The sequence below is a fragment of the Streptomyces sp. NPDC048182 genome, assembly GCF_043202555.1.
GTDB lineage: Bacteria > Actinomycetota > Actinomycetes > Streptomycetales > Streptomycetaceae > Streptomyces.
The window spans coordinates 53754-163059 of record NZ_JBIDAQ010000007.1; the positions used below are offsets into that span (position 1 = coordinate 53754).

Consider the following 109306-nt stretch of genomic DNA (forward strand, 5'->3'; position numbering starts at 1 on the left):
GGGCCGAGGCGCTGCCGGAGTCCGGCGGCGCGGCCGACGCGGTGCGCCGGGTCTGCCCGCGGTGCGCGGCGGCGGCGTCGGGACGCCGGGGCGCGCATCCGGGGTGGCGGCGCACGCACCCGCGCCCGTGAGACGCTGCCGGCGACCGGCCTCGGCGACCGCGCCGGCCGCCGACCCCGTAGGAGGACCCGCGTGACGAGCACCGAACCGGCCCTCGCCCTGGCCGACGTCCGCGACGCCGCCGCCCGCCTGGCGGGCGTCGCGCACCGCACGCCGGTGCTGCGCTCGCGCACCCTGGACGCGCTGGCCGGCGCCGAGGTCTTCCTCAAGTGCGAGAACTTTCAGCGGGTGGGGGCCTTCAAGTTCCGCGGCGCCTACAACGCCGCCTCCCGCCTCGCCCCCGAGCGGCTGGCCCGCGGCATCGCCGCCTACTCCTCCGGCAACCACGCCCAGGCGGTCGCGCTGGCCGCCCGGGAGCTGGGCACCACCGCGGTGATCGTCATGCCCGAGGACGCGCCGGCCGCCAAGCGCGCCGCCACCGCCGCCTACGGCGCCGAGATCGTCACCTACGACCGCTACACCGGCGACCGTGTCGCCGTCGCCGAGGCCCTCGCCGCCGAGCGCGGCCTGAGCCTGGTGCCGCCCTACGAGCACCCGCACGTCATCGCCGGACAGGGCACCGCCGCCCTCGAACTCCTCGATGAGGCCGGCGAGCTGGGCGCCCTGGTCGTGCCGGTCGGCGGCGGCGGCCTGGCCGCCGGCAGCGCCACCGCCGCCAAGGGCCTGCACCCCGGCACCCGGGTGATCGGCGTCGAACCGGAGGCGGGCGACGACACCAGGCGCTCCCTGGCGGCGGGCCGCCGGATCACCGTCCCGGTGCCGCGCACCATCGCCGACGGCCAGGCCGTGTCCACGCCAGGGGAGCTGACGTTCTCCCTGAACCGGCGGCTGCTCGACGGCGTCGTCCTGGTCTCCGACGACGAGATCCGGGCCGCGATGCGCTTCGCCTTCGAGCGGCTGAAGATCGTCCTGGAGCCGAGCGGCGCCACCGGCCTGGCCGTCCTGCTCACCGGCCGGGCCGGCCCCCTGCCGCCCCGCGTCGGCGTGATCCTCTCCGGCGGCAACATCGACACCGCCCGCTTCGCCCGGCTCTGCGGCGAGGCTCCCTGACGACACGAGAGGGCGGGGCTCCCCGACGACACGAGCGATGGGGGTGACCGCACCCGCGCGGTCACCCCCGTCCGGCGTCGGCCCCGCTCACGCCGCCCGCGCCACCGCCCCGACAGCCGGGACGCGCAGCACCCGCCGGGCGGTGCCCAGGCTCGTGCCCAGTGTCACCGCCGCCGACACCGCCGTCATCGCGAGCCACACGCCGAGGAAGGCGTCCGGCAGCACCGCGTCGCCGCGCACCACCGTGAACGGCACCACCCCGGCCAGCGCCGCCACCGTGCCGAAGAACACCCCGGTGAGCGTGAGCAGCACGGCCTCCACGCCGACGACCCCGAGCACCTGCCCCGGCGTCGCCCCGGCGAGGCGCTGCCGGCCGAACTCCCCGGCGCGGTACGTCGTCGCCGCGTACAGCGAGTTGACCAGCATCACGCAGACGAACACCGCGATGATCCCCACCACCGTGAGGTTCAGCGTCTCCAGGTTCTTGGCGTCCACCGACTTCACGAGCCCCGAGTCCCGCACCGCCGCGCTCTCCACCGCCTGCATGGTCAGCGTCGCCGTCGACACCGCCGTGAAGAGGATCAGCGGCACCAGGATCCCGGCGAGCCGATCCACCCGCTGCCGCAGGTTGCGCACCGCCAGCCAGCCGCTCGCCCCGCCCACCGGCAGCCGGTCGAGGACACCCGCCAGGAGCCGCGGCGACAGCAGCGCGAAGCCGACCGACAGCAGGATCGCCCCGTAGGCCGGCGGCGCCATCAGGGCCTCGTCCGCGGCGGAGAGGCCGAAGGTCGAGGCCGCCCCCGCCGCGCCCACGGCCAGCGCGGCGTACGCCAGGAAGCGCCGCGCGCGAGGCCGCCGCCTGGTGCCGCGCGTCACGCGCCGCACCGCCAGGAGCGCCGCGCCCGCCGCCGCGAGCAGCGTGACGGCCATGCCGCCGGCCGGCGCCACGGGGCCGAAGACGAAGCCGACCGGACGTGCCACCTGCCCGCTGTCGTGGAACACGCCGAGCAGCACCCGCCCGCCGAGCATCGCCGGGCCGATCGCCAGCACCGACCCCGCCAGCGCCACGGCCACCGCCTCGCCCACCACCATCCGCCCCAGCTGCCCGGGCGTGGCACCCGAGCAGCGCAGCAGCTCCAGTTCGCGCGAGCGCTGCCGCACGGCCACCGTCAGGGTGGAGGCGACCGCGAAGAACACCAGCAGGGTGCCGTAGCCGCCCACCACCGATGCCGCGGTGCGCAGCGTCTCGGCGCTCGACGCGTCGATGCCGGCCTGCCCGGCGGTGTCCTGCATCGACTGGAAGGTCATGACGACCGCCGCGCCCAGGAAGGCGGACAGCAGCGTGGCGAGGAACCGTCCGGGGCGCTGCCGGACCGACCGCATGGCCAGGAGGAACATCGCTCACACCCCCGACGGCACGTCGTCGCCCAGGTGCGCGAGCCGCTCCGCGACCGCGTCCGGACGCGGGCCGTCCATCCGCCCGGCCAGCCGGCCGTCGGCGAGGAACAGCACCGAGTCGGCGTAGGAGGCGGCGACCGGGTCGTGCGTCACCATCACCACGGTCCGCCCGTGCACCCGCACCGCGTCCTGGAGCAGCAGCAGGACCTGCCGCGCGCTGCGCGTGTCCAGCGCGCCGGTCGGCTCGTCCGCGAAGACGAGCCGCGGCTCGGCGACCAGCGCCCGGGCGATCGCCACCCGCTGCCGCTGGCCCCCGGAGAGCTGGTCGGGGCGGTGGCCGAGCCGGTCCCCGAGGCCCACCGAGTCGAGCACCTCGCGTACCCGCCGCCGGTCCACCCGCCGCCCGGCGAGCTTCAGCGGCAGCACCGTGTTCTGCGCGACGGTCAGCGTGTCCAGGAGGTTGTACTCCTGGAAGACGAACCCGACCCGGCCGCGCCGGAACCGCGTCAGCTCCGCCTCGCCGCCGCCGGTCAGCTCCGTGCCGTCCACGCTCACGATGCCGCCGTCCGGCCGGTCCAGGCCCGCCGCGCACTGCAGCAGCGTGGATTTGCCCGAGCCGGAGGGGCCCATGACCGCGGTGAACGTGCCCCGGCTCAGTCCCAGCGTCACCCCGTCGAGCGCCCGTACGGCGTTCTCCGCCGTGCCGTAGGTCTTGGTGACCTTGACCAGCCGCAGCGCCTCCGCCGCCGGCGCCGCCGCACGGTCGCCTCGTCTCCCGGTGCCCAGCATCGCCCTCACCCTCCCACCCGGCCCGCACACCCTGCGCGGTGCCTCACCGAGGACGCTACGGAGCCGACGGCGGCGGGACACGGGGCGCAGAACCCGTATCGGAGGGTGTACCCAGTGACACCCCGGCCCCCGGTACCCCACCATGATCACCATGACCGACCCCATCACCTGGCTCGCCGTCCCCAAGTCCGTCGGCTGGGCCGGCCACAGCATCTGGATGTCGCGCGAACTCGCCCCCGAGGAGCTGGCGGCGCGGATCACCGAGAGCGCCCACGGGCCCCGGCTGACGGCCCGCCCGGTGGGCGAGCTGACCGCCGGCCGGCTCGACGACCTGCTGGACGAGGAGTGCGGCTGGCTCTACGACGGACTCGCCCTGCGCCACGGCCGGGAGGACGGCTGGTCGTTCGCCGTCGCCCACGGCGGCTGGCCCGGCGAGTTCCGCGACGACGTCTCCGTCTCGCGCGGCGGCGCGCACGTCTTCCACCTGGAGTACGAGGAGGAGAACGGCAAGCCCGTCCCGCCGACCTTCGCCTACGCCCACGACGGCGCTTTCCGGTGCGGCTTCAACCTCCACCTCGACGCCTCCTGGGGCTACGACGGCGTCGACGGCGACCCGACCCTGGCGCGCCGCGTCGAGGGCCTGCTGGCAGCCGCCGGCCTCGCCGACATCGAGGAGCTGGAATCGGAGCAGGTGCACCGCGGCTGCCTGGACGTCCTCGGGCAGCTCTTCGGTCTGACCCTCCCGCACCGGCGCATCACGGAAGACGCGCTCGCCTCGGTGGTCCTGGAACTGGCGGACTGACCGCACCGCGCGCCCGGCCCGTACGGGCCATCACAACGCGCCCCCGCCCGCCCCGCCCGCTGCAATGGAGGGGTGAGCGCGCCCCCGGACGACTGCCTGGCCCGCAACGAGTGGATCTGCGGCGAGTACCTGAGCACCCGCCGCCAGGTCCTCCTCGACGCGACCCTCCAGCACCTGGAGCTGACCGGCCTCTCCGTGCTGATCGCGCTGGTCATCGCCCTGCCGCTCGCCGTCCTCGCCCGCCGCCGCTGGGCGTCGGCGCCCGTCCTCGCGGTGACGACCGTCCTCTACACCGTCCCGTCCCTGGCGATGTACTCGCTGCTGTTGCCCCTGTACGGGCTCTCCGCGAGCCTGGTCGTCGCCGGGCTCGTGCTCTACTCGCTCACCCTGCTGGTCCGCAACCTCCTCGCCGGCCTGCGCGCGGTGCCGGAGGACATCCGGCAGGCCGCGCGCGGCATGGGCTACGGGCCCGTCCGGCTGCTGCTCGCCGTCGAGCTGCCGCTGGCCCTGCCGGCCGCGATGGCCGGGCTGCGCATCGCCACCGTCTCCGCCGTCTCCCTGGTCACCGTCGGCGCGATCGTCGGCTTCGGCGGGCTCGGCAACCTCATCTACGCCGGGATGAACACCTACTTCAAGGCGCAGGTGCTCACCGCCTCCGTGCTGTGCGTGGTCATCGCCGTCGCCGCCGACCTGCTGCTCCTCGGCGCACAGCGGCTGATGACGCCCTGGACCCGGGCGGGCCGGTCGTGAGCACGCTCACCGGGGCCTGGGACTGGCTCACCGACCCCGCCCACTGGTCCGGCGAGAACGGCGTCACCCACCGCCTGCTCCAGCACCTCGCCCTCACCGTGGTCTGCCTGCTCGTCAGCTGCCTCATCGCCCTGCCCGTCGCCCTGCTCCTCGGCCACCTCGGCAAGGGCGGCGCGCTCGCGGTCAACCTCTCCAACGTCGGCCGCGCCGTGCCCACCTTCGCCGTCCTGGTGCTGCTCCTGCTGACCCCGGTCGGCCGGTGGGGCGAGGGCCCCACCGTCGTCGCGCTGGTGCTGTTCGCCGTGCCGCCGCTGCTCACCAACGCCTACGTCGGCATGCGCGAGGTGGACCGCAGCGTGGTGCAGGCCGCGCGCGGCATGGGGATGTCCGGGCGGCAGATCCTGTTCCAGGTGGAGGTGCCGCTCGCTCTGCCCCTGATCCTCAACGGCGTGCGCATCGCCGCCGTCCAGCTCGTCGCCACCGCCACCATCGCGGCGCTGGCCGGCGGCGGCGGGCTCGGCCGCATCATCACCGCTGGCTTCAACCTCGCCAGCACCCCGCAGGTGGTTGCCGGCGCGGTGCTCGTCGCCGCGTTCGCGCTGGTCGTCGAGGGCCTCTTCGAGGCGGCCGGCCGTCTCGCGCCCCGCTGGGCACGGAGCACCGGGTGAGGCGCGCCGCGGCGCTGGCCGCCCTCCTCCTGCTCACCGGCTGCGCCACCGGCCCCTCCCTGGAGAACCGCGGCGCGGTCACCGCGTCCCCCGGCGACAGCAAGAGCCTGGTCATCGGCACCGCAGGATTCACCGAGAGCGACCTGCTGGCCCGGATGTACGCGCTCCTCCTGGACCACGCCGGCTACCGCACCTCGCTGCTCACGGTCGCCAACCGGGAGCTGTACGAACCGGCCCTGGAGTCGGGCCAGATCGACGTCGTCCCGGAGTACGCGGCCACCTTCGCGGACTGGCTGAACGCCAAGGAGAACGGCGCCGACGCGCCCCCCGCCGGCTCCCCCGACCTCGACGCCACCCTGCGCGCCCTGCGCCGGCTCGCCCTGCCCCGCGGACTCGCCGTCCTGGACGCGGGCCGCGCCGTGGACCAGAACGCCTTCGCGGTGACCGCCGCCTACGCCCGCGAGCACCGCCTGAAGACCCTCAGCGACCTCGGGGCCTCGGGCCTGAAGGTGCGGCTCGCGGCGGGCGACGAGTGCGTGCAGCGCCCGTACTGCGCGCCGGGTCTGCGCAAGACCTACGGCATCGACGTCACCGCCGTCGACCCCAAGGGCGTGGGCACCACCCAGGCCAAGCGGGCGGTGCAGAACGGCACGGACCAGCTGGTGCTGACCACCACCACCGACGCCACCCTCGACTCCTTCGGCCTGGTCCTGCTCGCCGACGACAAGCGCCTCCAGAACGCCGACTACGTCGTCCCGGTCGTCAACCGCGCCCGCGCCGGCGGCCCCGGCGTGGCGAAGGCCCTCGGCAAGCTGACCGCCGTGCTCACCACGGCCGACCTCGCCTCCCTCGACCAGCAGGTGGACAGCTGGCGCCGGCTCCCCGAGGACGTGGCCCGCGCCTACCTGCGCGCCAAGGGGCTGCTGAGCGAGTAGGGCGCCGGATCAGGCGTCGGCCACCGAGTCGAACGGCACCGCCCCGCGCGGCACCCCGCGCGCCTCCGCGTCCACCGACCGGCGCAGCGCCTCGTGCAGCTTGGCCGGCGTCAGCACCCCGAGGAAGCGGGCGCCCTCCAGGACCGCGACCCACCCGGCGTCGTGCTGGAGCATCACCCCGAACGCCTGCTTCAGCGGCGCCCCCACCGGCACCCAGGCGTTCATCCGCCGCGCCCGGTCGCCGACCGTGCCGCCCGTGCCCTCCGCGCCCAGGTCCTCCGCCCCGACCCAGCCGTGCAGCGCGCCGTCGTCGTCCAGGACGACCGCCCACCGGGCCCCGTCGGCCCGCAGCCGCTCCGCCGCCCGGGCCGCCGGCTCGTCCAGCCGGGCGACCGGCGGCTGCTCCAGGTCGCCCGCCTCGATCGCGGTGACGGACAGCCGCTTGAGCCCCCGGTCCGCGCCGACGAAGGAGGCGACGTACGGGGTGGCCGGGCTGCCGAGCACGGCGCCGGGCGTGTCGTACTGCTCGATGCGCCCCTCCCCGTACACGGCGATCCGGTCGCCGAGCCGGACGGCCTCCTCGATGTCGTGCGTGACCATCAGCACCGTCTTGCGCACGGCCGCCTGCATGCGCAGGAACTCGTCCTGCAACTGCGCCCGCACCACCGGGTCGACGGCCCCGAACGGCTCGTCCATCAGCAGCACCGGCGGATCCGCCGCCAGCGCCCGCGCCACCCCGACCCGCTGCCGCTGCCCGCCGGAGAGCTGCTCCGGGTAGCGCGGCCCGTACACCGAGGGGTCCAGGCCCACCAGGTCGAGCAACTCGGCCGCCCGCGCCCGGGCCTTCGCCCGCTTCCAGCCGACCAGCGCCGGCACGGTCGCGGTGTTGTCCAGCACCGTGCGGTGCGGGAAGAGCCCGACCTGCTGGATGACGTACCCCATCCGGCGGCGCAGCCGCACCGGGTCGACGGTCGCGACGTCCTCGCCGTCGACCAGGATGCGGCCCGAGGTCGGTTCGATGAGCCGGTTGACCATCATCATGGTCGTCGTCTTGCCGCAGCCGGACGGCCCCACGAGGGTCACCAGCTCGCCCTCGCCGACCTCGAAGCTCAAGGAGTCGACGGCCGTGGTGCCGTCCGGGTAGCGCTTGCTGACGTCCTCGAACCGGATCATCCCCTCACGCTAAGCGCGCCCGCCGCACCCCGCCCGCTCAGTGGTCCGCGGTCGTCAGCAGGACCACCTCCAGGGTGCGCGGCCCGTGCACGCCCTCCACCCGGTCCAGTTCGATGTCACTGGTGGCCGACGGGCCGGAGATCCAGGTCAGCGGGCGGGCGGGTTCCAGGCGCTCCAGCGCCTCGGGGACCGAGGAGACGACCTGGTCCGGCACCCGCACCACGCAGATGTGGTGGTCCGGGATCAGCGTGAGGCGGCGCCGGCCCTGGTCCGGGGAGCCGTCGAGGACGAGCGTGCCGGTCTCGGCGATCGCCACCGCGCACCCGGTCACCACGCTGCCCACCCGGTCCATCCGGTGCGGTGTGAGCGCCCTCCGGTCGTGCAGGCGCACCGGGTCGGCGGCTGACAGCCACTCCGGCGGCAGCCAGGGCGGCACCAGCATCTCCTCGGAGCCGCGCTGGTTCAGCAGCCGCATCAGGAGGTACGGCAGCTCCTCGGCGTCGCTGCGGTGCACCACCGCCCGGTAGTCCGCGAGGTTCTCGGCCAGCAGCTCCACCGTCTCCCCGACCCCGCGCCGCCCGTGCCGGCGCGCGTACGCCCGGCCGACGACTTCCTCGTACGGCCGCTCGTCCGGCGCCACCTCGGCGAGCGCCCGCCGCACCCGGCCAAGCACCCTGTCCCTGCTGCTCACTTCGCCTCGTCCTTCCCACCCCGGGTGCGCTCCCACCAGTCCCGGAACGGCTCCGCCGGCACGGCCGGCAGGTCCCGGGTGTCCGACCAGGCCCGACCCGGACCCGGCAGCGTCCGCGGATGCAGCCGGCGGGAGCGCGACGCCAGCCGCTGGCCGGCGCGCAGCGCGCCGGGACGGGCGAAGGCCCAGCCGGCGGCGCGCATCGCTGCCCGCTCGGCGGCGTGCCCCCGGGCGGGCCGCAGCACCACCCGGTTGCCCTCCCGCACCGCCGGGCCGCCCTCGACGACCCGCTCCCGCAGGTGCACCAGCACCTCGGGGATGTCGATGGCCACCGGGCACACCTCGTAGCAGGCGCCGCACAGCGAGGACGCGTACGGCAGCGAGGCGTCCAGCGCGCTGCCGGTGCCGCGCAGCTGCGGGCCGAGGATGGCGCCGATCGGGCCCGGGTACACCGACCCGTAGGCGTGCCCGCCGGCCCGCTCGTAGACCGGGCAGACGTTCAGGCACGCCGAGCAGCGGATGCAGCGCAGGGCCTGCCGGCCGACCTCGTCGGCGAGGGTGTCGGTGCGGCCGTTGTCGAGCAGCACCAGGTGGAAGGCGCTCGGGCCGTCGCCGTCCGTGGTGCCGGTCCACATGCTCGTGTACGGGTTCATGCGCTCGGCGGTGGAGGAGCGGGGGAGGGTCTGGAGGAAGACCTCCAGGTCCCGCCAGGTGGGCACCAGCTTCTCGATGCCGACCACCGAGATCAGCGTCTCCGGCAGGGTCAGGCACATCCGCCCGTTGCCCTCGGACTCCACCACGACCATGGTGCCGGTCTCCGCGACCAGGAAGTTGGCGCCGGAGATCCCGACCTTGGCCCGCAGGAACTTCTCCCGCAGGTGCAGCCGCGCCGCCTCGGCCAGGTCGGCGGGCGTGTCGGTCAGCCCGTCCGGCGCCGGGCGGCCCCAGGCGCCCATCTCGGTACGGAAGACCTCCCGGATCTCGCCCCGGTTGCGGTGGATGGCCGGCACCAGGATGTGCGAGGGCCGGTCGCGGCCCAACTGCACGATCAGCTCGGCGAGGTCCGTCTCGTAGGCGCGGATGCCCGCCGCCTCCAGGGCCTCGTTCAGGCCGGTCTCCTGCGTCGCCATCGACTTGACCTTGACGACCTCGCGCTCGCCGGTCTCCCGCACCAGGCGCGTGACGATCCGGTTGGCCTCCTCGGCGTCGGCGGCCCAGTGCACCTGCCCGCCGGCCGCCGTCACCGCCTCCTCCGCCTGGAGCAGGTACCGGTCGAGGTGGCGCAGCGTGTGGTCCTTGATCCGCCGCCCGGCCTCGCGCAGCTCGGCCCAGTCGTCGACCTCCGCGACCGCCCGCGCCCGCTTGGCGCGGATGGTGTGCGTGGCGTGCCGCAGGTTGCCGCGCAGCCGGGTGTCCTGCACGGCGTCCCGCGCCGCCGCCGGGAAGGCCGGCATCCCCAGGTACGTACCGCCGCTCATCGGGCCGCCTCCTCGCGCGTGCTCGCCAGGATCTCCGCCAGGTGCACCGGCCGCAGGCCGGTCCGCAGCCGGGTCATGGTGCCGCCCAGGTGCATCAGGCAGGAGTTGTCGGCCGCACACAGCACCGAGGCGCCGGTCGCCTCGGCGGCCCGCACCTTGTCCGCGCCCATCGCCGCCGAGACGTCCGGGTTCTTCACCGCGAAGGTGCCGCCGAAGCCGCAGCACTCCTCCGCGCCCGGCAGCTCCACCAGCTCCAGGCCCTCCACCGCCCCCAGCAGCCGCGCGGGCCGGTCCCCGAGCCCCAGGGAGCGCAGCCCGTGGCAGGTCGGGTGGTACGTCACGGTGTGCGGGTAGTACGCGCCGACGTCCGTCACGCCGAGGACGTCCACCAGGAACTCCGTCAGCTCGTACGTCTTCGGCACCACCGGCGCGAGCACCGCCGCGAGGCCGCCCCCGCGGCCCTCGGCCCGGGCCCGCTCACCGAGGCGCGGATACAGCTCCCGCACCATCGCCCCGCACGACCCCGACGGCGTCACGATCGCGTCGTACCCGCCGAACACCTCCGCGAAGTGCCGGGCCAGCGGCTCCGCCCCGTGCCGGTAGCCGGTGTTGTAGTGGGCCTGCCCGCAGCAGGTCTGGTCCGCCGGGAAGTCGACGTCGACACCGAGCCGGGTGAGCAGCCGCACCACCGCCCGGCCCGTGTCCGGATAGAGCGTGTCGTTGACACAGGTCAGGAAGAGGGCGACGCGCATCACGGCTCCTCGCGGTGGTCGGCCGGCGTGATCATCGGATGACCGCAGGGTAGTGCGCGGACCCCGGACAGGAATCCAGGCGTGCGCCAGCGGCGCGCCCGGCCCGGGGCGTGCGCTGAACCGCCGATCGGCATCCGGTGCGTGATCCCTGGGGTCCGCGCCGGCCGGAGGCTGTGTTGAACTGGGACGCGGCCGAAGTTTCCCTCCGTCCCGGGAGCCCCGTTGAGCGTCAGCTACCGCCAGCCCGGCGTCGTCCTCACCGACCGCCGCTTCACCGTCCCCCTCGACCACGCGGATCCCGCCGGGGAGACGATCGAGCTGTTCGCGCGCGAGGCGGTCGCGAGCGACAAGGCGCACCAGGACCTGCCCTGGCTGGTCTACCTCCAGGGCGGCCCCGGCTTCGGGGCGAACCGTTTCGTCGGCCGCCCCGCCTGGTTCGGCCGGGCCCTGAAGGAGTTCCGCGTCCTGCTCCTGGACCAGCGCGGCACCGGCGCCTCCACGCCCGCCAACCGGCAGACCCTGCCACTGCGCGGCACGCCCGAGGCGCAGGCCGACTACCTGACGCACTTCCGCGGCGACTCCATCGTCGCCGACTGCGAGGCCATCCGCCGCGAGGTCACCGGCGGCGCCCCCTGGACCGTCCTCGGCCAGAGCTTCGGCGGCTTCTGCACCGTCAGCTACCTCTCGCTGGCCCCCGAGGGCCTCAGCACCGCCCTGATCACCGGCGGCCTGCCCTCCCTGCACGCCCACGCCGACGACGTCTACCGGGCCGCCTACCCGCGCGTCGAGCGCAAGGTCGCCGCCCACTACGCCCGCTACCCCCAGGACGTCGAGCGGGCCCGCCGCATCGCCGACCACCTGCTCACCCACGACGTGGTGCTGCCCGGTGGATTCCGGCTCACCGTGGAGGCGTTCCAGTCCCTCGGCATCCTGCTCGGCGGCGGCGACGGCAGCCACCGCCTGCACTTCCTCCTGGAGGACGCCTTCGTGCGCACCCCCGGCGGCCCCGAACTCTCCGACGCCTTCCAGGAGGAGGTGCGCGGCCTGCTCTCCTACGCCGCCCACCCGCTCTACGCCCTCGTCCACGAGGCCATCTACGCCCAGGACGCCCGCCCCACCGCCTGGTCCGCCGAGCGAATCCGCGCCGAGTTCCCGCGCCTCGACGCCGCCAAGACCCTGGCCGGCGACGAACCCCTGCTGTTCACCGGCGAGTCCATCCACCCCTGGATGTTCGACGCCGACCCCGCGCTGCGCCCGCTGCGCGAGACCGCCGAGCTGCTGGCGGCCCGCACCGACTGGACGCCCGTGTACGACCCCGCCCGCCTCGCCACCAACGAGGTGCCGGTCGCCGCCGTCGTCTACCACGACGACATGTACGTCGACACCGGCCACGCCCTGGAGACCGCCCGCGCGGTGCGCGGCCTGCGCACCTGGGTCACCGACGAGTTCGAGCACGACGGCGTGCGCGCCGGCGGCCCCCGCGTCCTCGACCGGCTCCTCGCACTGGCCCGCGACGAGGCGTGAAACCCCTTGGACCCGTGCGGCCCCGGTCGGGTTAGTGTGCGCACATGACGGAGCCGAAGATCTCGCAACTGGAGCCGCTGCCCGGCGACTGGCGGCGCGCGCTCGCCGTCGTCGCCCACCCGGACGACCTGGAGTACGGCTGCGCGGCGGCCGTCGCCGCCTGGACCGACGAGGGCCGCGAGGTCGGCTACCTGCTCGCCACCCGCGGCGAGGCGGGCATCGACACCCTGGCCCCGGCCGAGTGCGCCGTGCGGCGCGAGGAGGAGCAGCGGGCGAGCGCGGCCGTCGTCGGCGTCAGCCAGGTGGAGTTCCTCGACCACCAGGACGGCGTCATCGAGTACGGCGTCCCGCTGCGCCGCGACATCGCCGCCGCCATCCGCCGGCACCGCCCCGAACTGGTCGTCACCCTCAACCACCGGGACACCTGGGGCGGCGTCGCCTGGAACACCCCGGACCATGTGGCCGTGGGCCGCGCCGTCCTCGACGCGGCCGGGGACGCCGGGAACCGCTGGATCTTCCCGGAGCTGGCCGACGAGGGCCTCGAACCCTGGGACGGGGTCCGCTGGGTCGCCGTCGCCGGGTCCGCCACGCCCACCCACGCCGTGGACGCGAGCGCCGGCTTCGAGCGCGCGGTCCGCTCCCTGCTCGCCCACCGCTCCTACATCGAGGCCCTGACCGACCAGGACCCCGAGGAGTACGCGCGCGGCTTCCTGGTCAAGACGACCGAGGCGGCGGGGGAGCGGTTCGGCGGACGTCCCGCCGTCACCTTCGAGGTCTTCGGGCGGTGACCGGCGGGCCGGACGACCGGCGGACGGCCGAGCGGTTCGAGGAGCAGCGCGGGCAGCTCAGGGCGGTGGCCTACCGGATGCTCGGCACCCTCGCCGAGGCGGACGACGCCGTGCAGGAGGCGTGGCTGCGCCTGGACCGCACCGGCGCGCAGGGCATCGACAACCTGCCCGCCTGGCTGACCACGGTGACCGGCCGGATCTGCCTCGACATGCTGCGCGCCCGCACCGCCCGCCGCGAGGACCCCCTCGCCGACGGGCCCCGGGTGTTCGTGCCGGACCCGACCCTCGCCCCGCTGCCGCAGGGCGACCCGGAGGGGCAGGCGCTGCACACCGACGCCGTGGGGCTCGCCCTGCTGGTGGTCCTGGACGCCCTGGAGCCCGCCGAGCGGCTGGCGTTCGTCCTGCACGACATGTTCGCCGTGCCCTTCGACGACATCGCGCCCGTCGTGGAGCGCACCCCGGCCGCCGCCCGGCAGCTGGCCAGCCGCGCCCGGCGCCGGGTCCGCGCCGCCGAACCGGCCGGCGCTCCCGACCTGGGCCGGCAGCGCGTGGCGGTGGACGCCTTCCTGGCGGCCAGCCGGGACGGCGACTTCGAGGCCCTGGTGGCCGTCCTGCACCCGGACGTGGTGCTGCGGGCGAACGCCGGCGGGGGGACCGCGACCGCGGTGTCGAAGCTCGTGCGCGGGGCCCGGGAGGTGGCCGGCCAGGCGCTGCTGTTCCGCGCGTCCGTGCCGGAGACGCTGGAGGTGCGGACGGCGCTGGTGGGCGGCGCGGTCGGCCTGGTCGCCCTGTCCGACGGGCGTCCCAGCTCGGTCCTTGGCTTCACCGTCGAGGAGGGCCTGATCACCGGTCTCTACATCCTGGCCGACCCCGACCGCCTGGCCGGCCTGGACGTCACCGCCCTGACCGCCTGACCTGCGGCCTTCCCCGCCCGGCGGATCGCCGGGCGGGGCCGCGACGTAGGATCGGGGCATGCCCGAACACCTCACCGGCCTGTCGCTGGAGGACCTGCGCGGCGACTGCGCGCAGTGCTTCGGCCTCTGCTGCGTCGCCCTGCCGTTCGCCCGCTCGGCGGACTTCGCCATCGACAAGCCGGCCGGCACGCCCTGCCCCAACCTCCGCGACGACCACCGCTGCGGCATCCACGCGCGGCTGCGGCAGGAGGGGTTCACCGGCTGCACGGTCTACGACTGCTTCGGCGCCGGGCAGCGGGTCTCGCAGGTCACCTTCGGCGGCGTCGACCGGCGGACGGGCCCCGCGGCGGACGCCCGCCGCATGGCCGAGGTGTTCCCGGTGGTGCGGCAGCTGCACGAGCTGCTCCGGTACCTGACCGAGGCGCTGGCCCTGCCCGCCGCCCGGCCGATCCGCGCCGGGCTGCGCGAGCAGCTGGCCGCCACCGAACGCCTGGCCGCGGGCTCCGCCGACGAGCTGGCCGCGCTCGACGTGCCGGCCCACCGGCAGCGCGTCAACGAACTGCTGCTGCGCACCAGCGAGCTGGCCCGGGCCGGGGCCAAGGGAAAGCGCAAGAACCGCCGGCACGCCGACCTCATGGGCGCCCGTCTGAAGGGCGCGGACCTGGCCGGCGCCGACCTGCGCGGCGCCTACCTGATCGCCGCCGACCTCACCGGCGCCGACCTGCGGGGCGCGGACCTGATCGGCGCGGACCTGCGGGACGCCGACCTGACCGACGCGGACCTCACGGGCGCCTTCTTCCTCACCCAGCCACAGCTCACCGCCGCCCGCGGCGGCCCCGGCACCCGGCTGCCGGATTCAGTCACCCACCCGGTGCACTGGACAGCCGGCCGCTGAACCTTCCGTGACCCCGGCGCCGGCCTCCGGAGCCGCGAGGCCGGTGGCCCGTCGCCGCAGCCGCAGCCGCAGCCCGTCCGGCATCAGGGTGAGCCGCTCGACGACCCGCAGCCGGTACTCCGGCTCGGGCAGCAGCTCGTAGCGGCGCAGCAGCAGGCCGAGCACCAGCGTGGCCTCGTGCAGCGCGAACTGCCGCCCGATGCAGGCCCGCGCGCCGGTCCCGAACGGCTTGAAGGTGTGCGGCGCGCGCCCCCGGACCGCCTTCGCGTCGAAGCGGTCCGGGTCGAAGCGCTCGGCGTCCGGTCCCCAGACCTCCGGGTCCCGGTGCAGCATCGCGGTCAGCACCAGCGCCCAGGCGCCCCGCCGCATCGGGTGCGCCCCGCCGAGCACCGTGTCCTCGCGGGCCTCCCGGGCGAAGGCCGGCGCCGTCGGCCACAGCCGCAGCGACTCGTCGAGGACCCGGCGGACATACCGCAGCCGCGCCACTTGCTCGTAGTCCGGCACCGCCGTGCCGCCCCACACGCGCTCCACCTCCGCGCGGGCGCGGGCCGCGAGGTCCGGGTGCCGGGCGAGGTAGTGCAGCGCGAAGGAGAGCGCGCCCGAGGTGGTCTCGTGGCCGGCGACCAGGAAGGTGATCACCTGACGCCGGACGTTCTCCGGCGTCAGGCGCTCCCCGGTCTCCGGGTGTTCCGTCCGCAGCATGCGGTCCAGCAGGTCGCTCCCGCCGCCGCCCCCGTCGCGGCGTGTGCGCACCAGCTCGTCGACCGTGCGGTTCAGGTACGCCATGTCGGCCGCGTTGCGCCGGCTCGCGCCGCGCAGCAGCCAGGGGATGAGCGGCGCGGGCACGGTGTTGAGCCGCTGCGCGTAGGTGAGGGTGCCCACCATCGCGGTCACGAAGGGGTGCGGCCTGGCCCGCTCGAAGGAGCCGAAGTCGTGCCCGAACCCGGTGCGCGCGATGGTCTCCAGCGTCAGCTTGGTCATGTCGCCGGGCACGTCCACGGGCTGCCCGGCCGCCTCCGCCCGGTCCCAGTGGGCGGTCAGCCGACCCGCCACGTCCAGCATCATCGGGTGGTAGCCGGCCATCGCCTCCCGGCTGAAGCCCGGCGCGAGCACGTCGTGGGCGAGCTGCCAGTTCCGCTCGTGGTTGTACGCGGTGAACAGCCCGTCGCCGGCTATCGGGCGCAGGTTGGCCACGCCGAGACCGACGTGCTTGGCGAAGCGGGACTCGTCCGCCAGGTCGGCGGCGAGGTCGGCGCCCCACACGAACACGAACTCCTTGCCGAAGGCCCGGCGCCGGAAGATCGGCCCCAGCTGCCGCGCGAAGCGCAGCGAGTCCTGCATCGGCGTGCTGCGCCCGGCGCCCACCACGTCGCCCAGCAGGGGGAGCCGGTGCGGCGGGTGCGGGATGCGGCGCAGCTCGGGCCAGCCCTGCTCGGCGCTGCGGAAGCCCCTCGGCAGCCCGTCCGCGGCCGGTGTGTCCGTCGGCTTGGCCATGCGCGCGATCTCCCTTGCCGCTGCGGTCGGTTGGTCCCGTCGCGATGCCGTCTTACGTGGAGCGCTGTCCTGCGTGGATTGTTGTTGTACGTGGATTCAACAGCGCGCCCAGTGTCGTCCCGGTGCTGAACCGGCGTCAAGTACAGTGCGGGCATGGCCGCGAACCAGGGCGCCCGCACCCGCCGCCGGCTCAGCACCGAGGAGCGCCGTGAGCAGCTGCTCTCGGTGGGCGCGCGGCTGTTCTCGGAGAGCCCGTACGACGATGTGTGGATCGAGCGGGTCGCCGAGATCGCCGGCGTCTCCCGGGGGCTGCTGTACCACTACTTCCCGACCAAGCGGGACTTCTTCGCGGCCGTCGTCGAGCGCGAGAGCGCCCGCATGCTGCGGCTGACCGCGGCCGTGCCGGGCGTGCCGGTGCGCGAGCAGCTCGCCGCGGGCCTCGACGCCTACCTGGAGCACATCCGCGCCCACGCGCACGGCTACCGGGCCTTCCATCGCGCCGACGCGGCCGGCGACCAGTCCGTGCGCCGGGTCTACCGGGAGGCGCTGGCCGCCCAGGAGCGGCAGATCCTCGCCGCGCTCGCCGCCGACCCGGAGTTCGGGCCGGTCTTCGAGGAGCGCTTGGACGTCCGCCTCGCGGTGCGCGGCTGGCTGGCCTTCACCACCGCGGTCTGCCTGGAGTGGCTGCGGGACCCGCGGCCCTCGCGCGAGCAGGTGCGGGACCTGTGCGCCCGCGCTCTGCTGGGCGTCGTGGCGCCCTGACTCACCGCCGGAGCCGGAAAGGTCTCGCAAAGATCACGTGTCCTGGTTGGCCCGCGCCCGGATCTCCGATAGGTTAGGCAAGCCTTACCTAAGGGTGCCCGCAGGGGTGCCCGGAGATCGATGTCGGAGGTAGCGATGGCTGACAGCCCCACCTGGACGGCCGCGCCGGCCGCGGCGGAGCAGGCCCGCTCCGTGCTGGCCGCCGCCTGGTCCTGCGCGGTGACCGCGGAGGGCGGCCGGGAGGAGTTCGTCGGCGCGCACTCCGTGGCCGCGGACGGGCGGGTGCTGCTCGACGTGCCGGAGGACAGCGCGCTGATCGCCGCCGCGATCTGCGCGCCGCGCGGGGAGCCGTCGGCGGTGCTGGAGTTCGCCGACGTGGCGCCGGTCCCGCTGCGCGGCCGGATCCGGGCCCGGCTGTGGCTGGCCGGCTGGTTCGCCCTGGCCGACGACCGGCTCGTCTTCACGCCGACCCGGGTGGTCCTGCGGCAGCCCGCCGGCGCGGTCGTGGTCGACCTGGCGGAGTTCGCCGCCGCCGCGCCCGATCCGCTGGCCACCGCCGAGGCCCGGCTCCTCACCCACCTGGCCGACTGCCACGGCGACGCGGTCGAGAAGCTCACCCGGCTGGTGGACGCCGACAGCCTGCACGGCGCGGTGCGCGTCCGTCCGCTCGCCGTCGACCGGCACGGCCTGACCCTGCGCATCGAGCGCGTCCGCGCCCACGGCGACGTACGCCTGCCCTTCCACGCGCCCGCCGACGACGTCACCCAGCTCACCGAGCGGATGCACGTGCTGCTGACCCAGGCGAGCGCGGCCTCCTGCCCGCGCGCCGCCCTGCAGCGGCAGCGCGACGGCGAGGGCTGAGGCCCGGGGGTCACCAGTCGCCGTCCTCCACCGGCGCCCCGGGCGGGTCGCCCAGCGGCTTGACCTGATGCGGCGCCGGGTCCTGCCAGGGCTCGTGGTCGTCGCCGATCCAGTCGCCGACGGGCTTGACGTCCTGGAGCGGCGCGGTGGGGGCGAGGTCCTCGGCGTCCTGGTCGAAGTAGTCGTACCAGGGCAGTCCGGCGCGGGTGTAGGCGTCCCGGTCGACGGGGGAGGGGGGCGGCTCCTCGCCGGTGATGCGCCGCCACTCCGGCGGGGTCACCAGGTGCACGAAGACGCGGCCCGCGGGGCGTTCGGCCCAGTCGGACAGGGGGCGTTCGTCGCCGTAGACCTCCTGGCGCATGGTGCCGCCGACGCCGAGCCCCATCGCCGGCGCGGACCGGCGCCGCGGAGCGCCCGCCGCGGCCGGGGCGCCGAACTGCGCGCCCGGAGCGGTCGGCGGCGCTCCCATCGGCATCGCGGCACCAAAGGCGCCGCCCGGCGCCCCCGTCGCCGTCGGGGCTCCGTAGGCGCCGCCCGGGACGGCACCCGGCGGGGCCGGCGCGGGCAGCGCCGCGATTCGCCGCCGCTCCTCCTCGCGCCAGCGGGCCAGCGCCGCCGCGTTCAGCGGGAAGTCCTGCAGTTGGACGCCGCCGAACACCTCCTCGCCGGTCACCTGGCCCTCGACGGTCGCTCCGAGGCCGAGTGGCACCGCGACGAACTGGCGGACCGTGCCGGTGCCGGAGTTGATGCCGTCCAGCCAGGGCTGGCGGGGGAGCACCAGGTAGTTCTGCGGGTCCCGGCTCAGCCGGTCGCTCCAGGGCCGGCCCGAGACCGCGCACACCTTGCCCACCCCGACCTGGAGCGCGGCCGGCTCCGCGGTGCCGGCGAAGCTCAGCCACATCGCCTCGCGCAGGTACACCGGCAGCATCACCCCGCCGCGCGCCCGCCACTCCTCGGGCACCCGGTCCCCGAACTCGGCGACCCGGCGCACCGGGAACTCGCCGAGGCCCGGCGGCAGCGGATGGGTGCCGGTCTCCGGCAGCCGCAGGGTGCGCACGAACCGCACCGTCGCGCCGCCCGGCAACCGCACCGCGTTCCCGTCGATCCGCACGCTGCTGTCGGTCATCCGTACGCCTCCCTCGTCCGTGCCGCCGCCGGCGTCCCTCAGGAGGAACGCCGACGGGCACCCCCGCGGTTCCGCACCCGCCGCCACCGCGCCCGCAGCCGGTCCCGGAAGCCGGTCAGCCGGGGCCGGCGCTCGCGGGCCTCGCGCGAGTGCCGGTCCAGCTCCTCCAGGAGCCGGCGGGAGCGGTGCTCGGTGTCCATCTCGTCGATGATCCGGTTGACCTCGGTCAGCACCGCGCCGTGCAGCTCCCACTGCCGGGGGTCGCGGCGGACCTCCTCCAGGAGCAGGCCGGCCAGCCGGTCCCGGGTGACCGCGGCCTGCCGCAGCTGGGAGGTGAGCCGCTCCTCGGCGGACTCGGCGTCCTCGCTGGTGTTGGTGGTGACCAGCACGGCGAAGCTGACCACCGCGTCGGCGATCTCCGACAGCAGCTGCTCGATGGCCGCGCCGGTCTCCGGCGGGAACAGCGGCTCCGGCTCGCGCTCCTTGGCGAGGTCGGTCAGGGTGCGGGCCAGCACCCGCAGCACGACCGTGCAGATCTCCAGGGTGTCCAGGCCGGTGCGCAGCACGATCCGGTGCAGCAGCCCCTCGCGCACGCGGGGATTGAGCCGCAGGCTGTCCTCGGCCTGCCGGAGGTCCTCGTCCACCTCGGCGATCTCGTGGTCCATGCGCCGCGCCTCGTGCAGCCGCGCCGCCGCCTGGTGGAACGGGGTGCTGGCGGCGGCCTCCTCGCCGACCCGCAGCATCAGCAGGCGCAGCCGCCTGGCCAGTCCCTCGATCGACTCCCCGGCCTGCTCCACCCAGACCGGAGGGGCGAGGACCAGGTTGAAGCCGAGCCCCACGATCGCGCCGATCAGCGTCTCCACCACCCGCGCCCACGCCAGCGTCCCGTGCGCCGTCACGCCGAGGACGAGCATCGCGCTGATCGCCACCTCGGCGATGAACTCCTCCGCCCGCACCAGGTGGCCCACCCCCAGCGCGGCCAGGATCACCAGGGCCAGGCTCCACCAGGTCAGGCCCACCAGCTGGCTGAAGGCGATGGCCACCAGGACGCCGGCCACCACGGCGTTCACCCGGCGGAAGCTCATCTTGAGGGTGGCGTACAACGTCACCTGCACGACGAGGAGCGCGGTGAGGGGCGCGGTGAGCGGCGCGGGCTCCGGGCTCAGCCGCACCGCGATGACGTAGGCGATCGACGCGGCGGCGGCCGAGCGGATCGCCTGCACGACCACGGGATCCCGATGCCATTTCACCAGGCGGACGGCCGAATCACGTACATCCAGCATGACAAGGACGGTAACCGTCCGCGCCCGGCCGGGCCCGTCCCCGCGCCGGTCAGGAGGTCAGCTTGGCGAGGAACGCCGACAGGTTGCCCAGGGTCCGGGCCACCTGCTCCTCCAGCGTGAGGCTCTCCTCGAAGCGGGCGCCGCTCTGCGACGTGCGGCGGCCCCGCAGGTACAGGGAGCAGGCGAGATCGGTGCACATGTACAGCCCGACCGAGTTGCCGTCCCGCCCGGCCCGGCCCGGCTTGCGGGCGGTCATCAGCGCCACCCCGCCGCGCGGGTGCGTGGTCAGGCACAGCGCGCACATGCTCCGCTGGAAGAAGCCGCGCTGGCCCTGCTGGGAGCGGAGCGTGACCCCGGTGAGGCCGTCGCCCTGCTCGCTGACCAGATAGCTGCGGTCGGGAGCGCCCGGATCGCGCCACCCGAGGAAGTCGAGATCCTCCCAGGGCTGTTCGGCCAGGTCGCGCGGGACGGTCAGGCGCTTGGCCTCGCCCTTCGAGCAGTTCACGAAGGAACCGCGGATGTCCTGCTCGGTGAGTGCTCGCACGGCGGTGCTCCAGAAGCTAGGGTGCCTAGGTTTTCGCCTAGCGTAGATAGCCGAGGGGTGCGCTCGCCAACGCTTTACGGCGCATGATCGGAGTTCAGAGCGTGAATTAAGGGGGGAGAGAAGTCGCGCGCCGCCGCACGGCGGGGGTATCTTGCAGGCTGGGCACGGTTCGGGAGGAGCCATATGGCGGGGCGGAACGGGCGCACGGTACGCGACCTCAGAAGGGCGAACCGCACGGCCGTGCTGCAACGGCTCTACTTCGACGGGCCGCTCAGCCGCTTCGAGCTGGGCCCCGCCACCGGCCTCAGCTCCGGCTCCGTCAGCAATGTCGTCGCCGACCTGGTCGCCGACGGCCTGGTCGAGGAGGCCGGCAGCGTCGACTCCGACGGCGGCCGGCCGCGCACCCTGCTGCGCGTCGCCCCCCGCAGCGGCCACATGATCGGCGTCGACGTCGGCGAGACCCGGGTCCGCGTCGAGCTGTTCGACCTCACCCTGACCGAACTGGCCCGCGCCGAGCGCCCGCTGACCCAGCAGCACCACGAGGGGCAGCGCTACGAGGTCGAGGCCATCGTCGCCCACATCCGCGACGGCGTCGCCGAGGTGCTGGCCGCCGCCGGGATCGCCCCCGAGCGGCTGCTCGGCGCCGGGATCGGCGTGCCCGGCATCGTGGAGCACACCGCCGACCGGGGCGCCGTCGTGCACGGCCAGACCATCGGCTGGGACGCCGTCCCGCTGGAGGCGCTGCTGCGCACCGGCTCCCCGCTGCCCGACACCGTCCCCTACTTCATCGACAACGGCGCCAAGACCCTCGGCCAGGCGGAGATGTGGTTCGGCGCCGGGCGCGGCGCGCGCAACGCGGTGGTCGTCCTCTTCGGCTCCGGCGTCGGCGCCTGCCTGGTCACCCCGGAGGTCGAGCACGGCAGGGCCGTGGAGTGGGGGCACCTGACCGTGCGGGTCAGGGGCCGGCGCTGCCGCTGCGGCGCGCTCGGCTGCCTGGAGGCGTACGCGGGCGCCGAGTCGCTGCTCGCCCGCTGGCGCGAGGAGGGCGGCCGGGTGCCGGAGGGCACCGACGAGGAGACCGCGATGACCGCGATGCTCGCCGCCGCCTACCCGGCGGGCGACGCCGCCGCCGACCCGGTCGCGCTGGCCGTCCTGGAGGAGACGGCGGAGTACCTGGGCGCCGGCCTGTCCGACCTGATCAACCTCTTCCAGCCCGAGCGCATCCTCATCGGCGGCTGGGCCGGCCTCCAGCTCGGCACCCGCTTCCTGCCCGCCGTACGCCGCCACGCGGTGTCGTACGCGCTGCGGCACCCGGCCGAGAAGGTCACCGTCGAGCTGGGGCGCCTCGGCCCCGACGCCGTCACCGTGGGCGCCGCGATCCTGCCGCTCGCCGACTTCTTCGCGCGCGGCGGCCGGCGCCCCGAACCGGCCGCCGAGTACCCGGCGCCCGCCTGGCGCACGGCCCTGGACGAGCGCGCGCCGCACTGAGGTTTCCGCTGGTCGGCGCCGGGTACCTGTCGCGGTTCCGAGACACAGGCAGTGCAGTACAGAGGAGGAGCGCGCCGTGACCGACGACCATCGCCTGGAGGGACCCGGGGAGAACGGCGTTCCCATCCCGCGCGACCTGCCGGACCAGCTCGCCGGCGCCGCCGACGACCCCTGGGAGGCCCCCTCCGGTGCCGGCCGGGAGCCGGAGAGCCACGAGGGCGACGAAGAGGACGACGAGGAAGCGCCGGAGACGGCCACCGACGTGCCCGACACGGACGAGGCCGGCACCGGCCGGCAGGGCGCCCCGAACCCCGGCACGGTGCACCCCGAGCACCCGGTCCCCGACGAGTCCCCGGGCTGACCCGCCCCGACGGAGCCGATGAGAGCCCCGGGCCGCCGCACGGCAGGCCCGGGGCTCTCGTGCGTGCGGTTCGCGCGTCAGCCGACCTTGCGCCCGCGCAGCGGCTCCGTGTCCGCGCCGGCGCCCTGCCGGAAGCCGCGCAGGAACTCCTCCAAAACCTCCGTGGCCGTCCGCTCCGGACGCCAGCCCAGCTCCGCCCGCGCCCGCGTGCAGTCCATCAGCGGCAGCCGCAGCACCGCGTCGAACAGGTGCGGCGAGGCGGGCAGCAGCCGCAGCCCCCAGGCGGCGGCGATCACCGACCGGGCCGCGGTCCGCGGCAGCCGCACCGGACGCGCCCCGAACAGTTCACCCAGCACCTCGGCGTCCAGCGGCGGGTCGGCCGCCAGGTTGAACGCGCCCCGGGCGTCCTCGGAGCGCACCGCGAGCCGGTAGGCGTTCGCCGCGTCGTCCGTGTGCAGCGCCTGCACGCGCAGACCGGGGATGTCCGGCAGGAACGGCAGCGCCTCCGGGCGGGCCGGCGGCCCCGGCAGGAACCTGCCGCCGAAGATCCGCCGCTGCTCGCTGGCCGACTCGCGCTTGAACAGGAAGGCCGGCCGCATCCGGACCACCCGGATCCCCGGGTGGTCGCGCTCGAAGGTGTCGAGGGCGCGCTCCAGATACGCCTTCTCCCGCGTGTACGCGGCGTCCGGCCAGCCGTGCGTCGGCCAGGACTCGTCCACCGCGCGGTCCTTGGGCCCGGGGGAGTACGCGCCCACCGACGAGGCGTGCACCAGCGCCGGCACGCCGGCCGCGGCCACCGCCTCGAACACCCGCAGCGAGCCGAGGACGTTGGTGCGCCAGGTCGTCGCCGGGTCATGCGTCGGCTGGAACGCCCAGGCCAGGTGCACCACCGCGTCGGCACCGGCGAAGTGCCCGGTCAGGTCGGCGTGGTCGGACGCCAGGTCGACCGCGGCCCACTCCGTCTTCGCCGGCGACCACCCGGGGATCCGCCGGGCCACTCCGAGGACGGAGGCGACCTCCGGGTCCTCCGACAGCAGCTTCACCACACTGGTGCCCACGTTGCCGGTGGCCCCCGTCACCACGATCCTGCTGCCCACTGCGCTCGTCACCTTCCGGCTCCTCTCGGCCGCTCGCTCCCGCGGACGCCACCGGGTACCCCGCCGCGCGCACGGGAAAGCCCCGACCGCGACGGGGGATTCGCGGCCGGGGCGGCCAAGGGCGGATACGGACGGCGGTCGCCTCGCGGCGAAAGGCTCCACAGGGCTTCAGCCGAACGATCGTCCCTGTGGGCGGGAGGTGAGGCCCGGGGACACTGTCCCATCCGTACCCACGTTCTCCTCAACGGAGGAGAGCCTCCTGGTGTTCCACCGGTTCACGAGCGGGCGGGGTGATCCGCGTCACCGTCCGCCGTCCGCGGCACGATCTCCGCCCACAGGTCCTCGGCCTGCAGCAGCAGGGTGCCGAGCACCGCCGCCCCGGGCGCCCCCTGACCGGCGTGCTCCTTCAGCCCCTCCTGCAGCCGCTGGTGCAGCTCCGCCATGGTCCGCACGGTGTCACCCTCGGAGTCCGGGCCCGTGCCGCCGTCCCCGATGCGGTCCGCCTCCAGGTGGCAGGCGTCACCGATCAGCTCAAGGAGCCGCGCATAGCGTCGCACCACCGGCCCCTCGGGCGGCGCGGGCGTGCGCTGCTCGTCGGCGGCCACCGACAGCGTCCGGGTGAGCGCCGTGATGTTCCCGGTGACCCGTCCCCACCGCTGGTCCTCCTCCTCGGGCGGCGCGGCGCGCGGCGCCCGGTGCAGCACGCGCAGCGGCCCGTAGGTCAGGCGCAGGCTCTCGGTGGACCAGGAGCGGGCCGAGCGCAGGGCCTCGAGCCGGTTGCGCAGCCGCGCCGACTCGCTCGCCCAGCCCGCCGCGGTCTGCGCGTCCCACTGGCTCTCCGGCAGCTCGGCGGCGACGGTGTGCAGCACGTCGCCCGCGTCCCGGGCCAGCCCCGCCAGGTTCTCCCGCACGTCCCGCAGATGGATCGGCGGCAGCACGAACGCGTTGACCACCACACCGATGACCGCGCCGAGCGCCGCCTCGCCCACCCGGTGCCCGACCACCGAGGCCGACACGGCCGTGCCCGAGGCCAGGGTGAACACCGCCGTGGTGGCCGCGTACACGCCCTGCTGCCCGAAGCGCGACCAGTTGCCGATCAGCATCAGTACCGGCAGGGAGATGGCCAGCGCGCCCGTCGTGTCGTCGGCGAGGGCCTGCGCGGCCGACGCCACCAGCGCCCCGGCGCAGATCGCGGCGAACTGCTGCCCGGCCTGCCGCACCGAGCTGTAGACGGTGGCCTGCACCAGGACCAGCGCCACCCACGGCGCCATCAGCGCCATCGGGTCCTCCAGCCACACCCCGGCGATCGCCCAGGCGATCAGCGCCGCACCCGCCGCCTTCAGCGACTGCACGACCAGATCCCGCTCCCGCCCGGGTCCCTGCCGGGCGCAGCGGACGGCCCGCCCGACGGCGCACGCCTCCCGCCACACCGCGTACGCTGCACGCCGGGCCCACGGCAGGTGCGCCGCGGGCTTCGTCGTCGTCGCGGTCATACGCTCCCCGCCGCCGGCCGGCGCGCCCGGATACCGGACACGTCGTACGTCCTCATGCCAGCGGGCTCCCGGAGAGCGAGTCCAGCAGGTCCGCCGGGTCGGCGTAGACGGCGCTCGCTCCCGCCTCCTCCAGGTCGGCGCGGGGCAGACCGCCGCAGAGCAGGCCCACGCAGCGCACCCCCGCCCGGCTGCCGGCGCGCATGTCCCAGACCGTGTCACCGACGAACACCGCGCGCTCGGCCGGCACCCCGGCCAGCTCCAGGGCGTGCTCCACCGGTTCCGGGGCGGGCTTGCCCGCGCTGACGTCGTCGGCGCTCGCGGTGTCGGTGATCGCGTCGTCGGCGTCGATCGCCCGGCGCAGCGCACCCAGTTCCGGGCCGCCGGCGGAGGTGGCGAGCACCACGGTCCAGCCGTCGCCGGCGAGCCGGCGCAGCAGGTCGCGGGCGCCCGGCAGGGCCGGCAGCCGGTCGAAGTACTGCCCGTAGAGCGCCTTGTGGGCGGCGCTCAGCTGCTCGTCCTCGTCCGTGTCGCGGTCCTCGCCGAGGAGGTGGCCGAGCAGATCGCCGGAGGCCAGGCCCACCGCCCGGTGGATCGCGTGCATCGGCACCTGGTGTCCGGCCTGCCGCAGCGCCTCCCACCAGGTCACGACATGCAGATGGTTGGTGTCGACCAGCGTCCCGTCGACATCGAACACGGCGGCCCGTTCCATGCACCGTTCCTTTCTTCGCGCCGTCCGGCGCTGCGGGGTGGGCCTCTTCGGGTACCACGTCAGCCGCCGGGCACTCCGGACGGCGTCCGGCCCTCCCGGCTCCAGGCCAGCAGCTCCTCGGCTGACCAGGTGGTGACCACCCGCTCGGGCGGCACCCCGCACTCCTCGGCCCGGGCGCAGCCGTGGATCTGCCAGTCCAGCTGGCCGGGGGCGTGCGCGTCGGTGTCGACGGAGAACAGCACACCCGCCCCGACCGCCCGGCGCAGCAGCCGGCGCGGCGGGTCGAGCCGCTCCGGCCGGCTGTTGACCTCCACCGCGGTGCCCGACTCCGCGCAGGCCGCGAAGACCTCGTCGGCGTCGAACTCCGACTCCGGCCGGCCCCGGCCGGTCAGCAGCCGGCCGGTGCAGTGGCCGAGGATGTCCGCGTGCGGATTCCGCACGGCCCGCACCATCCGGCGGGTCATCGCGCGGGCCTCCATCCGCAGCTTGGAGTGCACCGACACCACGACCACGTCGAGGCGCTCGAGCAGCTCCGGCTCCTGGTCGAGCGAGCCGTCCTCCAGGATGTCGCACTCGATGCCGGTGAGCAGCCGGAAGGGCGCCCAGCGCTCGTTCAGCCCCGCCACCACGTCCAGCTGCTCGCGCAGCCGGTCCGGCGACAGGCCGCGGGCCACGGTGAGCCGCGGCGAGTGGTCGGTCAGCACCGCCCATTCATGCCCGAGGGCCGCCGCGGCGCGGCCCATCTCCTCGATCGGGCTGCCGCCGTCCGACCAGTCGGAGTGCAGGTGGCAGTCGCCCCGCAACCGCTCGCGCAGCGCCTCACCGCCCTCGGCGAGGGGCCCGCCGGCCGATTCCTCCAGCTTGGCCAGGTAGCCGGGCACCTGCCCCGCCAGCGCCTCCCGGGCCACCTGCGCCGTCTTCGGGCCGACCCCTTTGAGGGACTCCAGCGACCCGGCGCCGACCCGCTCGCGCAGCTCGTTCCCGGGCAGCGCGCCGAGCACCCGGGCGGCGGTGCGGAAGGCACGGACACGGTAGGTGGGTTCCTGGGACCGCTCCAGCAGGAAGGCGATCCGCTCCAGCGCCTCGACGGGGTCCATCGCCCATCTCCTCGTCTCGCGGGTGCCTCCAGGGTTCCCCGGCCCCGCGACCGCCGCACGGGGGACCGGGCGGTTTTCTCCCGGCGCACGGGGGTACAGCGTGCCGCGTCGCCCACCCGCCGCCAGCAGCGAGGAGACCACCCGATGCCCGACCGCACGTCACCCGGGGCCAGGGTCGCCGTCGTCACCGGTTCCGAATCCGGTATCGGCCGCGCCACCGCCGTACGCCTGGCCGAGGCGGGCCTGGACATCGGCATCACCTGGCACACCGACGAGGAGGGCGCCGAGCGGACGGCCGAGGAGGTCCGCGCGCTCGGACGCCGGGCCGAGACCGCCCGGGTCGACCTGTCCCGGCTGCCGGAGGGCGCGGAGAGCGTGGATGCCCTGAGCGAGCGGCTCGGCCGGATCGACGTCCTGGTCAACAACGCCGGCATCGGCACCGCCACCCCCTACCTCGACCTCGGCCTCGACGATCTGCGCCACGTCCTGGACGTGGACCTGGCGGCCCCCTTCCTGTGCGGGCAGCAGGCCGCGCGGCGCATGATCCGGCAGGGCGACGGCGGACGCATCGTCAACGTGACCTCCGTGCACGAGCACCAGCCCCGGGTGGGCGCCGCCCCCTACTGCGCCGCCAAGGGCGGCCTCGGCCTGCTCACCCAGGTCATGGCGCTGGAACTGGCCGAGCACGGCATCACCGTCAACGCGGTCGCCCCCGGCGAGATCGCCACGCCCATGACCGGCCAGGAGGACACCGACCCGCACACCGAGCACCGCCCCGGTGTGCCGCTCGGGCGCCCGGGCGACGCCCGGGAGGTCGCGGCGGTGATCGCCTTCCTGGCCGGCCCGGACGCCTCCTACGTGACCGGGGCGTCCTGGAGCGTGGACGGCGGCATGCTCCGGATGGGCCCGATGGCCGGCTCGCACCTCAGGGGCGACGACTGGCGCCGCCCCTGAGGTGTGCCCGGTCGCGGGCGCGCGCTGCGGATCTACTCTCGAACCATGACCGAAATCGGAAGCCCGTACATCGGCAGTCCGCGCATCCAGGTGCTCCGGGTCCAGCCCGGCGTCCCGCCCTTCCGGATCGTGGAGATCGACGGCCAGGTCGTCGGCGAGGCCAAGGCCGTCACCGACGTCCTGGAGGCCGCCGCCGCCTTCGGCATCACGGTCCACGACCTCGACGACCCGGACGTGGTCCGCTGGGTGGGCGGCGACAAGTTCACCTGGCACGTCCACTAGGGCACCGGGTCAGCCGACGGTCCACTTCTGGTTGGCGCCGCCGGTGCAGGTCCACAGCTGGAGGCGGGTGCCGTTGGCGGAGCTGTTGCCGGTGACGTCCAGGCACTTGTTCGCCTGCGGGTTGACGATGTCGCGGGCGCCGGTGACGGTCCACTTCTGGGCGGCGGAGCCGTTGCAGTCCCACAGCTGGACGCGGGTGCCGTCCGCCGTGCCGCCGCCGGAGACGTCCAGGCACTTGCCGAGGGCGCGGATCGTGCCGTCGGAGCCGACGGTCCACTTCTGGGCCGCGGTGCCGTTGCAGTCGTAGAGCTGGACGGCGGTGCCGTTGGCGGTGCCCGCCGCCGCGACGTCCGCGCACTTGCCGGCCAGCCCGCGGATCGCGCCGCCGCCGCCCGGGGCGTCGCTCGTGGTCACGGAGACGTGGTCGACGACCAGGGACTGCGGGAAGGCGGTGGAGCCGTCCGGGTCGCCGGGCCAGTAGCCGCCCACCGCGAGGTTGAGGATCAGGAAGTAGGGCCGGTTGAACACCCACTGCTTGCCGCCCAGGTCGGCGGGCGTGCGGCGCTGGTAGACGTTGCCGTCCACCGTCCAGGTGATCGAGTCGGGCGCCCAGTCCACGGCGAAGGTGTGGAAGGCGTCCGCGAACGCCTGGCCGCCCGGCAGGGTGTATCCGGCGCCGATGCCGCCCGAGCCCGAGTAGCCGGGGCCGTGGATCGTGCCGTGCACCGTGGACGGCTCGAAGCCGACGTTCTCCATGATGTCGACCTCGCCGGAGTCCGGCCAGTTCACCGGTGTGCCGAGCATCCAGAAGGCCGGCCACATGCCCTGCCCGCGCGGGATCTTCATCCGGGCCTCGACGTGCCCGTACTGCGCGGTGAACTTGCCCGAGGTGTTCAGCCGGGCCGAGGTGTACTGGCAGGCGCCGTACCAGCACTGGTAACCCGCCGGGTTCTCCCGGCGGGCGGTGATGACCAGGTGGCCCTGGCCGTCCAGGGCGGCGTTCTTGTTGCCCGAGGTGTAGTACTGCCGCTCGTGGTTGTTGACGTTGTCGCCGGTCTCGAGCTGCCACTTCGACGAGTCCACCGCGGCCCCGGCGGGCCCGTCGAAGGTGTCGGAGAAGGTGACGGCGGCGGCCGCGCCGGGGGCGGTGGTGTCCGCCTGGACCGGCCCGGCCACGGCCGAGCCGATCAGCCCGGCGGACAGGGCGGCGAGGAGACATCTGCGGAGCAGGCGTGAGCGTGCCACGGCAATCCCTTCGAGGTGGGGGGTAAGGGTGTCGCCTCTTGATTTAAGGAATGAGATAAGGCCCCGTCAATACTCTGGTACGGACCTGATGTTCCGCCCTCAGGCCCGCACCCGGCGCGCGTGCACCGCCCGGCTCATCCGGCGCCCCAGGAGCAGGTAACCGATCAGCGCCCCCGCGCTGTTGAGGATCACGTCGTCGACGTCGAAGGCCCGCCCGGTCACCATGGCCCCCTGTGCGCACTCCACGAGGAGCATCACCAGCGCGGTGAGCAGCAGCACCTTCAGCCATCCGCGGGTGCGCGGCGCGATCACCGGCAGCAGCACCCCGAACGGCACGCCGAGCAGCAGGTTGCCGCCGATCTGCTTGACGGCGTCGCGCAGTTCGGGCTGGTCCAGATAGGCGCGCAGCGAGCGGCCGGGGTGCAGGTTGGTGTGGGTCAGCGATACGGAGGCGGGGGAGGGCTCGAGGGTGAGCCGGGCCAGGACCACGGCGAAGGCCACCATGAACAGGAACGCGCACACCATCGCCAGCAGGCGCAGCGGCCACGGCAGCGGACGGCGGTCGTCCTTCCCGGCGGGCGGGGCGCCGTCCGCCGCGGCGGCGGTGGTGGTTCGGGGACGGCGCGCCAGGCGCGGCCCCGAGACGGCACGGGCCATTCGATTCCTCCAGTGGTCGGCTTCCGGCGTGCTGGTGCGGATACCCGGCCGAGCGCCGGGAATGCGGGGCGGCGGGCGGCGTGCGTGCCCGTCAGGGGACGTAGGTCACCCGGACCTCTTCGAAGCCCAGCGAGCGCAGCAGACCCCGCAGCATCGCGGTGGTGTTGGTCTCCGCCCGCTTCGTCAGCCCGCTCTCCTTCGCGGCGTCGCCGATGTGCTTGGCCGCCAGCTTCTGCACGGCCTGCTCGCTGTTCGGGTTGTCCGAGAACAGGTCGCCGAGCCGGTCCAGGAGACCGCGCTGCTTGGAGACGGCGTAGGAGTGGTCCGGGTCGAGGGCCGGCGTGCCGAGCGCCGCGTGCGGCAGCCGCAGCGTGGCCGACGTGCGGTCCTCGTTGACGGTCACGTCGTCCTCGCCCACCTTGCCGAGGTCGACGTAGGAGTCGACCGAACCGGCCCCCACGTACAGGGTGCGGCTGCCGCGGATGGCGTCCGGCAGGTACTTGGTGTCCTTCTCCAGGTCCACGACGACCTGGAAGTTGCCCGAGGCGGCCTGGTAACGGCTCAGGTCCTGGACGGACTTCAGCAGCGTCGGCCCGGTGCGGTCGTGCGTCTCGGTGCCGAAGATGTTCTTCAGCCCCGGCACGATGCTGAGCGCGAGGCCCGCGAACAGCAGGACGAGCACCAGGGTGATGACGCCGGCCGCCTTCGCCCAGCCGGGCAGGCCCCGGCGGCGTTCGGCGGGCGCGTCACGGCGTTCCTTCGTGGGAGTCGACATGGCGACGGCCCTCCTTCCTACAGACCTGATGCCCGCCATCTCCCGGCGCAGACCGGCCGGTTGGCGGTACGTGCGAGGACGCCCCGGCGGATCAGGGCGACGGCTTCAGCGGCCGGTCCCCGGTCGGCCGCGCGGACCACACCGCCTCACCCCGGGTCAGCCCGGGCAGCCCCAGTTCGGCCTCCCGCACCCGGCGCAGCGCCAGCTCCCCGGTGATCAGCCAGCCGTCCCCGCTCACGGCGGTGCCGGTGAAGTCGGCGCCCAGCGCGGACAGCTGGGCCGTCACCGCGGCCAGCGCGTCCTCGGGCACCTCCACCTCGAAAGCCTGGTACGGCTCGTACAGCAGGGTCCCGGCCCGCAGCAGGGCCCGGCGCAGCACGATCGGGGTCAGGCCGCGGAAGTCGGCCGCGGTGCTGACCGGGGAGCAGAAGCCGGAGCGGATCAGCGTGACCCGGCAGTCGGTGACCGCCGCGCCCCGCGGGCCGGCGAGCAGGGCGGCGTGCACGCTCTCCTCGATGGCCTGGTGGAAGGCGCGCGGCAGCGCGCCCAGCTCCGTCTCGTACGCGAACACCCCGCCCGAGCCGCGCGGTCCGGGCTCGACGCGCAGCCCGATCGTCGCCCAGTAGCGGGTGTGGTCCAGCCACGGCACCTCCTCCACCGCCTCGCCGGTGCCGGCCGGCCGCTCCAGCAACCGGACGCGGCCGGGCGCGAACTCCGCCTCGATGCCGAACTCCTCCGCCAGCGTCGCCGCCACCACCTCCAGCTGCACCTCCCCGTAGAGCAGCAGCGCCGTGGCCCCGCCGTCGGCCGGGCGGGCGTGCAGCAGCGGGTCCTGGTCGGCCAGGGCCAACAGCGCCGAGCGCAGCGCCGCCGCCTGCTCGGGGCGCCGCGCCCGGACCTCGGTCCGCAGGGTCGGCGGCGCGAACTGCGGGGCGCGCTCGGTGAGGCCGCCGAGCCGGTCGCCGACCCGGAGCCCGGGCGGGCCGGTCAGGGCCGCGATGTTCCCGGCGGTGAGCGCGCCGGACCCGCCCACCACCTCCAGGCGCGTCACCCGGCCGGAGACCTCGGCGGCGCGCCCGTCGGACTCGCGCCGCAGGAAGGTCAGCCGCTGGCGCCGGCGCACCTCGCCCTCGTACAGCCGCAGGTACGCCGTCCGCTCGCCGCCCGCCCCCGGGCGCACGGCGAACACCGTGCCGCGCGGCTGCCGGCCGGGCCCGGTGCGCCCGGCCGCGGGCGGGACCAGCCGCAGCAGCCCCTCGACCAGCTCCGGTACGCCCTGGCCGCCGAGGGCCGAGCCGAAGTACAGCGGGTGGAAGGAGCCGTCGGCGGTGCGGGCGGCGAGCGCGGCGCGCACCTCCCCGGCGGTCGGCTCGGGGCCGTCCACGACCGCCGCCAGCAGGCCCGGGTCGACCTCGGCGAGCGCCTCCGCGGCGGCAGCGCGCACCACGGGGTCGGCCAGCTCGCGGGCGCGGACCCGGGCGCCGGGCGTGCCGAGCCCGCCGGTCGGCTCGGTCAGCGCCAGGACGTGCGGGGTCAGCCGGCGCCCGATGTCGGCGAGCAGGTCACCGGCGCGGGCCCCGGCCCGGTCGATCTTGTTGACGAAGACCAAGGTCGGCAGCCGCAGCCGCCGCAGGGTGCGCATCAGCACCCGGGTCCGCGCCTGCACGCCCTCCACGGCGGAGAGCAGCAGCACGGCACCGTCGAGGACCTCCAGGGCCCGTTCCACCTCGGCGACGAAGTCGGAGTGCCCCGGGGTGTCGATCAGGTTGACCTGGGTGCCGGCCACGGTGAACGAGGCGACGGCGGAGCGGATGGTGATGCCCCGGCGGCGCTCGATCGCGCCGTCGTCCGTGCGGGTGTCGCCGCCGTCGACGCTGCCGAGCCGCTCGACGGCTCCGTGGTCGAAGAGCAGTCGCTCGGTGAGGCTGGTCTTACCGGCGTCGACGTGCGCCAGGATGCCGATGTTCAGCGTGCGCGGCGGGTTCGCCGGCGCGCGGTCGGAAGAGTGCATGCGAGAGGGAGTCCTCGAGAATCGTGGGCCGGGAGGGGCGCTGGATGATTCCGAGGAGTCGGCGCATGCGAGTCTTCCTGACGTACGGGAACACGGACGGCCCCATGATGGACCGGGCGGCCCGGCCGGTGGCAACCGTATTTCCGTAGCATGGGGACCGTTGGCACCCGCGCGCATCAGCGGTGGCACCCGTGAGCATCGAGGAGCGGTCCGTGCGAGACATCGCCGTGTTCAGCGGTAGCGCCCACCCCGAGCTGGCCGAGGAGGTCTGCGCCCATCTGGGGGTGCCCCTCAGCCCCACCCGGGTCAGCCGGTTCGCCAACGACTGCCTGGAGGTGCAGTTGCGGGCCAACTGCCGGGAGCGTGACGTGTTCCTGGTGCAGCCGCTGGTCAGACCGGTCCAGGAGCATCTGGTCGAGCTGCTCCTGATGTGCGACGCGGCCCGCGGGGCGTCGGCCGGACGGATCACCGTCGTCATGCCGCACTACTCCTACGCCCGCTCCGACAAGAAGGACCAGCCCCGCATCTCGCTGGGCGGCCGTCTGGTGGCGGACCTGCTGGTCGCGGCGGGCGTCGGTCGGGTCCTGGCGATGACCCTGCACGCGCCGCAGGTGCACGGGTTCTTCTCGGTCCCCGTCGACCACCTGCACGCGCTGCGCGAACTGGCCACCCACTTCCGGCGCTACGACCTCAGCCGCACCACCGTCGTCTCGCCGGACCTCGGCAACGCCAAGGAGGCCGCCGCGTTCGCCCGGATGCTCGGCGCCGAGGTCGCCGCGGGCGCCAAGCAGCGCTATCCCGACGACCGGGTCAGCATCAGCTCCGTCATCGGCGAGGTCGCCGGGCGGGACGTGATCGTGCTGGACGACGAGATCGCCAAGGGCAGCACGGTGCTCGAACTCCTGGAGCGGCTGCGGGAGTCGGGGCCGCGCTCGATCCGGGTGGCCTGCACCCACGGGCTGTTCGCGGACGGCGCGCTCAAACGGCTGGGTGCCCAGCCGGACGTGCTGGAGATCGTCTGCACCAACACGGTGCCGGTCCCGGACGGCGGCCAGACGGACAAGCTGCGCGTGCTGTCCATCGCGCCGGCCCTCGCCGAGGCGGTGCGCCGCATCCACAACGGCGAGTCGGTCAGCGCCCTGTTCGGGGACCAGCCGGCGGGCTGAGCCCCGGCACCTGCTCCCGGCCGGCCAGCGGCGGCAGCAGGCCGGCCAGGCCGGTGATCCGCAGCACGCGCAGGATCAGCGGGTCGGTGCACACCAGGTACACCCGGCCGCCGCCGTCCAGCACCCGGCGCCGGGCCCGGTACAGCAGCCGCAGCCCGGAGCAGTCGAAGAACTCGACGCCGCCGAGGTCGAGCACCACGCGCGCCCCCGGCCGCCCCGTCTCGATGTCCAGGAGCGGGGCGGCGAGGGCGGCGGCGGCGATGTCGATCTCGCCGCGGAACTCCAGCACCGTATGGCCCCGGTCCCGGTGGACGCGCAGGTACGGGGTGTGCGGCGGCGCGGGATCCTGGCGCACGGCGACGACGCCTCCAGCTCGCGGGGGTGAGGGATCCGGCGGGGCCGCGAGGCCCCGCCGGCACTGCTCGTCTGCACGCTACCCACGATCAAGCACCTTTGCGCATGGGCGCCTGGCATATGTCGGAAGAGGGCCGCTCAGTCGGCCACCAGCACCAGCTTCCCGGTGGTCCGGCCGGTCTCGCCCGCGCGGTGCGCCTCGGCCGCCTCGGCGAGCGGGAAGGTCCGCTCGACCGACGCCCGCAGCCTGCCCGACTCGACCAGCGCGGCGATCTCCCGCATGCCCTGCCGGTCGGCGTCCACCAGCATCCGCACCGCCCGCATCCCGAGCCGCTCGGCCTCCCGGGGGAAGTCGTCCGAGCCGACGGGCAGGATCGACACCACCACGCCGCCCGGGCGCAGCACGCCCAGCGAGCGCACCGAGGTCTCGCCGCCGAGGGTGTCCAGGACGACGTCGACGTCCTTGACCGCCTCGGCGAAGTCGGTCTCCCGGTAGTCCACCGTCTCGTCGGCGCCCAGCGAGCGCAGGAACTCGTGCTTGCCCGCGCTGGCGGTGCCGATGACGTGGGCGCCGCGCGCCTTGGCGATCTGCACCGCGACGTGGCCCACGCCGCCGGCCGCCGCGTGGATCAGCACCCGCTGCCCCTCCCGCAGTCCCGCCCGCTCCACCAGGGCCTGCCAGGCCGTCAGGGAGACCAGCGGCAGGGCGCCCGCCTGCACGTGGTCGATCCCGGCCGGCTTCGGGACGAACCACCGGGCCGGGGCGCTGACGTACTCCGCGTGGGAGCCGTGGCCGAAGGGGTAGGCCAGCATGCCGAAGACGTCGTCGCCCGGCCGGAAGTCGGCGACGCCGACGCCCACCGCCTCGACCGTCCCCGACACGTCCCAGCCGAGCACGAACGGCGGCTCGCCGAGGAAGCCGCCGTTCTCCCGGTGCTTCCAGTCGGTCGGGTTCACCCCGGCGGCGCGTACCCGCACCAGCACCTCGTTCGGGCGCGGCGCGGGGCGCTCCAGGCGTACTTCCCTCAGGACCTCGGGACCGCCGAGGACGTCCTGGCTGATGGCTCGCATGGTGGTCACATCGCTCATGGTCACCCAGCCTGCCGGTGCGCGCCCGTCCGGGAAATGGCATGAATGCCAATCTCCGATAAGATCGTGCCATGATTCCCGCGCGGCGGCCCGAACGGGTCGTGGTCCTCGCCCTCGACGGCGTCTATCCCTTCGAGCTGGGCATGCCCAGCCGCATCCTCGGCGCCGCCGACGGCCGGTACGAGGTGCTGACGTGCAGCGTCGACGGCGGCCCGGTGCGCACGGACGCGGACTTCACGGTGACGCCCGAGCACGGGCCGGAGATCCTGGCGAGCGCCGACACCGTCGTCGTCACGGCCGTCTCACCGGCCCGCGTCACCGCGGAGCCGTCCCCCGAGGTCGCGGCCGCCCTCGCACTGGTACGGCCGGACGCGCGCCTGGTCTCCATCTGCACCGGCGCCTTCGTGCTGGCCGCCGCCGGACTCCTGGACGGCCGCCGGGCGACCACCCACTGGCACCTCGCCGACCTCTTCCGGGGCATGTTCCCGCACATCCCGCTCGACCCGGACGTGCTGTTCGTCGCCGACGGCCGGGTCCTCACCTCCGCGGGTGCCGCCTCCGGCGTCGACGTCCTGCTCCACCTGATCCGCGAGGACCACGGCAGCGAGCTGGCCAACCGGGTCGCCCGGCGCTGCGTGGTCCCGCCGTTCCGCGACGGCGGCCAGGCCCAGTACATCGAGCAGCCCGTCCCCGTGCGGGGCGCGGCGAGCACGGCGGCGACCCGGGCCTGGGCCCTCGACCACCTGGACGAGCCGCTGACCCTGGCCGGGCTCGCCGCGCACGCCCGGATGAGCCTGCGCACCTTCGCCCGCCGCTTCACCGACGAGGTCGGCGTCAGCCCCGGGCGCTGGCTGACCCAGCAGCGCGTGGCCCGGGCCCGCCACCTGCTCGAGACCGGCGACCTGCCGGTGGACCAGATCGCCGGCCTGGTCGGCTTCGCCACCGGCGCCTCGCTCCGCCAGCACCTGCACGCCTCGATCGGCGTCTCCCCGCAGGCGTACCGGCGCACCTTCCAGGCCGCGACCGGCTGACGGGCCGTCAGGAAGCGTGCCCGCACGCCATGTTCACCGCGCCCCGCCGACTGAATCCACCGCGCCGGGATATCCGCGAAGAAGAGGGCGGCGGGACACGCGCGTCCCGCGCCGCCCGGAATCCTTCGGAGGAGACATGGCACTGGTCAACGCGGGCTACGTGGTGCTCGACTGCGCGGAGCCCGAGAAGCTCGCCGAGTTCTACAAGGGGCTCCTGGACGCCACGGAGATCCAGGCGACCGCCAACCGGATCGAGATAGAGGGCGTCGGCGGCTTCCGCATGGCCTTCCGCCGGGACGTCAACGCCACCCCGCCGAGCTGGCCCCGCCCCGAGAACAGCCTCCAGGCCCACCTGGACTTCGAGGTGGCAGACCTGGACGAGGCCGAGCGCGGTGTCGTGGGCCTCGGCGGCCGTCCCCTGGAGGCCAAGGAGGCCCCCGGCCCCTACGAGGAGCGCGGCTTCTCCGACCCGGCCGGCCACTCCTTCACCCTGCGCCGCAACGCGCCTGTGGCGCCCAAGCAAGGCTAGGGCGTGTCCGCAAAGTCCCGCCTGCCGTGCGACGCCCGGCACCCACTCTCGCCGCACCGGGCGAACACCCGCGTACAACCAGTACGCGGGCGTCCGCCCGGCACACCGAGAGCACGCACCGGACGCCGCGCGGCCCGCCCTACGGGCGGACGACGGGACTTTGCGGACACGCCCTAGGGCGCCACAGGGGACCAAGAGCGAGGGCGGTCAGTCGCGGCCGCCCTTGTCCGTGGTCGGCCAGACGCCCGTCGAGCGCTCGATGGCCTTGGCACCGGTGCGGTCCACCGCGCTGCGCACCACCGCGAAGATGGCGCCCTGGACCGCGGCGGCCAGCAGGATCTCGCCCCAGCCGCGGTCCGCGTCCAGCGCGTCGGGCGCGTCGTCCTCGTGCCGGATCGCCTTCCACGTCTTCTGGAAGGTCAGCCCGGCCAGCGCGCCGCCCGCCCAGCCGAGGACGAAACCGACCGGCTTGTAGGCGAGGGGGAGCGACTTCTTCTTCTTGCCCACCTGGATCTCCTTGAGGGTGTGTGGTGAAGGGGTCAGAGGGTTCAGGGCCGGCCGGCCGCCGGGACCTCCTCGGCCGGGCGGACCGGCCCCGGGGGTGTGCCGTCGCCGAACGGGCGGCCGCCCAGCTCCTGCCGGTGGTGCGGCGTGAGCCATCCCGCCAGGTCCGGGCCGAGCGGCACGATGCCGGTCGGATTGATCGCGGCGTGCACCTGGTAGTAGTGCCGCTTGACGTGGTCGAAGTCGACGGTGTCACCGAAGCCGGGCGTCTGGAACAGGTCGCGCGCGTACGCCCAGAGCACCGGGTTCTCCGCCAGCTTCCACCGGTTGCACTTGAAGTGGCCGTGATAGACGGCGTCGAAACGCACCAGCGTGGTGAAGAGCCGGATGTCCGCCTCCGTGACGGTGTCGCCGACCAGGTAGCGCCGGCGCTCGAGGCGTGCGGTGACCAGCTCCAGGCGCCGGAACACGCCCGCGCACGCCGCCTCGTACTCCTCCTGCCCGGTCGCGAACCCGGCACGGTAGACGCCGTTGTTGACGTCCTCGTAGACGTCCGCCATCACCTCGTCGATCTCGTCGCGCCAGGCGTGCGGGTACAGGTCGGGGGCGCCCGGGCGGTGCAGGGCCGTCCACTCGGTGGCGAGATCCAGGGTGAGCTGCTGGTAGTCGTTGGTGACCAGCTGCCCGCTGGGCACGTCCACCACCGCCGGCACGCTCACCCCGCCCGGATAGCCGCTCTCCCGCCGGTCGTACGCCTCGCTCAGGAACCGGATGCCGAGCACCGGGTCCCGGTCGCCCGGGTCCAGGGTGAACCGCCAGCTGCGGTCGTCCTGGATCGGATCCGTGATCGCCATCGACAGGGCGTCCTCCAGGCCGAGCAGCCGCCGGCTGATCACGGCCCGGCTCGCCCACGGGCAGGCACGGCTCACCACCAGCCGGTAGCGGCCGGCCTCCACCGGCCAGCCGTCCCGGCCGTCCGCGGTGATCCGGTCCGCGAAATGGCTCTTGGACCGCTTGAACGCCTTCCTGCCGTAGCCGGTGTTCCCGGCCGTCCCGCCGCCGCCGCTCATGGCCCCTGCCTCCCGCTGGTGTCCGTGCTCTGCTGGACGCGTTCCCCGATTTCGGCCGTCGGCACTGGTGAGCCACCCACAAGGCGGGTGTGAGCCACCCCGGCCGGGGGCATGCGGCCCCTCGTGACCGGAACAGCCTCGAACGAGAACGAGAACGAGTCGAAGGACCGCCGCACGCGCGTGACCGTGCTGGTCGCCCTGGCGGCCAACCTGGTGATCGCGGTGGCCAAGGCGGTGGGCGGCCTCATCGCCGGCTCGCCCGCCCTGCTGTCCGAGGCGGCGCACTCCGTGGCGGACAGCCTGAACGAGGTCTTCCTCCTCGCCGCGCTGCGCCGCAGCCGCCGCCCCGCCGACGAACGGCATCCCTTCGGCTACGGCAAGGAACGCTTCTTCTGGTCCCTGCTCGCGGCCGTCGGCATCTTCGTGATGGGCGGCTGCTTCTCCTTCTTCCAGGGCGTGGAGGCCCTGCGCAACGGCGCGGAGGAGAAGTTCAGCGGCTACATCGTCGGCCTGGTCGTGCTCGCCGTCGCGTTCGTCGCCGAGGGGGTGTCGCTCCTCCGGGCCCTCAGCCAGGTGCGCAAGCAGGGCGGCGCCGCCGGGATGCGCGACCCGGCGCTGCGCACGGTGGTCGCCGAGGACGGCACCGCGGTGCTCGGCGTCACCCTCGCCATGGTCGGCATGGCCCTGCACATGATCACCGGCCAGGTGGTGTGGGAGGCGTCCGCCTCGCTCGCCATCGGCGTGCTGCTGGTGTTCATCGCCTACCGGCTGGGCATCGAGGCCCGCGACCAGCTCATCGGCGAGGCCGCCGACCCCGAGTCCACCGGCCGGATCCGGTCCCTGCTGAAGGCCCAGCCCGAGATCGACAGCGTGGAGGCGCTGTTCACGATGAAGACGGGGCTCGACTCGGTGCTGGTCGCCGCCCGGGTCGACCTGATGCCCGGGATGGACAGCGAGCAGGTCGAGGACGTCGCGGTGCGCATCAAGGCGTCCATCGCGCGGACGGTGCCGGAGGCCCAGCAGATCTTCCTCGACGTCACCGACCGATCGGCCCGGGAGACGGCGGCGGACAGCCCCGCCGCGACGGGGGAACGCGGCGGGGCCTGACCTCCGGGTGCCCGGTGGCCACCGGGCCATGCGCCCTCAGCTGGTGTAGGACGGCTCCAGCACGAAGACCGGAATCTCGCGGTCCGTCTTCTGCTGGTAGTCGGCGTACGGCGGGTAGGCCGCGACGGCCCGCTCCCACCACTCGGCCTTCTCCGCGCCGGTCACCTCACGCGCCGTCATGTCCTGCCTGACCGGCCCGTCCTGCAGCTCCACACGCGGGTCGGCCGTCACGTTGTGATACCAGACCGGATGCTTGGGCGCCCCGCCCAGGGAGGCCACCACGGCGTACCGGCCGTCGTGCTCGACCCGCATCAGCGGCGTCTTGCGGATCCTGCCGCTGCGCGCGCCCCGCGTGGTCAGCACGATCACCGGCAGGCCCGTGTCCAGCAGGGTCGTGCCCTGCGTGCCGCCCGAACTCTCGTACAGGTCGACCTGCTCCCGCACCCACTGCGTCGGGCTGGGCTCGTACTCACCGTCAAGGGGCATGCTGGGGATCCCGTCTCGCGTCGTACACCTGACCGGCACCGGGGACCAACACCGCCCGGCGCCGGAATCATCCCTACCGCACCCGCCCCGCCGACCGCGGCATCGGCTCGCGGTCGCCGCGGAACCGGGACCGCGTCGGCAGGGCCATCATGTGCGGGCGGGAGCCCGCTCGACCGTGCGGGCCAGGATGCCGAGCGTCGCGCGCAGACCCGCCTCCGGGATGACGGGGAAGATGCCGGCCTCCCGGTAGCGCTCGTCGATCTGGCTCCAGTCGTAGTACGAGGTCACCAGGGTGCCCGCGTCATCCGGGCGCAGCCGGTACCCGTAGAGGTGCCGGATCGGCGGTTGCACCGTGCCGGAGATCGTCCACTCCAGGAGCGCGTCGGGCTCGTAGCGGGTGATGATCACGGTCACGTCGTACCGGCCCATGGGGAGGTCGCCGAGGGCCTCCCGGTCCATGTGGACGACGAACTCGTCGCCCACCGCGCCGACCCGGGCACCCTCCGCGGACTGCAGCATGCCGGAACTGTCGATGGCCACGTGCCCCTCGGGAGACCGCAGCAGGTCGAATACCGCGGCCGGGGACGCGGCGATCCGGCGTCCCACCTCGAATCGCTCTGTCGTCATGCCCCCACCTTGGCACGCCGGGCGGGAGCACCGGGCCGGCGGCCGGCGCACGGTCGCGCGGTTCGGTCCGGTTAGGCTCGCAGCGGCACCGACCACGACGGCAGGAGCAGCAACGATGCAGTATGTGAAGCTCGGTTCGACCGGCCTTGACGTGTCGCGGATCTGCCTGGGCTGCATGACCTACGGCGTCCCCGACCGGGGCAACCACGAGTGGACCCTGGACGAGGAGGCGTCCCGCCCGCTGATCAAGCAGGCGCTGGAGGCCGGGATCACCTTCTTCGACACCGCCAACGTCTACTCCGACGGCACCAGCGAGGAGATCGTCGGTCGCGCGCTCGCCGACTTCGCCCGCCGGGACGACATCGTGCTCGCCACCAAGGTGCACGGCCGGATGCGGCCGGGGCCGAACGGCGGCGGGCTGTCCCGCAAGGTGATCATGACGGAGATCGACCACAGCCTGCGGCGCCTCGGCACCGACCACGTCGACCTCTACCAGATCCACCGCTACGACCCCCAGACCCCCGTCGAGGAGACGATGGAGGCCCTGCACGACCTGGTGAAGGCGGGCAAGGTGCGCTACATCGGGGCCAGTTCGATGTACGCCTGGCAGTTCTCCAAGGCCCAGTACACCGCCGAGCGGCACGGCTGGACCCGCTTCGTGTCCATGCAGAACCACTACAACCTCCTCTACCGCGAGGAGGAGCGGGAGATGCTGCCGCTCTGCGCGGACCAGGGCGTCGGCGTGCTGCCCTGGAGCCCGCTCGCCCGCGGCCGGCTCACCCGGGACTGGGGGACCACCACCGACCGCAGCGCCACCGACACCTTCGGCTCCACGCTCTACCAGGAGGGCGACCGCGCCGTCGTGGACGCCGTCACCCGCATCGCGGGCGAGCGCGGGGTGCCGCGCGCCCAGGTCGCGCTGGCCTGGCTGCTGCACCAGGACACGGTGACCGCGCCGATCGTGGGCGCGTCCCGGCCCGGGCACCTGGACGACGCGGTCGCCGCGGTCGAACTGGCCCTCGGCGACAAGGAGATCGAGGAGCTCCAGAACTCCTACGCGCCGCACCCGGTCGCCGGACACTGACCCCGGGATCCCGCGGTCAGGGGCTCGTGCCGGGCTCCAGGGCGCCGAGCCGCACCGTGGAGGAGTTGCCGCCCACCGGCACCTCGCCGGCGGTCCACGTCACCTTCAGCGGGTCGCGCTCGTCCGGCGGGGTGACGACCAGGACGGCCGGGGTCGCGGTGCGGGCGCCGCTGATGTCCGGGCTGGAGAACGACAGCCCGGACCAGGCGCCCTTGCCCGGCGCCAGCGTGACGACGTTCGGCGAACCGGGCGCGCGCTTGGGGTCCGGGCCGAGCTGCTTGCCGGACTTGTCGGTGAAGGCGGCGCCCGGGTAGCCGTACAGCGTGCAGGTGCGCTCGGAGGTGTTCGTCAGCACGACCGGGAAGTTGCGCTGACCGGCCCCCGGGTCCATCCGGCCGATGGAGGCGCGCAGCTCGGAGGTGTGGCAGCGGGCGTCCGAGCGGGCGGAGGCGGCACCCGAGCCGGCCGTGTCGGTGGGCACCGAGCCGGTCGCCGGGGCGCTGCCCGCGGTGCTCTCGGGAGCGCTCGAACTCCCCGCCGTACTGGGCTCCGTCGTATCGGGCTGCCGGCTCGATGCCGCCGTCGTCACCGAACTCGCGGTGTTCGCCGTGCCGTTGTCGCTGCCGCAGGCACTGACCGCGCCGAGCAGCGCCACCGCGCTCGCCAGCAGGACCGTCCGGCGCATGGACCGGGGCGTGTTCGCCATTGCTTCTCCACCCTCCCGTAGACCTCGTGACGCGCACGGCCCGACGGGTGAGCGGGCTCCGTGCGCCCTACACCTACGGGTTTCCGCAGCTCGGTCCGGGAAACGGAACGGGCCCTCACTCTCGGCCCTCACACCTGACTCTCACTCTTGGTCGAGCAGCGCCAGTTCCGCCCAGATCCTCTTGCCCTCGGGGGTGTGCCGGCTGCCCCAGCGCTGGGTGAGCTGGGCGACCAGGAGCAGTCCGCGACCGCCCTCGTCCCAGGTCCGGGCCCGGCGCAGGTGTGGCGCCGTGTGGCTGGTGTCGGAGACCTCGCAGATCAGCGTGGTCGCGTCGTGGATCAGCCGCAGCCGGATGGGCGGCAGGCCGTACCGGATGGCGTTGGTGACCAGCTCGCTCACCACCAGCTCGGCGGTGAAGGAGGCGTCGAGCAGCGCCCAGGAGGAGAGCTGTTCGAGCACCTGCTTGCGCACCGGGGCGACCAGCGACGGATCGGCCGGGATGTCCCAGGTCGCCACCTGGTGGGCGGGCAGCCCCCGGGTGCGGGCAAGGAGCAGCGCCACGTCGTCGGCGGCACCGCCCGCCGGCAGCAGGGCGCGCAGCACCCGGTCGCAGGTCGCGTCCAGGGAACCGGCCGGAGCGGCGAGCGTCTCGCGCAGCAGCGCCTGGCCGGCCTCGGCGTCCCGCTCCCGGCTCTCCACCAGGCCGTCGGTGTAGAGCGCCAGCACGCTGCCCTCGCGCAGCTCCAGTTCGGCCGACTCGAAGGGCAGCCCCCCGACCCCGAGCGGCGGTCCCGACGGCAGCTGGAGCTGCTCGGGCGGGCCGTCCGGCGGGACCAGCACCGGCGCCGGATGGCCGGCCCGGGCCAGCGAGCAGCGCCGCGAGACCGGGTCGTACACCGCGTAGAGGCAGGTGGCGCCGACCTCGCCGGTGCCGTTGCCGCCGGACTCCTCGGAGAGCCGGACCACCAGGTCGTCCAGGTGGGTGAGCAGCTCGTCGGGGGGCAGGTCGATGTCGGCGAGGGTGCGCACCGCGGTGCGCAGCCGGCCCATGGTGGCCGACGCCTGGATGCCGTGCCCGACCACGTCCCCGACCACCATGGCGACCCGCATCCCGGACAGCGGGACGACGTCGAACCAGTCGCCGCCGACCCCGGAGCGCGTCGCCGGCAGGTAGCGGGAGGCCGCCTCCACCGCGGCCATGGGCGGCAGCGTGCGGGGGAGCAGGCTGCGTTGCAGGGTCAGCGTGGTCTCGCGTTCGCGGGCGTAGCGGCGGGCGTGGTCGATGCAGACCGCGGCGCGGGCGCTGACCTCCTCGGCGAGGAGCACGTCGTCGTGGGTGAAGGGCTCCGGGCGCCGGAAGCGGTGGAAGACGGCGACGCCGAGGAAGGTGCCCCGGGCCCGCAGCGGCACCGCCATCGCGGAGTGGATGCCGAGGTCCCGCACGCGCTGGAGCCGGAGCGGGTCCCATTCCCGCCACCGGTCCAGGTCGGCCGAGGCGGTCTCGGCGACGACGGCGCGGCCGGACCGCAGGCAGTCGGCCTGCGGCGAGCCCTCCGGGTAGACGTCGAGCCGGCCCGGCTCGGCGACGGCCTCGGGGTCGCCCGGCGTGATGGAGCGGTGGGCGGTGCGGCGCAGCGCGACCGGGGGGACGGGCGGCGCGGGGGGCTCGCCGGGGTGGGCCGGCGGGTCGAGGAGTTCGACGCTGACGAAGTCGGCGAGGGCGGGCACGCAGACGTCCGCCAGCTCCTGGGCCGTCCGGGTGACGTCGAGGGTGCTGCCGACGCGCACACTGGCCTCGTTGACCAACTGCAGCCGCTCCCGCGCGAGGTGCTGCTCGGTGAAGTCGTGGGCGGTCACGCAGACGCCCACCACCCGGCCCGCCGGGTCGCTGACCGGGGCGACCCGGGCGAGCCAGGCGTGCGCGCGGACCTCGCCGGTCGCCTTGAGGTGGGTGCGCATGTCGTCGCGGCGGCCGGAGGCGAGGACGCGCTCCATGTGCCGCTCCAGCTCGGTGCTCTGCGCCGAGGGGCTGACGTCGGTGGCGCGCAGGCCGCGCACCCGCTCCGCCGGGAGGCCGACGAGCCGGGCCATCGCGTCGTTCAGACCGCGCAGCCGGAGCCGGTCGTCGAAGATCATCGTGGCGCAGGGGGACTGGGCGAGGGCGGCCCGGACCAGCGGGTCGTCGTCCTGTCCTGGCGGCAGGTCCGGCGGGGCGACGGCGAGCCAGCCGCCCGGGGCGCCGTCGGCCGGCTCCCTGCGGTGGGCGAGCACCCACACCGGCACGGCGCGCCCGTCGCGGTGGCGCAGGGTCAGCGTGCCGCTCCAGCGGGCCTCCCCGGCACCGGGCGCCGGGGGGCCGGCCGGCCCGGAGGGCTCGGCCGCGCCGGCGAGCAGGGCGGCCGCGGGGCGCCCCACGACGTCCGCGGCCGGATGGCCGAGCAGCCGGCGCGCGCCCTCGTTCCACTCCCGCAGTGTGCCGGAGTCGTCGACGACGGCGCGGGCCGTGGCGTCGTCGTCGGACGGGTTGACCGGACTCATCGTCGCCACTCCATTGCGCACACTCACAGTGAACAGCGCGTCACCTGAGTCCCAGCCTAGTGCGTCCCGGTCCGGCGCGAACCCCACCGGCGGCGGGGGAACCGGTCCTGTCCGGACCGTTGACGAGGTGTCATGTCTGCCACAAGCATGTCCCCGTCCGCTCTGGGAGCGCTCCCACATCCATGCCGCCGACGGGCGTGGGCGCGTCACCCGCACCTCCCGTCCGAGGAGCCCAGACGTGAGAAGACCCGCAACCGCCCTGGCCGGCCTGGCCGCCCTGCTGGCGGCGGCCGTGACCGCCCTGCCCGCCGCCCCCGCCGGGGCCGACGAGACGGAACTGGTCAGGAACGGCACCTTCGACTCCGGCACCGACTCCTGGTGGACCACGCCGAACGTCACCGCCGCCGCCTCCGAGGGCCGGCTCTGCGCCGACGTTCCCGGCGGCACCGCCAACCGCTGGGACGCCATCGTCGGCCAGAACGACCTCGCCCTGACCGCCGGGCAGACCTACCGCTTCGCCTTCTCCGCGAGCGGCACGCCCGCCGGGCACGTGGTCCGGGCGGTGGTCGGCCTCGCGGTCTCGCCGTACGACACGTACCACGAGGTCAGCCCGCAGCTGAGCGTCTCCGGCGACACCTACGCATACACCTTCACCGCCCCCGCCGACACCGCGCGGGGCCAGGTCGCCTTCCAGGTCGGCGGCTCCGCCGACCCCTGGCGGTTCTGCCTGGACGACGTCTCCCTGACCGGCGGCGCCGCCCCCGACCCCTACGAGCCGGACACCGGGCCGCGGGTCCGGGTCAACCAGGTCGGCTACCTGCCCGACGGGCCGAAGAACGCCACCCTCGTCACCGACGCCACCGCGAAGCTGCCCTGGCAGCTGAAGAACGACGCCGGCAAGACCGTCGCGCACGGCTGGACCGTGCCGCGCGGCCTGGACGCCTCCTCCGGGCAGCGCGTCCACTCCATCGACTTCGGCCACTACACCCGGCGCGCCGAGGGCCTGACCCTCACCGCCGACGGCGAGACCAGCCGGCCCTTCGCCATCGGCACGGCCGCCTACCGGCAGCTGCGCCTCGACTCGGCGAAGTACTACTACACCCAGCGCAGCGGCACCCCGATCCGCGACGACCTGCGCCCCGGCTACGGCCGCCCGGCCGGGCACGTGGGCGTCGCGCCCAACCAGGGCGACACCGCCGTCCCCTGCCAGCCGGGCGTGTGCGACTACACCCTGGACGTCTCCGGCGGCTGGTACGACGCCGGCGACCACGGCAAGTACGTCGTCAACGGCGGCATCTCCACCTGGGAACTGCTCAGCACCTACGAGCGCTCCCGCACCGCCCGCACCGGCCGGCCCCGCGCCCTCGGCGACGGCACCCTCGCCCTGCCCGAGAGCGGCAACAAGGTGCCGGACATCCTGGACGAGGCCCGCTGGGAGCTGGACTTCCTGCTGAAGATGCAGGTGCCGGACGGCAAGCCGCTGGCCGGCATGGCCCACCACAAGGTGCACGACGAGCAGTGGACCGGCCTGCCGCTGCTGCCCAGCGCCGACCCGCAGCGCCGCGAACTGCACCCGCCGTCCACCGCCGCCACGCTCAACCTCGCCGCCACCGCGGCGCAGGCCGCCCGCCTGTACCGGCCCTACGACCGGGCGTTCGCCGCCAAGGCGCTCACCGCCGCCCGCAAAGCCTGGGCCGCCGCCCTCGCCCACCCCGACCTGCTCGCCTCCGAGAGCGACGGCATCGGCGGCGGCACCTACGCCGACGCGAAAGTGGACGACGAGTTCTACTGGGCCGCGGCCGAGCTGTACCTCACCACCGGCGAGCGGGCCTTCGAGACCTTCGTGCGCAACTCCCCGGTGCACACCGCCGACATCTTCGGCCCCACCGGCTTCGACTGGGCGCGCACCGCGGCGGCCGGCCGGCTCGACCTCGCCACGGTGCCCAGCCGGCTGCCCGGCCGGGACGCGGTGCGCCGCTCCGTGGTCCAGGGCGCCGAGACGTACCTCGCCACCCAGCGCGCCCACCCCTACGGCATGCCGTACGCCCCCGAGGGACAGGTCTACGACTGGGGCTCCAACCACCAGGTCCTCAACAACGCCGTCGTCCTGGCCACCGCCTACGACCTCACCGGCCGCGCGAAGTACCGCGACGGCGCCCTGGAGAGCATGGACTACGTCCTGGGCCGCAACGCCCTGAACATCTCCTATGTCACCGGCTACGGCGAGGTCAGCTCCCACCACCAGCACAGCCGCTGGTACGCGAACCAGCTCGACCCCGCGCTGCCCGACCCGCCCGCCGGAACCCTGGCCGGCGGCCCCAACTCGAGCATCCAGGACCCGTTCGCCCAGGCCAACCTCCAGGGCTGCACGGGCCAGTTCTGCTACATCGACGACATCCAGTCCTGGTCGACCAATGAGCACACCATCAACTGGAACGCCGCGCTCGCCCGCATGGCGTCCTTCGTGGCCGACCAGACCTGACCCGCACGCCTCCCGCGGTACCACAGCCGCCCGGCCTTGACCAGCGGCGATTTACGGACCAGTACCCGCGCGGTACCCTGGGAGGCATGCCAGCCCTGAACGTGGAGTTCAGCGACCGCGAGCTCGAGGACCTGCGGCAGATCGCCAAGGAACGCGGTACGTCGATGAAGGCGCTCGTGCGCGAGGCCGCCGCCGCCGACATAGCCCGGCACCGGGCCCTGCAGGAGGGGGCGGAGGAGTTCCGCCGGTTCTTCTCCTCCCACGCCGACGAGTTCGCCGCCGCCTTCCCGGACGACGAACCACCGCCCGTCAGCAGCGAGGGGCGGGCCGCCTGACCCATGGCAGCCGTCCTCCACATCGACGTCCCCTGGCTGCTCCAGCGCCACGAGGAAGTGCTCCCGGAGCAGCCCGTCGTCAACGACTTCTCCGCGCTGGTCGCCGCCGTCGCCCGGCACCGCGTCGACCCGCCCCGCCTCGGCGTGGACTCCGACCCGGCCTGGCGGGCCGCCGCGCTGCTGCACGCCCTCGCCGTGCTCAAGCCGCTGCCCTCGGCCAACGCCCGCTTCGCCTGCGCGACGGCGGTGGCCTACATGTTCGCCAGCGACGTCGGCATCGACCCGCCCTACGGAGCCCTGGTCGACCTCGCCCGCGACCTGATCTCCGGCAAGGCCGACGTGTACGAGGCGGCCGACCGGCTGCGGTCCTGGCAGATCTGAGAGCGGGCCGGCGCGAGGGTGTCCGGCCCGGTTTCTGACCTTCTTTCAAAAGAAGCCCGGGATCACCCGTCTGCCTTGTTGGCCCTCCGCGCCACGTGCCACAGTGGACCACCTGCGTGGCGCGACCGGGGCCGCCCGGCCACCCGCGCCCGGGAAGGAACCCCTTTCGTGCCCACCCCCCACCCTCCTCGTCCCGCCCCGCACGCCGCGGAGTCCGACGAGGTGCTGGCCGCCCGGCTCCGGGAGCGTCCCGAACCCGAGGCCGCCCGGTGTGCCGCGCTGCTCATGGCGCGGCACTGGCAGAGCGCCCACGACTACGCGGTGATCTGCCTGGCCTCCTCGGGACCGGCCGCCGCCGTCGTCACCACCGCTGCCTGGCACCGGGTCCTGGACCGGCTCGCCGGGGGCGAACCGGCCACCGCGCTGCGCCCCCGGCTGCTGGTGGCGGTGCGCGACACGGTGCGGCACTGGGCCGCCGACGACGCCGTCACCGGCGCGCTGCCCGACCTGCTCAGACCGGCCGGCGGACGCGGCATGCGCGCGGCCACCACCCTGGTGCCGGTCGACCGCACGCTGGCCGCGCGCGCCTGGGCCGCCCTGCCGGGCCCGGCCCGCTGCCTGCTCTGGCACACCGAGGTCGAGGGCGAACCGGTGGGCCGGGCCGCCGCCCTGCTCGGCATGGACGCCGACACGGCCGCGCTCACCCGGGACCAGGCGCGGGAGCAGTTCCGCGAGGGCTGCGTCCAGGCCCACCGGCAGCTCGCGCCCACCCGGGACTGCCGTTTCCACACCCGGCTGCTCGACGTGCCGATCCGCCGGGGCGGCGCCCTGCTGCCCGATGTGCGGGGGCACCTGGCCGACTGCCGGCACTGCCGCGACGCGGCCGGGCAGCTCGCCCTGTTCGACGACGAGGGCCTCGGCACCCTGATCGCCGAGGCGGTCCTCGGCTGGGGCGCCCGGCGCTACCTCGACTCCCGGCCGGGGCGCACCGCCCGGCGCCGCCCGGCCGGCGGCACCGCCCGGCACCGCGGCGGCCGCCCCGGACCGCTGGCCCGGATCCCGCTGCCCGTGCGCCCGCGGTCACCCCGGTCGGTGCTGCGCGGCGTCGGGGCGGCGTCGCTGGGACTGCTGGCGACCGTCCTCGTCGTCAACGCCTGGTCCTTCGACGGAGGCGCCTCCGACCAGGCCGCCTCCTCCAGGGCGGTGGGCGGCGACCTGTCCGCGACCAGCCGTCCCGAGCCGCCCGGCGCGGCCGGACTGCCCGCGCCCGCCGACCGGACCCGGCTGCGCCACGCCGCTACGGGGCTCTGCCTCGACGTCCGCGGCGAGCCGCGGGCGGGGGCCGGCGCCCGGCTCGCCCGGTGCTCGCCGGCGTGGACCCAGCAGTGGACCCTGGAGGACGACGGGCTGCTGCGCAGCGCCGCCGACCCGGGGCTGTGCCTGGACTCCCGGGCGGACGCCGGCGTGGTCATCCTCGGCACCTGCGCCGACCCGGGCACCGGCCGGGGCGGCGACGTGCGCTACGACCGGACCGAGCGCGGGGAGCTGCGCCCGCGCTGGCAGGACCAGCTCGCCCTCGCCGCCACCGCCGCCGAGGAGGACGCGGACGTCGTCGTCACGGTGCGCGACGGCTCCACCGGCCAGCGGTGGCGCCCCGAACCGGCCCCGGACGCCGACGGCTCCCTGCCCGTCACCGGCCCGGTCGCCCCGCAGGCCCGGCCGGCGCTGCTGCCGGGCTGAGAGGGGCCCGCCCTCAGGTGGCGTCCTCGGCCAGGTCCGCCGGGCCCGGCGTGGCGGGGGAGGCGTGTCCGGACAGGGCGAGGGTGAGGTCGAACTCGGCCAGCAGGCAGCGCAGGACGTGCTCGACGCCGCTCTGCCCGTCCAGGGCGAGGCCGTAGACGTACGGGCGGCCGAGCAGCACCGCCCGCGCGCCGAGCGCCAGGGCCTTGAAGACGTCGTCGCCGGTGCGCACGCCGCTGTCGAAGAGCACCGTCAGCCGGTCGCCGACCGCCTCGGCCACCCGGGGCAGCGCGTCGGCGGCGGCCACCGCGCCGGCCACCTGGCGCCCGCCGTGGTTGGACACCACCACGCCGTCCATGCCCGCGTCGGCGGCGAGCCGGGCGTCGTCCGGGTGCAGGACGCCCTTGAGGGCGATCGGCCCTTCCCAGTTCTCCCGCAGGAAGGCCAGGTCCGGCCAGCTCTTGCCGGGGTCGGCGAACATGCCGACGAAGTGCATCACCGCCGCGTTCGGGTCCTCGTGCACCGGCTTGGCCAGGCCCGCCCGGAACGCCGGGTCGGAGAAGTAGTTGGCGGTGCCGACGCCGTGCAGGAAGGGCAGGTAGGCCTGGTCGAGGTCCCGGGGCCGCCAGGAGAGCAGGGGCGTGTCCAGCGTGACGAACAGCGCGGTGTAGCCGGACTCCCGGGCCCGGCGCAGGAAGCTGCGGGCCACCTCGCGGTCCTTCGGCCAGTACAGCTGGAACCAGCGCTCGGCGTCGCCCATCGCCTCGGCCACCTGCTCCATGGGCGTGCTGGACGCCGAGGAGAGGATGTACGGCACGCCCTGCGCCGCGGCGGCCCGGGCGGCGGCCGGCTCGGCGTCCGGATGCACGATCGACAGCACGCCCACCGGCGCGAGGGCCAGCGGGGCCGGCAGCGAGCGGCCGAGGACCTGGACGGACAGGTCGCGCTCGGCCACGTCCCGCAGCATGCGCGGCACGATCCGGCGGCGGGCGAGGGCGGCCCGGTTGGCCCGCGCGGTGCTGCCGTCGCCGGCCGCTCCCGCCACGTACCCGACGGGGCCGGGGCCGAGCCGCCGCTCGGTCAGCTCCTCCAGGCGGGTCAGGTCGGTGGGCAGCCGGGGCACGGCGCCCGTCATGCCGTTGAGGTAGATCTCGTACTGGAAGTCCGACCAGTGCTTCGCCATCCCGCGTCCCGTCCGCCGCCGTCCACTGCTGCCGGCCCGACGATACTCGCGAGTAGATGCCCGCTCGCAGGGGTGTTGCGGGAATGTTTCCGGCCTATTGGCGAACGCGGTGATCACGCCATCCGGACAGGGCCTGGCGTCAACACCGATCAAGAACCGCTCCGTTACGGACGCCGGAGGGCACGTTCTGGTGACTTCGCGCCACTGATTCAATACGCAAGGTTACCGAAACGCATGGGGTCGAGATGAGTTTCCGGGGCGGACTCGGCAGACTCGCGCTCGCCGCTTCCGGACGCCGATCCGCGTCGGGCGGCTTCACCCTCCAACCGAGCGGAAGGATGCACACAATGCGGAACCCCGCGCGCTGGGCAGTGACCCTGGGCCTGACGGCCACCGCCGTCTGCGGGCCCCTGGCCGAGGGGGCGCTCGCCGCCCCGGCCCCTGCCCCCGCGTCTCTCTACGCCCCCTCGGCCCTGGTGCTGACGGTGGGCCGGGGAGAGAGCGCCGCCCTCGCGACCCCGTCCCGCGCGGTCACCCTGGCCTGCGCCCCCAAGGCGTCCGGGACGCACCCGGCGCCGGGCGCGGCCTGCGCCGAACTGCGCCTGGCCGGCGGCGACCTCGACGCCCTCGCGGCCGACGCGGACGCGGTCTGCACCCGCGAGTACGCCCCCGTGGTCGTCACCGTCGACGGGGTGTGGCAGGGCCGGCGCGTCTCGTACGAGCGCACCTTCGCCAACGACTGCGTGAAGAACGCCCGCGGCGCGAGCGTCTTCGCCTTCTGAGGCCGGGGCCGTGCCGGCCCGCGCGGTGTGACCGGCGGCTCGTTACTGGGGAGTGCGAGCGCCGCCGCGCGGCGGGTGCGGTCCCGCACCGGGGACGGCGGACGGAGTGGGGCCGTCCGCCGTTCCCCGGCCAACCGTCGCCCGTCCGCCGGTCTCAGCGGTCGCCGGGGGCGGCCGACCTGGCCCGGTGGCTGGTGTCGCACCAGGGAAAGCGCCGGCTGCGCCGGCAGGTGCACAGCGCGACCCGGAAGCGGTCGGAGGACACCGTCGTCCCGTCCTCCAGCTCGACCTCCACCGGCCCTTCCACGAGCAGCGGCCCCCGGCGCTGGACCTTGATCCGGCGCGGGACGTCAGACGGGGAGTTCGGCACGGACGACCACCAGCTCTTCCTCGGTCTCGATGCGGGACAGCAGGCCCCGCTGCCGCAGCCAGCGCTCCCGGCCGCGCACCACCGGGCCGAACGCGATCCGCCGGCGCCGCGTCACCGCGGCCTTCAGGCCGGCCCCGCGCAGTTGCCGGACGGTCCGCTCCGGATCGGCGAGCGCGGACTGCACGAGCAGCAGCACCCCGCCCGGGCGCAGCAGGCCCGGCACCTCACGGCAGATCCGGTCCAGGACGAGGCGGCCGTCCACCCCCGCGTCCCAGGCCCGCGCCGCCCCGCGGGGCAGCCGGCCGACGCCCGGCGCGGGCACGTAGGGCGGGTTGGCCAGGACGAGGTCGAACAGCTCACCGCCGACCGGTGCGAAGAGGTTGCCGCGCCTGACCCGGAGCGGCAGTCCGGCCCGCGCCGCGTTCAGCCGGGCCGCCCAGGCCGCCCGCCGGGACACGTCCACCGCGGTCACCCGGGCGCCCCGCCGCGCCGCGGCCAGTGCCAGGGCGCCGGAGCCGGTTCCGACGTCGAGGACGGCCGCGCTCGGCGGCAGGGTCTCGTCGGACAGCGCCCCGGCCAGCAGGGCGGTGTCCTCCTGAGGCGCATAGACACCCGGTAGCACCATGAAGTTCACCGGCCCCGGGTACCCCGGCCGTCACGTGCTAACGGGCGACCGCGCGGGCCGCGGCGGGAGGGGCGTGCGCAGCGAGGAGCGGCCGGCCCGCCAGTCGGCCAGCAGCCGGGCGCCGAAACGGTCCTCCACGAACCCGGTGGCGTCGACGCCGAAGGCGACGTCCGCCGCCAGGCCCGGCTCCTGCTCGAGGAGACCGTCGATGACCTCGTGCCGCACGATCTGCTCGTGCACCGCGTCGGCCTCCACGTGCTCGTCGTAGAAGTGCTCGGCGGCGGGTCCGGCGCCGGTGCGGCGCATCGCCTCGGCCAGCCGCCGGGAGCCGGGCGAGGAGGTGATCTCGACCGCCGCGAAGTGGCCGACCAGCGCGCCGCGCAGCGAGCGGTGCAGCCCGAACAGGGACATCATGTTCACCGTGGCCAGGCACTCGGCGGAGGCGGCGTCGAGGTAGCGCCCGTAGGTGGTGTCCAGGCCCAGGTCGGTCATCAGGTCGGCGAACAGCCGGGCGTGCACCCGGTCGGGACGCCCGCCGCCGTACTCGTCGAACTCCACGGCCGCCATCGCCGCCTTCGCCCGGCCCCACAGCCGGGGCAGCACCCAGGCGTGCGGATCGGCCTCCTTCAGGTGGTACAGCGAGCGCTGCGCCGCGTACTCGCGCAGCTGCCACAGCTCGCCCTCGTCGCGCAGGAAGTGGCTGACGCCGGTGCCGTCGGCGGGTTCCAGGAGGAGGGCGCCGACCGACTGGGCGACGTCGCCGTGCGTCTGGGTGCCGGTCCGGAGCGCGGTCAGGAAGTGATCCTCCAGGGCGGCCCGGAAGCGCAGCAGTTCCGGGTCCCACTCCAGGTCGGCGTGGGTGTCGGCGAAGCCGCGGTAGTGCAGTTCGTAGCACTGGTACAGGGCGAGCTGGACGTCGTCGCCCAGGGCGGGGGCGGCTGCGACGGCCGTGGCGTCGGGCAGTTCGCCCGAACCGCCCAGGTAGGCACCGACGGCCTCGGAGAGCGGGCCCCGGGGCGTCGGCAGTCGGGGTTCGTCGCGGGCGTTGTCCATGTGGCGCGAGTACCCCGGCGGGCGGGGGCCTTGCCGACATGACCAGCGCGGTTTCCCGCACCCCCAGGGCGTCACGGTCACGTCGGTCGCATCGTGGGACTTCCCGTCATGGGCCCTGCGCGGGGCACTCAGACCTGCGCCCCCGCGACGCGCAGCGGCACCGGGGCGGGCGGCGGGTCCTCGTGGCTGCGGCGCACGTACTCCGCCCACCACGAGGGGCCCTCCTCGATCAGCCGCAGCAGGATGCCCTCGCGGATCGCCCACGGGCAGAGCGTCACCGCGTCGAGCCCGGTCAGCTTCATCGCGGTGTGGCCGACCACGGCCCCGGCGAGGCTCTGCGCCGCACGCGGCGCGGAGACGCCGGGCAGCCGGGCCCGCTCCGCGGCCGGCAGCTCGGCCAGGCGGCGGGCCGCCTCGCCCAGGTCCGCGCACCGGAGCCGGCGCTCCATGAAGGGCCCGTGCCGACCGGGGGCGGCCCCGCACAGGCGGCCCAGCTGCTGGAAGGTCCGCGACGTGGCCACCGCGGTGCGCGGCCCCTCCCAACGGATCCGCGCCGCGACGTCCCGCAGCTGGTGGCGGACCCGCCGGCGCAACGCCCTGACCTGCTCGGGCGCCGGCACGTCATGGCCGCCGCCGAGGTACTCATGGGTCAGCCGGCCCGCGCCCAGCGGCAGCGAGGCCACGAAGTCGGGGAGCCGGCCCCGGCCGAAGGCCACCTCCAGGGAGCCCCCGCCGATGTCGAGCAGCGCCAGCGGCCCGGACCGCCAGCCCATCCAGCGCCGGGCGCCCAGGAAGGTCAGCTCCGCCTCCACCTCGCCCGGCAGCGTGCACAGGGCGACGCCCGTGCGGGCGTGTACGGCGCCCAGCACCTCCTGCCGGTTCGGCGCGGTCCGGATCACGGCGGTCGCGAAGGCGAGCGGGTCGGCCGCGCCCCAGCGGGCGGCGGTCCGGGTCGCCTCGGCCAGCGCCGCGGCGAGCTGCTCGACGGCCTCCTCGGGCACCGGCTCGCCCGGCATCACCTGCTCCGAGAGCCGCAGCCGCCACTTCGCGGTGTGCACCGGCAGCGGCACCCCGCCCTCGGCGTCGGCCACCACCAGCCGCACCGTCTTCGACCCCACGTCCACCACGCTGATCCGCATGAGGGCGCAGGTACCCGGTTACCGACCGGTCAGGCGGCGCCGCCGCGGGGCGTCCGGTGCCGCCTCAGGTCAGCTGCCGCCGGACCAGCTCGTGCAGCCGGCCGCCGGTGTCCGCGAGCAGCTCCCGGGGCGTTCCCTGCTGGGCGATCCGGCCCTCCTCCATCACGATCACCCGGTCCGCGTCGAGGACGGTGGACAGCCGGTGCGCGATGACCACCCGGGTGGCGTTCAGCGCCTTGGTCGACTCGATCACCGTGCGCTGGGTCTCGTTGTCCAGGGCGCTGGTCGCCTCGTCCAGGAAGAGGAGGCGCGGCCGGCGGATCAGCGCCTGGGCGATCATCAGCCGCTGCCGCTGCCCGCCGGAGACCGCGCCGCTGCCGGACACGATCGTGTGCAACCCCATCGGCATCCGCCGGATGTCGTCGGCGAGCCCCGCAAGCTCGGCCGCCGCCATCGCCTCCTCGGGCGTGTACGCGCCGGTGCCGCGGATGACGTCGAGGATCGAGCCGGTGAACGGCTGCGCGTGCTGGAGCACCACCCCGCACTGGCGCCGCACCGCCGACCGGTCCAGGGCGGCCAGGTCCTGGCCGTCGTACAGGACGCTGCCCGACAGCGGCGGGTCGAAGCCGATCAGCAGCCTGAGCAGCGTCGACTTGCCGCAGCCGCTCGGGCCGACGACGGCCACGAACTCGCCGGGGCGGACGGCGAGGGACACGTCGTCCAGGACCAGCGGCCCGTCGTCGGTGTACCGGAACGACAGCCGCCGTGCCTCGAGGGCCCCCGACAGCGGGCCGGGGCGGGTGCTCGCGGAGTCCGCCTCGGGGGCCGCGTCGAGCACCGGGCGGATCTCCTCCAGGAGCGGCAGCGCGGCCACCGCGGACACGAAGGCGCCGGTCAGCTGGGTGACGGAGGTCAGCAGCATGGTCGCCGAGGCGTTGAAGGCGAGGAACTCGGCCGCCGACATCGCCCCGCGCGCCGGACCGGCGAGCAGCATGAACATCAGCAGCGTGCACAGCGGCAGGTACACCGCGCCGAGCACGGCGTTGAGGTTCTTCACCCGCCCGGCCCGCCGCTGGAGTTCGCGGCTACGGGCGAACGGGGCCGCCCAGGCGGCGTACGCGTAGTTCTCCGCCGCCGCGATCCGCAGCTTGGGCAGCCCGCGCAGGGTCTGGAAGGCCTGGTTGTTCAGCTTGTTGGTGAGCCGCACCAGGCGTCGCTGCCAGCGCACCTGCCACAGCCCGAGGCCGAGGAAGACCGCCGCGACCACCGCCAGCATGCCGAGCGCAGCCAGCGCCATCGGCACGCTGAACCACAGCAGCAGCCCCAGGTTGACCGCGCCCACGGTCACCGACTGGGCCACCGTCGGGCCGACCCCGGCGAGCAGCCGGCGGATCGCGCTGACGCCCATCGCCGCACTGGCCAGCTCCCCGGTGGACCGCTCGGCGAAGAACCGGGTCGGCAGCCGCAGCAGCCGGTCCCACACGGCCGGCTGGAGCGTGGCCTCGACCCGCCCCTCCAGGCGCAGGATGGAGAGGTTCTGGAGCAGCAGGAAGACCGCCGCGACCACCCCGCTCACCATCACCGCGAGGCAGACCCGCACGATCGGGCCGGTCTGCGCCCGCGGCACGAACTCGCCGAGCACCCGGCCGGTCGCCACCGGCACCAGCGCGCCGGCCGCCACCGTCACCAGACCGCTCAGCAGCAGCCACACCAGGTCCCCGCGGGTACCGCGCAGGCAGAACCGCAGCAGCCCCAGTGGGCCGAGCCGCGCCTCGGGCAGCGGCCGGTAGAACATGACCCCGCGCGGCTCGAACTCGCCGGCGTCCGCCTTCTCCACCGGTGTCTCGCGCCCCGACGCCGGGTGCACGGCCACGTAGCCGCCACGCCGCCACAGCAGCGCCACCGGCGCGCCCGACAGCGCCCGGTGTCCCACCAGCGGCCCGACGTCCTCACGCCACCAGCGGCCCGCCAGGCGCACCGTCCGGGTGCGCACCCGCGAGGCGACGGCGATCCGCTCCACCGCGTCAAGGCGGTCCCCGTCCGCGCCGCCGCGGGCCGGCTCGGCCAGGACGATCCCGGCGGTCCGGGCCATCAGGCGGCACGCCGCGAAGGTGGCGTCGGCGTCGGCGGCCGTCGCCCGCCGGCCGGGGCGCCGGCCCAGCGAGGCCAGCAGGGTCCGGTCGGCCTGGGCGCGCACCGCCTCGCCCGCCTCGATGCCGGCCGCCGTCCGCGAGGCGTGGCTGCGCTCCAGCTGCTCGATCCAGCGGTCCAGGGCCGTCAGCAACCGGTACTGGTGGTCGACCATGCCCTGCCACAGCGCCGGGTCCACCAGCAGGTCGGCGGCGGCCTCCTCGCCGTACAGCGATCCGTGGCGCACGCTGCCCGGCGGGACCCGCGTCCAGAACACCTCGTCGTCGGCCGCCGCGGGGGACCGGTCGGCCGTCGGCGCCTGCACCAGTACGGACAGGCCGCGGCCCATCCCGAGGGAGAGGGCGTGCTCCAGCGGGCCGGCCGCCGGCGGCACCTGGTGCGGGGTGCCGTACGCGTCGTACTCCCAGCTCCCTTCCCAGCCCTGGCCGTCGGCCCCCTGGTACAGCTCGCGCAGCCCGATCCGGTGCAGGACGCAGTCCCGCAGCGGGCGGGCGACCAGCGTGTGCCGGGGCCCGGCGACCGGCCCGAGCAGGGCCGCGCCGGCCTCCAGGCGGCCCAGGTGGTGCCAGTGGCCCTGGTCGGCGGCGTCCACCGCGAACAGGTCCAGGGCGCCGGCGGCCACCAGCCACAGCACCTGCGGGCCCTCCAGGTCGACCCGCCCGGAGCCGGCCGCGCCGACCCGGGTGCCGAGCCCGCCGAGCGCCCCGAGGACGAGGTCGCCCCCCTCGTGGACCGACGTCATCTCACCGCTCCCTGACCAGCGCCGCGTAGGCGCCGCCGGCCGCCAGCAGGTCCTCGTGCCGCCCGCGCTCGACGACCGTGCCGTGCCGGAGGACCACGATCTCGTCGCTGTCCCGCACGGTGCTCAGCCGGTGCGCGATGACCACGCACGCACAGCCCCGCCGGCGCAGGTTGTCCATCACCACCTGCTCGGTCTCCGCGTCCAGGGCGCTGGTCACCTCGTCCAGGACCAGCACGCTCGGCCCGCGCACCAGCGCCCGGGCGATCTCCAGACGCTGGCGCTGCCCGCCGGAGAAGTTCCGCCCGTCCTGCTCGACCCGGCTGTGGATCCCGCCGGGACGGCGCGCCACGACGTCGTACAGCGCCGCGTCCCGCAGCGCCTCGACCACGGCCTCGTCGGGCACGGACGGGTCCCACAGCGCCACGTTGTCGCGCACCGTGCCCTCGAAGAGGAACACCTCCTGGTCGACGAAGGAGACGGAGGCGGCAAGCGCCCCACGCGGGATGTCCTCCAGGCGCCGGCCGTCGATCCGGATGACCCCCTCCCACGGGGCGTACAGGCCGGAGATCAGCCGGGACACCGTGGACTTGCCGCTGCCGGAGCCGCCGACCAGGGCCACCTGCCGGCCGGGACCGACGGTCAGGTCGAAGCCGGCCAGCAGGGGCTTGTCGAGCGGGTTGTAGCCGAAGGAGACGTCCACCAGCTCGACGTGGCCGCGCAGCCGGCGCGTCTCCCCGCCGCCGGGGCGGTCGTAGAGCGGGTCGGCCCGGAAGTCCTCCACGTCCTTCAGCCGCGCCACGTCGGCGGCGAAGTCCTGGATGCGGCCCGCCACGCCGTTGAGCCGGGTCAGCGGCGCGGTGAAGCGCACCACCAGCGCCTGGAAGGCGACCAGGAGGCCCACCGACAGGTGCCCCTCCACCGCGCGCAGCCCGCCGATCCACAGGATCAGCCCGCTGTTCAGCGTCGCCAGCGTCGGCGCCACCACCCCGAGCCACGCGCTCGGCACCCCGAGCCGCTGCTGCTCCTCGAGGGTGGTGGCGTGCTGCCCGGCCCACTTGCGGAAGTAGCCGTCCTCGCCGCCGGTCGCCTTCATGGTCTCGATCAACTGCAGGCCGGTGTAGGCGGTGTTGGTCAGCCGGGCGGTGTCCGCGCGCAGCTTGGCGGTGCGCGTCGCGCGCAGCCGCACCGCGACCCGCATGGCCGCGACGTTCAGCAGCGCCACCCCGATGCCGACGGCGGTGAGCTGCGGGTCGTAGGTGTACAGCAGCACGGCGTACAGCACCACCACGACGGCGTCCACGCCCGCCGCCGCCAGGTCGCGTGCCAGCGTCTCGGCCACCGTGTCGTTGGACTGCAGCCGCTGCACCAGGTCGGCCGGGCTGCGCTGGGCGAAGAACGTCACCGGCAGCCGCAGCAGATGGCGCAGGAAGCGGGCGCTGGAGAGGGTGGAGGAGACGATCCGGCCGTGCAGCAGGTTGCCCTGCTGGAGCCAGGTCAGCACCACGGTGAGCAGCACGCAGGCCGCCATCGACGGGAACACCACGTCGAGCAGCGAGGACTGCCCGCCGATCAGGAACATGTCGATATAGGTACGGCTGAGCGCGGGCACCGCCGCGCCGACCGCCACCAGGAGCAGGCTGGCCAGGATCGCGGCGGGCAGCGTGCCCGCGGTGCCCCGCAGCCGGGCCGGCAGCGCGCCGAACACGCCGCGCCTGCGGCCGCCCCGGGCGAAGCCGTCACCGGGCTCCATGGTCAGCACGACCCCGGTGAAGCTGCCGTCGAAGTCCTCCAGGGAGACGAACCGGCGGCCCTTGCCGGGGTCGTTGACGAACACCCCGCGCCGGCCGAAGCGCCGGCCCATGCCGTCGAAGACGACATAGTGGTTGAACTCCCAGAACAGCACGGCCGGCGCCGCCACCTCCGCGAGGGCGGCCAGGTCCATCTGCATGCCCTTGGCGGCCAGACCGTAACTCCGCGCCGCCTTCAGGAGATTGCTCGCGCGGGAGCCGTCGCGGGAGACTCCGCAGGCGATGCGCAGCTCCTCCAGGGGGACGTGCCGGCCGTAGTGGGCGAGCACCATCGCCAGGGAGGCGGCGCCGCACTCGACGGCCTCCATCTGGAGCACGGTGGGCGTGCGGACGGTCTTGCCCCGGCTGACGGGTGTCCGCCGCTTCGGCGGGGCGGCGCGGCGCGCGCGGCGGGGGCCGGGTGGTGCGGTGGTCACGGCAGCAGCCAATCGACGGGACGCTGGTCGGCGAGGCGCACGGAGGCGGACGCCAGCGTCATGGAGGTCAGTCCGTACGGCGGCCCGTCCGCGGTCGACCAGGCGTACCCGCTGCGGGTCCTCGCCGAGGTCTGAAGGCGTACGGTGACCGCCACCGGCCTGCCCTTCTTCGTGAACTGCTCGCCGAGCTGCCCGTCGCCCAGGAACGCGCCGATGCTCTGCGCCGACTGCGCCGTCCGGTCCACCGACTGCACCCGGCCGCGCAGTACGCCGTAGGTCCCGTCGGGCACCGACTGCACGGTCAGGTCGACGGCGGCGCGGGCGGGCACGGCGGCGGCGTTCTCGGCGGGCACGTAGACGGTGGCGTAGAGCGGGTCGTCGGCGTGCGCCACCTTCTCCACGGAGGCGACGTTCGTGCCGGTGGACACGATCTGGCCGACGGTGGCGGCCAGCGCGCTGACCCGGCCGGCGTCGATGGCCCGGACGACCTGTTCGCCCCGCGCGGTACGGACCTTGAGCACCGGCGCCCCGGCGTCGAGCCGTCCGCCCTGCCGGACGAGGACGGCCGTGACCTGGCCGGCGACGGGGCTCTGGAGGAGGTAGCTGCCCTGCCCGTGGGTGAGGACGGCGGGGGCGCCGACGGTGGAGGTCACCGAACCGGTCACGGCCCACACGGTGGCGGCGGCCATGACGAGCACGGTCACGCAGAGCACCAGCCAGCCCTGCGGGCGGGCGAGGCGTACCGGGAGGTCGAGGTCCTCCGGCGACTGGAGCCGGTCGAGGGCCTGTTGGCGGAACTGCACGTCGGTGGTGTCCCTGGGGAGGCCGGAGCGAAGGGGTGGAAGGGGCGAGCGCCGAAGAGTCCCGGAGCCGCCAGGGCGGCTCCGGGACTCAGCGGCACAGAGGCGCGATCAGAGACCGGCGACCAGGTTGGTGACCGGGGCCGTGTTGAGGCCGGTCACGCCCTGGACGGTGCCGACGACCGTGTCGACCAGGCCCGAGACCGGGGCGACGCCGTCCACCAGGCCGGTGACGGTGCCGACGGCGTTCACGTTCAGGCCACCGGAGACGTTGTCCAGCTCGGCGTCGGAGATCTCGGCGGTCTGGACCTGGGGGGTGGAGTTCATGGGGGAACTTCCCTTCATAGAGCAATTTCACAAGGGGGGAGCGGCCCCCTCTGGGGACAGATGACGGCCGCGGCCCGCGGGCACCGGGCGCCCCGTTCCGGAGCCCCACGGGGCCCGCGGTGCGATGGATCAAAGCACGCGCCGGACGGCGGCTTCCACTTGACGACCCCCTCCCACCAGGGCGTTCGCGATGATTTCGCACCCGCCGGTGCAGGCGCGCGCACGCCTTCGCGGCGGGTCCTTCACACCGGCCACGCCGCCCGTGGCGCCGACCGCCCGACAGGTCCGGCACTTGCGCCCCAAACGGGCGGGCGGCGTCCGGGAGATGTGCGGATTCGCGGGCGGCGGTGACGTGGTTGGGCTGTCGCTGTGCAGATTCGCCGAAGCGGAGATCCCGCATGCGGCCCTCGGCAGGCTGTGACGCCGGGGACACTCAGAGTGGTGTCGCGAGTGGGGCGGGAGAGCGCCTCAACCCCCGGTCCTGAGCAGCAGCAGCGCGACGTCGTCCGGGCGTTCCCCCGCATCCGCGTCCTGACCCATCAGCCGGTCGGCCAGCTCGTCCAGGGGCAGGTCGCCGGCCTCGGCGACCCGGCGCGCCAGCTCGCCCACCGACTCCTCCAGGTCCACGCCGGGGGACTCCACCAGCCCGTCGGTGTAGAGGACGAGCAACGCGCCCGGGTCGAGCGCGACCTCGGTGCACGGGTAGGCGGCCGAGGCGTCGACGCCGAGGAGCGGGCCACCGGGCAGGTCGAGCACCCGGACCGTCCCGTCCGGGCCGCGCAGCAGCGGCGGCGGATGGCCGGCGCGGGCCAGCACGGCCCGGCCACCGGCGGCGTCCAGGCGAAGGTAGAGGCAGCTCACCAACAGCTCTGCGCCCAGGTCGATCAGCAGCCGGTTGGTACTGCGCATCACCTCCTCGGGCTCCTGCCCGACGGCGGTGTACGCCCGTACGGCGGTGCGCACCTGCCCCATCAGCGCGGCAGCCGTGACGTTGTGGCCCTGCACGTCCCCGATCACCGCCGCCGCCGTGCCCCGGGCCGGCACCAGGTCGTAGAAGTCGCCGCCGATGTCCATGCCCCGGGTGGCCGGCAGATAGCGGGCGGCCGCCGCGACGCCGGGCAGCGCCGGCAGCGAGTGCGGCAGCAGGGCCTCCTGGAGGCCGTGCGCCAGCCGGTTCTTCGCGTCGTACAGCAGCGCGCGGTCCAGCGCCTGCGCCACCAGGCCGGCCAGGCTGGTGAGCACCGCCCGCTCCTCGGTGCTGAAGGAGTGCGGGGCGTCGTAGGCGAGCACGCAGGTGCCCACCGGCCGCCCCGAGGCGATCAGCGGCAGGAACGCCCAGGCGGCGAAGCCGTCCCGGGTCGACTGCCGGGACGGGTAGAGCCGCTCCAGCTCCTCCCGCGACTCGAAGAACGCCGGCACCCCGGTCTGCAGCACCTGGGTCCCCGGCGTCCGCTCGGACAGCGGCATGCCCTCGAAGCGCTCCACGGCGTAGGGCTGCGGATAGCCGTGGTGGCCCAGGACGTGCAGCCGGCCCGCCCGGGAGGCGAGGACCACCTGGGCACGGCTGCCCACGGTCGGCGCGATCTCGTCCGCGATCAGCCGCACCACGTCCCGCACCCCGACCGCCTCGGACAGCGCGCCGGTCAGGCTGACCACCTGCGAGATGGTGACCAGCCGGGCCGACGCCCCGGCCGCCTCGGGGGCGGTGCCGCCCGGCCGCGACACGCCCCGGGCGCGGTTGATGCGGACGCTCAGGCCGGTCCGGCTCGGGTACAGCTGGAAGGAGAGCCAGTCGCCCGGCGGGCGCAGCGCCGCGAAGGACGTGGTGTGCTGGCTGAACAGCGCCGCCCGGTAGCGGTCCTCGTACAGCGGGTCGTTCAGCCAGGGCACCGCCGTCCAGAGCTGGGTGCCGAGCAGCCGGGACACGGGCACGCCCATCAGGTCGGCCGCCGCCGGGTTGGCGTAGCCGACCCGCCCGTACAGGTCGAGCGAGCACAGGCCGTACGGCAGCCGCGCCGCCATCCGCACCGCCTCCCCCGCGCCGAGCGTGCCGGGCACCCCGCCGATGGCCGGGGCGGCCAGCAGGTCGGGCTCCGGATGCACCGGGATGCTCGCCTCGACCGCCCGCTCCAGGCGGACCGCGAGCCTGCGGCACGCCGCCGTCAGGTGCTCGCGCTCGGCGTCGGTCAGCCCGTGGGGCCGGGTGCCGGGCCAGGTCAGGAAGACCGCGCCGTACACGGCCGACTCGGTCGCCACCGGCACCGCGGCGAGCGCGAAGGGGTAGGGCAGCACCACGGCGACCCGGGGATAGCTGCGGGCCATCTCCTGCGCGTCGCCGACCCACACGAGCCGGCGCCCGCGCACCGCGTCGGCCACCGGGACCGGCGCGTGCAGCGTCACCCGCTCCCAGGGGGCGGCGAAGGTGCGGGGCAGCCCCGCCATCACCGCCATCTCCAGAACCGGGGGATCGGCGTTGAGCAGGTACACCGCCCCCGACTGCGCCTGGACCTCCTCCATCATCGAGGCCAGCGCGAGGGACAGCACCGGGTGTCCGCCGGGCGCGTCGGCGGGCGGGTCGTGGGGGCGGGGCGGGTCGTCCGGGCGGGGCGGGTCGTGCGGGCGGGGCGACCGACCGTGGGTCACGGCGATCACCTCCTCCGGGCCACGCTGCCGAGCCCCGGCTTCAAATCTGCCCCCTGAACGCCCCCGCCGCACGGCGGGACGGCCCCGTCCGCGGGGCGGGTACGCGCACGGGGGCTGCGCTGAGGGCCCGTACGCGCTGTAATGAGGCGTGGTCGCTGAGGGCGTGACAGGACGCGGAACCAGAGCGCCCCGCCTGGCGGACGCCCTGAAGGCGGTCGGCGCGGGCCGGGATCCGGCCGCCCGGCCGCGGCGCGTCCTCGAACAGGCCCTGGTCTTCGCGGGCGCCGCCTTCGCCGCCCTCTACACGCCCGGCGAGGACCCGGCCCTGCTGTGCCTCGCCGAGTCGGCGGGGGTGCCCCGCAGCCTCTACGGCATCCGGGACACCTATCCCGCCTACGGCCGCTCCCCGGTCGCCAACGCCCGGCGCGGCGGACGCCCGGTGTGGGTGGGGCCCGAGGAGTTCGCCGAGTCGGCCGAGTCGCGGCACGTGCCCTCCAGCGGGTTCTCCCTGGCGGCCCTGCCCGTGCCGGGCAACGCGAGCGGCTGCCTGCTGGTGCTGACCGAGCGGCCCGGCGGCTTCGACACCGAGGACCGCGCCTGTCTGGAGCTGATCGCCGCCGCCGTCACCTGCCCCGCCCCGGCCGCGCGGCCCGAGGGCGAGGAACCGCGGCCCGGCGCCTTCGCGCTGGCCATGGACACCGGCCGGGTCAGCGTCGGCGACGACGTGCTCGCCCTGTTCGGGCTCGACCCCGGCGCGTTCGACGGCAAGGTCGAGACGCTGCTCGGCCTCACCGTGCCGGAGGACCTGCCCGCCCTGATGTCGGTCGTGGAGCCCGACCACATGTCGCTGGGGGAGCGCGAGCTGGAGTTCCGCGTGCTGCGGCCCACCGGCCCGCCCCGTTGGCTGCGGCTGCGCGGACGGCTGCTGCCCGGCGGGGACGGCCGGCCCGCCCGCCTGGCCGGCACCGTCGCCGACGCCGCCACGCTGCGCCCCGACGTCACCGACGTGGCCCGCGTCCAGCACCTCGCCGCCGTCCTGGCCGACGCCGGCACCGTCCGCGACGTCAGCCAGGCCGTCGTCGCCGCCCTGCGCCCGCCGCTGCGGGCCGACCGGATCGCGCTGGCCGAGCTGGAGGGCGAGCGGCTCGTCGTCACCGTCCTCGACCCGCCCGAGCCCGAGTCCTGGCCCGAGCTGTGGCGGGCGGAGTGGCGCGCCGAGTGGCCCGAGGCGCCGGTCGGCGCGATGCCCACCCTCGCCGCGGCGCTGCGGGAGGGCCGCGCCCAGATCTGGCCGGCCGGCACCGGCCTGGAACCCGCCCTCGCCGAGGTCGGCCCCGGGGGCTTGGCCGTGCTGCCGCTGCCCGCCGACGGCCGGATGACCGGCGCCTGCCTCATCGGCTGGGACACCCCGCACGACTTCGGCCCCGACGAACGCGCCCTGCTCACCGCCTCCGCCGGGCTCGCCGGACAGGCCCTGATGCGCGCCCACGCCTTCGACGCCGAGCACGAGCTGGTCGGCATGCTCCAGCGCCAGCTGCTGCCACGCCGCCTGCCGGAGCTCCCCGGCGCCGAGGCCGTCGCCCGCTACCTGCCCAGCACCGCGGGGCTCGAGCTGGGCGGCGACTGGTACGACGTCATCCCGCTGCCCGACCACCACGTGGCGCTCGTCATCGGCGACGTCCAGGGACACAGCGCCGCCGCGGCCACCCTGATGGGCCAGATGCGCACCGCGCTGCGCGCCTACGCCATAGAGGGCCACCCGCCGGACGTGGTCGTCTCCCGCGCCAACCGGCTGCTCACCGACATGGGCACCGACCTCTTCGCCACCTGCGTGTACGTCGACGTCGACCTGGAGCAGGGCTCCGCGTGGTGCGTACGCGCCGGGCACCTGCCCCCGGTGCTGCGCCACCCCGACGGCACGACGGAGATCGCGGAGGCCGAGGGCGGTCCGCCGCTCGGGGTGGTCACCCAGGCCGAGTTCCCGATGAGCCCCCTCGGACTGCGCCCCGGCACGCTCGTCGCCCTCACCACGGACGGGCTGGTGGAGTCCGCCGAGGCCGACATCGACCAGGGCATCGACGGCTTCGCCGCCGAACTGGCCCGCTCCGACCCGGCCCACCTGCACCTGGTCGCCGACGCCCTGCTCGACGGGGCCAGGCGCAGCGACGACGTGGCCCTGCTCCTCGTGCGCTACGACGGCATGTCCGTGCGCCCGCTGCGGGAGACCTGGACGGTGTGGCGGGTGCCCGAGGCCGTCCGGCACGCCCGCCGCTTCACCCGGCGCACGCTGCGCACCTGGGGCGTGGGGGACGACGGCGTCGACTCGGCACTGCTGGTCGTCTCCGAGCTGGTCACCAACGCCCTGGTGCACACCGACGGCAAGGTGCGTCTCGACCTCACCCTGGCCGGCGGCCGACTGCGCCTCGCGGTCGCCGACGCCTCGCCCCGTACGCCCGTCAAGCCCACCAGCATCGGCTGGGAGGCCACCGGCGGGCGCGGCATCCTGCTGGTCGAGGCCGTCTCCACCGCCTGGGGCACGCTGCCGGTGAGCGGGGGCAAGCAGGTGTGGAGCGAGCTGCCGGCCGGGCCCTGACCGCCACTGTGAGGCCGCCCACCATACGTTTCACCGGTGCGGCTTCCGGGGACCCGGTCCGGCGGCAAGGACTCACCGCGACCGAGGAGGAGATGTCCCGTGACCGCGGACATCAGTGACAAACCCGCCATACGCCGCCTGGAGACGGGCTGGGCGACGGCCCGCCGGGTGCGCGCCAAGGGCGCCCTGCGCACCTGCGTCCCGGCCGTCGAGGACCGCGGCGCCCCGCGCGCCCCGCGCTCCGGCCAGGACTCGAACATCGTCCGGGGCGAGGACTGACCGCGCGCGGAGCGACCACGCCCCGCTGAGGGCCGTCAGCCGTGCGTCTTGGCCAGCAGTTCCAGGATGTCGGCGGTGGAACCGCTCTCGCCGAGGCGGGGGAAGATCCTGCGCACGCTGTTGTCGTGCGCCTCGGCGTCCATGTCGCTCATCGCGTCGGTGGCGAGCGTGACGTGGTAGCCGTGCTCGTGGGCGGCGCGGGCGGTGGACTCCACGCCGATGCTGGTCGCGATGCCGGTCAGCACGACCTGGGTGACGCCGCGCCGGCGCAGCTGCACATCGAGGTCGGTGCCGTGGAAGGCGCCCCAGTTGTGCTTGGTGACGGTGATGTCGCCGGGCCGGCCGGCGAGGTCGTCCACGACGACGTCCCAGCCCTGCGGCCGGGGCCCACCGGCGCCGCCGGCCTCGGTGCGGCCGGGCGCGGCGTCCGCGCCGTCGGCGGCGAAGGAGACCCGGACCAGCACCACGGGCAGCCCCCGCGCGCGGAAGGCGTCGGCCAGCTCCGCGCTGCGGGCGACGACGTCGGCGCCCGGGTAGGGCACCACCGGGGCGGCGACGATGCCCGCCTGGAGGTCGATGACGACGAGGGCGGTGCGGGGGTCGAGGGCGGTGACGCTCATGGGGGGCCTTTCGGGGTGGCTCTTGGGGTGGTTCCGTGTCTGACGGTGTCTGGGATGTCTGAGGTGTCTCAGGTGGCGGCGTGGTCCGCGTCGTGCGACGTGTCCGTCAGCCGGTCGAGCAGGGCCAGCGCCGCGAGCACGGTCTCGCGCTCGGCGGCGCTGAACCGCTCCTCGAAGGCGCGGGCCAGCCACTCCTGACGGGCCTGGCGGTGGTCGGCGATGCGCGACCGGCCCGCGTCGGTGAGGGAGACGAGCTGGCGGCGCCCGTCCTCGGGGTCGGCGGTGCGCCGGATCAGCCCGTGCCCGTCCAGCGCGGCCAGGGTGGCCGCCATCGACTGCGGGCGCACCCCCTCGGCCGCCGCCAGGGCGCTCGCGGTGACGGCGCCCTGCTTGGCGATCAGGGCGAGTGCCGACTCCTGGGACGGCGTGAGGTCACCGTCGGCCGACACCTCGCGCAGTCGGCGCCGCAGCCGGCTGAAGACCACGCGCAGCTCGCGGGCGGCCCGGGCGGCCGATTCGGGGGTGCCGTCGGAGGGCTCGGGGGCCCGCGGCGTCTCGGCGTTCACACCGCCACGCTACGGACGGCAGCCGAAACTGTCCAGCTCAGCCTGAACAGTTTCACCTGCCGGGCGACCGGTGCGCGGGGGTCACGCTGCCGGGGCGGCAACTACGCTGACACCGTGCGCCTCCTGATCGTCTCGGACACCCACCTGCCGAAGCGGGCCAGGGAACTTCCCGCCCCGCTCCTCGACGAGATCCCGCGCGCCGATGCCGTCCTGCACGCGGGGGACTGGGTCGACACCGCCACCCTGGACCTGCTGGAGAGCCGCAGCCGCCGGCTCGTCGGCGTGTACGGCAACAACGACGGCCCGGCTCTGCGCGCCCGGCTGCCCGAGGTGGCGTACGCCTCGCTCGGCGGCCTGCGCTTCGGGGTCGTCCACGAGACGGGCGCCGCCCAGGGGCGCGAGGCCCGCTGCGCCGCCCGCTTCCCCGACCTGGACGTGCTGGTCTTCGGCCACAGCCACATCCCGTGGGACACCCGCGCCGACACCGGCCTGCGCCTGCTGAACCCGGGCTCCCCGACCGACCGCCGCCGCCAGCCGTTCTGCACCTACCTCACCGCGACGGCGGCCGACGGCCGGCTGACCGACGTGGAACTGCACCGACTGCCCCGCCGGGCCTGAGAGGCGCCGCTGGTCCTCCCGGGTGAGCGACACGCCCGGCCCGTGTCCGCCGGGCGGCCCGCCGCGTTGCTGAGGGCATGATCTCAACACGACGTATCGTCGCCGCCGTCGGCCTCGCCGCCGGGGTCACCGCCCTCGCCGCGCCGCTGGCGAACGCGGCCGACGTGAGCGCGCCGGAGTCCGGCAAGCTCAGCCCCATGCGCACCCTCGACTCGCTCGCCCTGGGCGACCTGCCCGACGAGCAGGTCCGGGAGCTGCCCCGGCCCTCCCAGCAGCTGAACCGGCTCAACGACCTCAACCAGCTGCGGCAGGTCACCGGCCTGGTGTCCCCGCTGTTCGGGGCGGTCCCGGCCCTGGGCTGACCCGGCCGACCGCGACGCCGAGGGCCGTCCCAACGGGGCGGCCCTCGGCGCTGATCGGCGGCGCTCGCGGACGCGTAGGGTCGGAGGGGAAACGGACAGTGGCCGACGAAGGGGTCAGGACCATGGCGCAGGAAGTACGCGGCGTGATCGCACCGGGCAGGGACGAGCCGGTGCGGATCGAGACGATCGTGGTGCCCGATCCCGGCCCCGGCGAGGCCGTGGTCCGGATCGAGGCGTGCGGCGTGTGCCACACCGACCTGCACTACAAGCAGGGCGGCATCAGCGACGACTTCCCCTTCCTGCTCGGCCACGAGGCCGCGGGCACCGTGGAGTCCGTCGGCGCCGGCGTCACCGACGTCGCCCCCGGCGACTTCGTGATCCTCAACTGGCGCGCCGTGTGCGGTACCTGCCGGGCGTGCACCCGTGGCCGGCCCTGGTACTGCTTCGACACCCACAACGCCGCGCAGAAGATGACCCTGGCCGGCACCGGCCAGGAGCTCTCCCCGGCCCTGGGCATCGGCGCCTTCGCCGAGAAGACGCTGGTCGCCTCGGGCCAGTGCACCAAGGTCGACCCGGCCGTCTCCGCGCAGGTGGCGGGGCTGCTCGGCTGCGGCGTCATGGCCGGCATCGGCGCCGCGATCAACACCGGGAACGTCGGCCGCGGCGACACCGTCGCCGTCATCGGCTGCGGCGGGGTCGGCGACGCGGCGATCGCCGGCGCCCGGCTGGCCGGCGCGGCGAAGATCATCGCCGTGGACATCGACGACCGCAAGCTGGCGACCGCCCGCACCATGGGCGCCACCCACACCGTCAACTCCCGCCAGGGTGACCCGGTCGAGGCCATCCGCGAGCTGACCGGTGGCTTCGGCGCTGACGTCGTCATCGAGGCCGTCGGCCGTCCCGAGACCTACCAACAGGCGTTCTACGCCCGGGACCTGGCCGGCACCGTCGTCCTGGTCGGCGTGCCGACCCCGGAGATGAAGCTCGAACTGCCGCTCCTCGACGTGTTCGGACGCGGCGGCGCCCTCAAGTCCAGCTGGTACGGCGACTGCCTGCCCTCCCGGGACTTCCCCATGCTCATCGACCTCCACCTCCAGGGCCGCCTGGACCTCGCCGGCTTCGTCAGCGAGACGATCCGCCTCGACGAGGTGGAGAAGGCGTTCGAGCGGATGCACGCGGGCGACGTCCTGCGCTCGGTGGTGGTGCTGTGATGACCGCCCGCATCGAACACGTCGTCACCTCGGGGAAGTTCACCCTGGACGGCGGCAGCTGGGACGTCGACAACAACGTGTGGCTGGTCGGCGACGACCACGAGGTGATCGTCATCGACGCCGCCCACGACGCGGACGCCATCGCGGCGGCCGTGGGGGAGCGTCGGCTCAAGGGCATCGTCTGCACCCACGCCCACAACGACCACGTCAACGCCGCGCCCGCGCTGGCCGACGCCACCGGCGCCGTCATCTGGCTGCACCCCGACGACCTGCCGCTGTGGCGGCTGACCCACCCCGACCGCGAGCCGGACGCCTGGCTGACCGACGGCCAGGTCATCGAGGCGGCCGGCGCCGACCTCACGGTCCTGCACACCCCCGGCCACGCGCCCGGCGCGGTCTGCCTGTACGACCCCGGGCTCGGCACGGTGTTCACCGGCGACACCCTCTTCCAGGGCGGGCCCGGCGCCACCGGCCGCTCCTACTCGGACTTCCCGACGATCGTCGACTCGATCCGCGACCGGCTGCTCACCCTGCCGCCCGGCACCGAGGTCCGCACCGGCCACGGCGGCTCGACCACCATCGGCGCCGAGGCCCCGCACCTCGACGAGTGGATCACGCGCGGCCACTGACTCCGAGCGGGAATCCGAGCGGGAATCCGAGCGGGAAAAGGAGACAGAGGACGTCCGGCTTTCCGGGCAGGCTCGACCACGACACCCGCGCCGGACCGCGCGCGGGCGCTCGTACGGGAGAGGAACGGAAGCCGGACATGACAGCACCACTCGACGGACGGGTCGCACTGGTCGCGGGGGCGACCCGGGGAGCCGGGCGCGGCATCGCCGTGGAACTCGGCGCGGCCGGTGCCACGGTCTACGTCACCGGCCGCAGCACCCGCGCCCGGCGCTCGGAGTACGACCGGCCGGAGACCATCGAGGACACCGCCGACCTGGTCACCGCGGCCGGCGGCCGGGGCGTGGCGGTGCCCACCGACCACCTCGACGCGGCGCGGGTGCGGGACCTCGTCGACCGGATCGCCCGCGAGGCGGGCCGGCTGGACATCCTGGTCAACGACATCTGGGGCGGTGAGGCCCTCTTCGAGTGGGAGACCCCGATCTGGGAGCACGACCTCGACAAGGGGCTGCGGCTGCTCCGGCTCGCCGTCGAGACCCACGCGATCACCAGCCACCACGCGCTGCCCCTGCTGCTGCGCCACCCGGGCGGTCTGGTCGTGGAGGTCACCGACGGCACCGACGACTACAACCGCGACCACTACCGCAACTCCTTCTTCTACGACCTCGCCAAGTCCTCCGTCCTGCGCATGGCCTTCTCCCTGGGCCACGAACTCGGCCCGCGCGGCGCCACGGCCCTCGCGCTCACCCCGGGCTGGATGCGCTCGGAGATCATGCTGGACCAGTTCGGCGTGCGCGAGGAGAACTGGCGCGACGCCCTCGCCCAGGAGCCGCACTTCGCCGTCTCCGAGTCGCCGCGCTACGTCGGCCGCGCCGTGGCCGCGCTCGCCGCCGACCCCGACGTGGCCCGTTTCAACGGCCGTTCGCTCTCCAGCGGCGGCCTCGCCCGGGAGTACGGCTTCACCGACCTCGACGGCAGCCGGCCGGACGCCTGGCGCTACCTGGTCGAGGTGCAGGAGGCGGGCGGCCCGGCGGACGCCACCGGCTACCGGTGAGGCGGACCCGCCGACGAGGCGGACGCCGGGCGTGCGGAATGTCACTGTTCGGTCCCGTCGCCGGGCGGCGGGCAACCGTGCGGGCGCGAGGCCGGTCTAGCAGTCGGGGAGCAGCGCCGCGGGCGTGACTTCCCCGACTCGTCCGCACCATCGACGCGAAAGGTGATCGGCCATGGGGGACATACGCCGACGGGGAACCGTCGCCCTCGGGCTCACCGCACTGGTGACCCCGCTCACGCTGGCACTCGGCACCGCTCCGGCCCAGGCCGCGAGCTGCTCCACGCAGACCGGCCCGTACCAGAAGAAGGTCGAGAAGTTCCTCGGCCGCCCGGTCGACGGCAAGCAGTCCGCCGCCGACTGCACGGCGATCCGGGCCTTCCAGACCAAGCACGGCATCACCCCCGACATCGGCTACGCCGGGCCGATCACCTGGGGCGTCATGGATCTGATGACGAAGCAGAAGGCGGTCGGGAAGAACCCGAACAAGTCGGGCAAGTGTCCCGTCAACAAGGGCCGCATCGCCTGCGTCGACCTGACCCTCCAGCTGAGCTGGATCCAGGACGGCAAGACGCTCAAGTACGGCCCGGTCCCGGTGCGCACCGGCCGGAACGGCTACGAGACCCGGACCGGCCTGAAGAAGGTCTACTGGCGGCACATCGACCACGTCTCGTCGATCTACCACGTGGCCATGCCCTACAGCCAGTTCTTCGACGGCGGCCAGGCGTTCCACTCGGTCGGCGTGAGCATGTGGAACCCGCCCGGCTCGCACGGCTGCGTCAACATGACCAAGACGGACGCGAAGAAGTACTGGTCGCTGCTGAAGAACGGCGACGACGTCTTCGTCTACGGCCGCAAGCCGGGCACCTGACGGGCCGGTCCGGACGACGGCGGCGTGAGTGAACTCACCGACGGGACTTGACAGATGTGCTGGTCGACGTGATCAGGGACACGGTCTGTTTTGTCCGATTGGCTCGGGATTACTCACGCCGCCTTCACGCCCGGGCCCGTATGCTTCACACCATGTCCACCACTGTTGAACCGTCCTCCGAGCGATCGGCGGCCGAGGTCAACGAGGAGATCCGGGCCCTGTGGCTCCGGTCGGGCGGGACACTGAGCGTCGAGCAGCGCGAGGAGTATCAGCGGCTCGTCATGGAGTGGGCCGGCGCGGCCTGACCCCGCCTCCCCGGAGACCGCTTCCGCCTCCTCGGCAGCCCGGCCGCCAGCGCGATCAGACTCCCCGCGACCACCAGCATTCCGGGCCCCAGGGCCCGGCGCCCGGTCGGCCGGGCCGGTACCGGCCCGGCCTCCCGCGTCGGCGCCACCAGCAGGCGCACCCCGAGCGAGGTCAGCGCCTCGGTCAGCGGCTGGAAGAACGTCGTGCCTCCGCGCAGGCAGTCACCGCTGCCGCCCGACGTCAGGCCGAGCGCGATCCCCTCGGAGAACAGCGGACCGCCGCTGTCCCCGGGTTCGGCGCACACGTCCGTCTGGACGAGCCCGGTGACCGTGCCCTCCGGGTAGTTCACCGTCGCGTCGAGAGCCGTCACCCGACCGTCCCGCAGCCCGCTGGTGCTGCCGCTGCGGAACACCCGCTGCCCGACGGCCGGTTCACCGGCGCCCGTGATCCGCACGCCCTTGCCGCCGCCGACCGCCACCACGCCGGCGCCGCTCCCGGCGGTACCGCTCGCGTAGGCGATGAGGGAGAAGTCGTCGCCGGGGAAGCCGGCCGCGACCGTCGTCCCGAGCCGCCCGCCGTCCTTACCGGCCGACCACAGCGTGCCGGTGGGACCGCAGTGCCCCGCGGTCAGCACGAAGTCCCTTGTGCCGTCGGTCACATCGAACCCGGCGGAGCAGCGCCCGGTCGCGGACCGGATCGGCCCGGCCCCGGCGAGCCGGGTGGTGAACGCGCCCGCCACGCGCTCGCCCCGGACGAAGTCACCGATGCCCCGCGCGATGCCGGTCAGCCGGGTCCAGTCGGCGCCGGAGACGGTGCTGTCGCCGCGTACCACCACCTCGTTCGCGCGGTAGTCGAGCGCCCAGGCCGTCCCGCTCACCCGGGGTGCCGCGCGCAGCCGCGCGGTGGCCGACCTCAGCTCGCGCATGCTGTGCCGGACCAGCCGCGCCTCGGCCCCGGCCCGCCGCACCTCCGCACCGGCCGCGTCGTCGGTGACCGCGACGACCGTCCGCCCGCCGGGCCCGGTCCACTGGCCCGCGGTGCGGGCGGGGCCGAGCCGGGCGACGAGGCCGACCCCTGCGGACGACGGGGCGGTCACGGCCTGGGTCGGCGGCGCCGGTCCCGCCGGCTCGCTCGCCACCGCCCGGCTGACCAGCACCGTGCCGGCCAGTAGCCCACCGACGGCCGCCAGCCGCGCCGCGCGCCGGACCGCACCGCGTCGTACCTGCCTCATACGTCTCTCCCCGGGGCCAGGAACGCGGCGCCGATCGCCGCCGGGCGACCGGAGACCGGACGCCCCCTCCCCGTACGCGGCCCGGCGCGAACCGGTTCACCTCGGGCCCCGAGCACGCCTAGACTCACGCCCCATGGACGACGCGTCGGCGGCCCGCCTCGGGGCGGGCAAGTATCTGCTGGTCACCAGCTACCGCAAGGACGGCACGCCGGTCCCGACCCCGGTGTGGGTGGTGCGCGACGGCGCGACACTCGGGGTGTGGACGGCCGCCGACTCCTTCAAGGTCAAGCGCATCCGCAAGCGCCCGGACGTGCTGATCGGCCCCTGCGATCTGCGCGGCAACCCGACCGGCGAGCAGGTGCCCGCCACGGCGGAGATCGTCGACGCGGCCGACGCAGGGCGCTACCGGCAGCTGCTCGCCCGCAAGTACGGGATCGTGGGCCGCCTCACCCTCTTCGGCAGCCGGCTGCGCCGGGGCCTGGACGGCACCGTGGGCATCAGGATCACGCCGAACTGACCTGCCCCGCCCGCCGGTTCGGCTCAGGTCCAGGCCCGGAAGGTCTCGTCCACCAGCTGGAAGACCGGCTCGCCCCGCACCGGGTCGGCGGCCGTGGCCAGCCGCACCCGGTCGCCGCTGTGGATGCCGATGAGCGGGCCCATGACCCGGCCGCGCACCACGAAGCCCTCGGCCATCTCGATCAGCGACACATTGCGCGCGGCCGGGGAGTTGCGGTGCACCACGGTGGCGTGCCGCACCGTCCCGGTGCCGTCGCTGCGCTCGGTCCGCAGGTCGCTGCCGCGGCACACCGGACACAGCACCCGGTGGTACATCGCGGTGGCGCACCAGGTGCAGCGCTGGAAGACGATGGCCTCGCCGTCCCCGGCCGCCGGATCGAGCAGGCCCGTCGCGGAGCCGGGCGCCTGCTGGACGAGGTTTCCTGAGTGGCTGTACACGCTGGTCGACTCCCTGCACTCGGGCCGGAATCCGTGCGCGCGGTCACCCGGGCGCACGGGTGCTCGGCTCGCCGTGCCACCGTGCACGGACTCAGCGTATGGCACTGAGTGTCAGTCGTAAAGGCACTGCGTACCCTCGAATGCCCAACGGGCGGCGGGGCGGACGGCGGTCACTCGCGCCCGAACGCCGCCTCCACCTCCCGCACGACCTGCCACAGGGGCGCGCCCCGCCGAGCGGCCACGACCACCACGTCCGCGGGGCCCGCCGCGCGCGGCGCCACCGGGGCGCCGGACGCGTCCTCGAACATCGCCTGCGCGAGGCCGAGCGCGTGGTCCACCGCGGCCCGCGGATCCTCGCGCTCGCCCGAACGCAGCCAGGAGCGCAGGCCGTTGTTGTGCGCCGCGACCACGGCCGCCGCGATCATGTCGGCCCGCAGCGTGCCGTCCGCGCGCCCGGACAGCCGCCCGCGCAGGTGCGCCGCCAGCGCGCGCTCGTAGCGCCACACCACCGACAGCTCGTACGCGCGCAGCCCCGGCACCTGCCGGGTGAGGTGGTAGCGCTGCACCGAGAAGGCCGGGTTCTCGGCGTACATGCGCAGCACCAGCCGGGCCGCGTCGCAGACCCGGGCCACCGGGTCCGCGTCCTCGGGGGAGGCGGCGAGGAAGGCCGTCATGTCGGCCAGGCAGCGCTCGTGGTCGGGGAAGACCACGTCCTCCTTGGAGGGGAAGTACCGGAAGAACGACCGGCGTCCGACCCCGGCGAGCGTGACGATGTCCTCCACCGTCGTCCGCTCGTAGCCCCGCTCCAGGAAGAGCCGGAAGGCCGCCGCGACCAGGGCCTCCCGCATCGGCGGCCGCTCGCCCGGCGGATCGGCCGGGCTCCCGCGGCCGGGCGCCGCGCTGCTGGTGCTCATGAAGGCGAACGTAGCAGCCGGACGCCTCCCCTGGCACTCGGTGCCGCCGGGTGAGGGAACCGGGTGCCCTCACCCTCCCGACCGGCCGGTCACGTACGATCGGGCCCCGCGTCACCCCGAGGAGCCCCCGTGCCGTCCGCCCGCCCGCGCATCCTGTACGTCACCGACCTGGCCTATCCGGCCCGCGGGCGCCGCTACTGCGACGAGGACATCCACCTGACCTCGCGGCTGCGCGCCGACTTCGACCTCGCCCTGTGCCATCCCCGGGACGCCGCCGCCCTGTTGGACGCCTTCGACGCCGTCGTGGTGCGCAACAGCGGGCCGGTGCTCGAGCACCGCGACGCCTACGACGCCTTCCGCCGGCGGGCCGCCGAGACCGGGACCCGGGTCTACAACCAGCTCACCGGCCGGGCCGACATGGCCGGCAAGCAGTACCTGCTCGACCTGACCGAGGCGAGCTTCCCGGTGATACCCACCGCGGACCGCCCGGCGGACCTGCACCGGCTCGGCGCGCCGCGCGAGTACGTCGTCAAGCCCAAGCTGGGCGCCGACTCCATCGGGCTGCGCGTCGTTCCCGCGGCCGATCTGCCCGCCGCGGTGACCGAGGAGGAGTGGGCGGCGCGGGGCGTCCTCGTCCAGCCGCGGATCGACTTCGCCTACGAGGTCTCCTTCTACTTCGTCGACGACGCCTTCCAGTACGCCCTGTACGCCCCGCACCCCGACCGCCGCTGGCAACTCGAGACGTACGAGGCCACCGCCGAGGACCTGGCCTTCGCCCGCCGCTTCATCGAGTGGAACGGCGTCGAGCACGGCGTCCAGCGCGTCGACGCCTGCCGCGCCCCCGACGGCGGGCTGCTCCTGGTCGAGCTGGAGGACCTCAACCCCTACCTGTCCCTCGACGCCCTCGACGACCCGGCCCGCGACGCCTTCGTCACCGCCCTGACGGCCGCCCTGCACCGCCTCCTGGCCGACTAGCGGGTCAGCGCGGCGCCCGTTCGGCCAGTGCCTCGGTCACCGCGCGGACGCTGCGCGCGATGTGCTGGAGCTGGAGCACCTCGGCCGCGTACAGCTTGACGGTGTGCTCGATGACCGACTCCGGCAGGCCGAGCCTGGGCAGGTCCGCACGGGCGGTCTGCAGGGCGGTGCGGGCCACCCGGATCTCGTGCTGGACCTGGATCTGCGCGTGCCGCGCGAGCAGCACCGGGTGGCGCAGGAACGCCGGGTAGCCGGCGTAGCGGTCCGGCACCAGTTCCCGCAGCCACCTGGCGGCCGAGCGTTCCCAGTCGTAGCTGCCGGGGCGCTTGACCTGGCACGGCCAGTCCGGCCTGGTGCGCGTGGACGTCAGGGGCATGATCATCGCTTCCGGTGGGCGGGCGGTGGCGGCCCCGGCCCAGGGGATGACCGGGGCCGCCTCGGACAGCGCGCAGGCGGTGCCCGGCGGAACACCACGGTCCACCGGAGCGGGTGGGATACGGCGGGGCGGTGTTTCGTGAGCAGTATTTATATATGCCTTGCAGTTTGCAAGACGTATGAAAACATTCATGCTAGCCGGGCGGTTCGACCAGGTCAGTCGCGCAGGAAGAACTGGTGCTGGTCGGCGACCTGCTCGTACTCCTCCAGGCGGGCCTGCGTCCGCTCCGGGTCGGCGTCCGTCATGGCCTGGAGCAGCGCCGCGCACATCACGCCCGGCGCCGCGTAGGAGTCGAACACCAGCCGGGAGCCGGTGCCGGTGGCGAAGGTGACGTCCGCCTCGTCGACCACCGGGCCGAGGGCCAGGTCGGTGATCAGCGCCACCTTCAGCCCGGCCCCGCGCGCCACCCGCACCGCGTTCAGCGTCTCCTGGGCGTGCCGGGGCATGGAGAACGCCAGCACCCAGGCGCCGCCCGCCTCCCGGGACTGCAGCAGCGCGTCGTAGGCGACGCTGCCGCCCCGGGTCACCAGGCGCACGTCCGGGTGGACCCGCCGGGCGGCGTAGGCGAAGTACTCGGCCAGCGAGCCGGAGATCCGCAGCCCCAGCACCGTCAGCGGGGCCGAGGCGGCCAGCTCCCGGCCGACCCCGATCACCCGGTCGGCGTCCGCGAAGTCGCGCCGCAGGTTCTCCAGGTTCTCGATCTCGGCGTCCACCGCGGCCTGCAGTTCGTTGCCCCGGTCCTCCTCGTCCGGCGCACCGCCCCGGGTGCCCAGCGCGATCGCCTGGAGCCGCTCCCGCAGCGCCGGGTAGCCGGTGAAGCCGACCGCCGAGGCGAACCGCGTCACCGACGGCTGGCTGACCCCGGCCCGGTCGGCCAGCTCCGTGATCGACAGGAACGCCGCCTCGGGGAGGTGCTCGATCAGGTACTGGGCGATGCGCCGCTGGCCGGGGGAGAGGCGGGGCCGGTGGAAGAGGGTGCGCAGCCGGGAGGAGGCCGAGACCTCCGTCGCCGGGGCCGCCCGTCCCGAGGTGATCGCCGCGGCCTGCGCGCGTGCCTGCTGCGACGTCGGCGCGGGCGCGCCCCGGTTGTCTTCCACGCAGGTCAACATAGCCCAGGCCGCGCGGCCGTCCGGGCGGGGTGAAGTCGGCGGGGGTAGTCCCGTGCCGAGCGGGCACCCGCTGGACAGGCACGGCAACCGCCCCCCAGACCCCGGCAGGTGACGACGCATGGGCGCCATCAGCGCTCTCGAGAAGGCCCTGGAGACCCGACTGGAGGCGCTGTGGGCGCGCGTCTTCGACAAGGATCCCGTCGAACTGCTCGACGCCCTGCGCAGCGAGTGCGACCGCCACGCCGTGGTCTGCTCCGCCGACCGGGTCGTGGTCCCCAACGCCTACGACGTCGCGCTCGCCGCCGTCGTCCACGAGGAGCTGGCCCGGCACGCCGGCCCGGTCGGGCAGGTGCTCACCGACAGCCTGGTCCGGCACGCCGAGCGGCACGGCTACGAGTGGGCCGGACCGCTGGCCGTGCACATCACCCGCTCCGACGCCGTGCCCAACGGCCGCTACCACGTGGCCAGCAGCGTGATGCCGCACGTGACGGCCGGGGGCTTCGCGCACGCGGCGACGTGATGCCGTGACCGCGCCCCCGCACGCAGCGGTTCAGCCCGCCGGCCGGGGCAGCGCCACCGCCCGCACCACCAGGTCGGCCCGGTCCCGGGTCGCGGCGACCAGGCCCGCGTTGCGCCGGTCGGAGCCGAGCACCCAGGCCCGCGCGGCCTCCGGCGACTTCCCGAACTCCTCGTGCCGGGCCACCAGCCGGCGCACCCGCTCGGCCTCGTCGAGCTCGCAGAACCACACCTCGTCGAGCCGGGACCGCACCCGCGCCCACGCGCCGGTGCCGAGGAGCAGGTAGTTCCCCTCCGTGACGACCAGCCGCGCCGCCGGCGGCACCGGCACCGCCCCCGCCAGCGGCTGCTCGAGGACCCGCTCGAAGCCCGGCGCGTACACCGTCTCCCGCCCGGCCTCCGCCCGCAGCCGGCCGAGCAGCGCCGCGTACCCGGCCGCGTCGAAGGTGTCCGGCGCGCCCTTGCGGCCCCGGCGGCCCAGCCGGTCCAGCTCGGCGTCGGCCAGATGGAAGCCGTCCATCGGCACGTGCGCCGCGAAGCCCTCGCCCGCCCCGTTCAGCTCCCGCACCAGGGCCTCGGCCAGCGTCGACTTCCCCGCGCCGGGACTGCCGGCGATGCCGAGGAGCGCCCGCCGCCCGCCGGCGGGCAGGGCACGGGCGCGGGCCACGAGGTCGGCGAAGTTCGGCGGCACAGCTCACAGTGTGTCACCCGGTGGGATCCGCCCGGGCGGGGAAGTGTGAGCGGTATGACGACCCAGCTCGGACTTCCCGACGACATCCAGGCCTGCCTCTTCGATCTCGACGGGGTGGTCACCAAGACGGCGGTGGTGCACGCCGCCGCCTGGAAGGAGACCTTCGACGCCTTCCTGCGCGAGCGGGACGGCGCCGACTTCCGCCCCTTCACCGACTCCGACTACGACGAGTACGTGGACGGGCGCCCCCGCGCCGACGGCGTGCGCTCCTTCCTCGCCTCCCGCGACATCGAGCTCCCCGAGGGCACCCCGGACGACCCGCCGGACGCGCGGACGGTGAACGGGGTCGGCAACCGCAAGAACGAGCTGGTCCTGGAGAAGATCCGCACCGACGGCGTGCAGCCCTACGACGGCACCCTGCGCTACATCGACGCGGTGCGCGCCGCCGGGCTGCGCACCGCGATCGTCTCCTCCAGCGCCAACACCGTCGACGTCCTGCGCTCCATCGACGCCGAGCGCCTGTTCGACACGCGGATCGACGGCGTCGTGGCCCGCGAGCGGAACCTGCCGGGCAAGCCGAAGCCCGACACCTTCCTGGCCGCCGCCCGCGACCTCGGCGTCGAGCCGGGGGCCGCCGCCGTCTTCGAGGACGCCCTGGCCGGCATGGACGCCGGCCGCTCCGGGCACTTCGGCTACGTCGTCGGCGTCGACCGGGTCGGCCAGACCGAGGCGCTGTACAAGCACGGCGCCGACCGCGTCGTGAAGGACCTCGCCGAGCTGGGGGAGCACTCGTGATCACCAACCGGACCTACACCGTCGAGCCCTGGGCGGTGCGCGAGACGGCCCTCAACCTGGACCTGCTGGCCCAGAGCGAGTCGGTCTTCGCCCTGTCCAACGGGCACATCGGCTGGCGGGGCAACCTCGACGAGGGCGAACCGCACGGTCTGCCCGGCAGCTACCTCAACGGCGTCTACGAACTGCACCCGCTGCCCTACGCCGAGGCCGGCTACGGCTACCCGGAGTCCGGCCAGACCGTCATCAACGTCACCAACGGCAAGCTGCTTCGGCTCCTGGTGGACGACGAGCCGTTCGACCTGCGCTACGGACGGCTCGTCAAGCACGAGCGGACCCTGGACCTCCGGCGCGGCGTCCTGGAGCGGGTCTGCGAGTGGACCTCGCCGGCCGGCTCCACCATCCGGGTGCGCTCCACCCGGCTCGTCTCCCTCAGCCAGCGCGCCATCGCCGCCGTCGAGTACTCGGTCGAGCCCGTCGACAGCCGCACCCGCGTGGTCATCCAGTCCGAACTCGTCGCCAACGAGTCCCTGCCCGACCCCGACGGCGACCCGCGCACCGCCCGGGCCCTGCAGTCCCCGCTGGAACCGGAGGAGGACCTGGCCGTCGGCTCCCGGCTGCGCCTGGTGCACCGGACCCGGAACAGCGGCCTGCGGGTCGCCGTCGCCGCCGACCACGAGGTGGACGGCCCCGAGTCGACCACCACCGCCAGCGAGAGCAACACCGATGTGGCGCGGCTGACCATCACCTCCGTCCTGGACCCGGGCCAGCGGCTGCGGGTGCGCAAGACCGTCGCCCACGGCTGGTCGGGCGTGCGCTCCCGGCCCGCCATGAGCGACCAGGTCGAGGCCGCCCTCGCCGCCGCCGCGCACAGCGGCTGGGACGGCCTGGTCGCCGAGCAGCGCTCCTACCTGGACGACTTCTGGGCCCGCGCCGACGTCGAGGTGGACGGCGACGAGGAGATCCAGCAGGCCGTCCGCTTCGCCCTCTTCCACGTCCTCCAGGCCGGCGCCCGCGCCGAGCAGCGGGCGATCCCGGCCAAGGGCCTGACCGGCTCCGGCTACGACGGGCACGCCTTCTGGGACACCGAGATGTTCGTGCTGCCCGTGCTCACCTACACCGAGCCCCGGGCCGTCGCCGAGGCGCTGCGCTGGCGCCAGGACACCCTGCCCGCCGCCCGCGACCGGGCCGCCCAGCTCGGCCTGCACGGCGCCGCGTTCCCCTGGCGCACCATCGACGGCTCCGAGGGCTCGGCGTACTGGCCGGCCGGCACCGCCGCCTTCCACGTCGCCGCCGACATCGCGCACGCCGCGGTGCGCTACACGGCGGCCACCGGCGACTACGACTTCGAGCGCCGCACCGGCCTAGAACTCCTCGTGGAGACCGCCCGGCTGTGGCGCTCGCTCGGCCACCACGACCACCACGGCGTCTTCCACATCGACGGCGTCACCGGACCGGACGAGTACAGCGCCATCGCCGACGACAACACCTACACCAACCTCATGGCGCGGGCGAACCTGCTGGCCGCCGCCGACGCCAGCGAACGCCACCCGCAGGAGGCGGCGAACCTCGGGGTGGACGACGAGGAGAGCGCCGCCTGGCGGGACGCCGCCGAGTCGGTGAGCATCCCCTACAACGACGAGCTGGGCGTCCACGAGCAGCACGCGGGCTTCACCCGCAACCAGCGCTGGGACTTCGCCCGCACCGACGCGGACCAGTACCCGCTGATGCTGCACTTCCCCTACTTCGACCTCTACCGCAAGCAGGTCATCAAGCAGTCCGACCTGGTCCTCGCGATGTACACCTGCGGTTCCTGGTTCGACGCCCACTGCGACGAGGACCAGATCGCCCGCAACTTCGCCTACTACGAGCCGCTGACCGTCCGCGACTCCTCCCTGTCCGCCTGCTGCCAGGCCGTGGTCGCCGCCCAGACCGGACACCTGCGCCTGGCCTACGACTACGCGGCCGAGGCCGCCCTGATGGACCTGGCCGACCTGGAGCACAACACCCGCGACGGGCTGCACATCGCCTCCCTCGCCGGGACCTGGATGGCCCTGGTCGCCGGCTTCGGCGGCACCCGGCGCGACGGCGCCAGCCTGCGCTTCACGCCCCGGCTGCCGGAGAAGTTCAGCCGCCTGGCCTTCCGCCTCCAGTTCCGCGGCCGGTGCCTGCGGGTGGAGATCGTCGCGGACAAGGCCACGTACACCCTGCTGTCCGGGGAGCCCCTGACGCTGCATCACCACGGCACGCCGGTCGCGGTGAACGGCGACGGACCGGTCGGCTGCCCGATCCCGGCCGCCGAGCGGCGCCCCACCCCGGAGCAGCCCCCGCACCGCCGCCCGAACGCTCGCTGACCTCCCGGGCCCGGCTCGGGTGGCCGGGAATCGCCCTGCGCGCCCGCCGGGCCCGGGTTAGGTTGCTCAAGATCGTTCCCTTCCCGGCCCGCGGGAAGGGAGCGGGCTCCGGGCGAGCGTCCCCGCGACCCGGCGGGGGGTGAGGGGATGCACGATGGCCGACCGCGCCGACGCCCTGCTCGTCGGCGGCCCCCGGCGGGCCGCACCGCGGGCCACGGGCCCCGCCCGCCGTCTGCGCGGCGACCTCCCGTGCGCGGCGGTGGCCGCCGCCTTCGTCCTCGCCCAGGTGCTGCTCGTACCGCCCGCCATGGGCCTCGGCTGGGACGAGATCGTCTACGTCAGCCAGATCACCGCGCACCACCCGGCCGCCTTCTTCAGCGCCCCGCGCTCCCGCGGCGTCACCCTGCTGGCCGCGCCCGTCGCGTCCTGGTCGTCCTCCACCGTGCTGCTGCGCCTCTGGCTCGCCGTGCTGTCCGGCGTCGGCCTGTATCTCGGCCTGCGGGCGTGGCGGGGCCTGTATCCGGCCCGTGTGCTCGCCACCGCCGGGGCGTTCTTCGCCACGCTCTGGATCACCCTGTTCTACGGCCCGCAGGCCATGCCCAACTACTGGGTCGCCGTCGGCGCCCTGGTCTGCGTCGGCTCATGGCTGCGGGCCCGGCGCGAGGGCGCGGGGCGGGCCCCGCTGTGGGGTGTGGCGGCCGGCGCCGCTCTCATGGCGCTGATGCGGCCCGCCGACGCGGTCTGGGTCAGCCTGCCCCTGCTCGCCCTCGCCCTGCTCCGCGGCCACTGGCGGCTGCTGCTCGCCGTGCTGGGCGGCCTGGTGGCCGGGGGAGGGGAGTGGGTGATCGAGGCGTACGCCTGGTACGGCGGCCTCGGTGAGCGCCTGTCGCGGGCCTCGGAGATCCAGGGCGGCCTCGGTTGGAGCGTCGCCGTGGACGATCAGCTGCGCAGCCTGGGCGGACGGGCGCTGTGCCGCCCCTGCACGGGCTCCCCGGCCAACCCGGTGGTCGTCGCCTGGTGGTGCGTCCTGCCGTTCCTCGCCGTCCTCGGTGTGCTCGTCGCCGCGCGGGCCGGACGGGCTGTCCGCGCGGCGGTGCCGTTCGCCTGCGCGGCGACGGCGGCCGTGCCCTACCTCTTCATGATCGGCTACGCCGCCCCGCGCTTCCTCCAGCCCGCCTACGCCCTGCTGGCGATCCCGCTCGCCGAGGCGCTGTGGCACCTGGTGAGAGACGCGAACGGCCGGTGGCGGCGGGGCGCGGCGGCCGTCACCGCGCTCGCCCTGGCCGGGCACCTGGCCGTGCAGCTCGCCGTGCTCGAGGGCACCGTCCACCGCAATGTCGACGCCCGCCGCGCCTGGGCCCGCACCGCCGGCGAACTGCACCGGCTCGGCGTCCGCCCGCCGTGCCTGCTCGTCGGCACCGAGGCCATCCCCATCGGCTACTACACCGGCTGCTCCTCCGGAGCCGTCGGCGGCAACAACGGCAACACCACCCCGGCCCGGGTCACGGACACCGCGCGCCGCCGCCCGGTCGCCGTCGTCCTCCTGCCCGACGCCGCCGCACCCGGATACGCCCGCTCCTGGACCCGGCACCGGGTCGGCGACCGGGACTGTCTGATCGCGCCGGCGGGCGGCGGGGCGGCGGGTTAAAGATCGCGGATCGGGAAACGCGACACCGGACCGAGCGGTGGCATCGCCACCGACGACCGAGCCGACGTGAACCGAGAGGGAGGCAGCGATGGGCACCGACCCGATGGCCGACAACGCCTACCAGCCCACCGGAACCAACGAGGAGCAGGAGGACGCCGCGCCCCTCGACCTCCAGGACGCCGTCGACGAGCGCGACTACGACGACACGCTGGACGAGGGCTACTCCCCGCCGGAGAAGCCGCTGGGCGTGACCAAGTACGGCACCACCGCCGCCGAGCAGCACGACGGCGAGACGCTCGACCAACGGCTGTCCCAGGAGGTCCCCGACGTCGACGAGCCCGCCGGCGACGGCGTGGGCGACGACCCGGACGGCGAGGGCGAACCCGTCGACCCCGAGGCCGGCTCCGCCCGCTCCGGGCGCCTGGTCGCCCCCGACGAGGGCGTGCGCACCGACACCACCAAGGAGACCGTCGCCCAGGACGTCGGCATCGACGGGGGCGCGGCCGGTGCCGAGGAGGCCGCCGTGCACGTCGTGGAGGACGAGACGGCGCTGCCCGACCCCGGGGACGAGGAACCGCCCGGCCGCTGAGCCGGGCGGTCCTCCCCGGGCCCGAGGGCCCGGCAGGTCAGGGCAGCAGCTTGTCGAGGGCCGCGGGGCCCTCTTCGGCCAGCTTGCGCCGGGCCCATTCCAGGTTCGCCGGAGTGACGTCCCGGCCCGCCGCGAGGACCAGGTCCTCCGGGGAGACGTCGGCGCCGGTGCGGGCGTGGAGCAGGTCGTCCGGGGTGGCGCGGTCGTCGCTCGCGCGGGAGTCGGACGGACGGGCGTCGTCGGGCTGTGACGTCGGCATGATGGGCGCTCCTCGGATCCGTGTCGCTGCTTCGGGTGCTGTCCCCGTACCGGGTGCTCCCGAATGTCCCGAGAACACCATTCAACGCCGGAGCGGACCGCGCATCCGGAGACCTTCGGTCCGCGGGGTGAGCACGAGCATCGTCACGTCGTCCTCGACATCGGGGCAGAAGCGCACCAGGTCCGCCCACAGGCGCTCCGCGAGGCCGGCCCCGTCCGCCGGATCGCCCTCCTGGGCCAGCGCGGCCAGTCGCTCGCACAGCGGGTAGAACGCGCCGTCGGCGTCCCGCGCCTCCACCACGCCGTCCGACGCCAGGAACAGCCGGTCGCCGGGGCGCAGCGCCAGCGTGCGGGTCGTGATCGTGCCGGCGTCCGCCAGACCGAGGCCCAGCGGCGTCCACGGCGTCACGTCCACCTCGGTGGCCCGCGCCCCGCGCAGCAGCACCGGCGGCGGGTTGCCGCACACCACGATCCGCACCTGGAGCGCGTCCGCGGAGAACTCGAGCAGCGCCGCCGTGGCGAACAGCTCGGCGTGCCGCGCGTCCGCCGAGTCCACCAGGAGCCTGCGGTCGAGGCGGCCGGCCACCGACGCCAGGTCGGGCCGGTCCAGCACCGCCTCCCGGAACGCGCCCAGCAGGGACGCCACCGTCGCCACCGCCGACAGGCCGTGCCCCTGCACGTCGCCCATCACCGCCCGCACCCCGAAGGGGCCGTCGCGCACGTCGAAGAAGTCGCCCCCGACCAGCGTCCCGCGCTGCGCCGCCCGGTACAGGCCCGCGCAGCCCACCGCCCCGACCCGCTCGGGCAGCGGCGGCACGACCGCGCGCTGCGCGGCCTCGGCGACCGTGCGCTCGAGGTCGAGCTGCGTGTCGCGGCGGCTGCGCACGAAGGACACGAACACGCTGAGCACGGCCACGAACACCACGGTGAGCAGGTCGGTGTCGCCGGGCCGGTCCAGATGGAAGGCCGGGACGGTCAGCAGCGCCACCACCGTCCCGCCGAGCAGGGCGGTCGCCACCGGGCTGTAGGACAGCACGGCCAGCGGCGGGATGGCGCCGAGCAGGAAGCCGACGTCCACCGGATCGGGGGCGAGCAGCGTCGCCCCGCACACCGCCACGATCAGGGCGAGCGGCAGCACCTTGACCCAGCGGGGCGGCGGCGCTCCCCGCAGCCAGCCCCGCCGGTCCTCGCCCCGGCGCGACGGCAGGAGGAACGTCTTCCACACACCACCACGCTCCTACGCCGCCCCACCCGACGCACCCCGGGAATCCCCCGGCTCAGTCGGTGACCCGCGCCCCGCGTCCGTCGCCGAGCAGCGTCCCGGCCGCCTCCAGGACCTCGGTGACCCGCAGGCCGAAGCCGGCGTCGCAGGGGTGCGGGCGGCCGGTCCGTGCGGCGGCCAGCAGGGCGTCCGCGGCCCGGCCCAGGGCCGGCACCGGGCCCTGCCCGCTCTCCGGCAGGAGGCGCACCCCGGCCTCGCCCCGCAGCTCCACCGCGGCGCCCGCCGCCGCGGGCGGTGCCGTCAGGCTGAGGGTGAGGCTGCTGGACGCCCCGCCGGCGTGGTCGAGGACCAGCTGCACGGTGTCCCCGGGCCCCGGCACCGCCGCCGCCACCCGCCGGACGTCGCCGAGGACCGGCAGCAGCACGGACAGCGCGTGCGGGCCGACATCCCACAGCGCGCCCTTCTCCCGCCGCCACGGGGACCGGGCGTACGGGCTGTCGCCGGCGCCGCCGAACACCGCGCCCAGCCAGGCGGCCCGCGCGGTGAACCAGCCGCCCGTGTCGGCCTGTTCGGCGATCCACGCCTCGGTCACCGGCTGGAACCGGCCGGTGAAGAAGACCACGGAGGCCACCCCGGCCTCACGCGCCGCCTCCGCGACCGCCCGGCCCTCCGCGGCGGACAGCGCCAGCGGCTTGTCCAGGAGCAGATGGCACCCGGCCCGCGCCGCCCGCACCGCGAGGCCCGCCTGCACGGCAGGCGGCAGCGCGACGGCCACGGCGTCCACGTCGGCAAGGAGCGCGTCGACGTCCTCGTACGCCCGCGTGCCGTGCCGCCGCGCCAGCTCCGCCGCCGCCTCCGGCCGCCGCCCCCACACCCCGGCGAACTCCAGGTCGCCGTGGTCCGAAAGGGCCGGCGCGTGGGCCGCCGCCGCCCACGGTCCGGTGCCGAGCAGTCCGATGCGCATGCCGTTTCCTCCAAGGTCTGGTTCACCTGAACACCTGCTCACTAGCATGTACTCTCAGTCAGGCCAGTGCAGTTGGCGCGGTACGGAGCTGGGGGAACGATGGAGACCGACAATCAGCTGTCCAGGGAGATCGACGCCAACGTGCCCACCGCCGCACGGATGTACGACTACTACCTGGGCGGCAAGGACAACTACGCGGCGGACCGCGCGGCGGTCGCCGAACTCGACAAGGTCGTCCCCAGCACCCGGCGGCTCGCGCTGAACAATCGGCGCTTCCTGCAGCGCGTGGTGCGCACCCTCGTCGAGGACTACGGCATCCGGCAGTTCCTCGACCACGGATCCGGCCTGCCCACCCAGGACAACGTCCACCAGGTCGCCCAGCGCGTGGCGCCCGACACCCGGGTGGTCTACGTCGACAACGACCCCATGGTCCTCGTCCACGGCCGCGCGCTGCTCGACCAGAACGACCGCACCGCCGTGATACACGCCGACATGCGCTCGACGGACGAGATCTTCGCGCACCCGGACACCCAGCGCCTGATCGACCTCTCGCAGCCGGTGGCCGTGCTGTTCAACTCGGTCTTCCACTGCATACCGGACGACGACGCCGACGGCCCGCAGGCCGTGGTGCGCCGGGTGACCGAGCGGCTCGCCCCGGGCAGCTTCGCGGTGATCTGCCAGCTGGTCAGCGAGGACGTCGAGGTGCGCGAGTCCGTCACCGCCTTCATGGACCAGGCCACCCAGGGCCACTGGGGCCGGGTGCGCGAACCGAGCGACGTCGAGACCTTCTTCGAGGGCATGGAGATCCTCCCGCCGGGCCTGGTGGAGGTCTCCACCTGGCGTCCGGACAGCGAGGTGGCGCCCCGTCAGCTCACGCAGGAGTGGGTGGAGTTCGGGGGACTTGGCCGCATCGGCTGACCCGCCCCGACCGGCTTCACCGGGCCCGGCGGATCACCGCCGGGCCCGCCTCACGTCAGGGTGTCACTTCGCGGCGTACCGCTCCGCCGTCGTCGCCCGCAGCCGGGCCACCGACTCGCGCGGGGTCAGCGCCTCGTCGGCCAGCCGGTCCAGGGCGACCCGGTACTCCTCGGTCTCGTCCCGGTCCTCCAGGAAGTTGGCGCTGCGGATGTGCTCCAGGTAGACCACGTCGGGCAGGTCGGCGCCGCCGAAGCGCAGATAGGTCACCGGGATCGCGGGCGCCGAGGCGTTGGTCACGTCCAACGGCACGATCTGCAGGGTGACATGGGGCCGCGCGGCCATCGCCGCCAGGTGCTCCAGCTGCTCCCGCATCACCTCGGCACTGCCCAGGACCCGCAGCAGCACCGACTCGTCGATGATCGCCCACAGCTGCGGGGCGTCCTGGCGGAGCAGCAGGTCCGCCCGCCGGTCCCGCAGTTCGACCCGCCGCTGCACCTCCGCCGCCGGGGCGTTCGGCAGCCCCCGCTCGACCACGGCCCGGGTGTAGGCCGAGGTCTGGAGCAGGCCCGGCACGTACTGGATCTCGAAGGTGCGGATGGTGGTCGCGGCCTCCTGGAGGCCGACCAGGCGGTCGAACCACTCGGGCATCAGGCGCTTGTCGTACCGCTGCCACCAGCCCGGCTCACCGGCCCGCTGGAGCAGCTTCAGCAGCACCGAGACCTCGTACGCGTCCGTGCCGTACCGGCCGAGCAGGGCGCGGACGTCGGCCTCCGTCGGGGGCCTGCGACCCTTGCCCGACTCGATGCGCGAGAGCTTGGCCGCGCTGAACCCGGCGTCGCGCGCGGCCTGTTCCTGGGACAGGCCGGCGTCCTCGCGGAAGCCGGCCAGCTGCACGCCCACCAGCATCTTCAGCAGAGTGGGCGCGGGCTCGGACCGGTCCAGATAGGGTTCGAGACGGGAGGTGCGAGGCGACGCGGCGGACATCCTGGCTCCCAGCAGACCGGCAGACGTGAGGGAGCCACTATCTCACCGCCTCGCCCCGCGGCGCACCCGCCCGCCGGAATCGGGTGGCGCGACTCCGGTTGGCCCCGGTGGGGCGGTCCTCACACCAGGTGGTCGAACTCGCCGTCCTTCGCGCCGGCCAGGAACGCGGCCACCTCCGCCGGGGTGTACACGAGCGCGGGGCCGTCCGGGTCACGGGAGTTGCGCAGGGCTATCCCCCCGTCCACGGCCGCGACCTCCACGCAGTTGCCCTCGGCGTTGCTGTGCCGACTCTTCTTCCAGGAGGCCGCCAGCGAGCTGGCCCGCACTCCGTTCCGCACCTGTGGCACTGCTGTCTCCTTGCCTTCGGAGGAGCCGGACCGCGCCCTCCCGGTCCCCGAACCGCTCCTAGCCGATTCTTTTCGCGCAATTTCTCGTGCAATTGCACGCGAGTGCTGTCAGCGTGGATAATAGCCGGGCGTCAACCTCGCGGTCGACGCCCCGTCCTGACGCCGTATCAGGGAGAGGCATCCACACCATGCGCAGCGCTGCGAGACCACAGCCGAGCACCGAGCGCACCGACCGCCCGCTCGCGGGCCTGGACCGCGTGCCCTGGGAGGACATCCAGGACTCCAGCGGCTGCGCCTCGGCCATCCCGCGGCTGCTGAACAGCGTGGCGGGCGGCGACGCCGAGACCGCCCGGGCCGCCCTCGGCGACCTGCGCACCCGCATCTGCCAGTACGGATTCGTGGTGGAGCAGGCCACCGCCGCGACCGTGCCCTTCCTGTGGGAGCTGGCCCAGCGGCCCCAGGTGAGCTGCCGGGCGCAGATCATCCGGCTCCTCAAGTGCATCGCCGACGCCCGGCAGTGGGAGACCACCGCCACGGCCTACCCCAAGCTCCTCAACCACCGGGAGAACCCGGTCGCGTGGGAGCGCGCGGCGCGTCAGGCCGTCCACGACCGGCGGGGCGTCCTGGCCCGGCTGCTGGCCGAGGACGACAGCGAGATCAGCACCGCCACCTCCGAACTGGCCCGCGCGCTGGGACAGGGGGCCTGAGGCCCGCGCCCTCCACGGGGGAGAAGGCGCGGGCCTCCCCGCCTCCGGCCGGACAGGAAGCGAAGATTTCTCGTCAATTGCGAGCGGGCGCACGCCGGGTGTGAATGTTTCCCCCGAGGGCGGGCATACGCAGCGAAAATCGAGAGAGGGGCGCTTCGTGCTCGAACCGGACCCGAAGGTCGTCAGGAAGGTGCTGACGCGTTACGCGTCGCTGCGGATCGCTCAGGCCGAGCGGGACAGCCCGGCGACGGCGCGCGAACTGGCGGACGTCAGCTACACGCTGTGCGTGATGATGGCGACGACCGGCATCCATGACGCGGTGGCCAAGGCGGACGCGCTGCTGCTCGCCAAGGGCCAGGCACCGGCGGCCGAACCGGAGGAGGAGAGCGGCCTGTCGCTGGCCGTGTGACACCGCGGCACCCGGGCGGGCCCCGGGTGCCGCGGTCGTCCCCGAGGAACGCCCCGGCCGGCCGGCGGGCCCTCTAGACTGGCCGGGCCTCCGCGGGGGAGGCGCAGAACGTGAAAGGCACGGTGCCGGGTGTTCCAGGATTCCCCCATCTACGACCGACTCGTCGCCGAGTGCGGCGACGTCCCGGCGCTGGTGCGCCGGGAGGCCGAGCGGGTGAGCAGGGAACTGGAGGTCGTCATGCGCCCCTCCTACGTCCCCGGCCATCTGCCGGGCACCGAGCGCCTGCCGTCCCCGGGCACCGGCTGGCAGCGCACCGCCCTGCTGCCCGGCCCGCGCCCGCACTGAGCCCCCCCAGGTCAGCGCATGGTCAGCCGGGTCCCGTCGGCGGACGCCCCGTCCGCCACGCCCGGCCGGGCCAGCCAGGCGGCGATGGTCCGCGCGATCGGCTGGCCCGTGTCCACCTCCACGAAGCCGAACTGCCCGGACTGGTTGCACTCCAGGAACCACCAGGTGCCGTCGCCGTCCTCGGCGAAGTCGAAGGCACCGTAGGCCAGATGGGCCGCGTCGAGGTAGGCGAGGACCGACTCGGCGACCCGGGCCGGCACCTCGGCGGGCCGCCACGGCTCCCCGGACGTCGAGAACCGGACATCCACCTCACCGGGATCACCGTCCGCCGGGACCGCCTTGCGGGCCGCGAGCAGCCGGTCGCCGACGGCGGTCAGCCGGATGTCGGCCCGCTTGACCACCCGGCGCTGCAACAGCGTCGGGCCGTGGGCGACGGCCGAGAAGTCCGCGCCCGGCGGGACCCGGCTCGTCGGCACCGCGCGCGGCGGATCCTGCGGATGGGCCCCCGAGACGGGTTTGACCACCAGGTCGGGATGGCGCTCGGCGAACTCCCTGGCCGCCCGCGGGAACGTGGTGATCAGGGTGGCCGGCACGGCCATCAGGCACTGCTGGGCCAGCCGCAGCTGCCAGGGCTTGAAGCGGGCGCGATGGGCCGCGTCCGGGTCGTTCATCCAGCGCGCCCCGCAGCCGCGGAGCATGCCGTAGAGCGCCTGTGCCGACTCCTCGGTCAACCATGGTGAGGGGGACGCGGCGCGGCCCGCCGCGTCCCCGGGTCTGCGCACCCAGACGGATCGCAGCCCCCCGATGCTCACCAGGCGGTCACCCGCGGACAGATGACCCCGGAAGGAGCCGTGCGCGAACTCGCCGGACAGCGCCGCGGATCCGGTCAGATCGGCCGGATCGAGACGGACCACCGGCACTCCCGCCGCGTTCAGATGCACCACGACCATGTCGGCGGTGACATCCTCTTCGCTGGTCAGGATCAACACGGTCATACGACGGCCCGTGCTCAGTCGTCGAAATGCGTCTTCGACCCCGCGGTGGAGGTCGTGGTCCCCAGGTCTCTCAGCAGCGCGTGGTCCCGGGCGGCCACCCGCCCGTCCATGAGCACGTTCAGCTGGAGACCGGAGTCATAGACGTAGGGAGTGGTGGCTTCCCACTCCACTGCGGGCCGTGCGTAGTTGAGCGCGAACGGTTGCATCGTCTCTCCCTCGTCGGTGCTGCCCGATCAAGCGATGGTCCCTGGTGCGCCGTCGCCTGGTCCGCCGACTTCCTTCGGCTTCCAGAGACTTATACGAATCGAACGGGTGATTGGTTTCCTTACGCTGCGTAATCACGGTGCGATTCGGCCTCCGGCCGCCCCGGCCCGTCGTGCCCTCGCCGGCCGAGTGGGCCGCGGACGGACCTGAGGGCGAGGAGCAGGACGCCGATGTCGTCCAGGTACACCGGATCGGGCAGCAGGTCGGCCGGCAGGACGAGATAGAGGACGGCTCCCCAGAACACCCAGCGCGGCCCCGTCGGCAGACCGGCCCGCCGCAGCTCCCGCCGGGTGCGCACCAGCCGCATCAGCACCCCCACGGCCACCGCCAGGACGAGTGCCGCCACCACCGCCGCGGCGACGATCAGTTCCGTGGTCGTGTCCATCCCGCCCCCTCCTCCCGCCGCGCGGAAACCCCTTGCTTTGGGGATGCCCGCTGGCGACGGCGATAAGTCCGTCCGGGCGCCCCACTCATCCCGGTGGCCCACACCGAGTGGCAGGCGGCGGCGGACCCGCCTAGAAAGGACCACCAGAGCGCGTGTCGCAGGTCGGGGACGCTGAGCGGCCGCGACCCCACCTCACGGAGAGAACATGAACACCGGCTCTTCCTCACCCCGTTCGTCCGAGTACGCGATACCCCCGGCCGAGGCTCCTCTCGACCCGCCGGCGGGCGAGACCGTCTCGGCCACCGGTACGCATCCGGTCCGGACCGCCGTCGACGAGTTCGACGGCCTGGCCCCGCTGGACGACTTCGACGACCTCGGCGGGTTCGACGCACCCGCCGGCCCCGACGCCGGTCCCGCCGTCCACGGCGACCCCGTCGGAGACCTGGTGCGCGCGGCCGTGGCCGACCGGCCGCTGGACGAGGTCGTGGACCTGATCACCACCCTGGAGCAGTCCCCCGAGTACGCGGAGGCGACGGTCGGCGCGCTGCGGGCGGCCGGCGTGAGCCGGTCCGTCGAGGACGTCACCCGCCTGGTGATGCTCCTCACCCGGCCGCCACGCCACCCGGACAGCGCCGACGAGGCCATCCGGGCCGCCGCCGAGGGCCGTCCGGTGGAGGACGTGTCCCGGCTCATGCACCTCCTGCAGCACACGCCCCTGGAGCCGCACTGCGGCCAGGAGGCCGTCCGCGCCGCCGCCACCGGGCGGCCCGTGGAGGAACTGGTCGAGCTCATCGGCCGGATCGCCGTCGAGCGCCCCGCGCGCCCCGAGGCTCCGCGCGACGGTGCCGACCGTGCGGCGCGGGCCGATGACGAGTGGTACGGCGACGAACGGGCCGTCGACGACCCGCCCGTCGACGACTTGCCCATCGACCAGGGCGGTGCGCGGCGGGTTTCCGCCGAACCGGGCGGTGCACGAGGGACCGGCGCGGCAACGGCCGGTGCGGACCGGGCCGATGAGCAGTGGGCCGGTGCGGAGCCGCCCGGCGCGTCATGGGCCGTTGACGAACCGGCCGGTGCGGAGCGGACCGGCGACGAGCCGTGGGATGCGCACTCCGACGCACCCGACGCCGCACCCGTCGCCGAAGAGCCGCGCGACCGGCGTCGGGCGGCCCGGCCGGACCGGCGTCCGGGCGGCCGGGACCGCCCCGTGCGCGGACACCACGACGCTCCCGACCCGCGGCCCGCCGGGGACCGGGGCGAGCCCGGTCGTACGGCCCCCCGCTCCCGACGGCCGGCCGCCTGGTCGGCCTGGCTGACCGTGGCGGTCCTGGCCGGCTGCGGGGTGGCGTTCTTCCCGCTGCACCAGGACGGCGGTTCCGCCCGCGCCTATGGGCTCGCGCTCGGCCTCTCGGCCCTCTGCCTGGTCGTCGGCCTGGTGCTGACCCTGCGCGCGGCCGTCTGGGCGCTCGCGGTGGCGGTGCTGCTCCCGGCGGCACTTGCCGTCGCCAGGATCTGCGCGACGGCCAACCCCTCGGCGCGGCTCTCCCGGGCCATGGACCTCACTTTGGCGCCCGCCTGGGCCGCCGCCGGTGCGGCCTGCCTCGCGGCCCTGGTCGCCCTCGTGGCGCTCGGCCTGCGGCTGTTCACCCGCACGCCGGGGCGCGGCCGGCCGGCCCGCGACGCGGCACGGGCGGCGGAGGCCGCGGCCGACTGACCGGCCTCCACCGCCACCCGCTTCCGCTCCGCGCCGGGCGCCCATCGGGGCCGCCCGGCGCCGGGCCGTCTCAGACGCCCAACGTGCCGGGCGGATGGGCGTGTTCGAGCAGGCCGTCCAGCACCCGGTCCGGGGTGAGGGGGAGTTCGCGCAGGCGGACCCCGGTCGCGTGGTGCACCGCGTTGCCGATGGCCGCCGCCGTGCCCACGATGCCGATCTCCCCGATGCCCTTGCTGCCCATCGGGTTGAGGTGGGCGTCCTCCTCGTCGATCCAGTGCGCGTCCACCGCCGGGACGTCGGCGTGCGCGGGCACGTGGTACGAGGCGAGGTCGGACTCGGTGAAGTCGCCGAACGCCGCGTCCATGTGGCTGTCCTCGGTCAGCGCCATGCCCAGGCCCATTGTCATCCCGCCGATGAACTGGGAGCGCGCCGTGCGGGGGTTGAGGATGTGCCCGGCCGCGAAGACCCCGAGGAGCCGGCGCACCCGCACCTCGCCGCTCACCGTGTCGACGGCGACCTCGGCGAAGTGGGCGCCGAAGGCGTGCCGCGCGTAGTCGCTCTCGGCGTCCGCCGCGCCGGTGGTGTCGGCCTCCGCCACCACGCCCCCGTCGGGCAGCGGCCCGGAGTGGTAGGCCAGGTGCTCGGTCAGCCGGGCGCACGCCTCGTGCACCGCCCAGCCCCACGAGGCGGTGCCCGCGGAGCCGCCCGCCACCGGCGCGAAGCCGATGCCGCTGTCCGCCACCTCGATCCGGACGCCTTCCAGCGGCGCGCCCAGCGCCTCGGCCGCGATCTGCGCCAGGACCGTCCGCGCGCCGGTGCCGATGTCGGTGGCGTTGACCCGGACCTGGAAGTGGCCGTCGGGCAGCGCCCGCGCGGAGGCGGCACAGGGGGAGACCAGCACCGGGTAGGTGGCGGCGGCCACGCCGGTGCCGTAGAGCAGCGAGCCCTCCGCCCGGGTGCCGGGACGCGGGTCCCGGCCGGTCCAGCCGAACCGGCGGGCCCCCTCGCGCAGGCACTCCACGAGGTGCCGGCTGCTGAACGGCTTGCCGCTGCCGGGCTCCCGGTCCGGCTCGTTGCGGATCCGCAGCTCCACCGGGTCGACGCCGAGCGAGCCGGCCAGCTCGTCGAGCGCCGACTCCAGGGCGTACATGCCGGGCGCCTCGCCGGGCGCGCGCATCCAGGAGGGGGTGGGCACGTCGAGGGCCGCCACCCGGTGCAGGGTGCGGCTGTTCGGGGCGGCGTACATCACCCGGCCCGGCACCGCGGCCTGCTCCACGAACTCCTTCACCCGGGAGGTGTGCGTCGTCACCTCGTGCACCAGCGAGGTGAGCCGCCCGTCGGCCTGCGCGCCCAGGCTGAGCCGGTGCAGGGTCGGCGCGCGGTGTCCGACGACCGCGGGGAGGAAGCGGCGCGGCAGCGCCAGGGTCACCGGCCGGCCGGTGTGCCGGGCCGCCATCGCGGCGAGGACGATGTCCGGTCGGGGTGTGCCCTTGGAGCCGAAGCCGCCACCCACGTGCTCGGCGCGGACCGTGACGTGCTCGGGCGGGATCCGGAACATCCGGGCCAGCTCGGCGCGGGCCGCCGTGGTGCCCTGGCTGGAGGAGTACACGGTCAGCCGGTCGCCGTCCCAGGACGCCGTGCTGGCGTGCGGCTCCATGGGGTGGTTGTGCAGCGGCGGGACCCGGTACTCCGCGTCCAGGCGGACCGGCGCGGCGGCGAGGGCGCCGTCCGGGTCGCCCTGTTCGAGCACCGCCGGGTAGCCGCCGTTGGCCGACTCGGGGACGTAGGCGTCCGGGTGGGTGGGAGTCAGTGTCACGTCGAAGTCCTGCGCCTCGTAGGCGACGCGGACCGCCGCCGCGCCCGCCCGGGCCGCCTCCAGGGACTCGCCGACCACCAGGGCCACGAACCAGCCCCGGTGCGGCACCCCCGGGTTCTGGAGCACGGCGAGGACCGGGTCGTCGGGGTCGCCGAGCCGGGGCGCGTTCTCGGGTGTGAGCACCGCGAGCACCCCGGGCAGCGCCAGCGCCGGCGCCGCGTCCACGCCGGTCACCCGGCCGCGGGCGATCGCGGCGGGCACCGGCCAGGCGTGCGCGCGGTGCGGGAGCTCGTGCTCGGCGGCGTACCGGGCGGTGCCGGTGACCTTCTCCCGTCCCTCCCGGCGCTCGGCGGGAGCGCCCAGGACCTTGTCGATGACGGTCATGACGTCCTCCTGGGGAGCGCGGGGGTCAGGGGGCGGCCGGCGGCGCGAGCCGGCCCAGCACGTCGAGGGCGAGCCGGCGGGCCAGCGGCACCTTGTAGCCGTTGTCCCGCAGCGGTTCGGCGGCGGCCAGCTCCAGGTCGACGGCGTGCTCGAAGGCGGCCTCCGTGGGCGCCGCGCCGAGCAGCGCGTCCTCGGCCCGCCGGGCCCGCCACGGCCGGTGCGCCAGCGCGCCGAAGGCGAGGCCGACCTGTTCGACCACCCCGTCGCGCACGTCCAGCACGGCGGCGACGGAGGCCAGCGCGAAGGCGTACGACGCCCGGTCGCGGGCCTTGCGGTAGGCCGAGGGCAGCCCGGCGGTGGCGGCGGGCAGCAGCACGCCGGTGATCAGCTCACCCGGGCGGATCTCGGTGTCCCGCTCCGGGTGCTGCCCCGGCAGCCGGTGGAAGTCGGTGGCGGGCAGGGCGCGGTCGCCCTCCGGGCCGTGCAGCTCCACCCGCGCGTCCAGGGCGGCCAGCGCGACCGCCATGTCGGAGGGGTTGGTGGCGATGCACTGGTCGGAGTGCCCGAGGACCGCGTGGTCGCGGTGCACCCCGTCCAGGGCGCCGCAGCCGGAGCCGGGCTCGCGTTTGTTGCAGGGCTTGGTCACGTCCTGGAAGTAGGGGCAGCGGGTGCGCTGGAGCAGGTTGCCGCCGGTGGTGGCGGCGTTGCGCAGCTGCCCGGAGGCGCCCGCGAGCAGCGCCTGGGACAGGGCCGGGTAGCGGTCGCGGACCAGCGGGTGGGCCGCCGCGTCGCTGCCCCGGACCATGGCCCCGATACGCAGCCCGCCGTCCGGCGTCTCCTCCACCGCGTCCAGCGGGAGCCGGGTGACGTCGACCAGGGCCGCCGGCGCCTCCACGCCCAGCTTCATCAGGTCCACCAGGTTGGTGCCGCCGCCGAGGTAGCGGGCGCCGGGGTGGGCGGCGAAGGCGCCGGTGGCCTCCTCGACGCTGCCGGCCCGGACATAGGCGAAGGACTTCACGGGATCACGTCCTCGACCGCGTCGGCGATGCGCGGATAGGCCCCGCACCGGCACAGGTTGCCGCTGAGCCGCTCGCGGATCTCGTCCCGGTCCAGGGCCATCGGCGCCTCGGAGGGTGCCGCCGGGTCCGTGACGTGCGAGGGGTGCCCGGCGTCGGCCTCGGCGATGGCGCCGAGGGCGGAGCAGAGCTGGCCGGGGGTGCAGTACCCGCACTGGAAGGCGTCACGGTCCAGGAACGCCTGCTGCAGCGGGTGCAGTCGCCCGCCGTCGCCGTCCCCGGCCAGGCCCTCCACGGTGGTGACCTCGCAGCCGTCCAGCGTGACGGCCAGCAGCAGGCAGCCGTTCATCCGCCGCCCGTCCACCAGGACCGTGCAGGCGCCGCACTGGCCGTGGTCGCAGCCCTTCTTGGCACCCGTGAGCGAGAGGTCCTCGCGCAGCAGGTCGAGGAGGACGCGGCGGTGGTCGACGATCAGGGAGTGCGGGGTGCCGTTGACCCGGAGCGTGATCTCCGAGCGGGACTCCGACGGGGGAGCGGCACCGGGAGCGCTGGCGTGCTGCTGGCTGTCCATGGCATCGGTGACCTTCCGGTACGGGCCGGTTTGTGCCGTGCAGACCGCGTAACCAGGTAGGCGCGGATGACACGTGGAGCCCTGGAGTGCCGACCATGAACGCGCCCTCGCACGTGCTGGCCGACTCCTGTCAGGCGGTGGCGGACGTCGTCCGCCGACTCGGTGACGAGGAGTCCTGGCCGCCGACCGACTCCGCCGGATGGGCGGTGCGCGACCTGGTGTTCCATCTGCTGGGCGACGCCCAGCGGGTCCTGGTGGCGCTGCACACGCCGACCGCCGGGCAGTCGGACCGGCCTGCCGGCGGTGCCGGGCCCGCCGCCCGGCGCCCTCGCGGCGGTCCGGGCCACCCTGGACGGCCTGCTGGACCGCCCGGCGCCGCGGGAGTGGGAGGACACGCGCTACGCCCTCGTCGCCACGGGGCGTGCCCCGCTCACCCCGGCCGAGCGCGCGGCCCTGGGCCCGCACGCGGACCGGCGCCCCCTCTTCAGCTGACCGAGCGGCTCCCTCAGTCCGCCGAGCCCGGGGCCTCCGGCCGGCGCGTCGGCTCCTGGGCGCCGGAGGCGTCCTCCGGCTGCGGCCGGGCGGCGCGGCCGGTGCCCCTGAAGCGTTCCAGGGTGCGGCTCAGCCCCCGCAGCGGGGGGCCGGCGGGCGGCTCGGCAGGGGCGGCGGGCGCGGCCCCGCCGGATTCCCGGTAGGCGGCCAGCGCCTCGCCCGCCTGCTCGGCGGCCTCCCGGTACAGGTCGCGGGAGCGGGTCATGGCCTCCAGCGCCTCGGCGTACCGGGCGACCAGCCGGCGCTCGTGGGCCAGCTCCTCCTCCAGGGTCAGCAGCCGCCAGTCCTCCCGCAGCGCGGTCAGCGCCTCCTCGGCGCCGTCCGCCAGCGGCCGGGGCAGCGCGGCGAACGCCAGCACGGCCGCGAGCAGGCCGGCCGGTTCGCGGCCGTCGAGGTAGACCGTCTGCGCGGAGCACACGTCGGCGTCGTAGCCCTCCGGGGCGGGCGAGCCCGGCAGCACCACGGCGCCGCCCCGCGGCACCTGCACCCCGTGGTCGTCCAGCGCCCAGTTCACCACCCGCAGCTGCTGCGGGGCCGCCCGGTGCTCGACCACCCGGTGCCGCAGGCCAGGGGGCAGCCGGTCGGCCAGCGGCACCCGGCCGCGGTGGTCCGGCGTCATCGCCTCGTGCACGACGACATGGATGTTCCACGGGCTGCGCGCGGCGTCCCGCAGCAGCCGCCGCACCGCCTTGTCGTCCTCCGGCAGCGCGTTCAGGCCGCGCAGCCGCAGCCCCGTCGCGATGTCCCGGTCCCAGGTGACGTCCGGATCCTCGGGCCAGAACACGGTGGCGGGAGAGGGCCAGGAGAGGTCCCAGGGCCGCTCGGCCTCCGCGAGGAGCGTCCACACCTGCCCGCCGGCCGTGGCCGGGGACAGGGTGAGCCTGGCCCGGACCGTGAGCGGCCCCGGCACCCGCCACCGCGCCTCGAAGACCAGGTCACCGGCACCGCCGTCCGGCGCCGGCGGTGCGGGCAGCTCGTGGAAGTCGTCGATGACCCGGCGGTCCTTGAGCCCGGCGAGCCGGTGCCGGACGATGTCCGCCGCGGCCGAACCGACGTGGCGGCCGCGAGCCGGCCACACCGTGGGCGGAGTCGTGGGGCGTGCGGGGGAAGAGGTCGGCATGAGTCCATCGGGGAGCGGGGCGCGGGCAGGGGCACGGGCCAGTATGTCGCCGCAGGTCGGTCCGGAGGACCCGGGGGTGCGTCGTACGGGCGTGTCGCGGGCCGCGGATGGCCCATGGCCGGTCCGCGAGGTGGATCGTGGCCCGGGCCGGGCACCCGCACGGCGGACGATCACACGGCTGTCGAACGACTGGGAGTGAACCGATGAACCTCGACCTCGGCGGGCGGACCGCGCTGGTGACGGGCTCCACACAGGGCATCGGCGCGGCCATCGCCGCCGGCCTCGCCCGGGCCGGCGCCCGCGTCGGCGTCAACGGCCGGGACGCCGGGCGCCTTGAGCAGAGCATCGGCCGGCTGCGCCAGGAGGTGCCGGCCGGCGACTTCGTGCCGGTCGCCGCCGACCTCGGCACCGAGGAGGGCGCCGAGCGAGCCGTCGAGACGCTGCCCGACGCCGACATCCTGGTGAACAACCTCGGCATCTTCGGCGCGCAACCCGCCCTGGAGATCAGCGACGACGAATGGCGCCGCTACTTCGAGATCAACGTCCTGGCCGGCGTCCGGCTCACCCGCGCCTACCTGCCGCGGATGCGGGAGCGGGGCTGGGGCCGGGTGCTGTACGTCGCCAGCGACTCGGCCGTGGTGATCCCGGCGGAGATGATCCACTACGGGGTGTCCAAGACGGCCCTGCTGGGCGTCGGTCGCGGCTTCGCCAAGGAGGCCGCGGGCAGTGGCGTCACCGTCAACTCGGTGATCGCCGGGCCCACGCACACCGAGGGCGTGGAGGACTTCGTGTACCAGCTGGTCGACCGCGACCTGCCCTGGGACGAGGCCCAGCGGACCTTCATGCGCGAGCACCGGCCGCAGTCGCTGCTCCAGCGGCTCATCGAACCCGAGGAGATCGCCAACCTGGTGGTCTACCTCAGCTCGCCCCTGGCCTCCGCCACGACCGGCGCCGCCGTCCGGGTGGACGGCGGCTATGTCGACTCGATCCTGCCGTAAGGGCCGCTACGGGGTGTCCTCGCGCGGCTCGCGCCCGCCGGCGATGTCGGTGACGCCGGATTCCTCGGCGGTGTCGTCGTCCCGCGTCTGCGGTGTGGACCGGCCGCCGCCCGGCTGCCCGCCGCCCGTGGTGCCGTAGCCGCCGGGCACGCCCGGCACGCTGTCTGCGTCGGCCTCCTCGCGGCTGATGTGCCGGGTGGCGCGCACCCCCGCGCGGCGCTCCGGATAGGGGTACTCGAAGGGGCGGGCCGCGGCGCGCTCGTCCTCGGCCCGCTCGGTGTCCTTCTTCGGGGTGTCCTTGTCGTTCATGGCGTCCGCGTACCCCTGCCGGGGCGGCCCATGTGACGGTCGTCTCAGTCGTCCTGCGCGGCGCGCTTGTGGTCGGCCTCGTCCCAGGCCCGGGTGTCGCGCGGCTCGACGTACGGTTCGGCGTCGGGCGCGTGGCCGCCGTCGATGACGCGCTGGCGGGCCAGCTCGGCGTCGAACTCCAGGCCGAGGAGGATGGCCAGGTTCGTCACCCAGAGCCAGACCAGGAAGACGATGACGCCGGCCAGGGTGCCGTAGGTCTTGTTGTACGAGCCGAAGTTCGCCACGTAGAAGGCGAAGCCGGCCGAGGCGGCCATCCAGATCAGCAGGGCGAGCACGCTGCCCGGCGAGATCCACTTGAAGCCCTTCACCCGGGCGTTCGGCGTGGCCCAGTACAGCAGCGCGATCATGGAGGTGACCAGCACCACGAGGACCGGCCACTTGGCGATCGACCACGCCGTCAGGGCACTGTCCCCGATGCCGAGCGCGGTGCCCGCCTGCTGGGCCAGGCTGCCGGTGAAGACCACGATCAGCGCGCTGACCACGGCGAGCACCAGCAGCACCACCGTCAGCGCCACCCGCAGTGGCAGCACCTTCCACACCGGGCGCCCCTCGGGCACGTCGTAGACGGCGTTGGCGGAGCGGATGAAGGCGGCCACGTAGCCGGACGCCGACCAGACGGCGCCGAGCAGGCCGACCACCGCGAGGACGGAACCCAGCCCGGACTTGGCCTGCAGCTGCGTCACCGCGTCGGAGATGATGTCCCGCGCCGAGCCCGGGGCCAGCTTCTGGAGGTTGTCGAGCACGTCCTGGGTGGCGGACTTGCCCGCGATGCCGAGCATCGAGACCAGCACCAGCAGGGCCGGGAACATCGACAGCACGCCGTAGTAGGTCAGCGCGGCGGCGCGGTCGGTCAGCTCGTCGTCCTGGAACTCGTGGACCACGCGCTTCAGCAGGGCGAGCCAGGAGCGTCCCGGCAGCTTCACCGGCGAGTCCGGCGCGGCGCGCTCGGTGGCGGCGTCCGGACCGTAGTCCTCCTCCGGCGTCTTGTCCGGCGCATCGTCGGCCGCCCGGCGCGGCGTCTCGTCAGGGTCGGGTGCCCCGCGGTGGGGGAGGTGCAGTCGGGCCATGCACAGCGCATTGCCCGTCTCGGCGCGGACACGCCACCCCGGACGGGCAGGTGCGCGGCGGCGAAGTATGGCGCAGGTGTCGCACGTTCCTCTGGAAAATGCCAAAGCGCTCACCGGACGCGCGTACTTTCCGTAGCCTCTGCGTCACGTTCGCGGTATGTCCGCGCAGGGGAGGGGATCCGGCGTGCCCGGAATCGACGAGAGTCTGCTGGAAGCCATGCGGCTGCCCGGCGCGCGCGGCGCGTCGCTGGTCGACTGGATCAGCGGGCTCGCGCTCGGCGCCGTCGGCGACGCGCCGGGCGGCGACCTGGAGGCGACCGCCGCCGAGACGGCGGAACTGGCCCGGCACGCCGCCGAGAGCGGCTCCCTGGCGCCGGCCGGTGCCGTGCCGGACAAGACGCCGCCCGTCGAGGACATGATCGTCACCACCCCGGACTCCTACCACCTGCTCCGGTTCGTCAGCACGCCCTTCGACTCCACCGTCTTCCTCCACCTGTGGCTCGACCGCAAAGACGGCAACCTCGCGCTGGCCCGCATCCGGCTGGCCGAGACGGCGGATCGCCTGGTGCTCGGATGACCCGGGTGACCACGACCTGGACCACGCACGAGACGACCTCGGCGGCCCTCGGCGCCCTGGCCGCCGAGGGCGCCACCGGGGCGCTGTCGGGGGAGCGGGGCATCGTCTACCTCGCGGCGGGGCGCGTCGTGCACGTCGAGTCCGCCGCCACCCCCGACCTCCGGGTCCTGCTCACCCGCAGCGGCGCCGTCCCGCCGGACGGCTGGTGGGACGCGGTCGACCGGGGCGGCGCCCACCACCGGGTCGGGCACCGGCTCGTGGAGGGCGGCCGAATAGGCGCCGGCGCCCTGGAGGTGTGCCACCTGGGCGCGCTCTTCGACGCCGCGTACTTCGTCCTCGCCCACGACACCCGCGCCCACCGCTTCCGGCCCGGCGCCGTGCACTGGCTCGGCGCGGTCCGCTCCGTGCCGGTCGACGCCGTGGTGCGCGAGTCGCGGCGCCGGCAGGCCCTCCTGGAGCGGATCTGGCCCGACCCGGCCGTCGACACCGCGCCGCTGGCCCGCGTACCCGACACCGCCCGCGCGGCCGAGCTGCCCGCCCGGCGCGGCCGGACCCTCGCCCAGGTCGACGGGGTGCGCACCGCCGCCGACATCGCCGCGGCCCTTGGCTGCCGCGCCTACCACACCCTCGTCGAACTGCGCCGACTGGCCGCCGACGGACTCGTCACCGCCGCCGTCCGCCCCGCGCCCGTCCTGGCCGGCCCCGATCCGGCCGGCGACCTGTGGGGCGACCCGGACACGACTCTGCTGCGGCGGCTGCGAGACGCCCTGGAGGCCCTGTGATCCGCGCGCGCCGCCAGCGTGCCGAAAGGAGACTGCTCATGGCCGTCGAGAGCGACGTCCTGGAGGAACTGCACCGCCTGCGCAACCGCGTGCCCCAGCTGACCGGCTCGCTCGCGGCCACCGTCGACGGACTGGTCCTCGCCCACGACGCGCCCGGCGCCGAACCCGAGGGCCTGGCCGCGCTGACCGCCGCCGCCCTCGGCGTCGCCCACCGGATGGCCGACGCCACCGCGCGCGGCGTCTTCCGCGAACTGCTGCTGCGCGGCGCCGAGGGCTACGTCGCCACCTACGCCGCGGGACCGGCCGCCGTCCTCACCCTGCTCGCCGACGGCCGGGTCAACGTCGGCCGCCTGCACCTGGAGGGCCGGCGCAGCGGCACCCGGATCGGCGAGCTGGTCGCCGCGCAGATCGGGCCCGACCGCCACGGCACCACGGTCGGCGAGCACACCGCGGCCCCCCTCCCCGACGCCGCCCGCCCCATCGGCACCCTGCCGGTGCGCACCCCGCAGCGGCCCGCCCACCCACCGCGTCCGCAGACCGGCGGCCACCGCAGGCCCACCTGATCCCCGACCGCTGATCCCCGACCGCGTCCGATCCACCGCTCACGCAGATCCCGTAGGAGAGGAACCACTCATGGCCAACCTGGAGACCGCGCTCAAGGAATGCCTCAGCTCCATCGACGGCGCCACCGCCGCCGCCCTGGTCGACTACACCAGCGGCATGGCGCTCGGCACCCTGGGCGGCACGAAGGACTTCAACCTGGAGGTCGCCGCGGCCGGCAACACCGACGTGGTGCGCGCCAAGCTGCGCACCATGGAGCTGCTCGGCCTCAAGGAGGAGATCGAGGACATCCTCATCACCCTGAACACCCAGTACCACCTGATCCGCCTCATGAAGGGCCGCGGCGGCAACGGGCTGTTCCTGTACCTGGTCCTTGACGGCAGCCGCGCCAACCTGGCGATGGCCCGCCACCAGCTGCGCCGGATCGAGAACGATCTGGAGGTCTGAGCCGCCCGCGGGAGCGGGCGCGCTCCACCCGGAGCCGCCCGCCGCCCGCCGCGGGGATCGCCCGTCCGCCCAGGTGACGTATCTTCTACAGGGCAGATTCACTCAAGTGTTTGGTGGGGCGGACGTGGCAACGGATAGCAAGGCGCAACTGCTGGTCGAGGCGCTGACCACCCACCGGGACGAGTTCCTCGCCCAGTGGTCGCGGACGATCGGGGACGCCCTACAGGGCCGGCTGAGCGCCGCCGAGATGCGGCGGGAGCTGACCGAGTTGTACGAGTCGATCCTCGGGGCACTGCAGGGGGGCGGCCTGGAGAGCCGCGGCGACCACTTCGCCGAGACCCGCAGCCTGCTGATCGAACTCTCCCGCAACCGCGCTCGGCAGGGCTTCAGCCCGACCGAGACCGCGATGAGCGTCCTCGCGCTGAAGGAGGTCCTCGAACCCCGCCTCGTCGGCGACCCGGAGGGGGCCAGGGTCTACCTCCAGTTCGCCCGGATCCTCGACGACCTCAGCCTGCTGACCACCGAGGCGTTCGTGCGCACCCGCGAGGAGATCATCTCCTCGCAGGCCGAGCAGCTCCTGGAGCTGTCGACGCCCGTCGTGAAGCTGTGGGACGGCGTCGTCGGCGTCCCCCTGGTGGGCACGCTGGACTCGGCGCGCACCCAGGTCGTCATGGAGAAGCTGCTCCAGACCCTGGTGGACAGCGACTCCACGCACGCCATCATCGACATCACCGGCGTCCCCACCGTGGACACCCAGGTCGCCCAGCACCTGCTGAAGACGGTCGTCGCCGCCCGGATGATGGGCGCCCAGTGCACCGTCTCCGGCATCCGCCCGCAGATCGCCCAGACCATCGTGGCCCTCGGCATCGAGTTCGGCGACATCCCGACCAACGCCTCGCTCTCCGACGCGCTGCGCCAGGCCGTCAGGGAGGTCGCCAAGGACGCCGAGGACGACGTGCGGGGCCTGCTGTGAGCGACCGCGTCCCCGTTCTCAAGATCGGCGAGATCCTGCTGGTCTCCATCCAGACGGACCTCGAGGACCAGATGGTCCTCGACCTCCAGGAGGACTTGTCCAACCGGATCGTCGCCACCGGCGCCAAGGGCGTCGTCATCGACATCTCCGCGCTGGAGATCGTCGACTCCTTCGTCGGGCGCATGCTCGCCACCAACGCGGCCATCTCCCGCCTCCTCGGCGCGGAGACCATCGTCGTCGGCATGCGGCCGGCCGTCGCCATGACCCTGGTCGAACTGGGACTGTCCCTCAAGGGCGTCCGCACCGCCCTCAACCTGGAGCGCGGGCTGAAGCTGCTGCGGCGCCTCAGCGTGGGCACCGCGGACCGCGCATGAAGGACTACGCGACACAGGGCGTCGCGGCCGAGACCGTCCCGGTCGGCAACACCAGTGACGTCGTGCTCGCCCGGCAGATGGTGCGCAACCTCGCGCAGCGCAGCGGTCTCTCGCTGGTGCACCAGACCAAGCTCGTCACCGCGGCGAGTGAACTGGGCCGCAACATGCTCGTCTACGGCGGCGGCGGCGTGGTCCGCGCGGCGGCCGTGACCGACGCGGGCCGCACCGGGATCTTCGTGGAGTTCCAGGACGAGGGCCCGGGCATACCCGACCTGGAGCTGGCCCTCACCGACGGCTGGACCTCCGGCAACGGCATGGGGCTCGGCCTGAGCGGCGCCAAGCGGCTCGTCGACGAGTTCGACCTCCGGTCGGGTCCCGAGGGCACCACGGTGAGCATTGTGAAGTGGAGCCGGTGAACGCCACGCTCGTCGCCGAGTCCGGCGACGTGTGCTGGCTGCGCGCGGACGTCGCCCTGGCGGCCGCCGCGCGCCGCGAGGCGGGCCGGCTGGCCCGCGGCGTCTGCCTGCCCGAGGCGCGCGTCGCCGACCTGGAGCTGTGCGTCACCGAGCTGGCGACCAACCTCCTCAAGTACGCCGACGACGGTTCCCTCGTCCTGCGGGTGGTGCGCTCCCGGGACCGGGCCGCCATGGAGTGCCTGTCCCTGGACAGCGGCCCCGGCATCGCCGACGTCCAGCGGGCGCTGCGCGACGGCATGTCCGCCTCCGGCAGCCTCGGCGTCGGCATGGGGACCGTCACCCGGCTGGCGGATGTCTCCGGTGTGCACTCCCTGCACGGCCGGGGCACCGCCGTCTACGCCCGCTTCTGGGCCGAGGAGCCCTTCGCGCCGGTCGGCCCGGTGGACGTGGGCGGCCTGACCCGTCCCATCGGCGGCGAGCAGGTGTGCGGCGACGGCTGGGCCGTGCGCACGGCGGGCGACGGCGACGCCCTCCTGCTGCTCATGTGCGACGGGCTCGGCCACGGCCCGCTGGCGGCGCGGGCCGCCGAGCGGGCCAGGAGCGCCTTCCGCGACAGCCGCCGGACGGAACCGGCCGCGGTGCTGGCCGACGTCCACCAGGCGCTGCGCGGCACCAGGGGCGCGGCGGTGGCCATCGCCCTGGTCGACCCGACGGCGCGGCGCGTCCGGCTCAGCGGGGCGGGCAATGTGAGCGCCCTGGTCGCCACCCCGGACGGGCGCAGTTCGCTGCCGTCGCTGCCGGGCATCGTCGGGGTGCAGCTGCCCCGGCCGCGCACCTTCGAGGCGGCGTTCCCGCCCGGTGCCGCGCTGATCATGCACTCGGACGGGCTCAACGACCGCTGGAAGCCCGCCGACTTCCCCGGCCTGTTCGGCCAGGCCCCCGCCCTCGTCGCCGCCCAGATCTTCAACCAGGCCGCGGTCCGACGGGACGACGCCGGGATCGTCGTGGCCGTGCACAGGCAGCCGTGAGCGACGGGCCGCCGGTCCGGGAACTGATCACGCTCGCCCTCCGTGAGGGGGGCGACGTGGTCGCCCTGCGCCGCCTCGCCCAGTCGGCGTGCCGCGCCGCCGACCTGACCGGCAGCCCCCTGGTCCGGTTGACGACGGTGGTGAGCGAGGCCGGGGAGCGCCTGCTGGGCGCCGCCGGGCTGACCGCACGCCTGTGCCTGGAGCAGACCGACGCCCTGCTGCTCGCCGCGCGCTTCACCTGGCAGGACGGCCGCCGGCCGCCCGCGACACTGCTGACCGCGGCCGGGCGCCTCCTCGACACCTGCCGGCTCACCCCGGTGGGCGACGGACACGAACTGGTCCTCGCCCAGCGCCTCCCGCCGCCCCCGGGGACGGTCGGCGAGCTGGCCGCCGCGGTCCGCGGCCGGCTCGGCGCGCCCGACGCGGCGGCCGACCTGGTCGGGGCGCTGCGCGGCCAGAACCGGCAGCTGCTGGCCGCCCTGGAGGAGTCCCAGCACCAGCAGGAGGAGCTGCAGCGGCTCAACGCCGAGCTGGAGGAGACCAACAGCGGTGTCCTGGCGCTCTACTCCGAGCTGGCCGGCGAGCTGGAGGAGACCAACAGCGGCGTCGTCGCCCTCTACGCGGAGCTGGAGGACAAGACCCGCCAGCTCCAGCAGGCCCACGAGTACCGCACCCGGTTCTGGGCCAACGTCAGCCATGAGCTGCGCTCGCCGGTGAACTCGGTCATCGCCCTGACCCGGCTGCTCCTCGACCCCGGGGCGGAACCGCTCTCCGCCGAGCAGCACCAGCAGGTCGCCCTGGTCCAGGCGTCCGGGAGCACGCTGCTGGCGCTGGTGGACGAACTCCTCGACGTGGCCAAGGCCGAGTCCGGCCGGCTGCGGCTGGAGCCGCACCCCGCCGACACCGACCTGCGCACCCTCCTCCACCAGCTGCGCGGCACCCTCCAGGGCATGGCCCAGCCGGGTGTGGACCTGCGCATCCCCGACCGGGCGCAGCGCGGCCCCCTGGTCACCGACGAGGTCATGCTGACCAGGATCCTGCGCAATGTCCTGTCCAACGCGCTCAAGTTCACCGCCGCGGGTTCGGTCGCGCTGGGCGTCACCGAGGAGGACACCGCCGACGGGGCGGGGCAGCGCTTCCGCTTCGAGGTGCGGGACACCGGCGTCGGCATCCCGGCCGCCGACCTCGACCGGGTG

The 109306-nt window shown here is 74.9% G+C and carries 116 protein-coding genes and 1 pseudogene (2 of these 117 only partly in view); 59 read left to right on the forward strand and 58 right to left on the reverse strand.

The features are described from left to right. Together ACGFZL_RS15745 and ACGFZL_RS15750 are read left to right on the forward strand one after the other, a co-directional pair. Nucleotides 1-131 carry the end of a hypothetical protein gene (locus ACGFZL_RS15745; protein ID WP_393692010.1) on the forward strand. 172 nt of this gene lie to the left of the window's left edge, so only the last 131 of its 303 coding nucleotides appear in the window; the start codon falls outside the window, past its left edge; the stop codon is at nt 129-131. 61 nt (nt 132-192) lie between these two features. After that, nucleotides 193-1170 (forward strand): pyridoxal-phosphate dependent enzyme, encoded by a 978-nt coding sequence (locus ACGFZL_RS15750; RefSeq protein WP_393692012.1) that lies wholly within the window; start codon nt 193-195, stop codon nt 1168-1170. An 87-nt stretch (nt 1171-1257) separates the two neighbouring features. Here ACGFZL_RS15750 and ACGFZL_RS15755 read toward each other — a convergent pair whose 3' ends face one another. Together ACGFZL_RS15755 and ACGFZL_RS15760 are read right to left on the reverse strand one after the other, a co-directional pair. Continuing rightward, entirely contained in the window at nt 1258-2568 is a 1311-nt protein-coding gene (locus tag ACGFZL_RS15755) for an FtsX-like permease family protein (protein WP_393692014.1), read from the reverse strand. Between the two features lie 3 nt (nt 2569-2571). Continuing rightward, nucleotides 2572-3357 carry an ABC transporter ATP-binding protein gene (locus ACGFZL_RS15760; protein ID WP_393692016.1) on the reverse strand — a complete coding sequence of 262 codons (786 nt, stop codon included), beginning with the start codon at nt 3355-3357 and terminating at the stop codon, nt 2572-2574. A gap of 151 nt (nt 3358-3508) precedes the next feature. On the opposite strand from ACGFZL_RS15760, the gene ACGFZL_RS15765 reads away from it, so the two are divergent. From ACGFZL_RS15765 to ACGFZL_RS15780, 4 genes are all read left to right on the forward strand, one after another. After that, on the forward strand, nt 3509-4159 hold the full coding sequence (locus ACGFZL_RS15765) for a hypothetical protein (RefSeq protein ID WP_393692018.1): 651 nt from the start codon (nt 3509-3511) through the stop codon (nt 4157-4159). 72 nt (nt 4160-4231) lie between these two features. Continuing rightward, nucleotides 4232-4909, forward strand: a complete 678-nt coding sequence (locus tag ACGFZL_RS15770) for an ABC transporter permease (RefSeq protein ID WP_355173335.1) — start codon at nt 4232-4234, stop codon at nt 4907-4909. After that, nucleotides 4906-5577, forward strand: coding sequence for an ABC transporter permease (locus ACGFZL_RS15775; RefSeq protein WP_393692021.1), 672 nt, complete (start codon nt 4906-4908; stop codon nt 5575-5577). The genes ACGFZL_RS15770 and ACGFZL_RS15775 overlap by 4 nt, the downstream gene beginning before the upstream one ends. After that, complete coding sequence (locus ACGFZL_RS15780; RefSeq protein ID WP_393692023.1) at nt 5574-6512, forward strand: ABC transporter substrate-binding protein; 939 nt, start codon at nt 5574-5576, stop codon at nt 6510-6512. The genes ACGFZL_RS15775 and ACGFZL_RS15780 overlap by 4 nt, the downstream gene beginning before the upstream one ends. A 9-nt stretch (nt 6513-6521) precedes the next feature. On the opposite strand, the gene ACGFZL_RS15785 is transcribed toward ACGFZL_RS15780, so the two are convergent. The 4 genes from ACGFZL_RS15785 to ACGFZL_RS15800 are packed head-to-tail and all read right to left on the reverse strand — an operon-like array spanning nt 6522 to nt 10606. After that, nucleotides 6522-7685 carry an ABC transporter ATP-binding protein gene (locus tag ACGFZL_RS15785; protein ID WP_393692025.1) on the reverse strand — a complete coding sequence of 388 codons (1164 nt, stop codon included), beginning with the start codon at nt 7683-7685 and terminating at the stop codon, nt 6522-6524. 37 nt (nt 7686-7722) lie between these two features. Further along, the gene (locus tag ACGFZL_RS15790; protein ID WP_393692027.1) at nt 7723-8376 is read right to left on the reverse strand and encodes a lactate utilization protein C; all 654 of its coding nucleotides are present in this window, start codon (nt 8374-8376) and stop codon (nt 7723-7725) included. Next, entirely contained in the window at nt 8373-9854 is a 1482-nt protein-coding gene (locus tag ACGFZL_RS15795; RefSeq protein WP_393692029.1) for a lactate utilization protein B, read from the reverse strand. The genes ACGFZL_RS15790 and ACGFZL_RS15795 overlap by 4 nt, the downstream gene beginning before the upstream one ends. Further along, nucleotides 9851-10606, reverse strand: coding sequence for a (Fe-S)-binding protein (locus tag ACGFZL_RS15800; protein WP_393692031.1), 756 nt, complete (start codon nt 10604-10606; stop codon nt 9851-9853). Before ACGFZL_RS15800 ends, ACGFZL_RS15795 begins: the two co-directional genes overlap by 4 nt. 222 nt (nt 10607-10828) lie before the next feature. Between ACGFZL_RS15800 and ACGFZL_RS15805 the strand changes: the two genes are divergently transcribed. Genes ACGFZL_RS15805 through ACGFZL_RS15820 form a run of 4 tightly spaced genes read left to right on the forward strand, consistent with a single transcriptional unit; the run spans nt 10829 to nt 14727 of the window. Continuing rightward, nucleotides 10829-12130, forward strand: a complete 1302-nt coding sequence (locus tag ACGFZL_RS15805) for an alpha/beta fold hydrolase (RefSeq protein ID WP_393692033.1) — start codon at nt 10829-10831, stop codon at nt 12128-12130. Nucleotides 12131-12174: 44 nt separating this feature from the next. Next, the gene (locus ACGFZL_RS15810; RefSeq protein WP_393692035.1) at nt 12175-12918 is read left to right on the forward strand and encodes a PIG-L deacetylase family protein; all 744 of its coding nucleotides are present in this window, start codon (nt 12175-12177) and stop codon (nt 12916-12918) included. Further along, nucleotides 12915-13832, forward strand: a complete 918-nt coding sequence (locus ACGFZL_RS15815; protein WP_393692037.1) for a sigma-70 family RNA polymerase sigma factor — start codon at nt 12915-12917, stop codon at nt 13830-13832. Before ACGFZL_RS15810 ends, ACGFZL_RS15815 begins: the two co-directional genes overlap by 4 nt. A 58-nt stretch (nt 13833-13890) precedes the next feature. Continuing rightward, nucleotides 13891-14727 (forward strand): pentapeptide repeat-containing protein, encoded by an 837-nt coding sequence (locus tag ACGFZL_RS15820; protein ID WP_393692039.1) that lies wholly within the window; start codon nt 13891-13893, stop codon nt 14725-14727. On the opposite strand, the gene ACGFZL_RS15825 is transcribed toward ACGFZL_RS15820, so the two are convergent. Beyond that, on the reverse strand, nt 14689-16221 hold the full coding sequence (locus ACGFZL_RS15825) for a cytochrome P450 (protein ID WP_393692041.1): 1533 nt from the start codon (nt 16219-16221) through the stop codon (nt 14689-14691). The two genes, ACGFZL_RS15820 and ACGFZL_RS15825, sit on opposite strands and share 39 nt — an antisense overlap. A gap of 153 nt (nt 16222-16374) precedes the next feature. Between ACGFZL_RS15825 and ACGFZL_RS15830 the strand changes: the two genes are divergently transcribed. Both ACGFZL_RS15830 and ACGFZL_RS15835 read left to right on the forward strand, forming a co-directional pair. Next, nucleotides 16375-16983 carry a TetR/AcrR family transcriptional regulator gene (locus ACGFZL_RS15830; RefSeq protein WP_393692043.1) on the forward strand — a complete coding sequence of 203 codons (609 nt, stop codon included), beginning with the start codon at nt 16375-16377 and terminating at the stop codon, nt 16981-16983. A 135-nt stretch (nt 16984-17118) separates the two neighbouring features. Then, nucleotides 17119-17844: a DUF2470 domain-containing protein gene (locus tag ACGFZL_RS15835; protein ID WP_393692045.1), complete on the forward strand. Its 726-nt coding sequence runs from the start codon at nt 17119-17121 to the stop codon at nt 17842-17844. A gap of 10 nt (nt 17845-17854) precedes the next feature. Here the strand turns inward: ACGFZL_RS15835 and ACGFZL_RS15840 are convergent, their stop codons facing one another. From ACGFZL_RS15840 to ACGFZL_RS15850, 3 genes are read right to left on the reverse strand one after another with little or no spacing between them, the layout of a single operon-like run. Beyond that, nucleotides 17855-18970 (reverse strand): hypothetical protein, encoded by a 1116-nt coding sequence (locus ACGFZL_RS15840; RefSeq protein WP_393692047.1) that lies wholly within the window; start codon nt 18968-18970, stop codon nt 17855-17857. Between the two features lie 38 nt (nt 18971-19008). Further along, entirely contained in the window at nt 19009-20253 is a 1245-nt protein-coding gene (locus ACGFZL_RS15845) for an FUSC family protein (protein WP_355173364.1), read from the reverse strand. 49 nt (nt 20254-20302) lie between these two features. After that, a complete protein-coding gene (locus ACGFZL_RS15850) occupies nt 20303-20797 on the reverse strand; it encodes an FBP domain-containing protein (RefSeq protein WP_393692049.1) in 495 nt (164 codons plus the stop codon). A gap of 183 nt (nt 20798-20980) precedes the next feature. Here ACGFZL_RS15850 and ACGFZL_RS15855 point away from each other — a divergent pair, with 183 nt between their 5' ends. Further along, nucleotides 20981-22285, forward strand: a complete 1305-nt coding sequence (locus ACGFZL_RS15855) for an ROK family transcriptional regulator (protein WP_355173368.1) — start codon at nt 20981-20983, stop codon at nt 22283-22285. 76 nt (nt 22286-22361) lie between these two features. Continuing rightward, nucleotides 22362-22646: a hypothetical protein gene (locus ACGFZL_RS15860; protein ID WP_355173370.1), complete on the forward strand. Its 285-nt coding sequence runs from the start codon at nt 22362-22364 to the stop codon at nt 22644-22646. A 77-nt stretch (nt 22647-22723) separates the two neighbouring features. On the opposite strand, the gene ACGFZL_RS15865 is transcribed toward ACGFZL_RS15860, so the two are convergent. The 4 genes from ACGFZL_RS15865 to ACGFZL_RS15880 form a co-directional block, all read right to left on the reverse strand. Next, nucleotides 22724-23755 carry an SDR family oxidoreductase gene (locus tag ACGFZL_RS15865; RefSeq protein ID WP_393692051.1) on the reverse strand — a complete coding sequence of 344 codons (1032 nt, stop codon included), beginning with the start codon at nt 23753-23755 and terminating at the stop codon, nt 22724-22726. A 263-nt stretch (nt 23756-24018) separates the two neighbouring features. Further along, nucleotides 24019-25173 (reverse strand): aromatic acid exporter family protein, encoded by a 1155-nt coding sequence (locus ACGFZL_RS15870; RefSeq protein WP_393692534.1) that lies wholly within the window; start codon nt 25171-25173, stop codon nt 24019-24021. A gap of 115 nt (nt 25174-25288) precedes the next feature. After that, a complete protein-coding gene (locus ACGFZL_RS15875) occupies nt 25289-25945 on the reverse strand; it encodes an HAD family hydrolase (RefSeq protein WP_355173376.1) in 657 nt (218 codons plus the stop codon). 59 nt (nt 25946-26004) lie between these two features. Further along, entirely contained in the window at nt 26005-27042 is a 1038-nt protein-coding gene (locus ACGFZL_RS15880; RefSeq protein ID WP_393692053.1) for a PHP domain-containing protein, read from the reverse strand. Nucleotides 27043-27186: 144 nt separating this feature from the next. Here ACGFZL_RS15880 and ACGFZL_RS15885 point away from each other — a divergent pair, with 144 nt between their 5' ends. Continuing rightward, nucleotides 27187-27996, forward strand: coding sequence for an SDR family oxidoreductase (locus ACGFZL_RS15885; RefSeq protein WP_393692055.1), 810 nt, complete (start codon nt 27187-27189; stop codon nt 27994-27996). Between the two features lie 45 nt (nt 27997-28041). Further along, a complete protein-coding gene (locus tag ACGFZL_RS15890; protein WP_355173382.1) occupies nt 28042-28278 on the forward strand; it encodes a hypothetical protein in 237 nt (78 codons plus the stop codon). A 9-nt stretch (nt 28279-28287) separates the two neighbouring features. Here the strand turns inward: ACGFZL_RS15890 and ACGFZL_RS15895 are convergent, their stop codons facing one another. From ACGFZL_RS15895 to otr(A), 4 genes are all read right to left on the reverse strand, one after another. Next, nucleotides 28288-29523: a lectin gene (locus tag ACGFZL_RS15895; RefSeq protein ID WP_393692057.1), complete on the reverse strand. Its 1236-nt coding sequence runs from the start codon at nt 29521-29523 to the stop codon at nt 28288-28290. Between the two features lie 99 nt (nt 29524-29622). After that, nucleotides 29623-30180: a VanZ family protein gene (locus ACGFZL_RS15900; protein WP_355173386.1), complete on the reverse strand. Its 558-nt coding sequence runs from the start codon at nt 30178-30180 to the stop codon at nt 29623-29625. Between the two features lie 91 nt (nt 30181-30271). Next, nucleotides 30272-30955: a DUF4230 domain-containing protein gene (locus tag ACGFZL_RS15905; RefSeq protein WP_355173388.1), complete on the reverse strand. Its 684-nt coding sequence runs from the start codon at nt 30953-30955 to the stop codon at nt 30272-30274. Between the two features lie 91 nt (nt 30956-31046). Beyond that, a complete protein-coding gene (otr(A), locus tag ACGFZL_RS15910) occupies nt 31047-32966 on the reverse strand; it encodes a tetracycline resistance ribosomal protection protein Otr(A) (RefSeq protein WP_393692059.1) in 1920 nt (639 codons plus the stop codon). Nucleotides 32967-33178: 212 nt separating this feature from the next. On the opposite strand from otr(A), the gene ACGFZL_RS15915 reads away from it, so the two are divergent. After that, on the forward strand, nt 33179-34132 hold the full coding sequence (locus ACGFZL_RS15915) for a ribose-phosphate pyrophosphokinase (protein ID WP_355173392.1): 954 nt from the start codon (nt 33179-33181) through the stop codon (nt 34130-34132). On the opposite strand, the gene ACGFZL_RS15920 is transcribed toward ACGFZL_RS15915, so the two are convergent. Further along, nucleotides 34098-34487 (reverse strand): anti-sigma factor antagonist, encoded by a 390-nt coding sequence (locus ACGFZL_RS15920; RefSeq protein ID WP_393692062.1) that lies wholly within the window; start codon nt 34485-34487, stop codon nt 34098-34100. The two genes, ACGFZL_RS15915 and ACGFZL_RS15920, sit on opposite strands and share 35 nt — an antisense overlap. Nucleotides 34488-34624: 137 nt before the next feature. Beyond that, nucleotides 34625-35575 (reverse strand): NADP-dependent oxidoreductase, encoded by a 951-nt coding sequence (locus ACGFZL_RS15925; protein WP_393692064.1) that lies wholly within the window; start codon nt 35573-35575, stop codon nt 34625-34627. Nucleotides 35576-35646: 71 nt separating this feature from the next. On the opposite strand from ACGFZL_RS15925, the gene ACGFZL_RS15930 reads away from it, so the two are divergent. Together ACGFZL_RS15930 and ACGFZL_RS15935 are read left to right on the forward strand one after the other, a co-directional pair. Continuing rightward, entirely contained in the window at nt 35647-36606 is a 960-nt protein-coding gene (locus tag ACGFZL_RS15930) for a GlxA family transcriptional regulator (protein ID WP_393692066.1), read from the forward strand. 136 nt (nt 36607-36742) lie between these two features. Further along, complete coding sequence (locus ACGFZL_RS15935; protein ID WP_355173400.1) at nt 36743-37135, forward strand: VOC family protein; 393 nt, start codon at nt 36743-36745, stop codon at nt 37133-37135. A gap of 207 nt (nt 37136-37342) precedes the next feature. Here the strand turns inward: ACGFZL_RS15935 and ACGFZL_RS15940 are convergent, their stop codons facing one another. Together ACGFZL_RS15940 and ACGFZL_RS15945 are read right to left on the reverse strand one after the other, a co-directional pair. After that, nucleotides 37343-37642 carry a DUF4235 domain-containing protein gene (locus ACGFZL_RS15940; protein ID WP_355173402.1) on the reverse strand — a complete coding sequence of 100 codons (300 nt, stop codon included), beginning with the start codon at nt 37640-37642 and terminating at the stop codon, nt 37343-37345. Nucleotides 37643-37683: 41 nt separating this feature from the next. Beyond that, the gene (locus ACGFZL_RS15945; RefSeq protein WP_393692068.1) at nt 37684-38709 is read right to left on the reverse strand and encodes a glutathione S-transferase family protein; all 1026 of its coding nucleotides are present in this window, start codon (nt 38707-38709) and stop codon (nt 37684-37686) included. A gap of 111 nt (nt 38710-38820) precedes the next feature. On the opposite strand from ACGFZL_RS15945, the gene ACGFZL_RS15950 reads away from it, so the two are divergent. Beyond that, nucleotides 38821-39816 carry a cation diffusion facilitator family transporter gene (locus tag ACGFZL_RS15950; protein ID WP_393692070.1) on the forward strand — a complete coding sequence of 332 codons (996 nt, stop codon included), beginning with the start codon at nt 38821-38823 and terminating at the stop codon, nt 39814-39816. Between the two features lie 36 nt (nt 39817-39852). On the opposite strand, the gene ACGFZL_RS15955 is transcribed toward ACGFZL_RS15950, so the two are convergent. Both ACGFZL_RS15955 and ACGFZL_RS15960 read right to left on the reverse strand, forming a co-directional pair. Next, nucleotides 39853-40302 carry a nitroreductase family deazaflavin-dependent oxidoreductase gene (locus tag ACGFZL_RS15955; protein WP_393692072.1) on the reverse strand — a complete coding sequence of 150 codons (450 nt, stop codon included), beginning with the start codon at nt 40300-40302 and terminating at the stop codon, nt 39853-39855. Nucleotides 40303-40449: 147 nt separating this feature from the next. After that, nucleotides 40450-40929 carry an SRPBCC family protein gene (locus ACGFZL_RS15960; protein ID WP_355173410.1) on the reverse strand — a complete coding sequence of 160 codons (480 nt, stop codon included), beginning with the start codon at nt 40927-40929 and terminating at the stop codon, nt 40450-40452. A 115-nt stretch (nt 40930-41044) separates the two neighbouring features. Between ACGFZL_RS15960 and ACGFZL_RS15965 the strand changes: the two genes are divergently transcribed. Then, the gene (locus ACGFZL_RS15965; protein WP_393692074.1) at nt 41045-42013 is read left to right on the forward strand and encodes an aldo/keto reductase; all 969 of its coding nucleotides are present in this window, start codon (nt 41045-41047) and stop codon (nt 42011-42013) included. 16 nt (nt 42014-42029) lie between these two features. On the opposite strand, the gene ACGFZL_RS15970 is transcribed toward ACGFZL_RS15965, so the two are convergent. Further along, nucleotides 42030-42719 (reverse strand): DUF4232 domain-containing protein, encoded by a 690-nt coding sequence (locus ACGFZL_RS15970; RefSeq protein WP_393692076.1) that lies wholly within the window; start codon nt 42717-42719, stop codon nt 42030-42032. A 141-nt stretch (nt 42720-42860) separates the two neighbouring features. Then, nucleotides 42861-45257: a SpoIIE family protein phosphatase gene (locus ACGFZL_RS15975; RefSeq protein WP_393692078.1), complete on the reverse strand. Its 2397-nt coding sequence runs from the start codon at nt 45255-45257 to the stop codon at nt 42861-42863. Between the two features lie 238 nt (nt 45258-45495). On the opposite strand from ACGFZL_RS15975, the gene ACGFZL_RS15980 reads away from it, so the two are divergent. The 4 genes from ACGFZL_RS15980 (at nt 45496) to ACGFZL_RS15995 (ending at nt 50195) form a co-directional block, all read left to right on the forward strand. Continuing rightward, a complete protein-coding gene (locus ACGFZL_RS15980; protein ID WP_393692080.1) occupies nt 45496-47739 on the forward strand; it encodes a glycoside hydrolase family 9 protein in 2244 nt (747 codons plus the stop codon). A gap of 86 nt (nt 47740-47825) precedes the next feature. Continuing rightward, nucleotides 47826-48074, forward strand: coding sequence for a hypothetical protein (locus ACGFZL_RS15985; RefSeq protein ID WP_355173420.1), 249 nt, complete (start codon nt 47826-47828; stop codon nt 48072-48074). Between the two features lie 3 nt (nt 48075-48077). Next, a complete protein-coding gene (locus ACGFZL_RS15990; protein ID WP_355173422.1) occupies nt 48078-48455 on the forward strand; it encodes a toxin Doc in 378 nt (125 codons plus the stop codon). Nucleotides 48456-48623: 168 nt separating this feature from the next. Then, the gene (locus tag ACGFZL_RS15995) at nt 48624-50195 is read left to right on the forward strand and encodes a ricin-type beta-trefoil lectin domain protein (protein WP_393692082.1); all 1572 of its coding nucleotides are present in this window, start codon (nt 48624-48626) and stop codon (nt 50193-50195) included. A gap of 13 nt (nt 50196-50208) precedes the next feature. On the opposite strand, the gene ACGFZL_RS16000 is transcribed toward ACGFZL_RS15995, so the two are convergent. Then, the gene (locus ACGFZL_RS16000; RefSeq protein WP_393692084.1) at nt 50209-51378 is read right to left on the reverse strand and encodes a lactate 2-monooxygenase; all 1170 of its coding nucleotides are present in this window, start codon (nt 51376-51378) and stop codon (nt 50209-50211) included. 347 nt (nt 51379-51725) lie between these two features. On the opposite strand from ACGFZL_RS16000, the gene ACGFZL_RS16005 reads away from it, so the two are divergent. Then, the gene (locus ACGFZL_RS16005; protein ID WP_355173428.1) at nt 51726-52160 is read left to right on the forward strand and encodes a protease inhibitor; all 435 of its coding nucleotides are present in this window, start codon (nt 51726-51728) and stop codon (nt 52158-52160) included. A gap of 154 nt (nt 52161-52314) precedes the next feature. On the opposite strand, the gene ACGFZL_RS16010 is transcribed toward ACGFZL_RS16005, so the two are convergent. The 9 genes from ACGFZL_RS16010 to ACGFZL_RS16050 form a co-directional block, all read right to left on the reverse strand. After that, nucleotides 52315-52530, reverse strand: a complete 216-nt coding sequence (locus ACGFZL_RS16010) for a CDGSH iron-sulfur domain-containing protein (protein WP_355173430.1) — start codon at nt 52528-52530, stop codon at nt 52315-52317. Next, nucleotides 52511-53155: a HemK2/MTQ2 family protein methyltransferase gene (locus ACGFZL_RS16015; protein ID WP_393692087.1), complete on the reverse strand. Its 645-nt coding sequence runs from the start codon at nt 53153-53155 to the stop codon at nt 52511-52513. Before ACGFZL_RS16015 ends, ACGFZL_RS16010 begins: the two co-directional genes overlap by 20 nt. A gap of 30 nt (nt 53156-53185) precedes the next feature. After that, complete coding sequence (locus ACGFZL_RS16020) at nt 53186-54208, reverse strand: iron-containing redox enzyme family protein (RefSeq protein ID WP_393692089.1); 1023 nt, start codon at nt 54206-54208, stop codon at nt 53186-53188. Nucleotides 54209-54336: 128 nt separating this feature from the next. After that, nucleotides 54337-55347 carry a Ppx/GppA family phosphatase gene (locus ACGFZL_RS16025; protein ID WP_393692091.1) on the reverse strand — a complete coding sequence of 337 codons (1011 nt, stop codon included), beginning with the start codon at nt 55345-55347 and terminating at the stop codon, nt 54337-54339. A 64-nt stretch (nt 55348-55411) separates the two neighbouring features. Next, nucleotides 55412-58240, reverse strand: coding sequence for an NHLP bacteriocin export ABC transporter permease/ATPase subunit (locus tag ACGFZL_RS16030; protein ID WP_393692093.1), 2829 nt, complete (start codon nt 58238-58240; stop codon nt 55412-55414). A gap of 1 nt (nt 58241) precedes the next feature. Beyond that, nucleotides 58242-60464 (reverse strand): NHLP family bacteriocin export ABC transporter peptidase/permease/ATPase subunit, encoded by a 2223-nt coding sequence (locus ACGFZL_RS16035; protein WP_393692095.1) that lies wholly within the window; start codon nt 60462-60464, stop codon nt 58242-58244. Beyond that, nucleotides 60461-61267 carry an HlyD family efflux transporter periplasmic adaptor subunit gene (locus ACGFZL_RS16040; protein ID WP_393692097.1) on the reverse strand — a complete coding sequence of 269 codons (807 nt, stop codon included), beginning with the start codon at nt 61265-61267 and terminating at the stop codon, nt 60461-60463. The genes ACGFZL_RS16035 and ACGFZL_RS16040 overlap by 4 nt, the downstream gene beginning before the upstream one ends. 108 nt (nt 61268-61375) lie before the next feature. Next, nucleotides 61376-61591 (reverse strand): type A2 lantipeptide, encoded by a 216-nt coding sequence (locus ACGFZL_RS16045; RefSeq protein WP_355173444.1) that lies wholly within the window; start codon nt 61589-61591, stop codon nt 61376-61378. Between the two features lie 468 nt (nt 61592-62059). Then, on the reverse strand, nt 62060-64135 hold the full coding sequence (locus ACGFZL_RS16050) for a SpoIIE family protein phosphatase (protein ID WP_393692536.1): 2076 nt from the start codon (nt 64133-64135) through the stop codon (nt 62060-62062). A 247-nt stretch (nt 64136-64382) separates the two neighbouring features. Here ACGFZL_RS16050 and ACGFZL_RS16055 point away from each other — a divergent pair, with 247 nt between their 5' ends. Next, entirely contained in the window at nt 64383-66827 is a 2445-nt protein-coding gene (locus ACGFZL_RS16055; protein WP_393692099.1) for a SpoIIE family protein phosphatase, read from the forward strand. A gap of 99 nt (nt 66828-66926) precedes the next feature. Then, on the forward strand, nt 66927-67106 hold the full coding sequence (locus ACGFZL_RS16060; RefSeq protein WP_393692101.1) for a hypothetical protein: 180 nt from the start codon (nt 66927-66929) through the stop codon (nt 67104-67106). A 35-nt stretch (nt 67107-67141) separates the two neighbouring features. On the opposite strand, the gene ACGFZL_RS16065 is transcribed toward ACGFZL_RS16060, so the two are convergent. Both ACGFZL_RS16065 and ACGFZL_RS16070 read right to left on the reverse strand, forming a co-directional pair. After that, nucleotides 67142-67726 (reverse strand): hydrolase, encoded by a 585-nt coding sequence (locus tag ACGFZL_RS16065; RefSeq protein WP_393692103.1) that lies wholly within the window; start codon nt 67724-67726, stop codon nt 67142-67144. Nucleotides 67727-67794: 68 nt separating this feature from the next. Continuing rightward, nucleotides 67795-68292, reverse strand: coding sequence for a MarR family winged helix-turn-helix transcriptional regulator (locus ACGFZL_RS16070; RefSeq protein ID WP_393692105.1), 498 nt, complete (start codon nt 68290-68292; stop codon nt 67795-67797). A 114-nt stretch (nt 68293-68406) separates the two neighbouring features. On the opposite strand from ACGFZL_RS16070, the gene ACGFZL_RS16075 reads away from it, so the two are divergent. The 7 genes from ACGFZL_RS16075 to ACGFZL_RS16105 all read left to right on the forward strand — a co-directional run bounded on the left by ACGFZL_RS16075 (nt 68407) and on the right by ACGFZL_RS16105 (nt 73337). Next, nucleotides 68407-68910, forward strand: a complete 504-nt coding sequence (locus ACGFZL_RS16075; RefSeq protein ID WP_355173454.1) for a metallophosphoesterase — start codon at nt 68407-68409, stop codon at nt 68908-68910. 77 nt (nt 68911-68987) lie between these two features. After that, a complete protein-coding gene (locus ACGFZL_RS16080; protein ID WP_393692107.1) occupies nt 68988-69272 on the forward strand; it encodes a hypothetical protein in 285 nt (94 codons plus the stop codon). A 122-nt stretch (nt 69273-69394) separates the two neighbouring features. Continuing rightward, nucleotides 69395-70483, forward strand: a complete 1089-nt coding sequence (locus tag ACGFZL_RS16085; protein ID WP_393692109.1) for an S-(hydroxymethyl)mycothiol dehydrogenase — start codon at nt 69395-69397, stop codon at nt 70481-70483. Then, entirely contained in the window at nt 70483-71112 is a 630-nt protein-coding gene (locus ACGFZL_RS16090) for an MBL fold metallo-hydrolase (protein WP_393692111.1), read from the forward strand. Before ACGFZL_RS16085 ends, ACGFZL_RS16090 begins: the two co-directional genes overlap by 1 nt. Nucleotides 71113-71249: 137 nt before the next feature. Further along, a complete protein-coding gene (locus tag ACGFZL_RS16095) occupies nt 71250-72164 on the forward strand; it encodes an SDR family oxidoreductase (RefSeq protein ID WP_393692113.1) in 915 nt (304 codons plus the stop codon). Nucleotides 72165-72336: 172 nt separating this feature from the next. After that, entirely contained in the window at nt 72337-73032 is a 696-nt protein-coding gene (locus ACGFZL_RS16100) for a L,D-transpeptidase family protein (protein WP_355173464.1), read from the forward strand. A gap of 152 nt (nt 73033-73184) precedes the next feature. After that, the gene (locus ACGFZL_RS16105) at nt 73185-73337 is read left to right on the forward strand and encodes a hypothetical protein (RefSeq protein ID WP_355173669.1); all 153 of its coding nucleotides are present in this window, start codon (nt 73185-73187) and stop codon (nt 73335-73337) included. On the opposite strand, the gene ACGFZL_RS16110 is transcribed toward ACGFZL_RS16105, so the two are convergent. After that, on the reverse strand, nt 73301-74569 hold the full coding sequence (locus ACGFZL_RS16110; protein WP_393692115.1) for a S1 family peptidase: 1269 nt from the start codon (nt 74567-74569) through the stop codon (nt 73301-73303). The genes ACGFZL_RS16105 and ACGFZL_RS16110 overlap by 37 nt on opposite strands. 133 nt (nt 74570-74702) lie before the next feature. Here ACGFZL_RS16110 and ACGFZL_RS16115 point away from each other — a divergent pair, with 133 nt between their 5' ends. Then, complete coding sequence (locus ACGFZL_RS16115; protein WP_393692117.1) at nt 74703-75086, forward strand: PPOX class F420-dependent oxidoreductase; 384 nt, start codon at nt 74703-74705, stop codon at nt 75084-75086. 23 nt (nt 75087-75109) lie between these two features. On the opposite strand, the gene ACGFZL_RS16120 is transcribed toward ACGFZL_RS16115, so the two are convergent. Together ACGFZL_RS16120 and ACGFZL_RS16125 are read right to left on the reverse strand one after the other, a co-directional pair. Further along, nucleotides 75110-75523 (reverse strand): zinc ribbon domain-containing protein, encoded by a 414-nt coding sequence (locus ACGFZL_RS16120; protein ID WP_355173470.1) that lies wholly within the window; start codon nt 75521-75523, stop codon nt 75110-75112. A 170-nt stretch (nt 75524-75693) separates the two neighbouring features. After that, a complete protein-coding gene (locus ACGFZL_RS16125; RefSeq protein WP_393692119.1) occupies nt 75694-76437 on the reverse strand; it encodes a TetR family transcriptional regulator in 744 nt (247 codons plus the stop codon). 129 nt (nt 76438-76566) lie between these two features. Between ACGFZL_RS16125 and ACGFZL_RS16130 the strand changes: the two genes are divergently transcribed. After that, nucleotides 76567-77412: a hypothetical protein gene (locus ACGFZL_RS16130; protein ID WP_393692121.1), complete on the forward strand. Its 846-nt coding sequence runs from the start codon at nt 76567-76569 to the stop codon at nt 77410-77412. 4 nt (nt 77413-77416) lie between these two features. Here the strand turns inward: ACGFZL_RS16130 and ACGFZL_RS16135 are convergent, their stop codons facing one another. After that, nucleotides 77417-77794 carry a hypothetical protein gene (locus tag ACGFZL_RS16135; RefSeq protein WP_355173663.1) on the reverse strand — a complete coding sequence of 126 codons (378 nt, stop codon included), beginning with the start codon at nt 77792-77794 and terminating at the stop codon, nt 77417-77419. A 209-nt stretch (nt 77795-78003) separates the two neighbouring features. Then, nucleotides 78004-78945 carry a MurR/RpiR family transcriptional regulator gene (locus ACGFZL_RS16140; RefSeq protein WP_393692123.1) on the reverse strand — a complete coding sequence of 314 codons (942 nt, stop codon included), beginning with the start codon at nt 78943-78945 and terminating at the stop codon, nt 78004-78006. Between the two features lie 130 nt (nt 78946-79075). On the opposite strand from ACGFZL_RS16140, the gene ACGFZL_RS16145 reads away from it, so the two are divergent. Continuing rightward, nucleotides 79076-79477 carry a DUF3662 domain-containing protein gene (locus tag ACGFZL_RS16145; RefSeq protein WP_355173478.1) on the forward strand — a complete coding sequence of 134 codons (402 nt, stop codon included), beginning with the start codon at nt 79076-79078 and terminating at the stop codon, nt 79475-79477. Nucleotides 79478-79507: 30 nt separating this feature from the next. On the opposite strand, the gene ACGFZL_RS16150 is transcribed toward ACGFZL_RS16145, so the two are convergent. Further along, nucleotides 79508-80164 (reverse strand): nucleoside/nucleotide kinase family protein, encoded by a 657-nt coding sequence (locus ACGFZL_RS16150; protein WP_393692125.1) that lies wholly within the window; start codon nt 80162-80164, stop codon nt 79508-79510. A 54-nt stretch (nt 80165-80218) separates the two neighbouring features. Between ACGFZL_RS16150 and ACGFZL_RS16155 the strand changes: the two genes are divergently transcribed. The 4 genes from ACGFZL_RS16155 to ACGFZL_RS16170 all read left to right on the forward strand — a co-directional run bounded on the left by ACGFZL_RS16155 (nt 80219) and on the right by ACGFZL_RS16170 (nt 85547). After that, the gene (locus ACGFZL_RS16155; protein ID WP_393692127.1) at nt 80219-80959 is read left to right on the forward strand and encodes a beta-phosphoglucomutase family hydrolase; all 741 of its coding nucleotides are present in this window, start codon (nt 80219-80221) and stop codon (nt 80957-80959) included. Continuing rightward, nucleotides 80956-83310: a glycoside hydrolase family 65 protein gene (locus ACGFZL_RS16160; protein WP_393692129.1), complete on the forward strand. Its 2355-nt coding sequence runs from the start codon at nt 80956-80958 to the stop codon at nt 83308-83310. Before ACGFZL_RS16155 ends, ACGFZL_RS16160 begins: the two co-directional genes overlap by 4 nt. Nucleotides 83311-83464: 154 nt before the next feature. After that, entirely contained in the window at nt 83465-84958 is a 1494-nt protein-coding gene (locus ACGFZL_RS16165; RefSeq protein ID WP_393692131.1) for a hypothetical protein, read from the forward strand. Nucleotides 84959-85046: 88 nt separating this feature from the next. Further along, nucleotides 85047-85547 (forward strand): DUF5709 domain-containing protein, encoded by a 501-nt coding sequence (locus tag ACGFZL_RS16170; RefSeq protein WP_393692133.1) that lies wholly within the window; start codon nt 85047-85049, stop codon nt 85545-85547. 37 nt (nt 85548-85584) lie between these two features. Here ACGFZL_RS16170 and ACGFZL_RS16175 read toward each other — a convergent pair whose 3' ends face one another. The 3 genes from ACGFZL_RS16175 to ACGFZL_RS16185 all read right to left on the reverse strand — a co-directional run bounded on the left by ACGFZL_RS16175 (nt 85585) and on the right by ACGFZL_RS16185 (nt 87991). Beyond that, on the reverse strand, nt 85585-85806 hold the full coding sequence (locus ACGFZL_RS16175) for a hypothetical protein (RefSeq protein ID WP_355173490.1): 222 nt from the start codon (nt 85804-85806) through the stop codon (nt 85585-85587). A gap of 81 nt (nt 85807-85887) precedes the next feature. Beyond that, entirely contained in the window at nt 85888-87030 is a 1143-nt protein-coding gene (locus tag ACGFZL_RS16180; RefSeq protein ID WP_393692135.1) for a PP2C family protein-serine/threonine phosphatase, read from the reverse strand. Nucleotides 87031-87082: 52 nt separating this feature from the next. Then, nucleotides 87083-87991: a Gfo/Idh/MocA family protein gene (locus ACGFZL_RS16185; protein WP_393692137.1), complete on the reverse strand. Its 909-nt coding sequence runs from the start codon at nt 87989-87991 to the stop codon at nt 87083-87085. Between the two features lie 99 nt (nt 87992-88090). Here ACGFZL_RS16185 and ACGFZL_RS16190 point away from each other — a divergent pair, with 99 nt between their 5' ends. Continuing rightward, nucleotides 88091-88909 carry an SAM-dependent methyltransferase gene (locus ACGFZL_RS16190; protein WP_355173495.1) on the forward strand — a complete coding sequence of 273 codons (819 nt, stop codon included), beginning with the start codon at nt 88091-88093 and terminating at the stop codon, nt 88907-88909. 63 nt (nt 88910-88972) lie between these two features. Here the strand turns inward: ACGFZL_RS16190 and ACGFZL_RS16195 are convergent, their stop codons facing one another. Then, nucleotides 88973-89893 (reverse strand): helix-turn-helix transcriptional regulator, encoded by a 921-nt coding sequence (locus ACGFZL_RS16195; RefSeq protein ID WP_355173497.1) that lies wholly within the window; start codon nt 89891-89893, stop codon nt 88973-88975. A gap of 119 nt (nt 89894-90012) precedes the next feature. After that, nucleotides 90013-90240 carry a DUF397 domain-containing protein gene (locus ACGFZL_RS16200; RefSeq protein WP_355173499.1) on the reverse strand — a complete coding sequence of 76 codons (228 nt, stop codon included), beginning with the start codon at nt 90238-90240 and terminating at the stop codon, nt 90013-90015. Between the two features lie 188 nt (nt 90241-90428). On the opposite strand from ACGFZL_RS16200, the gene ACGFZL_RS16205 reads away from it, so the two are divergent. The 3 genes from ACGFZL_RS16205 (at nt 90429) to ACGFZL_RS16215 (ending at nt 91701) form a co-directional block, all read left to right on the forward strand. After that, the gene (locus ACGFZL_RS16205) at nt 90429-90947 is read left to right on the forward strand and encodes a hypothetical protein (protein WP_355173501.1); all 519 of its coding nucleotides are present in this window, start codon (nt 90429-90431) and stop codon (nt 90945-90947) included. A 157-nt stretch (nt 90948-91104) separates the two neighbouring features. After that, a complete protein-coding gene (locus ACGFZL_RS16210; protein WP_355173503.1) occupies nt 91105-91356 on the forward strand; it encodes a DUF5133 domain-containing protein in 252 nt (83 codons plus the stop codon). Nucleotides 91357-91485: 129 nt separating this feature from the next. Further along, nucleotides 91486-91701: a hypothetical protein gene (locus tag ACGFZL_RS16215; protein ID WP_355173505.1), complete on the forward strand. Its 216-nt coding sequence runs from the start codon at nt 91486-91488 to the stop codon at nt 91699-91701. Nucleotides 91702-91712: 11 nt separating this feature from the next. Here ACGFZL_RS16215 and tgmB read toward each other — a convergent pair whose 3' ends face one another. From tgmB to ACGFZL_RS16230, 3 genes are all read right to left on the reverse strand, one after another. Next, on the reverse strand, nt 91713-92696 hold the full coding sequence (gene tgmB / locus ACGFZL_RS16220) for an ATP-grasp ribosomal peptide maturase (protein ID WP_393692141.1): 984 nt from the start codon (nt 92694-92696) through the stop codon (nt 91713-91715). A 14-nt stretch (nt 92697-92710) separates the two neighbouring features. Further along, nucleotides 92711-92902: a putative ATP-grasp-modified RiPP gene (gene tgmA, locus ACGFZL_RS16225; protein WP_355173509.1), complete on the reverse strand. Its 192-nt coding sequence runs from the start codon at nt 92900-92902 to the stop codon at nt 92711-92713. A gap of 119 nt (nt 92903-93021) precedes the next feature. Beyond that, nucleotides 93022-93345 carry a YkvA family protein gene (locus ACGFZL_RS16230; RefSeq protein WP_393692143.1) on the reverse strand — a complete coding sequence of 108 codons (324 nt, stop codon included), beginning with the start codon at nt 93343-93345 and terminating at the stop codon, nt 93022-93024. A gap of 205 nt (nt 93346-93550) precedes the next feature. Between ACGFZL_RS16230 and ACGFZL_RS16235 the strand changes: the two genes are divergently transcribed. Beyond that, entirely contained in the window at nt 93551-95059 is a 1509-nt protein-coding gene (locus ACGFZL_RS16235; protein WP_393692145.1) for a hypothetical protein, read from the forward strand. Between the two features lie 70 nt (nt 95060-95129). On the opposite strand, the gene ACGFZL_RS16240 is transcribed toward ACGFZL_RS16235, so the two are convergent. The 3 genes from ACGFZL_RS16240 to ACGFZL_RS16250 are packed head-to-tail and all read right to left on the reverse strand — an operon-like array spanning nt 95130 to nt 98846. Further along, complete coding sequence (locus ACGFZL_RS16240; RefSeq protein WP_393692147.1) at nt 95130-97259, reverse strand: xanthine dehydrogenase family protein molybdopterin-binding subunit; 2130 nt, start codon at nt 97257-97259, stop codon at nt 95130-95132. 25 nt (nt 97260-97284) lie between these two features. Further along, nucleotides 97285-98277 carry an FAD binding domain-containing protein gene (locus ACGFZL_RS16245; protein WP_393692149.1) on the reverse strand — a complete coding sequence of 331 codons (993 nt, stop codon included), beginning with the start codon at nt 98275-98277 and terminating at the stop codon, nt 97285-97287. Beyond that, nucleotides 98274-98846 (reverse strand): (2Fe-2S)-binding protein, encoded by a 573-nt coding sequence (locus tag ACGFZL_RS16250; protein ID WP_393692151.1) that lies wholly within the window; start codon nt 98844-98846, stop codon nt 98274-98276. Before ACGFZL_RS16250 ends, ACGFZL_RS16245 begins: the two co-directional genes overlap by 4 nt. A gap of 95 nt (nt 98847-98941) precedes the next feature. On the opposite strand from ACGFZL_RS16250, the pseudogene ACGFZL_RS16255 reads away from it, so the two are divergent. Together ACGFZL_RS16255 and ACGFZL_RS16260 are read left to right on the forward strand one after the other, a co-directional pair. Then, nucleotides 98942-99124, forward strand: a pseudogene (locus ACGFZL_RS16255) (maleylpyruvate isomerase N-terminal domain-containing protein); the annotation flags it as partial. A 25-nt stretch (nt 99125-99149) separates the two neighbouring features. Further along, nucleotides 99150-99338, forward strand: a complete 189-nt coding sequence (locus tag ACGFZL_RS16260; protein WP_393692552.1) for a hypothetical protein — start codon at nt 99150-99152, stop codon at nt 99336-99338. A gap of 13 nt (nt 99339-99351) precedes the next feature. Here the strand turns inward: ACGFZL_RS16260 and ACGFZL_RS16265 are convergent, their stop codons facing one another. Next, nucleotides 99352-100518: a hypothetical protein gene (locus tag ACGFZL_RS16265; RefSeq protein WP_393692153.1), complete on the reverse strand. Its 1167-nt coding sequence runs from the start codon at nt 100516-100518 to the stop codon at nt 99352-99354. A gap of 203 nt (nt 100519-100721) precedes the next feature. On the opposite strand from ACGFZL_RS16265, the gene ACGFZL_RS16270 reads away from it, so the two are divergent. After that, nucleotides 100722-101516 carry an SDR family NAD(P)-dependent oxidoreductase gene (locus ACGFZL_RS16270; RefSeq protein WP_393692155.1) on the forward strand — a complete coding sequence of 265 codons (795 nt, stop codon included), beginning with the start codon at nt 100722-100724 and terminating at the stop codon, nt 101514-101516. A 6-nt stretch (nt 101517-101522) separates the two neighbouring features. Here the strand turns inward: ACGFZL_RS16270 and ACGFZL_RS16275 are convergent, their stop codons facing one another. Next, nucleotides 101523-101825 carry a hypothetical protein gene (locus ACGFZL_RS16275; protein WP_355173527.1) on the reverse strand — a complete coding sequence of 101 codons (303 nt, stop codon included), beginning with the start codon at nt 101823-101825 and terminating at the stop codon, nt 101523-101525. Between the two features lie 44 nt (nt 101826-101869). Next, nucleotides 101870-102952 carry a YihY/virulence factor BrkB family protein gene (locus ACGFZL_RS16280; RefSeq protein WP_393692157.1) on the reverse strand — a complete coding sequence of 361 codons (1083 nt, stop codon included), beginning with the start codon at nt 102950-102952 and terminating at the stop codon, nt 101870-101872. A 184-nt stretch (nt 102953-103136) separates the two neighbouring features. Here ACGFZL_RS16280 and ACGFZL_RS16285 point away from each other — a divergent pair, with 184 nt between their 5' ends. The 9 genes from ACGFZL_RS16285 to ACGFZL_RS16325 form a co-directional block, all read left to right on the forward strand. Next, complete coding sequence (locus ACGFZL_RS16285) at nt 103137-103529, forward strand: hypothetical protein (RefSeq protein WP_355173531.1); 393 nt, start codon at nt 103137-103139, stop codon at nt 103527-103529. Next, nucleotides 103526-104311, forward strand: coding sequence for a hypothetical protein (locus tag ACGFZL_RS16290; protein ID WP_393692160.1), 786 nt, complete (start codon nt 103526-103528; stop codon nt 104309-104311). Before ACGFZL_RS16285 ends, ACGFZL_RS16290 begins: the two co-directional genes overlap by 4 nt. Before the next feature lie 38 nt (nt 104312-104349). Beyond that, entirely contained in the window at nt 104350-104874 is a 525-nt protein-coding gene (locus ACGFZL_RS16295) for a roadblock/LC7 domain-containing protein (protein ID WP_393692162.1), read from the forward strand. A 70-nt stretch (nt 104875-104944) separates the two neighbouring features. Beyond that, the gene (locus ACGFZL_RS16300) at nt 104945-105319 is read left to right on the forward strand and encodes a hypothetical protein (RefSeq protein ID WP_393692164.1); all 375 of its coding nucleotides are present in this window, start codon (nt 104945-104947) and stop codon (nt 105317-105319) included. Between the two features lie 124 nt (nt 105320-105443). Continuing rightward, nucleotides 105444-106292 carry an STAS domain-containing protein gene (locus ACGFZL_RS16305; RefSeq protein WP_393692166.1) on the forward strand — a complete coding sequence of 283 codons (849 nt, stop codon included), beginning with the start codon at nt 105444-105446 and terminating at the stop codon, nt 106290-106292. Next, nucleotides 106289-106666, forward strand: a complete 378-nt coding sequence (locus ACGFZL_RS16310) for an STAS domain-containing protein (protein ID WP_393692168.1) — start codon at nt 106289-106291, stop codon at nt 106664-106666. The genes ACGFZL_RS16305 and ACGFZL_RS16310 overlap by 4 nt, the downstream gene beginning before the upstream one ends. Continuing rightward, entirely contained in the window at nt 106663-107082 is a 420-nt protein-coding gene (locus tag ACGFZL_RS16315; protein WP_393692170.1) for an anti-sigma regulatory factor, read from the forward strand. Before ACGFZL_RS16310 ends, ACGFZL_RS16315 begins: the two co-directional genes overlap by 4 nt. Then, nucleotides 107070-108110 carry an ATP-binding SpoIIE family protein phosphatase gene (locus tag ACGFZL_RS16320; protein WP_393692172.1) on the forward strand — a complete coding sequence of 347 codons (1041 nt, stop codon included), beginning with the start codon at nt 107070-107072 and terminating at the stop codon, nt 108108-108110. The genes ACGFZL_RS16315 and ACGFZL_RS16320 overlap by 13 nt, the downstream gene beginning before the upstream one ends. Next, nucleotides 108107-109306, forward strand: the 5' portion of a protein-coding gene (locus tag ACGFZL_RS16325) for an ATP-binding protein (protein WP_393692174.1). Its footprint extends 576 nt past the window's final position; the window shows 1200 of its 1776 coding nt (coding positions 1-1200); the start codon lies at nt 108107-108109; the stop codon falls past the right edge of the window. Before ACGFZL_RS16320 ends, ACGFZL_RS16325 begins: the two co-directional genes overlap by 4 nt.

Excerpts from the sequence above, each read along its gene's own strand:
- ACGFZL_RS15755 (WP_393692014.1), bottom strand. The coding sequence starts at position 2,568 with ATGTTCCTCCTGGCCATGCGGTCGGTCCGGCAGCGCCCCGGACGGTTC.
- ACGFZL_RS15760 (WP_393692016.1), bottom strand. The coding sequence starts at position 3,357 with ATGCTGGGCACCGGGAGACGAGGCGACCGTGCGGCGGCGCCGGCGGCG.
- ACGFZL_RS15765 (WP_393692018.1), top strand. The coding sequence starts at position 3,509 with ATGACCGACCCCATCACCTGGCTCGCCGTCCCCAAGTCCGTCGGCTGG.
- ACGFZL_RS15785 (WP_393692025.1), bottom strand. The coding sequence starts at position 7,685 with ATGATCCGGTTCGAGGACGTCAGCAAGCGCTACCCGGACGGCACCACG.
- ACGFZL_RS15795 (WP_393692029.1), bottom strand. The coding sequence starts at position 9,854 with ATGAGCGGCGGTACGTACCTGGGGATGCCGGCCTTCCCGGCGGCGGCG.
- ACGFZL_RS15800 (WP_393692031.1), bottom strand. The coding sequence starts at position 10,606 with ATGCGCGTCGCCCTCTTCCTGACCTGTGTCAACGACACGCTCTATCCG.
- ACGFZL_RS15810 (WP_393692035.1), top strand. The coding sequence starts at position 12,175 with ATGACGGAGCCGAAGATCTCGCAACTGGAGCCGCTGCCCGGCGACTGG.
- ACGFZL_RS15820 (WP_393692039.1), top strand. The coding sequence starts at position 13,891 with ATGCCCGAACACCTCACCGGCCTGTCGCTGGAGGACCTGCGCGGCGAC.
- ACGFZL_RS15825 (WP_393692041.1), bottom strand. The coding sequence starts at position 16,221 with ATGGCCAAGCCGACGGACACACCGGCCGCGGACGGGCTGCCGAGGGGC.
- ACGFZL_RS15830 (WP_393692043.1), top strand. The coding sequence starts at position 16,375 with ATGGCCGCGAACCAGGGCGCCCGCACCCGCCGCCGGCTCAGCACCGAG.
- ACGFZL_RS15835 (WP_393692045.1), top strand. The coding sequence starts at position 17,119 with ATGGCTGACAGCCCCACCTGGACGGCCGCGCCGGCCGCGGCGGAGCAG.
- ACGFZL_RS15840 (WP_393692047.1), bottom strand. The coding sequence starts at position 18,970 with ATGACCGACAGCAGCGTGCGGATCGACGGGAACGCGGTGCGGTTGCCG.
- ACGFZL_RS15845 (WP_355173364.1), bottom strand. The coding sequence starts at position 20,253 with ATGCTGGATGTACGTGATTCGGCCGTCCGCCTGGTGAAATGGCATCGG.
- ACGFZL_RS15855 (WP_355173368.1), top strand. The coding sequence starts at position 20,981 with ATGGCGGGGCGGAACGGGCGCACGGTACGCGACCTCAGAAGGGCGAAC.
- ACGFZL_RS15875 (WP_355173376.1), bottom strand. The coding sequence starts at position 25,945 with ATGGAACGGGCCGCCGTGTTCGATGTCGACGGGACGCTGGTCGACACC.
- ACGFZL_RS15880 (WP_393692053.1), bottom strand. The coding sequence starts at position 27,042 with ATGGACCCCGTCGAGGCGCTGGAGCGGATCGCCTTCCTGCTGGAGCGG.
- ACGFZL_RS15885 (WP_393692055.1), top strand. The coding sequence starts at position 27,187 with ATGCCCGACCGCACGTCACCCGGGGCCAGGGTCGCCGTCGTCACCGGT.
- ACGFZL_RS15890 (WP_355173382.1), top strand. The coding sequence starts at position 28,042 with ATGACCGAAATCGGAAGCCCGTACATCGGCAGTCCGCGCATCCAGGTG.
- ACGFZL_RS15900 (WP_355173386.1), bottom strand. The coding sequence starts at position 30,180 with ATGGCCCGTGCCGTCTCGGGGCCGCGCCTGGCGCGCCGTCCCCGAACC.
- ACGFZL_RS15905 (WP_355173388.1), bottom strand. The coding sequence starts at position 30,955 with ATGTCGACTCCCACGAAGGAACGCCGTGACGCGCCCGCCGAACGCCGC.
- ACGFZL_RS15925 (WP_393692064.1), bottom strand. The coding sequence starts at position 35,575 with ATGAGCGATGTGACCACCATGCGAGCCATCAGCCAGGACGTCCTCGGC.
- ACGFZL_RS15930 (WP_393692066.1), top strand. The coding sequence starts at position 35,647 with ATGATTCCCGCGCGGCGGCCCGAACGGGTCGTGGTCCTCGCCCTCGAC.
- ACGFZL_RS15935 (WP_355173400.1), top strand. The coding sequence starts at position 36,743 with ATGGCACTGGTCAACGCGGGCTACGTGGTGCTCGACTGCGCGGAGCCC.
- ACGFZL_RS15945 (WP_393692068.1), bottom strand. The coding sequence starts at position 38,709 with ATGAGCGGCGGCGGCGGGACGGCCGGGAACACCGGCTACGGCAGGAAG.
- ACGFZL_RS15950 (WP_393692070.1), top strand. The coding sequence starts at position 38,821 with ATGCGGCCCCTCGTGACCGGAACAGCCTCGAACGAGAACGAGAACGAG.
- ACGFZL_RS15955 (WP_393692072.1), bottom strand. The coding sequence starts at position 40,302 with ATGCCCCTTGACGGTGAGTACGAGCCCAGCCCGACGCAGTGGGTGCGG.
- ACGFZL_RS15960 (WP_355173410.1), bottom strand. The coding sequence starts at position 40,929 with ATGACGACAGAGCGATTCGAGGTGGGACGCCGGATCGCCGCGTCCCCG.
- ACGFZL_RS15965 (WP_393692074.1), top strand. The coding sequence starts at position 41,045 with ATGCAGTATGTGAAGCTCGGTTCGACCGGCCTTGACGTGTCGCGGATC.
- ACGFZL_RS15970 (WP_393692076.1), bottom strand. The coding sequence starts at position 42,719 with ATGGCGAACACGCCCCGGTCCATGCGCCGGACGGTCCTGCTGGCGAGC.
- ACGFZL_RS15975 (WP_393692078.1), bottom strand. The coding sequence starts at position 45,257 with ATGAGTCCGGTCAACCCGTCCGACGACGACGCCACGGCCCGCGCCGTC.
- ACGFZL_RS15985 (WP_355173420.1), top strand. The coding sequence starts at position 47,826 with ATGCCAGCCCTGAACGTGGAGTTCAGCGACCGCGAGCTCGAGGACCTG.
- ACGFZL_RS15990 (WP_355173422.1), top strand. The coding sequence starts at position 48,078 with ATGGCAGCCGTCCTCCACATCGACGTCCCCTGGCTGCTCCAGCGCCAC.
- ACGFZL_RS16000 (WP_393692084.1), bottom strand. The coding sequence starts at position 51,378 with ATGGCGAAGCACTGGTCGGACTTCCAGTACGAGATCTACCTCAACGGC.
- ACGFZL_RS16005 (WP_355173428.1), top strand. The coding sequence starts at position 51,726 with ATGCGGAACCCCGCGCGCTGGGCAGTGACCCTGGGCCTGACGGCCACC.
- ACGFZL_RS16015 (WP_393692087.1), bottom strand. The coding sequence starts at position 53,155 with ATGGTGCTACCGGGTGTCTATGCGCCTCAGGAGGACACCGCCCTGCTG.
- ACGFZL_RS16020 (WP_393692089.1), bottom strand. The coding sequence starts at position 54,208 with ATGGACAACGCCCGCGACGAACCCCGACTGCCGACGCCCCGGGGCCCG.
- ACGFZL_RS16025 (WP_393692091.1), bottom strand. The coding sequence starts at position 55,347 with ATGCGGATCAGCGTGGTGGACGTGGGGTCGAAGACGGTGCGGCTGGTG.
- ACGFZL_RS16030 (WP_393692093.1), bottom strand. The coding sequence starts at position 58,240 with ATGACGTCGGTCCACGAGGGGGGCGACCTCGTCCTCGGGGCGCTCGGC.
- ACGFZL_RS16045 (WP_355173444.1), bottom strand. The coding sequence starts at position 61,591 with ATGAACTCCACCCCCCAGGTCCAGACCGCCGAGATCTCCGACGCCGAG.
- ACGFZL_RS16065 (WP_393692103.1), bottom strand. The coding sequence starts at position 67,726 with ATGAGCGTCACCGCCCTCGACCCCCGCACCGCCCTCGTCGTCATCGAC.
- ACGFZL_RS16080 (WP_393692107.1), top strand. The coding sequence starts at position 68,988 with ATGATCTCAACACGACGTATCGTCGCCGCCGTCGGCCTCGCCGCCGGG.
- ACGFZL_RS16085 (WP_393692109.1), top strand. The coding sequence starts at position 69,395 with ATGGCGCAGGAAGTACGCGGCGTGATCGCACCGGGCAGGGACGAGCCG.
- ACGFZL_RS16090 (WP_393692111.1), top strand. The coding sequence starts at position 70,483 with ATGACCGCCCGCATCGAACACGTCGTCACCTCGGGGAAGTTCACCCTG.
- ACGFZL_RS16095 (WP_393692113.1), top strand. The coding sequence starts at position 71,250 with ATGACAGCACCACTCGACGGACGGGTCGCACTGGTCGCGGGGGCGACC.
- ACGFZL_RS16100 (WP_355173464.1), top strand. The coding sequence starts at position 72,337 with ATGGGGGACATACGCCGACGGGGAACCGTCGCCCTCGGGCTCACCGCA.
- ACGFZL_RS16105 (WP_355173669.1), top strand. The coding sequence starts at position 73,185 with ATGTCCACCACTGTTGAACCGTCCTCCGAGCGATCGGCGGCCGAGGTC.
- ACGFZL_RS16110 (WP_393692115.1), bottom strand. The coding sequence starts at position 74,569 with ATGAGGCAGGTACGACGCGGTGCGGTCCGGCGCGCGGCGCGGCTGGCG.
- ACGFZL_RS16115 (WP_393692117.1), top strand. The coding sequence starts at position 74,703 with ATGGACGACGCGTCGGCGGCCCGCCTCGGGGCGGGCAAGTATCTGCTG.
- ACGFZL_RS16125 (WP_393692119.1), bottom strand. The coding sequence starts at position 76,437 with ATGAGCACCAGCAGCGCGGCGCCCGGCCGCGGGAGCCCGGCCGATCCG.
- ACGFZL_RS16135 (WP_355173663.1), bottom strand. The coding sequence starts at position 77,794 with ATGATCATGCCCCTGACGTCCACGCGCACCAGGCCGGACTGGCCGTGC.
- ACGFZL_RS16145 (WP_355173478.1), top strand. The coding sequence starts at position 79,076 with ATGGGCGCCATCAGCGCTCTCGAGAAGGCCCTGGAGACCCGACTGGAG.
- ACGFZL_RS16155 (WP_393692127.1), top strand. The coding sequence starts at position 80,219 with ATGACGACCCAGCTCGGACTTCCCGACGACATCCAGGCCTGCCTCTTC.
- ACGFZL_RS16165 (WP_393692131.1), top strand. The coding sequence starts at position 83,465 with ATGGCCGACCGCGCCGACGCCCTGCTCGTCGGCGGCCCCCGGCGGGCC.
- ACGFZL_RS16170 (WP_393692133.1), top strand. The coding sequence starts at position 85,047 with ATGGGCACCGACCCGATGGCCGACAACGCCTACCAGCCCACCGGAACC.
- ACGFZL_RS16175 (WP_355173490.1), bottom strand. The coding sequence starts at position 85,806 with ATGCCGACGTCACAGCCCGACGACGCCCGTCCGTCCGACTCCCGCGCG.
- ACGFZL_RS16185 (WP_393692137.1), bottom strand. The coding sequence starts at position 87,991 with ATGCGCATCGGACTGCTCGGCACCGGACCGTGGGCGGCGGCGGCCCAC.
- ACGFZL_RS16190 (WP_355173495.1), top strand. The coding sequence starts at position 88,091 with ATGGAGACCGACAATCAGCTGTCCAGGGAGATCGACGCCAACGTGCCC.
- ACGFZL_RS16195 (WP_355173497.1), bottom strand. The coding sequence starts at position 89,893 with ATGTCCGCCGCGTCGCCTCGCACCTCCCGTCTCGAACCCTATCTGGAC.
- ACGFZL_RS16205 (WP_355173501.1), top strand. The coding sequence starts at position 90,429 with ATGCGCAGCGCTGCGAGACCACAGCCGAGCACCGAGCGCACCGACCGC.
- tgmB (WP_393692141.1), bottom strand. The coding sequence starts at position 92,696 with ATGACCGTGTTGATCCTGACCAGCGAAGAGGATGTCACCGCCGACATG.
- tgmA (WP_355173509.1), bottom strand. The coding sequence starts at position 92,902 with ATGCAACCGTTCGCGCTCAACTACGCACGGCCCGCAGTGGAGTGGGAA.
- ACGFZL_RS16230 (WP_393692143.1), bottom strand. The coding sequence starts at position 93,345 with ATGGACACGACCACGGAACTGATCGTCGCCGCGGCGGTGGTGGCGGCA.
- ACGFZL_RS16235 (WP_393692145.1), top strand. The coding sequence starts at position 93,551 with ATGAACACCGGCTCTTCCTCACCCCGTTCGTCCGAGTACGCGATACCC.
- ACGFZL_RS16240 (WP_393692147.1), bottom strand. The coding sequence starts at position 97,259 with ATGACCGTCATCGACAAGGTCCTGGGCGCTCCCGCCGAGCGCCGGGAG.
- ACGFZL_RS16250 (WP_393692151.1), bottom strand. The coding sequence starts at position 98,846 with ATGGACAGCCAGCAGCACGCCAGCGCTCCCGGTGCCGCTCCCCCGTCG.
- ACGFZL_RS16265 (WP_393692153.1), bottom strand. The coding sequence starts at position 100,518 with ATGCCGACCTCTTCCCCCGCACGCCCCACGACTCCGCCCACGGTGTGG.
- ACGFZL_RS16270 (WP_393692155.1), top strand. The coding sequence starts at position 100,722 with ATGAACCTCGACCTCGGCGGGCGGACCGCGCTGGTGACGGGCTCCACA.
- ACGFZL_RS16275 (WP_355173527.1), bottom strand. The coding sequence starts at position 101,825 with ATGAACGACAAGGACACCCCGAAGAAGGACACCGAGCGGGCCGAGGAC.
- ACGFZL_RS16280 (WP_393692157.1), bottom strand. The coding sequence starts at position 102,952 with ATGGCCCGACTGCACCTCCCCCACCGCGGGGCACCCGACCCTGACGAG.
- ACGFZL_RS16290 (WP_393692160.1), top strand. The coding sequence starts at position 103,526 with ATGACCCGGGTGACCACGACCTGGACCACGCACGAGACGACCTCGGCG.
- ACGFZL_RS16295 (WP_393692162.1), top strand. The coding sequence starts at position 104,350 with ATGGCCGTCGAGAGCGACGTCCTGGAGGAACTGCACCGCCTGCGCAAC.
- ACGFZL_RS16300 (WP_393692164.1), top strand. The coding sequence starts at position 104,945 with ATGGCCAACCTGGAGACCGCGCTCAAGGAATGCCTCAGCTCCATCGAC.
- ACGFZL_RS16315 (WP_393692170.1), top strand. The coding sequence starts at position 106,663 with ATGAAGGACTACGCGACACAGGGCGTCGCGGCCGAGACCGTCCCGGTC.